Below are 113552 nucleotides of genomic sequence, written 5' to 3' on the forward strand. Positions count from 1 at the left end.
AAGGGGGTAAGGCTGGGTCATTTGAAATCGCTGACCAGGTGAAGTGGTTGCCGGAGCTGGCACCACAAATGGCCAACATAGCCCAGGGTAAAGCGGCGGTGGCCGAGATGGTCGCTGCCTTGCAGGTAGCCAAAATGGGTGCCGGTAGCACCGATAAAGCGGCGAACAATTTCAATAACTTTCTGGAAAAACTGTACGCCCCTGAAACTAAAAAACGTTTTGGTGATGTCGGTATCGATATTGAAAAATCACTCATGCAGCAAAAAGCGCACGGGATTTCGCCGATTGAAGGGATGATGAATACCCTGCAAACCTATCTGGCGCAAAAGAGTCCCGAGGCGCTGGCGCAATTTAAATCAGCGATGGCGCTGCAGGACGATACCGCCCGCGATAAAGCGTTACTGGCCCTGCAGCAGAACTTTGGCTTAGGTGAACTGTTTGCCGATATGCAGGTGATGGCCTTTGTGCGTCCGATGCTGGCCAATATGGACAAGTACCGGCAAATCCGCGCCCAGGCCCTGGCGGCCGCGGACAAGGATGTATTAGGCAGTGACTATAAAAAACGGCTTGAATCCCCCATTGAACAGATGAAAAAGTTAGGCATTGCCAGTCAGGATTTGTCGCTGAGTCTCGGTGATGCACTAAAACCAGCGGTAGAGAATTTAGCCGCCACGGTACTCCCTTATGTGAACGCCGCCAATGCCTGGGTCAAAACCCACCCCCAGCTGGTCAGTGGTATGGCTAAAACGGTGGGCGCGCTCCTGTTGTTTAAGGGGGGATTGTTGGCCACAAGGTTGGCGTTCAATCTGCTGGGTTCGCCGATACGCCTGCTGTGGGGCGGGTTTACCCGGCTGCGTACCGGTTGGTTATTACTCAGCACCGCCTTTGGCATGGGTGGGCGCTTAAGCCGCTTCGCGGGCAGTGCGGGACGATTAGGTAAGGTGTTGGCCGGCGGACTGGTGACGGGCCTGCGCCTCGCCGGACACGCACTGCTGTGGCTGGGGCGGGCACTGATGTTTACCCCTATCGGCCTGACTATCACCGCGATTGCCGCCGGCGCTTACCTGATTGTCCGCTACTGGACGCCGATAAGCGCTTTCTTTCAGGCCCGTTGGGCCGAGGTGAAACAGGCGTTTTCCGGCGGTATTGCGGGCGTTGGGGCACTTATCCTTAACTGGTCGCCAGTGGGTCTGTTCTATAAAGCCTTTGCCGGGGTGATGAGCTATTTCCATGTTGAACTGCCCGCCCATTTTACCGATGCGGGTCGCCAGCTGATTGAGGGTCTGGTCAACGGGATCAAGAGTCGTTTAACCGCCGCCAAAGAGACGATTGTCCATTTTGGTGACAGTGTGTCGGGCTGGTTTAAGGAAACGCTGGGGATCCACAGCCCTTCTCGTGTTTTCGCCGGATTGGGGGACAATATTGTGCAGGGGGCGGTGCTGGGCATTACCCGCACCACGCCCGCGTTAGAACGCGCCGTCGGCGGCCTGATGCCGCTGATGCAACCGCCGTCCCCGCGTGTGCCCCACTGGCCTGATACCCCGATCTCCCCTGCCGGTCAGGGGAAGGCTTTTTCAGGCATGCAGATCACCTTTGCGCCGCAGATTGTGATGAACGGTCAGTCGCAGACGACCCCGGCGGCGTTGCGTGATGCATTGGCTATCAGTGTGCGTGAGCTGGAAAAACGCCTGGCGCAGCTGATGCACCAACAACAACGGCGGGCCTTTCACTGATGCTGGCGATACTCGGTGAGATTGAAGTGCAGTTACAGACCGGCTTTACCGCGCTGGAAGCCATCCTTGGCGGTGAGTTTGCCGAGCAGGCGCGCATTGGCCGTAAACCGGGTCTGCAGTGGGTCGGCGACAAGTGCGATGAATACAGTTTAAGCGTGCGGTTTCATCAGCAGTACTGTCAACCGACCGCGCAATGGCAACGGCTACAGGCCGCCTGTCGTGCCCACCAGGCACTGGCGTTTGTGCTCGGCAATGGCGAGTACCTGGGGCATTTTGTGATCACCACGCTTACCGGTCGTACGGTGTTGGCGCATGCCGACGGTATCGCCCAATGCCTGGAGGTCGATATCAGTCTGCGTGAATTTACCGGCGATCTGCGCCAACCACTTAAGCCGCCGGCGATGGCCACGACACTGAACAGAAAAGCCGCCGGGCTAACCCGGGCAATAGCCACCGGTACACCGCTATCGCGGGCGGTGGGTCTGGCCCGTCAGGCGCAGTCGGCACTGGCCACGGCCTCACAGGCGATCCGGGTGGTGCGCCAGATGAAAACGGATCCGGTCGCGGCGTTAACGCGCCTCCCTGGGGTCATTACTAGCTTAGGTGAGGTGGCCACCCCGTTGATACAGGCGCAGCCGTTGTTGGCCGGCCTGGAAGCCCATTTTCCTGCGGCCAGTCAGCTGACCCGAGCGGCGGGCAAGGTGGCGACCACGGCCAGCCAGGCGAAAAACACGCTCAGTGCTCTGACCCCCGGTACCGGCCAGGCACTGCCCGGTGCACTGGATACGGTGGCCGGTCAGGTGGGCGGTGCCCTCAGTACCTGGAACGACGTCACCCCGCTGCTGAGCCGTCTGACGAGCCATCTGGTGACGCGCCGCTAAAGGAGAACAGGACGATGTTTGCAAGCCAACAGGAAGAAGAACATAAGCCAGGTGTCTGGCAGCATATTACCCGTGAGGGCGAGCGCTGGGATACGCTGGCCGCCTACTATTACGGTGACGCATTGGGCTATGTGCGGATCATTGCCGCCAATCCTGATATCCCCATTACACCGGTGTTGCCTGCCGGCATCACCCTGGCTATCCCGTTGATTAACGCACAGGACAGCGTTGAGGAGACACCGCCATGGTTGCGTTAATGACACAACGACAGCAGGCGGTACCGGCCCCGACCTGGACCCTGCATTATGGCCAAAAGGACATCACGCACGATATCACCCCGGACGTGCTCGGGATCCGCTTTACCGATCAGCTCAGTGGCCAGTCTGATGAGCTGACGGTCGAACTGGAAGACAGCGCCGGGCGCTGGCGTGGGGCCTGGTATCCGGGTAAAGGCGACACGCTCTCATTGGCGCTCGGCAGGGTCGGCGCGCCATTACGTCCCTGTGGCACCTTTTCGATTGATGAAATAGAGCTTAGTGGCCCGCCGGATACGGTGTCGCTGCGTGGGTTATCCGCTTCGGTGACCACCGCGCTGCGAACCCGGAGCTACCGGGCGTTTGAGCAGACCAGCCTGGCGGCCATCGCCCGGCGGATTGCCCAAAAACACCACCTGACACTGGAAGGGCTGATTGCGCCGCTGCCCCTTGACAGGGTCACGCAGCAACATGAAACCGACCTGGCTTTTTTGCGCCGGCTGGCGGAGGAGTACGGCTATATCGTTAAAGTCACGCCGAGCAGGCTGATTTTTTCTGAGCGCATCAGATTGCGAGAAGCCTCGCCAGTTAACGTCATTACCCCGCAAGCCGTCAGTCATTACAGCCTGCGCGATACGCTTAACCGTATCTACCAGCAGGGCAAGGTGAAATACCAGGACAGCCAGCGCAAACAACTGGTCACGGTCGGTATCAAGGCCGATGGCACGATAGGCGACGTGGCGCGAGAAACGGCGCCTCAAAAACAGGGACGTTCAACCAGCGCCGATACCTTAAGACTGCACAGCCGGGCACGGAGCCGGGAAGAAGCGACTGCCAAGGTGTGTGCGGGGCTGAACCGGCATAATGAATATCAACGGGTGGCGACGGTAGCGCTGGCGGGCAATACGGCGTATCAAGCCGGGTTAACCGTGCGCCTGGCCGATTTTGGTCGCCTGTCCGGGGTGTGGCTTATCACCGAAGTCCGCCATGCCCTGTCGCGCCAAAGCGGGTACACCTGTGAACTCACCTTGGGCCAGGGGCCGATGGCGCGCATGAACAGGAAAACGATTCGCGCGGATCAGTCGGCGACCCCACCGGTGATGGGGGTGAAAGCCGATGGCAGCGTGGGGCCGCTGAGTGAAAAAGAGATGACAATCGGAGAAAAGCCACCATGAAAGCACTGCAATTGATGTTCGGTACCATCAGCCAGATTGATGAGCAAAACGTCCGGGTACGGGTACGGCTGCCGACCTGTGATAACCTGCGCACCGCCTGGTTGCCGGTATTGCAACGCAACACCCAGGATAACAAGGATTACGGGCTACCGGATTTAGGTGAACAGGTGAGTCTGCTGCTGGATGCTGACGGTGATGACGGCGTGGTGTTAGGGGCGGTGTATTCCGAGGTAGACCCCCCCACGGTGGCAAACCGCGATAAACGTCGGGTGGATTTTGCCGACGGGACTTTTGTCGAGTATGACCGCAAAAACCACGCGATGGCTATCGGGGGCGAGATACAGGCCCTGACGCTGACCACCCAGACCACGGTGCTGATTCAAACGCAAAATGCGACGGTGAAGGCAAGTAAAACCCTGTTTTTGGATGCACCCGATACGGTCGCGACGGGCAACCTGACGGTGCAAAAGCAACTGACGTACCAGGGCGGCATGAGCGGTTCGGGCGGCAGTGGCGCGACAGCCATCATTGACGGCACGCTCCAGGCCAGCGGCGATATCCAGGCAGGTCGGGTGTCGCTGCAAGAGCATCAACATAGCAACGGGCATGACGGTAAACCCACCGGCAAGCCGTTATAAGTGAGGGAGGAACGCGTTTGATGAACACAATGACCGTCCTCAGCGCCGCAGACTGGCAACCCGCGCTGCATGCATCGGGTGAGCGGGTCAGTGGCGTCGAAGATATTCAGCAGTGCCTGCGACTGATTTTAGGCACCCCAAAAGGCAGCGACCCGCATCGACCGGATTTTGGCAGTGACCTGCATCGCTATCTGGATATGCCGGTTGAGCGGGCCTTGCCGCATGTGGTACGGGAAACGGTGGAGGCCATCAGGCGCTGGGAGCCCCGATGCGAATTACATCAGGTGCGGCTTAATGCGCAGGGTGAGCGGGTGAATCTCCTGCTGCGCTGGCGACTGCCGGGCAGTCAGGTCAACGCACAAACGGAGGTGGCATGGCGTTAACCCTCGAGAAGCCGGTTTTTATTGCAGCGGATGCGCAGACCATTACCCGCGAGATGATCACGGACTATGAAGCGGCCAGCGGCAAGACCCTGTGGCCGGCGCAGGCTGAGCGGCTATTGATTGACCTGTTCGCCTACCGGGAAACCCTGGTGCGCAGTGCCATTCAATCCGCCGCCGAACAAAACCTGGTGGCCTTTGCCCGTGCGCCAATGCTGGATTATCTGGCCGAGCTGGTCGGCGTTTACCGTCTACCGGCTCAACGGGCACGCACCACGGTGGAATTTTCACTGGCGGCCCCGCCCTCGGTGACGATACCGATACCAGCCGGCACACGGCTCAGCGCCACGGACAGCCTGCTATTTACCACCGACAGCGAAGTCAGGCTGACGCCGACGGCATCCACGGTGACGGTGAGTGCGACCTGCAGCGAGGCGGGAACAAAGGGTAACGGTTGGCAACCGGCGCAAATCAGCACCCTGATGGAGGCCATCGATGACGGGGATATTCAGGTCACCAATACCACGCCAAGCGAAGGCGGCTCAGACGCGGAGGATGATGAGCATCTACGCAACCGTATCCGTCTGGCTCCGGCGTCCTTCAGTACCGCCGGTTCCCGTGAAGCGTACCGTTTTCATGCCATGAGTGCCCATCCGGGGATTTGTGATGTGGCGGTGACCCGCCCGAAACCCGGCACGGTCAATCTATATCCGCTGCTGACCAGCGGGCTGCCGGACAAGACGGTGCTCAGCCTGGTGACGGCCCTGTGCTCGGAAGAGCGGGTGCGCCCGCTGAATGATACAGTGCAGGTGCTGACCCCTGAAAAGGTTGACTATACGATTAGTGCGCAACTGACCTGTTATGCCAGCCAGCCGGGCGAGCCGGTACTGAAACAGGCGCGGCAGGCCGCTGAGCAGTATGCGGCAAGCCAGGCTAAACAGCTGGGTCGGGATATTGTGCCCAGCCAGATTATCGCGGCACTCTCGGTCCCCGGCGTTTACCGGGTGCAGCTCACGAGTTTCACTACCCTTGAGCCGACGGTACTGGCCGCGCAGCAATGGGCGCATTGTAGCGACATTCAGTTGACCCTGGGCACGGAGAGCGGCGATGACCGATAACAGCCTGTTACCGCCGCTGCTGGCGGCAGAGAGCCATTTTCAGGCGCTGGCGGCACAGGCCGCGCGGTTGCAGCAGATTGACCTGACGCCGCTGCTGGTTTATCTGCTGGATATGACCGAGGCGTCGGCCTTGCCCTGGCTGGCAGAGCAGCTGGCGTTAACCGGGGTCAATGGCTGGTCTCTGGCAGAATCGGATGATGCGCGCCGGGCGATGCTGAAATCGGCCATCACGCTGCATCGCTATAAGGGCACCCCCTGGTCGATTCGTGCCATGATACGGGCGCTGGGATTTGGGGAGGTGACGATAACCGAAGGGGGAGCAGCCCTTAAACCTGAACAGGCCACCGCGTATCCCGATGGCGAGACTCACTGGGCACTGTACCGGGTCATTCTTAACCAGCTGATCACCAATGACCAGGCAGCAAAATTGCGCGAGACGCTGGCGGCCTTTGCGCCGGCGCGGAGCGAACTGGTGGCGCTGGATTATACGGCAGTGCCGCTGCGCTATAACGCTCAGACGACCTACCATGGGCGCTATAATCATGGCAGCAGTTAAAAGTATGCAAAAACAGTTAATCCATACACGAAAAAAGACTACACTGTGACCAACAATCCACCCATGATGGAATAAGCACGATGGAGAAAAAAGACATGAGCTATTTAAAAGAACAGGCCGAATGGGCGGACGGTATCTACCAGATAGAGACCTCCGACCCGGTATTGGGTGGGCCAGACGGTATTACCAACCGGCCCGCGCGTGAACTGGCGAATCGCACCGCCTGGTTAAAGCAGCAATTAAAAGCGGCGGAAGCGGCGTTAAGGGCGCATACACGCTCCCGAAACCACCCGGATGCGAGCGTAAGTGAAAAAGGTTTTGTCAAGCTCAGCAATGCCAATCAGAGCAGCAGTGAAACGGAAGCCGCAACCCCCAAAGCGGTAAAAATTGTCAATGACAGGCTGAATGCGGTGGTCGACCATGCGCCTTCCGATTTAGATACGTTGAACAAGCTGGCCCAGGCCATCAGTAATAACCCGAAATTTGCCGAAAGCGTGACCCAACTTCTGAGCCAAAAGTTGGCAAAAAATGAGAATGGGGCCGACATCCCAGACAAGAATCTTTTTCTAGAAAACCTTGGTTTATTGGAAACGGTAGATTGTGCAAAAAATGCGCTGGACAAACGTACTGGCGGCACCGTCAATGGCGACATTATTTCACAGGGTGGTAAAATCGGACTGAAGGGCGATAACCGCAAGCATTTTATTCTCGCGAATGCTGATGGCAAAGTGCGCGCCTATATCTGGAAAGATAAGGGCGGTGATGGAATACACATCAATAACGGCATTGACGGTGGTGGTGAGTACGTTTTCCATAAAGATGGCGGTTTTCGTGCCCCTTCTTCCGTGTATGCAGGAGCGGCAAGAATGGCCGCTGACGGCAATGTTGTCGGCAGCAAATGGGGAAATCAGTGGCTGGATGTTTACCTGAAAAATACCTTCCAGCCCAAAGGGGCCTACGGTCAACCGAATACCGTGAAGCTAGAGGTCAATGGATGGTGGAAATGCGGGGACACAGGATTGATTCTTCAGTGGGGGATATACGGAAAAGGCCAGGTTGGAACCTATGATTTCCCGTTGCCAATAAGGTTTCCCAAAGCGGGACTGTTCTGTATCGGCTACGCCGGCGCTGCGATACCCTATGATGAAGATCGCGCGTCCAATTCAGCCCATCTGGTCGATAACGCGACCATCAGGGTGACAGTGGATGGCGGTCCAGAAACTGTGGTTCTGGCGATTGGTTTTTGAGAGAGGATAAAATGTATTACTACAGCGCGAAGGAAAACACATTCTGCCCGGCGGAATTGAAACAGTCGTATATTGACGCAGGAAGTTTCCCGGAGGATGCGATTGAAGTGAGTGATGATGTCTGGCTGGAATTTGCGGGCAACCCGCCGCCGGACAGCAAGGAGCGCGCCGTGGGCGAAGCGGGTCTGCCTGTGTGGGTAGATATTCCTCCGTCCACACCTCAACAGCGCATGGATGAGGCGGAGAGGAAAAAAGCCACGTTGATGCAAAAAGCCTCCGCCGCTATTGCTCCACTACAGGATGCATTAGATCTCGATATGGCAACGGAGGCAGAAAGGGCGCAGCTTGTCGCGTGGAAAACCTACCGGGTGCTACTTAACCGGGTGGATATAAGCAAAGCGCCGGATATTGCGTGGCCGGAAGCACCAAAAAAGTAGTGTGATAATCTGGAGTTAGTAACAAACCAGCTCCCATGTTCTCGGCGCTTTAATCCCTGTTCTGGTGTAATCTGCACTGATAATTAACGATTTTCCGACTATTTCGACATAAGTGCCTAAATTGCCCTCGTGAGCAATACCTTTGTATTTTACCGTCGCGTTTGCCGAGAAGATGGCATGAGGGACGGGACAAGGTAAAGATACCGTATAAATCTGTCCAGCATTGAGGGGTGGTGTAACGCCCCATTGCCTGATAAAGCCGGTATCACCACATTTCCACCATCCGTTAGTAGCAAGGTGAGCGGTATTTTTTGCTCCTCGATTGTTAATCTGCATATTAAGCCAGCTGCTTAACGCCCCGCCCCAAATAGGGCCAGTTACATCACCGTTTTCATGATAAGTGGCCGTTCTGCCGCCCCATGAAATGGTTAAATTTTGCCCTAATGTGACACCTCCGTTGACAGTTCCGCCAGTACGTTTGTCCAGCGCATTTTTTGCACAATCTACCGTTTCCAATAAACCAAGGTTTTTCAGAAAAAGATTCTTGTCTGGGATGTCAGCGCCATTTTCATTTTTTGCCAGTTTTTGACTCAACAGTTGCATGACGTTTTCAGCAAATTTGGGGTTATTGCTGATGGCCTTCGCCAGCTTATTCAGCGTATCTAAATCGGACGGCGCTTTATCAACAACCGCATTCACCCGGTCATTGACCGCCTTGGGTGTCGCGGCGGTAGTGTCGTCCGCGCTGCGAGGGGAACTGTTTAACTGCACAATCCCTTTGCGGTGCACCGTGGCTTCCTGAATACCGTCCTGGGTCGCCAGTTTGCCGAGGCCCAGATGCGTGCGCGCCTTTTCCTGCGCCGTCTTACCCGCTGCCGCAATCTCCGCCAATGCCTGGGTTTTCAGCAGCGCTTCCTGACCGATAATCGCCCGGATAGCCAGCGTCAGCTGGTTTAGCTTGCCCTTATCCGGGCGGATGCCCGCGGCGTCCAGCAAGGCCAGTTGTTCAGCTTGCTGGATATTGAACCAGTCTTCCCCCGGCCAGCTGATGCCCTTGTGGCCGTCGCCCTCGGTAAACCATAACGGCGTGGTGCTCTGGGTTTCTTTCAGCGGCGGCATGGTGGCAATGCCGCTGTTGTTATCTAAAAAATACATTAGCCTTTCTCCTTTTTGTCAGCATACACATAGCGAAAGTCCTGATGCGCCGGCTTATAGCGGTTTAACAGGCATTCGAGTATCCCGGCGTAATAAATACGCAGCGGCGTGGTGATCGGGTCAAGCACATGCATCGGGCGATAGTCCACGTGGGTCTCAATCGTCACCATCGTGACCCACTGATTATCCGGCAAGGTGCTCATGTTCACCGTAAAGCCATAAGACCGCGCCAGGTCTAAAACTACCGGTTGAGGCTCGGTTTCATCCGCAGTTTGTTGGCCGCATAGCGCTGGCGCTCATCGATACCGGCATCGTCGCCGATATCACAGTCCGGTAGCCCTAAAAAACGCTCCCAGTCAGCCAGCAACAGTGTGGCGGTCAGCGGAAAACGCTCGGCCAACAATTGCTCGGCGCGTTCGGTGACGCGCGCTGTGCTGCGGGCCAGGCCATTAGGCAGCAGTGCCCGTTGGTGTGCCTTTAAAGCCATGTCATCTCCCCCATCACCAATAGCTCAGTTTTGCCGCTACTGACCGGCGTCAGCGGGCTTTTCAGGGCGTAATCCTCCAGCCCGCTTATCCCGGACAACACACGCCAGAATGCCGAAGGCAACAGGGTTTCGCCTGGTTTGGCCGCGGTGTAAAACAGTTGCCTGAGCACCTCGCGGATACGGGCCTGGTTATCCGGGGTATTGGGGGCGATACGCAGCGTGATATCGACCTTTTTTGCCCCCTGGCGCAAACACCGTCACCGTCGGCCCCTCCGGTTGGCCGACCCACTCGCCGGTGGCCGGGTCCCGGTGGCGCGCGAGATAGTCGGTCACCCGCGCAATATCGGTCGGGCCGGGGAAGATATCCGGGTGATGGTCCATCACGAAGGTCACGCCCACCGTGCCCGCCCCGTTCCAGGTGGGCAGACACCAGCTACGCGTGACGCCCGGCACCTCGCGCGCCCAGCGTTCGTAATCCCAGCGCGTGCCGCCGCCCGGCGGAAACTGCACCCGATACAGCAGGCGCGACAACAATTCTTCCACGCGCTCGCGGTCAGCGCCGCCCCGAATACCCGGTGCTTCGGTTAGCGCCTGCTGGGCCACCCCGGCAACCGAGGTGACAAAACCGAGAGCCTGTCCCGCACCGCAGTCACCCGCCAGCCCCGGCTGGTCGGCCTCAACGTTGACCGTTACGCTGCCGGCCTTGCCCTCGGCGGCGTCTGTCAGGCGGTAAAGCGCGCCGTCGGCCCGTTGCAAACGTGTGCCGACCGGCACACTGGCGGCATCATACAGCGACAGCCTGACCGGGCCGCTGGCCCGTGCGGCCTGTTTGCGCACCACGCCCCAGAACGCACAGTGTTTGAGCAGTTCGCTTTCGTCGGCGTCGCTCGGAATGATTTGCCGGGCTATCCAGCCCAGGTGCTCATGCTCCAGCGCCGACAGCCCGGCCTGCGCCATCGCCATGGCACCCAGCAGACTGTCCTCGGCCGGTAGCGCGCCCGGCAGGCGTTGCGCCACATCCTGCTGCTTCTGGCTGATAAGCTCGCCGAGCGTGGGCATCTGATACGGCATTTACATCCCCTCCAAACGGGCTTTAAAGGTAAACGGGCGCGCACTGCCGTCCTTGAGCGTCAGGCGCACGGTCAGTCGCAGCCAGCCCGGCAGCGGCGCACTCGCCTGGCAATGCAACTGGCTTATCATCCCGGCGTCCAGCAGGCCACGCAGCGCCTCATGGGCGTAGGCTTCCGCCCGCGCCAATACCGCAGGCAGCGCCTTTTCCCGTGACAGCAGCCACAGCCGCGAGCCAACCGGGCGGTCGCGGTAACTGTCCGCCCACCATCCGCGCCGGTCATGGCCGCCATCCGGCAAACAGTCGGAGACCTCGGCACGCCGGTCGGTAAACAGGCACAGCAGCACCGTGGTCGTCAGGCTGTCGTCGGCGAGTAAATCCGCGCCCTCTTGTACCAGCATCCCCTCGCCATTCATCCAGCGTAGCGCCGCGTCGCTCATTGCGGCCCCCCGGTCAGACTGCCCCGGCCATTTTCCTGATGGCGGTGAGCACTCTGTTTGACACCGCCGATAACGGCTTCCGGTGCGGTTAAGGTGCCTTTAGATTCAGCACTGCCCTCAATCGTGATGTTCTGTTTCACGCTCACGCTCTTTGCTATTTCCACATCACCGGTAAAGCGCGCTGTCGGAGTGTTAAACACCGCCTCCTGCTCGGCGACCACTTCCAGTGTTTTACAGGTGATGATGCAGCGCCCGTCCCGGGTCAGACGCAGACGATGCCCCTCATAGTGATACAGGCCGCTATCCCCGGCGGGCAGTCCGGTGGGTCGATAACGGCGGTCTTCTACCACTAGCACGGTCGCCTGGTCACGACTGCCGCCCAGGCAGGCAAACACCACCTCAGCCCCCGGCAACGGCACGCTGATATGCCCGTATTGCTGCGGGCGCTCGACCTCATCGAAGGTTTCGCCGTCCAGCGCCGTCAACTGGACGTTTTGCGCTTTCAGGCTGTCATTGACCCCGGTCAGAACGCCACGCCCAAACAACAGCCGGATCCCACGTATCACCGGGGCAAGCAGCCGTTGCAGTGCGATATTACTCATCGAGTTTATTCCCCTTGTTAAGCCAGGCCCGCACCAGACCGTCGACGCCGCCGTCAGTACCGCCCGCCTGACGCTCGGCCTCCGCCGGCACAATAAACGCCTCGCGCGGGGCCAGTGTTACGTTGTGCGTTCCCCCTGGTCCGCATCGAGATCAAACTGCACCTGGCTAATCAACAGGTCACGGCTGACCATCGACAGACGCGGCGCAATGACGCGGGTCAGCTGGTTGGTCTGCCTCAGTTCACCGCTTTCGCGCCGCCAGCCCTTGACCACGGTGGTAAAGCGTTCTGACTGGGCCAATGCCCGTCGACTTTCCCGCAGGGCGCGCGCCCGTGCGGTGGCGGGGGTCAGTGTGCTGTCAGCCAGAATCACTTTGGGGCGGTAACGACCCATCGCGGGGTCGTCGCTTTCTCCCTTGGGGGCAGCGCGTTGGTGTTGGCGTCGCCGGCGTGCCCACCGCCGCCGCCGTGGCCTTTAACCCGATACTGACTGTGGCGGTCGCGCCAGTCCTCGGTGTACTCGGAGGACAACAGATTTTCACCCAGACGCAGGGTGTCAGTGGCGGTGTTCGCCGCCTGGGTAAACACCAGATCGCCATCGGCATCACTGGTCACCAAAACCCCCCGATAACGCGCCGCCCGGCTCAGCACATCCGCTACGCTTTCAGACGGTTCAAGGGTAAAGGAGGTAAAGGGTTTGGCGGCCTCGGGGTCAGACACCGCCCAGCGCACCGTAATGCCAAAAGGGCTGCACAGGTCTTGCGCAATCTGTTGCAGGGTGCGCTGACGCCATTGCCCGCCCGGATAGACCGCCGAACAGTCCACCAGATCGCCGGTTTTATCCCGGCCCTTTATCGTCACCTGTGCCGCGTCGGCCGCCATCTTGTGCGATACGCTGTCCAGGTAGCCGGTGATGACCGGTTGCCCGTCAAGGGTCAGCACCAGCGTTCCGCCGGCGCGCAGGCTGTCGGGCAACGCCTGGCCGGGCATCATGATCCCGAGGGTAAAATCCCCGGCCAGACGCGACAGCCCGCGGGTAATACTGACCGAAAGCCAGTGGGTGAAAATCCGGTTGCCGATGCGCAACGCCACCTCAGCCACCGAGCACCTCCACGCGCTCGCCCCCCGGCACAAACAGCGGATGACGCAGCCGGTTGCGACGAATAAAGCGCGCCGTGTCACGCGCATCGCCGGTGATGCGGTACAGGGTCACCAGCGCCGGCTCGGTGATTGTCACTGCGGCCTGGATCAGGCCGGGTAACGCCACGCCGCGATGGGATAAATCCGCCACAAAGGCGCGGCTTAACGCCCGCACCTGCAAGGCCAGGCTCTGATAGCCCAGCGCCGAGCTGGTCAGGGCACACGCATCCAGTCGGCGCGCGACCTGCTGGCTGACGCGCACCACATCCGGCGTACTTTCCAGCCAGACGCTGGCGCTGTCACTGAGTGGGCGCGGGGCGGGCGAGACCGTGTGTGACAACACCTGCGCCGGTGCGTTTGGGCCGACCGCCGCCAGACTGGCGGTAAGCAGGGACGACAACATCTGTACCTGCACCACCGCCAGGCGCAGCGTATTGTGCAGCAGTTGCACCGTGGCGCGGGTGGCCGGTTGCAGCCCCTGCCTATCGCGCAGGCGATCCTGACGGACCAAAGCGCTGTCCAGCCGGTCGGCCAGCTGGACTATCTGGTGCTGGAGAGCGCCGGGCTGCGGGGAGACCGGCGCGCGTGCCCGGTTTTTTATCTGCTCAGGTTGGGGGTAAGCCGGCAGGCGCTGTATGCCCTGAAAAATGCCCTTGAAGGCCAGCGCCAGGCGGTCGGGGGTGCTGATAAGCCCCTGGATATTGCCGCGCAGGGCGGTGAACGAGGCACTAAAGCTCTGCATATCGGCCAGCAGCCCCAGACCCGTGAGGGCGCTTTCCAGCGTGTTGGCCTGCTCGCTAACGGTATCCATCAACGCCTGCGCGTCATGCAGCGAGGCCTGCCAGCCATCAGCCAGCGTTGAAAAGAGTGCGGCCAGTGTGCTGTCGCCCTGGCGATTGACCACCCCGGCGGTATCTTGCGCCACCGCAGGGGCGGTCTCATCGGCCACCGGCACCACCGTGACGGTAAACTCCACCAGACGCTGGTTATCGACGCTGTAGCGACTTTCAAAATGTTCAACCAGCACCGACAGCGTACCCCAGTCAGGGTGCAACAGCTCGCCCGGTCCCGGCGCATTCAGCGCCTGCGTCAGCCGTACCCGCTGCGCCTGCACATCATCGCCGGTCAGTGACAGGGTGAAGGTGTGCTCAGGCAGTTTTTTTCCTAAATCGTCTGCCCCGCCGTGTTCGCGCAGCGGGTAATCACGCCGCACCACCCGGCGACCGCCGCGACTGCGCTGCTCTTTGTAAACCCAGAAAGGCACGCCGCGAAAGCGGCCCTGACCGGTACTTTTCATCTGCGCACCTCAATAAATACGGTAGTTGTCGCCGTTATACACATCGAGCTGTAAGCCAAAGGCGTTGCTGTCGGTGACGGCGCTGTTTTGCAGCACCAGGCCCGGGGCCAGGGCGATACGCATGTCGGCCTGGGCTTTCACTGCCGGCGGCATCGCCTGTTGCTCGTCCTGCTTGTCCCACCGGGCGTAGATATCGCCCAGCCAGCCGCCGAGTTTTTCGCCGAGTACGCTACCCAGCATCGAGCCGGCCACTGCCCCAATCGGGCCGACGAGTCCGCCCGCCGTCGCCCCGGTTGCCGACCCCAGTGCGCCGCCTTTATCTTCGGCTGTCGCGTCTTTATCGAGCAGCGTAGGGGCAACCGACAAAGCCGTGAGTAACGGGCCGCCGAGCCGACTGCCAAACCGCAGGGCACCGCGACCGAGTGCGCCGGCCTTATTGCTCAGCCAGCCGGTCGCGCCCGACAGTGTCTGCATTGCGCCGCCGAACAGGCCGCTGGCCCGTTCGCCCACCTGACTCAACCAGCCGCCGGCGCGGCGGCCAATGGAGGCCATAAACCGGCCTGCACGAGCCACACCCGGCACGCTGCCAAGCAGGGTGCCTGCACGATTGACCAGGCCGCCAAAGAAGCCTGAGACGGCGGAGGCCGCCCGCCCCAGGCGGGAGCGCGGCACCGGGGCCGCTGGCCGGCCAGGACGCACGCGGGTGCCTTTACGGCGGGTGCGTCCATTGCCATCGACATAGGTCTCACTGCCACCCCCGACGCCGCCCGCCGGCCAGTTGGTGACAAACACGCTCACCGGCGCGCCCAGTCCGCCGCCCATCGCAAACGGTGCCGGGCCAGGCAAACCCGCCGGGGCATTTTTGCCGCGCCCACGCCACCACCGATAAGCCCGCCACGGGTAACGCACCGGCGCACTGGCCAGCCCCCAGGCGGGACGGGCTATCGCCATCCCGACACGCGCCAGTTTCGAGGCGACGTAAATCGCCAGCATGGCTTTGGCGGTGTTAGCGGCATATTTGCCGATAGTGTCGAGGGTGTCGCCGTAACCGGCCTGGCGTAGCGCCATCAATTCAGCATTGACCCGGCTCAGGCCATTTTTAAACAGCGTGACGCCCCGTCGGGCACTGTCGAATACCCCGTTAAAACGGCTGGCCAGCCGGTTGGCCCATTGGTCCTGCAAACCGCTTTCCTGCGCCTCGCCGGCAACATCCAGAAAGTCTTTTAACTCGGTTTTAAGCCGTTTAAACGGCCCTTGATTCATTACCTTGACGGCGAACTGCTGCCAGACATCACCCAGCTGGGAAGTGAGTCCCGTCCACGAGTTCATCGCGTCTTTCTGCGCCCCTTTGGCCTCTGCCCGCATCGCCTGAAACAGCAAGCGAATAGACTCAGGCCCCAGCAAGCCTTTTTCCCCGCGAGCCTGCATTTCAGGACGTGTTTTTCCCAGCGCCCGGCCAAGGATGCTGTAAACATCAACGCCATAGCCGGTTAACAGGTTCGCGTCCTGCGCCTGAATGCTTTTGCGGGAAAACATCTGCTTAAGCTGAAGGGAGGCACCTTGCGCTTCCGGCAGCGTCCAGCCGTGCCGCGCGCCCTGGTCTTCCAGCATGGCGACAAAAAGCCTCGCCTGCTCTCGGTTCATGCCAAATTCACGGCTGGTCGTGTACTCCTGAATGACGCCCTGCAAGCCCCAGGTGGTGTCTTTGGCGTTTTTCGTCGCCCACTGAATATCGTCGTCGGTCTGTCCCTTGTTCTTGTTATTCTGCGCGTTCAGGCGAATGGTGTAGTTTTCCATTGCCGCCGCCGGGTCGATAAAGGCTTTTTTCAGGCCAACCAGTGCCGCGCCCCCGGCCAGCAGCCCGTAAAGGCGTGCTACGCCGCCTTGGCGCGCGTCTCCAGATGGTCAAAACCGGATGACACCGACGCCAGCCCCAGGCGCAGACCGCTAAAGGTGCGCTGTCCCTGGTGGCCCAGCCGGTCAAGCTGACTTCCCAGGCTATTCGCCCGAAGACCGAGACCGTGCAGGGAGGCGCCGCCCTGCCGCCCCATGCCGACCAGACTTTGACCGAACAGCCGCGCCTGCCGGGGCAGGTTGCCCAGCAGGTCAACAATCACTGACGCTTTTATCTGCTTTCCGGCCATCGTTTACTCACGCTGTAATAAGTGGGTGGCTTGCTGGCAGTGCCGGTAAAGCCGGATTAACGGCAGGGAAAGCGCCCAGTCCATACCCGACTTGGTGGATGTGGCGAGCATCAGCGCCGCTTCCTCAATTTTTTCCCGACACTGCATCCAGTCGCCCCGCATCAGCCGCCAGCTGGCCGGCCAGCGCGCTGCCGCCCAGACGCTGGGCGATGATAAGGCGTTCAATATCGCGCGCCGACAGGCTTTTCAGTTGCAGCAGCGACAACGGGCCGTTGAGGTTGCCCAGCCGGGCAACCTGGCGGCGCAGCAGTTCAAATTCGACCATCGCCGGCGAACGCACTAACTCTGAGCCGTTAGCCGTCTGCACCACCCGCTCGGCGGCCAATTCGGCATCAATAATGTCCTTGCCGGTTAATGGCCGCAGGGTGACGTCCGTATGGCGCTGTTCATCATCACCGCTGCCGGTAACCAGACCGTCAACCAGGGTCAGTTGCCCGCGCGCCAGTTCGTCGGCGACACTGGCGATATTCGGCGACACCCCGTCAACCTCGTGGGCCGCCGCCAGGGTTTCCATGCTGTGGGTCATGCTTGCTCCTTACGCCACGCGCTGGCTGCGAATGGCGGTAAATTTGGCGGAGATTTCGCCCGCGTCCGTCAGGGATTCTTCCCCGTTGCTCCAGGCGTTGGTCATCATGTGCGTTTCGCCGGAATCGGCGGCAAACTCCAGCGTGACATCGTGCCAGCCGTTGATGACGTCCACACTCAGATCACCCCGCGCCCTGAATTTGCATTCCAGCGTGGCGGCACGGGGCGTCGACTTATAGCCATAAACCCGTGCGCCGGTCACTTCCTCGCGTTTTTCCCCGGACGGGGTAAAGGTGGCCCCCGTCAGGGTCGGGTATTCCTGCCCGTTAACCCGGACAATGGCCTTGCCCTGGTATTGGTATTTGCCAAATGCCATCGTACCCCCTTACAAAATGAACTGAATTTGTTCCGCGAAAATGCGAAATTGATTAACAATATCCGGCGTGCACTGCACGTCTACCCGGTTACGGTCATTGTTGTTGCGCTCGACAATCAGGCTGTCGCGGAAGCGCTCGAAGTTCTCAATCAGCCCCGCCTCCAGCCACTCTATCGCCAGCGCCAGTAACTGGGTGCGGATAATGGCCGGCGTCACCATCGCCTGCCCCGGTGCCACCGGCGTACCGTCATCGGCCAGCTTATGGCGCGGAAAGCGCTGGGTGATGCGTACCCGGGTGGAATAGCGCAGATAAGACAGCGTCGCCACGGTATTCACATCGAGGTAAGACGGATCGGGATCGCCATAGGCGTTGGTACGATAGGTGGTTATCTGCCGCTCAATCTGCACCCCATCGTCGGCCCCCACGGTCACGGTAGCGATGCCGTCATACAGCAGCTGGTTACGCTCATTGGGGCGCAGCCGGTCAGACAATGCCGGCGCCAGCCGTCGCGGCAGGCGCAGGCTTTGCAGCGGGCGCGCCGGATCAAGACTTAAATGTTTTGCGCCAATGGCACACAGGGTGGCCGCCCACAGATAGGCCGGCTCGGGGGCGCGCTGAATGCCGCTACAGGTCAGCAGAAAATCATTGCGCGTCTTACCGAACTGGGTGATTTCCCCCAGACTGCCGGTATGGGCCGCCCAGGCGATGCCGTCAGACATTTTGGTCGGTCCCCAGCGATCGCGCAGCGCTTCACTCAATAATTTCAGATTGGCCGCATCGAGCCAGGGCATGACAATATGGTGATACTGGGTATCCCCCAGCGCGGCAATACTGTTGGCCAAATCAGGGTTCGTCGCCCGTGCAGCGGGCGCGGCAAGTGTCACTGCCAGCCCGGGCGGCGTTATCTCGCCATCGTAATAATTCAGGCGGATATCCTGCGCCGAATAGTCGGAAATAAACCGTGCCGTCAGGGTCACCACCGTTTGATCGGCAGTGACATTTTCACCCCCCGGCGCGGCAGACACAGCGGTCACCGGCAGCGACGGCAGGGCATTAATCGCCAGGGCCAGCGCATCGCCGACCGCCTTACCCTGCTGGCCTTTCTCCACCGTCACGCGCACCCGCACGCCCCCGAGATAGACATTCAGTACCCCGGCCTGTTGTGCTGTGCCCGATAAGGTCAGGCTGCCGGCATCGGCCTTGCCCGCCCCGTTACCCTGCGCCATCACGGTTAACACCGCATCCGGGTTATCGGTTAAAAATTCCCTCACCATCGCCGCCAGCATCGATCCCTGGCCCCAGAGTGTCGCGGCATGATCGGCGCGGGTGATGCGGACCGGCGTGTCTACTGCGCCGCTGCCGTCGACCTTGCCGTCCTTGATGGCGGCCTGACCCAACATCAGCACCTGGGTCAGCGTGGTCGGGTTACCGGTGACGGCCTGCGAATTATCAATCTCAATATGCGTCAGCGGTAGGCGAACCCCGGCGCTGATTTCATTAAAGCTTATGGTCATGAAGGCGACTCCTGTTTACTCAAGGCGGCAGGGGCTGACTTTTGCCGGGTGGCCGCCGGTTTGGATGGGGGCGGGATTTCCAGCACATCCTTGAAACGCAGCCGGCGTAGCCAGAAAGCATTGCGCGGCACGCAGGCCCCCGTATCCGGTAACATCCGCAGGGAATTCGGTTCACGCACCGTACGCTCCGGGGCCGGCACCACAAAAATCATCGGTAAGTCATGCGGGTTAGGGAAGCGCATCAAAGCGTTATCGGTGTCATTCATCGTCAGTGTGTCCCCTGCGCAGGGTAATATGGGCGGCGAACGGCAGACTGTCGTCCGCCTGGGTAAAGGTCTGATAATGGCGCAGGTACGCATCCACGCCATCGTCCTGCATCAACGCTGGCACCGGCTCCTCACAGGTAAAGTAGATGCCATACAGCACCACGCCGCAATTCCCCTGTTCCTCCGTGTACAGGTTGCGCCCCTCTTCAAAGCGCATCGGCCCAGCGTTTGCGGGACAAAAACCCGATAAGCCCGCTATCAGGCGCGCCACTATCTGGTAGAGGCCGGGGCGGTCTCCCTCGGCACCGTTGATAACCTCGGCCACCACGTAAAAAACAAAGCGACTGTCAATCACCCCTTTCACTTGACCCGCCTGCGCTCCCAGCCACACCAGATATACCGAGGGCGGTGTAAGTAGCACATCACGCAGCCCCGCCTCGCTCCAGTCGCCGGGATGGGTGGTGATCTCGCGCAACGTCTTGCCAAACACATCATGTAGCCGCGCCAGCAAGGCGTTTTCGGTGGAGACAATCATCAGATAAACCCTTTCTGCTGGCGCCCGAGTACCGACGCGTCGGCCTGCATCTGCGGCAAATCGGCACTGTCGGGGGCCTGGTTATCGCTATCCACCCCGAGCGGCAGCTCGCCGTTTTTCACCGCCTCCAGCCAGCGCAGCGCATCCTGGTAACGCTGGCGGGTTTGCTCAGTGGCCCGCTCGTCATTCAGGTAGTAAAACGCCATCGTACAGGCATGCTGTTTCAGCACCGACGGCACCACCGAGAGCGGCAGGGCGTAACGGGCCGCGATAAAGCTGTCCATCAGGGCGCTGGCATCGCTGAGCGCCTGGTCCACTTTCTGCCGGGCTGCCGCCTCATCGCCGCGCCCGTCGACCAGTTTTTCTATCAACGGGGCGCTATAGCGGGCGCGTAAATCCTGCTCACTGGCATACATCCACTGACTCTCCGTTAATGACCGTTAAAACCCGGTTTAAAGGGCGTTTAGAGCGCATCTGCCACCAACAGTGTCAGCTTGCCTTTCATTTCGTTAGAGACCGTGGTGCTGCCCTCGGCCAGTAATTCCCGCTCCAGTAACTGGGTGGCGGTTTTTTCCAGCTCCACCGGCACCACCAGATGGGTCGGGCGAATACCCAGCTTGCGACCGCCATCGGCACTAAAGCCGCGCATGGCGCTCCAGCCTTTCCAGAGGTTATCCAGCGTCAGTGACGCCTGCATGCGGTAAGCCATCTGCCAGAAGCCGTAGCCCACATTGCGCCGGGCGGAGGCACCAAAGACAAATTCGTTATCGGTAAACGCGCGCCCCTCATCGACCTTGGTCAGGGCGAGTAACTCCGGCGGGCGGCGGTTCTGGAAAATCAGCGGTTTAAGCGCCCGTGAGCAGTCCAGCAGATACCATACCGCCCCCTCGTAGTCTTTTTCTGTTGCCCCGGTGCCGGTTTTTTCAATCAACTGGTTGGCGACCTTTTTGGCGGTGCCGGTGCCGTCGACCTTGGGATAGACCGGATGCTCGCTATCAAAAAAAGGTTTACCGTCGTAGCAGTCGGTTTTATTGCCGTCGCGCAAGGCGGTAAACACCAGTTCGTCCGGTTGTGCGGCGGCAGCGCGCCCCATTTCCTGAAACAGCGGGGTATACACGCCCAGATTGTCATCCTCGAAATCATCGCGGGTAATGGCCACCGTACCTTCATAGGTCTTGTTGTTGATGGTGTAACCATAGACTTTCATCTGCTGGATACTGCGTGCACCGACCCACTCACGGAACGCGGGAAACTGCCCCAGCCAGCCGTAGGTATTGGATTTTGACGTCGAGGGCACGCTGGTCGCCACCTGCTGATAGTGAGACGGGGCCATCGCCAGCCCGTTCTGAAACTCTTTGCGAAAGCCGGTCATCAGGGCAGTGATTTGCGACGGGGTAATGGGGGTTGGCATTATAGTGCGTCCTCGGTCTTGATTTTCTGGAACGCCGCCGGGGTCATCCCCAGCACGCGCGCGGCCTGTAACTCTTCCGCCGACAGGGCGACGGTGGCGGTTTTTTCACGGTGTTGGGGCGGCAGCATCAGGGTTTCGGTCTGCACCCGGGTCAGGGCGGCTATCGGCTGGCGCGTCGCCAGTTGCGCCGACAACGCCGCCACGCCAATCTGGTCGCCGAGTGTTTCCAGGTAGGCGCGCTCGGATTTCAATATCCGCCCGTCCTGCTCGGCCTGGTCCAGCGTCTGCGCCAGGGTGGTTTTTCCCAGGTCGGCGGACAGTGACACCACCTGCTCACGCACCGCGTTATAGGTCTCGACCGGGACATAGCGGCGTAAATCCACGGCCACCGTCGGTGCCTGGGTTTTCAGGGCGTTCAGGTCAGCGGACAGGGCCGCCATAGTGGTTTCCAGCGCGGCGGCCTTGTCCGCCTGGCTTTTTAGCGTGGTCACGGCAGACAGGGCGGTGGTGGCGATCTCATCGGTCAGCTCGCCGCCCTCCGGCACTGTCAGGCCCAGCGCGGCCAGCAGCGCGTTTAACGATGGATTCATTGCAGGCTCCTTAGGGGAGGAAGGGGAAACAGTTAACGCCTGGTACAGGTACTCGGCACTCAGGGCGGCCACCGGGCGCATGCCCGTCAGACCCGGATCGCCGGTAATGGCTAACATTCTTAGCTCCAGGGGTTCGCCGCTGCGCGCGTCATAGCCCATCACCGGCGAAAAATAGGGAAATTCATTGTTTTTCAGGTGCTCAAGCGCCGGCGGGTTCCAGTCCGGCTTGACCCAGACCCCGGTGTTGTCGTCCCAGCGAAAACGCGCCGGGGTCGCCGGAACAAAGCCGGCCGCCGGGGCCGCTTCCGGTTTAAACAGCGTCTGGTGGTTATAATCGATTTTGACAGGCTGATTGAGGGCTACCACCCGCGCCACCATGCGGTTAAACGCGGCCTCGTTAATCAGCCAGCCCTCGGCGGGCGTCTCGGGGCGACCGTCACGCGCCCGGACATGGCCGGCGGGCATCACCTGACACCAGCCGTCATGATCAAAGGGCGAGAGCGTCGCGGCGTTAAGCACCGCATAGGCTATCTTGGGAACAGGGGGTTTTGTCGTCATGCCGGCAGTGTGGCAGCCTGAGCGCGGACGGTGGGATTACGCTAAATTAACCTGAGTTCGGGATAAGAAATAAAGAGAAAGTCTTGATATTCAAATAGTTGAATGAGCCTGTTTTGTTAAAATACTCTAACAGTCTGGTTAAAGAGTAGAGCATTGTTAAACAATTATGGAAAATCTTACTGAACTTTATTGCCTGATGGATGATTTTTGCAAAGACTTCGAGCCAAAAATGCATGAATATTTGCTGACTAACGGTACTAAGCGTCGTAGACGGTCTACTCAGCTTTCGTTGGCGGAAATGATGACACTGGTTGTGTTGTTTCATCAACTCCGATTCAGGCAATTCAAGGTATTTTATCTCTATTATGTCCGCTTATATCTCCGGAAGGAATTTCCTAACTTGCCATCCTATTCACGCTGTGTAGAGTTACTTCCGCGTAGTGCCTTAGCGTTAACGGCACTGTTTGAGTCAATTAAGGGAAAATGCACGGGGCTATCGGTTGCCGATTCTACTCCGATAGCGGTGTGTGATAACTTACGGATCCGCAGACATAAAGTCTTCAATGGGATAGCTGAACGGGGAAAAAATTCAACAGGTTGGTTCTTTGGTTTCAAGCTTCATGTAATTATCAATCATTTGGGGGAAATACTCAGTTTTCGACTCACACCAGGAAACACCGATGATCGGAAACCATTGCCTGAGCTGACAAAGGATCTTTCTGGTTGTTTGTACGCAGATAAAGGGTATTTATCGGCTTCACTGAAACAGCAACTCAAAACGATGGGAATTAGCCTTATAACGAATATCAAGAAGAAAATGAAGCCTATTAAACAGACTTGTTTCGACAAAGCCATCTTGCGTCATCGTTCTGTCATTGAAACGGTATTTGATGAGTTAAAAAATCTTTGTCAAATAGAGCATACGCGACATCGCTCTCCGGCTAACTTTGTAGTGAATTTATTAGGCGGACTGGTTGCATATTGTTTAATGCCATCTAAACCAAAGATACCTGTTGCAGGTACGTATCTTCAAGTATAATTGATAATGCTTATCCCGAACTCAGGTTAAATATTGTTAAGGAAACGGATTTCACAGCGCCTGACCGTGCGCTCGGTTTGCGGCATAAACAGGTCACGCAGTTCAAACTGTGTTAGCCATTCCAGCTCGGTGGCTTCGTTTTCCAGCTTCCAGCGGCGAAACTCGGCCGGACTGTAATGCTGGCCATCGGGGCGTTTGGGGAGTTCACTGTGCGGACGGGCGTTGTACCACTCGACCCCGGCCTTGATTTCATCAATCAGCCTCTCCCAGGAGGGGAGCTTGCGTAGCGTGCTCTGCTGGGCGACGGTCAGTGCATGGCCCTTTGCCTGGGCATTTAAGGCGGATTTAAGCGCCTTGCCAGTCTTGCGCACCGTTTCCCGGTCAGCGCCGGTACCGTAATAAGTGGCAAAGCGGCGGCCAATGTACATGGGCAAGGTACGGTTAAGGCGTTCAATAATGCCTCGCCCCTGGGGATTGCCGGCGATACCGGTCGGGTGGTCAATCTCGAGCCGCCGCAGAATACCGGTCACGTCTGCATCCAGGGTGAGATTGGTTTCCCCACTGCGGTTATCTGAGTAGTAGAGAAACGGCTTGCCGTGAGTGGCAATGCCATAACGCAGGGCATCGGTGACGGCAATCACGTTTTCAGAGAGCGACAGGCTCCAGCCGGTGATATAGCGGCAGCTGCCATCGAGAATAAAGGTCACTTCCGGCGAAAAGGGTTGACCGTGGTCGGGATGGGCGACTTTCATCTTCATGCCGTGACCGTCGTCAATCCAGACGTAGTTCACCGGTAAACTGGTCCAGTCGCGGCGAACAAACCCTTCCAGCTGGCGATATTCGCTGCCGGTTTTGCGCCCGCGCTGTTTGACGATTTCGGGGAGTTTCTCCATCGCGTACAGCACCGCATCGTAGGAAGGCTGCGCGGCTAACATCAGCGGCTCATCGGCATAGCGCTGTTGCCATTCGGCGCAAAAATCCGCATACGCCTCTTTCATGCTGCACCCGTTCGGCTTGCGATAGTGCGCCAGATAGTCATGTAGCCAGGCTATTTGCTCCGGCTTAACGACTTCACGCTTACCCGGTGCCAGCACTATCAGATGTTCGGCGGGGGTAGTGGCCTTTCGGTAGTCGGCCAACCAGCGCTTGAGGGTGATTTCACTGAGTTGACGGTTTTGGCCTTTCTTGGCATTGGCCACCTGTGCCGCTTGCGCGATGCTCTCGGGCAACTGACCGGTTTTCGCCTGCTGGACAATAAAGCGGATGGCCTGCGCACAGCTATAACGGGGCTGTTGGCCTATGGTGAGGATATGCTGCACCAATAACATGCGTGCATCCGCGATCTGGCGCTGTTTATCCGTCAGGTCGGCTAACCTGTCCCCAATCAATGCCGGGCAACGGCGGTAAACGTCCAGCTTGCCCGATTTTTCGAGGTTAGCGTTGGCCTTTGATACGATGGGGTGCTTGACGACATCATCCCCCGGTACAGCGATCATTAGCTGTTTTAGATGATGTTCACGTAACAAATTTTGAATATTTTTAGGTAAACTATCAAAACTGTATTCTAACCCTCCACCTTGCCCTTCTCTTTTGCGCGATTTCCAACCATTTTTTTTGCTCTTTCGTTTATGTTTCTTGATGTTGCCGGTAAACCAGGGAGTTTCATCCGAGCAAGATCCGAGGCACTATAGTGCATTTTTAACTCAAACACGCTATCCTCCGATTGATAGTATTTGTTCATGAACAAAAATGTCTTAATATCGGCTTGGCCATATTTCATAAGGGGCAACACCTATCGCTTCTGCTATAAGTCGTTGACCTTTAGGCCAACGACGATCTAATGCATTGGTAAGAGATGTGGGCGACTTGTAGCCGTGATGTTTGGATAGTCTCCTGATGGACCATCCTTTTTTATGCAGAGCAGCCACTATATCTTCTCGCTCCCAGTCAGACGGTTTTGTGCATAAACAATTATTTTTTTTGCGCATATTTTTTGCTCATAAGCTTATGACATGAACAAACTATAAGCTCATTAAAGTTAAATATCAACTCGGATGAGATAAAAAATAACATCATCTGAGATAATCTCTAGATTGCGAGGTGTTTTTATGGGTAAAATAGTTAAAAAACAATCTGTTAATAAGAACTCGGATGATGTGAATTTGGAGGGGAATGAGCATTCATCTTCTGTTAGTGAACTTGGATGCGGTAATTTTCAATCTCGAATGATGAGTTTACTTAGCGGGTTTAAGAGTGTTAGCGCATTCGCTCAAGCTGTTGGCATCTCTACGTCAGGCATGAATAGGTTGCTTTCGGGAGGGACGCCAACACTACCAGTGCTTCTTAACATAGCAAAATCGATGGATGTTTCGGTCGAGTGGCTTGCCACTGGCAAGCAAATAGCTCCTATGGCTCATGTCGATAACGATAAAAAAACATGCTCTACAGAACTAGCTGATAAATGGTTAGATGTATTAGAAGGGCTAAGTAAAGATGAACAAGAGCACGTTTTACAATCTCTTAGGCGTGAAGGAACAAAAATTCTTCTTAAGATACCAGAACCAGGGACTGTCACATTGCTTGATTTGTCAGGAAAAAGGAGAGAAATAGCTTTACTTCTTGCCGCTATGGATGATAAGCAGGTCAGAGAGATTTTGGAAAAAATTTATTCTAATACAGGGAAGCAAGAAATAGATTGGTTAACCAACAAAGCCAGTGCATGAGGCGCTGGCTTCATTAAAATGTGCCTACAAGGTATTAAAGTCTCAGTTATAGAGACACTTAAAGCAATTTTTAATAGGTATCAAAAATTTTACCTGTAGACCTATTTTTGTTCTTTTTTTGTTCATTGGTATCAAATACATAAATCAGCTCTAAGCCTAAGAAATCCCACGAATTCCCGCCAGATCCCGCCAATTCCCGTAAGTATCAAATAAATCACTTCTCTATACACATTAGGAAAGCTGCTAACTAACGGTGCGCTGCCAAAATTGATGTTAGGCGCGCTGATGGTTGAGCAATCATTGGTTACGATCAGTGACACCACCGGCGAAAGGGTGGTACTGCCAACTTGTGGATTTAAACAGATCGAACCAATGCCGAGTAGCCCACAAATATTCCAGTTAATGGTTAGATTTAACGTTACGTTATAGGTTCCGGCTGATAAATTTTGTCCAGTGACGGTTTTAAAATAGATTGGAATAGTAAATACGTTGCCGCCTAATAAGTTAAGCAATTCGGTTGATGAGTAATTGATAGTACTACCAATCGGCGTCGTGGTGGCGCAGTTGGAAGCTTTACACATACACGAGTTTCGCAATCTCCAAAAAAGAAGTATAAATTTAAAAACAAGAAAAAATCAGGGTGTTCATATTTTGTCGGGTTATCCATGTATTAAAGATATCTATAAAACATTCTTACAAGTAAGCAGTTTAAGATACTCTGGTTTAGCGTTATCAGAAGTAAGCCCATCGCCTTTATCTCATGACACTGTTAGCCGATGGCTAAAAAGTAGATGTTTTAGACCTAAAGACCTAAAGACCTAAAGACCTAAAGACCTAAAGACCTAAAGACCTATGGCGATTAGTTGAACCTTCTATAGACAAAAAAAGCCCTTGCGTACTAATTGCCGATGATACATTGATTGCCAAAACACGTAGTAAAAAAATAGTGATGGTCCATTATCAATATTCAGGTAATGAACATGAGGTTATTGCTGGCATAGGTTTAGTTAATTTGCTTTGGCATGATCTGACGAAGGTTGAATCAATTCCTATCAATTATCTTATTTATGATAAAGATTCTGATGGAAAAACAAAAAACACGCACTTTTCCGAAATGCTCACTCTTGCTAAAAAAAGAGGGATCATGCCAGAAGCCGTAGTGATGGATGCTTGGTATTCTAGCCTGGATAACCTGAAATCAATTCGCTCTCATGGTTGGATCTAGGTAACCACGCTGAGGAAAAATAGGATTGTTAACCATAACAAACAACTGAACAAGTTAGACATCTCAGAAGAAGGAACGTCAATACACTTGCGAGGATATGGTTGGGTAACCGTTTTCAAATTTACAGCCAAAAACGGCCGTATTGATTACATAGTAACAAACAAAGAGAATCCCACCCGTCAATACCTCAAATCTATCATGGATGCCCGTTGGTCTGTTGAAGTTTATCATCGAGAAGTTAAACAAAACTGTGGTATTGAACGCTGTCAGGCTCGCACGAGCCGAGCGCAAAGAAATCATATTTTTCTCGCTATTTCTGCGTGGTTTGAACAACATAAACGTCGTATATCTGAAAAAATAACCCTTTATCAACAAAATTGGGACGTAATCAAAAGTGCTATTACTGAGCAAATCCCTGTTTTATTAGCGTACCCAAATTAGTTTTGTGCGAAACTCGTGACATATTAATGTGTTCAAGATCGGTATTGGCGGTGTTTTGCATTGCCGCTTGCGTCCCGCTTGAGCTTGATGCGCTATTGAGTTTGGCTGAAATCGTATCAGTGGTTAATAATGAAGCTAGTACTGCTCCACAGGTGACGACTAGGTTAGCCGAGGTTGATTGGACAGTGCTATTGATGACAAAAGAGCTTTGTGTGCCAAATGAAGCATTCTGCATGGTTGCGGTACAAGCAGCCCAAACAGGACTGTTAATCAGGCCAGTCAATAACAACGTAATGGCAGAAAATAGACGTTTATTCATGGTAACTCCTGGGGTTGCCATCTAAAGCGCAGGTAAGCGGGCCGTAGGTTTTTAGTTGTTGGCTAGTGTTTGCCGGCAGTTGTAAACTAAGCTGGCAGTGTTTACCTTCCGGCGTGCGGACAGTTAGCAAATTGTTTGGCTCCAATTCTTCCAAGTAAACCAATCCCTCCCAACCAACATAAGTGTCTGGTTTGCCCGCCCGAGAAACCACGCTGGCTAATGGTAGTGCTTTGCCCCGTTGATCGGTCAGGATGACACTAGCAGCATGGCGTACTTTGATGGGGAAATGGAGCAGATAGCCCCTGCCGCGTTTGACAGAAATACGTTGTTTGGTGGTATCTGCATAGATATCGGGTGGTAAATTTAGGGTATTGATACGATAACTGGCTGGGTAGTAGGCTGGTACACTAGGGATCAACAAATAACCAGATTTGCCGGTGTTACCATAGGGTTGATGTTCATAATCAACGGTAATATTCGGGTATCCATCGGTACTCACTAATACAAAACCATCGTTGATTTTATTAGCCGCTTGAATGGTACCGTCCATGATAACCAGTGAGCCGGAAACATTCCCCCACTGGGTATAGTTGCCAGACGAACCATAAATTCCGCCCTGTATTTGGACATGGGCATTGCGCCAGCCTAGTGAGGCTTGTTGATAATCATCTTGCGAGTCTTGATGCGCGTAGGCCATGTTCCAGCTGAATCCGCCGTCGCTTGGCATGGCATGGCTATAAGTGACGCGCTGAGTATTTTGACCGGCAGTATTGCGTTGCGCATCTATCGTCATCGAATCCAAGAAGTTAAATGGAATTTGTAGCACTAAGGCGAATGACCAGTTATTTTGTGAATAATCGCGGCTAGCAGAAGCATAAAAACTGCTATTGCCCCATAAACCCTTACTCCATGATAAGTTGAGCAAGCGATTTTTATCGCCGTTGAAGCTATAAATGTCCAGGTAAGCCAAACCAATACTGCCAAATTCATTTAATGATAATGAGGCAGAATATTGCGAACTCCGTCGACTTAAACTGTAGATAGGTTGGGTATCGTTAGGATTGTTGGGTTGATCATATAGTGCCAAATTACCAAACTTGCTGTTGCGGATTGTCACCGATCATGCAAAACTGATCCACTTGGTATTATTCGCACATTTTTGTACGGATAATTTATGTTAACCAAGGAGATATTTGTGGATATTCATGTTCGCTTTGCACAAGGACAAAGCCTTCGAAAAATTGCCCGTGAATTGGGCATATCGCGTAACACCGTAAAACATCATTTACAACAACAGACAATGCCAACTTATGCTAAAAGAAGTCAACAACCGACTAAATTAGCACCCTTTAAACCTTATTTGCTTCATCGAATTGAACTGGCTAAACCTGATTGGATCCCTGCAACAGTCTTATTTGATGAAGTAGTTGAAAGCGGCTATCAAGGCGGTATTGCTCAATTACGCCGATTTGTTTGTCAATTTAAACCAAGCATTGTTCCCGAAGCTGTCGTCCGTTTTGAAACACAGCCAGGTCAACAAATGCAAATCGACTTCACCAGCATCCGGCGAGGTAAAAAATCACTAAAAGCGTTTGGTGCAACGCTAGGCTATTCGCGTGCGAGTTATGTAAAGTTCTTTGATAATGAACGAGCAGAATCCTGGCAACAAGGTTTACGAGAAGCTTTCGACTATTTTGGTGGTGTACCACAGGAAATATTGTGTGATAACGCAAAATCCCTCATCATCGAACGGGATGCTTATGCAGAAGGTGAACATAAATTACATGTCGAAATCCTTCAAATGTCGAAAGATTACGGGTTTAAATTGTGTGCTTGCAAGCCCTACAGGGCAAAAACTAAAGGGAAAGTAGAGCGCTTTAACCACTATTTAAAAAACAGCTTTATCGTACCATTAAATACCGACCTTCGTGCTCATAATCTTGAACTGGATATTGAGATAGCTAATGCAAGAGTGGGGCCCTGGTTACAACGCGTTGCCCATCAGCGGATTCATGGAACAACGTTAGAGAAGCCAGCAGATAGACTAGCTAAGGAAGTTAAGTATCTTCTACCCTTACCAGCAAGGGTTTGCCAATCTATCCCGCAGACTGATACGCTTAATATCCGTATCGTACCGCCCCTTGAATCTGTCAGTTTGCAACACTCAATCAGCGTATACGAAGCATTGCTGGGAGGTGAACATGTTATTGCATGAACAAATTGAACACCTGTGTGAGTCATTGAAATTAAATTCTATTCCGACTCATTGGTGATCACTTGCCGAATAATGCATTGCCCAAGACAAAAGCTACGGAGAGTTTTTACTGTCCCTATTAAAATGTGAGCAACAACAACGAGATGAACGAACCCGTAATCTTTTGAGTCGGATGGCAGGATTCCCAGCACATAAAGAACTTAATACGTTCGATTTTAAGTTTGCAACGGGGATCCCCAAACAACACATACAGGAATTAAGCGCATTAACGTTTATTGAACGTAATGAAAATGTCGTGTTGCTTGGCCCAAGCGGTGTAGGCAAAACGCATTTAGCTATTGGGTTAGGATTAAAAGCAGTACAGGCCAAGAAGAAAACCCGCTTTACCACGGCAGCTGAACTGATGTTGCAACTCTCAACTGCCAAACGACAAAATAAGCTCAAACAATATCTATCACGTTCGGTGATGGCCCCGAAATTGTTGATTATCGATGAGATTGGATACCTGCCGTTTGGGCGAGAAGAAGCAAACCTGTTTTTCAATGTGATTGTCAAGCGTTATGAGCATGGCAGTGTCATATTGACGAGTAACTTATCATTTGGGCAATGGCCAAATGCTTTTGCTGATGACGCAACATTAACTGCCGCTATGCTTGATCGTTTACTTCATCATTCGCATGTACTGCAATTAAGCGGTGAAAGCTATCGATTGAAAGATAAGCGGCGCTCAGGAGCAATGACTGAGTAAAAGTGGATCAATTTTGATTGATCGGATTTAGCTAAAAAGTGGATCAGTTTTCGGTGATCGTTGACAACGGATGGTATGTTGGGTAGCCAAAGTAAAACGAGAGTGAGTATATTGGTAACCCCAATTAAACTGATTGCCGTGATTGCCTCGCATTTGACTGAGCGTATAAGCACCATTAAGCACACCAAAATTACCCAGTTTAATTAAGGAGCCAAAGCCACCTAGCGCCAATGAGGATGCTGCCTCCGCATGGGACTCTAATGTCAGCCAATCAGTAGCACCATAGTGGTAAGAACCACTGGCGGCTACCGGCCCGTAGGAAAAATTTTTGATGCCATAATCACGACGTAGTGCCCCGGCTGAAAATGCACCATCAGAAAGACCCGGTTTCAGCAAGGTACTGGCAACATAAAACGGTAAGGTGGTGGAAACCTGTCGGCCAAGGGCATCAGTGGTGACCAATACCGCTTCACCAGAGCCATTAATATAGGGGATATCGGTGATAGTAAAAGGGCCAGGTTGTAGCTGGCTATTACTGGATCGATAACCATTGATAAATAGGTCAACTGCGGTAGGGACGGCAGTTTTACCAGCAAAGGTCGGTAATGGGTAGGTAATAATATCGGGTCGGATAGAGAAGTCACGGGACAGTGACAGCCCACCCATTCTGACACTACTATTCCACACGAGTTTCGCACAAAACTAATTTGGGTACGCTAATAAAACACGGATTTGCTCAGTAATAGCACTTTTGATTACGTCCCAATTTTGTTGATAAAGGGTTATTTTTTCAGATATACGACGTTTATGTTGTTCAAACCACGCAGAAATAGCGAGAAAAATATGATTTCTTTGCGCTCGGCTCGTGCGAGCCTGACAGCGTTCAATACCACAGTTTTGTTTAACTTCTCGATGATAAACTTCAACAGACCAACGGGCATCCATGATAGATTGGACGTATTGACGGGTGGGATTCTCTTTGTTTGTTACTATGTAATCAATACGGCCGTTTTTGGCTGTAAATTTGAAAACGGTTACCCAACCATATCCTCGCAAGTGTATTGACGTTCCTTCTTCTGAGATGTCTAACTTGTTCAGTTGTTTGTTATGGTTAACAATCCTATTTTTCCTCAGCGTGGTTACCCAGATCCAACCATGAGAGCGAATTGATTTCAGGTTATCCAGGCTAGAATACCAAGCATCCATCACTACGGCTTCTGGCATGATCCCTCTTTTTTTAGCAAGAGTGAGCATTTCGGAAAAGTGCGTGTTTTTTGTTTTTCCATCAGAATCTTTATCATAAATAACCTGAGTTCGGGATAAGCATTATCAATTATACTTGAAGATACGTACCTGCAACAGGTATCTTTGGTTTAGATGGCATTAAACAATATGCAACCAGTCCGCCTAATAAATTCACTACAAAGTTAGCCGGAGAGCGATGTCGCGTATGCTCTATTTGACAAAGATTTTTTAACTCATCAAATACCGTTTCAATGACAGAACGATGACGCAAGATGGCTTTGTCGAAACAAGTCTGTTTAATAGGCTTCATTTTCTTCTTGATATTCGTTATAAGGCTAATTCCCATCGTTTTGAGTTGCTGTTTCAGTGAAGCCGATAAATACCCTTTATCTGCGTACAAACAACCAGAAAGATCCTTTGTCAGCTCAGGCAATGGTTTCCGATCATCGGTGTTTCCTGGTGTGAGTCGAAAACTGAGTATTTCCCCCAAATGATTGATAATTACATGAAGCTTGAAACCAAAGAACCAACCTGTTGAATTTTTTCCCCGTTCAGCTATCCCATTGAAGACTTTATGTCTGCGGATCCGTAAGTTATCACACACCGCTATCGGAGTAGAATCGGCAACCGATAGCCCCGTGCATTTTCCCTTAATTGACTCAAACAGTGCCGTTAACGCTAAGGCACTACGCGGAAGTAACTCTACACAGCGTGAATAGGATGGCAAGTTAGGAAATTCCTTCCGGAGATATAAGCGGACATAATAGAGATAAAATACCTTGAATTGCCTGAATCGGAGTTGATGAAACAACACAACCAGTGTCATCATTTCCGCCAACGAAAGCTGAGTAGACCGTCTACGACGCTTAGTACCGTTAGTCAGCAAATATTCATGCATTTTTGGCTCGAAGTCTTTGCAAAAATCATCCATCAGGCAATAAAGTTCAGTAAGATTTTCCATAATTGTTTAACAATGCTCTACTCTTTAACCAGACTGTTAGAGTATTTTAACAAAACAGGCTCATTCAACTATTTGAATATCAAGACTTTCTCTTTATTTCTTATCCCGAACTCAGGTTAAATAAGATAATTGATAGGAATTGATTCAACCTTCGTCAGATCATGCCAAAGCAAATTAACTAAACCTATGCCAGCAATAACCTCATGTTCATTACCTGAATATTGATAATGGACCATCACTATTTTTTTACTACGTGTTTTGGCAATCAATGTATCATCGGCAATTAGTACGCAAGGGCTTTTTTTGTCTATAGAAGGTTCAACTAATCGCCATAGGTCTTTAGGTCTAAAACATCTACTTTTTAGCCATCGGCTAACAGTGTTATGAGATAAAGGCGATGGGCTTACTTCTGATAACGCTAAACCAGAGTATCTTAAACTGCTTACTTGTAAGAATGTTTTATAGATATCTTTAATACATGGATAACCCGACAAAATATGAACACCCTGATTTTTTCTTGTTTTTAAATTTATACTTCTTTTTTGGAGATTGCGAAACTCGTGTTCCAGCTTAATGCGTTGCTAATCAAGTCGCCGACCGTCCAGCTTATAGCATGGTTTTCGTTTTCATTGGTGTAAGTGGTGTCATAACGAGTAAATCCCTGATTATCGTTATGCTGATCACTACCACCAATTTGCTGTTTAAATACCCCGGTGCTGGATAGGCTGCCAGCCATACTAAACAAGCGTAGTTCATTCCAGACAGAAATTTGTGAATGATTATGCTGAGTCCGGTTGGCGTAGATATCATAATTAAATAGCGCTCCCTGGCTACTAAGTCCCTGATAGCGGTGAGGGTTATTGCCAATCGTTAGGTTTTGCTGTGGCAACCAGCTGTCGGGAACTTGTAATAGTAGCCGTTGTTGGCTGCTGTCATAGCTGACTTGCACATCGGGCATGGTACTGACGTCAATTTGCGGTTGCGTTAGTTTCGCTACGGGCAAACCGGCTTTTTGTAAATCAGTGGCAGATAACCAGAAATGCAAAAAATGCCAATAAAATTATTGATTTTTTTAGCGAATTAATTTTTTTGACGCAACAGATTATTTTTATCAGGTAAACTTAAGTTATTATTTCACTCTGCTAATAAATAGTTATTAATTAATATAATATGCATTTTTTCTTAAATTAAGATTGGTGAAAATAAGCCGTATTTTGTTTCTAATTAATTGAAGCAAAAGTTATTTTTAAATACTTATCTGTCATGTTGAATTAGTCAGTAGGTTGTAAATAGCTTATTTTATGCGGTTAACCAGAGAGATTTTATATTTTTGAACAGAGAATTAAATTAATAGGGGTAGTTGCAGAAGTGATAGTAAATTAAATTTATATTTTAATTTTGTTTTTTTATTTTCATAAGTCGTAAAATTTTATCTTATCGCAATTTAATCAGTAATAATAATTCTTATCCCCAGCTATTTTGATAGGCTGGGGCGGAAGTCATAATTAATAACTGTCAGAATGGGTTTGAATTGATATGTTATTTAACATCATCAATCTCGTTAATAAATGTTAATTCATAGAGATTTTTGTCAGTTGAATAATCTTTAACTGACAAATATTCTTCAGATTCATAGCCAGATTCATCACTTGAATCTGGCAGGACAACAGTACTTTGGTCGATGGTGGATTCTTCAAACAACGGTTTATCAGACATTATTTCATCAAAATCTGATTCTAAACCATCAGATTGTAACCTTATATCAGCAAACTCTACTTCTGGTTTATCAAACTCAAATTCTGATCCTAAATTATAAAACTTTTCCCGCAAGGCTTTGTCATTTAAAAGAGAGCTAATTGGATTAGAAGTTAAACTATCATCAAAATATTCACCCGGTTGGTTTAGTGATAAGCCCCATAATCTATCAAGTGTTTTATCACCAATTTTAATTGCGCTAAGTTTTGTATTAACAATAGCGTGCTCTCGTTCGCTTAGGTAAGAAGCATCCTGGGTTATCGGATCATAAAAATCCATTTTCGCTTGTTGCAATATATTTATAAAGAAAGGCTCATTTTTGATTGTATATTGGCTGAAAAACAGCTCGCGCAAATTATTATAATTTTGGCCAGCGAAGGTATTTCTCCACGAGTTTCGCACCAATAAATAAACGCTCTATCTTTAAGTTTAATCTAGCATAATATATAAATAGACAGAATCTTATAAATCAAAAGCAACTTATTGTAATTTAATAAAATTTATGTGTTTTAGTAACTTGAAGATTAATCATCGATTTTAAGCCATTTCTAGTATTTTATACGCCTGTGCGAAACTCGTGTTCTCAAGAAATTGTTGCCTAATTCACCCGTTTTGCTAGAAAATATCAGTTGTTTATCATTTTTAAATAATGCAATAAATTCATTAGGTTTGTTACTATCTTTAACGCCAAGAAAATTATCTTTACTATAGCCACTGTCGTCTAATTTTTTTAGCAAACTATGTTGATTTTTTTCACTACCGCCTGAATATCTTCTAATAGAGAAATCTAATAGTTGCTTGGTATCGGGATTTTCGACAGAAAGTGCTTCCTCTAATTTCATACAGATATTTTTTACATGAAAATCAGCTAATTGTTCTCTCTCATTAATATTTTTTGTTTTTTCATAAATTTTATCACATTGATATAAGGTAAAGTTGCCTACTTTTAATTTATATCCCCAGTCGTCATTGGCATCTTTTGGGGTAATTTCTAGTTTAAATTGATTGTAATGTTTGGGAAGTGCCAGTTTTCTAAGTTGGATAAATTTTTCCAACCGAGCTGATTCGGGGTTGGAAACATCAGTATTTTTTACATCTTGAAGGGTTTCAAAAAGTTGTTCTATTTTTTGGCGTCTGACGCCACCTTTAAACCAATCCATTATGAAATCAATAAAATCGGATACGTTTTTTATTTTGGTTGCTTCATTTAAGCTATTAGCCCCCAAAATCTGATTAAACTTGCTATCACTAATTGTTAATGATGTTGTTTTTGGTAGAGAAAAGCTTATATCCATAATATCCTCAAAAAATCAGTTAAACCTTAGTGTTGGTTTTGATTATTTAATATAATCAGCAAAAACTTAGAATAAAATTATTAACATCTTCTAAATTATATGAATTGTAAAATTGTTATGTATTATAAAAATGATTTAATTTTTTTATATTCGATTATTTGGTTAAGCTATAACTATTGGTGATTATGCTTGTTGTTTTATTAAATTAAATTTATATGTTTAATATAATTTTATTTTTAATTAAAAATATTTTTTATATCTATTTTCGTAAATACAATCAAAAATATATTTATTAGTAAAATAAAAACCATTTAATAAAAGATAAGTTTTTAATTATTTTTTATTCAGTTAGATTTTTGTCTTTGATACAGAATATTATCTACTATTATTAAACTGTTATTTAAATTATTCACTAAATGGATTTAATGCCTCATTATAAATTTGTTTTTTTGTGACTAAAGACGTTAATGTATTTGTTATGCTGGAGACTTCTGGGTGACTTTTTTTAGTTGCAATTAATTTTTGCGGTAATTGTTTGCTATCATCAATAACATCAGTTTGCTCTAAAACGCCATGATTGATATTTTCTAAAAATGCCGCCTTTTCTTTTTTATTAAGGTTTTGCGTGATAGTACTAATTTTACATGTTGGGCAAAGGGATTTTATTATATTTTCAATACATACACTATTAGCTGGTACATTTTCTAATTTAGTTATTAGGCTTTCATAAAATTCTTTTATTAATTCATTTCTTTTTTCACGGCTATCAAGTTTAGTTTTAGAAGTTAAATTTAATTTAACATATCTTATATTGGTATCGTAATAAATATTTTTATCATCGCCGCTGGCTGGGCTTAATAAAAAAACTTGCTTAGAAGGGGAAACAATACCTAATATTAAATGTTTTTTATTAGTAAAATTATTTTTTTTCTCAATAAAAGATAAACTAGTATAGCCCTCTTGATAGGTTTCTCTCAGTTTAGCACCAATACTTTTTTGGTTATATATTATTGGTTCATTAGGATTATTTATTTTTAACACAACGCCATTATGTTCTTTATTATTTATATTATCATCTAATTTTTGCTTTATATTTTTGGCTATAGTCAAAAGAGATTCATCTTTATAAGTATAATCATATTCATGTGCCAAAATATCACTCACTAAAAGTTTTTTTATTTCCTCAAAAGTTTTATTAACATAAGATTTACTTTCATTATATTGACCCAAGTGAAAAGCACGAACTTTTTTATATTCGATAATAGTTTCGTATCTGTTTTCGTTATTAGAAAATCTTTGTGTTAATTTTAGTCTTTCACCTTTAGGTAAAGATATGAATATTACTTTTTCTTCAGATTGCTGATTTTCAATACTGTTGAGGGAAGATAATAAATTTTTAGTTATTGCAATACATTCAGCTCTTGATTTTTCTTTTCTATGATCTTCAATTAAATGTATTACAACATGGCTTATCCTTAATGTTATTATTGATAATAATAATTCACTTTTGTCACTAAAACTAACATAATTTTCAGGGTCATTAATGATATTATTTATAATACTTGAATTGTTATTATTAATAAGTTTTAGTTCGGTAGATAAAGCGCGATCTATAATCATAATTTTTCCCTAAATTTATATGACTATAGGATATTATCAATATTTATTATCAGAGATCAATTAAATATATATAATGATTATATATATAGACAAATTAACTATATTTTTGGAATATTCAGAGATATGTTTGAATAAACATATGATCGTCAAAATATATCTTTAAATATTCTCTGTCTTTATAGTATTTTATTTTTCATATTTTAGCTGATAAAAACATTTCGATATCAGTGAAAATTTCATCCCACTCTTGCTGATCAATATTCATGAATCCGAAAGCACGTAAAATAAATGCCCCCTCTGTAGCAAAAAAGACAAGCCGAGCACGTCTCCCCACTTCGGTTGAAGTATCTAACTTAGCGATACGTTCACGATACCACTCACGAGTACTACACGAGTTTCGCACAGGCCTATAAAATTCTAGAAATGGCTTGAAAGTAATGATTAATCTGCAAGTTACTGAAATGCATAAATTCACTTAATTTACAATAAGTTATATTTAATTTATAAGGTTTTATCTATTTACATATTATGCTGAATTAAACTTAAAAATAGAGCGTTTTTTTATTGGTGCGAAACTCGTGTACTATTAAGATATTCTGGTGTTTGCAGTAATGTAGCCATTAAACCTGCACCTTTAGTGTTAGATGCTTGCTCAAAATGGTAGGTTGCTTTCATGTGCGCTATTACCCGATTTTCGGCTGAACTATCCTGCGTAAATTGTTGAAAAAAGATTTCATTGTAGGCTTTTTCCCAGCGATCAAACATTGCATCAATCAGCGCTTCTTTATTACCGAAACAATACTGAACCCCTCCTTTGGAAATTCCCATTGCTTTTGCCACTGCATCGATAGTTAGTGCGCTGACACCCTGTTGGTGCACAATATTTTCGGCTACATCTAAATACCTTATCTCTATCTATACTTCTTTTACGCCCCATTAAATAAAACCTCTTTTAAAATACATACGTATGGATTAATATCGTAAGCTTAACGTTAACATTATGGCAGATAAACATACTACATATTTTTTTCTAAATAGAGATATTTTATGGTTAATACTCATGATAATCGCAGATGGATTGCGCTCCTTTTAATTTCTAGTGCTCTTTTCTTAATTGTCATTGATATGACAGTGCTTTATACAGCATTGCCGACTTTAACCCATGAACTCCATGCCAACGCATCTGAGAAATTGTGGATTATCAATGCTTATCCATTGGTGGTTGCTGGATTATTGCCAGCCGCGGGTATGCTTAGTGATCGCATTGGTCATAAAAAAATGCTGATCAGCGGTTTACCACTTTTTGCATTAGCTTCAGTTTGTGCTGCATTCTCGCCTAATGCAGAAAGTTTGATTGCTGCTAGAGTCTTTTTGGCGCTAGGTGCCGCGATGATGATGCCAGCAACTTTATCAATTGTTCGTCATATTTTTACTGACACGGGTTTCGCACAGGCGTATAAAATACTAGAAATGGCTTAAAATCGATGATTAATCTTCAAGTTACTAAAACACATAAATTTTATTAAATTACAATAAGTTGCTTTTGATTTATAAGATTCTGTCTATTTATATATTATGCTGGATTAAACTTAAAGATAGAGCGTTTATTTATTGGTGCGAAACTCGTGACTGAGCCTCAAGAACGATCACTGGCGATTGGTATCTGGTCAGCGGTTGCTGCTGGTGGCGCTGCGGTTGGACCTTTAGTAGGTGGTTTATTACTGGAATATTTTTGGTGGGGATCGGTATTTTTAATTAATGTGCCTGTTGTTATGTTGGTGCTACCTTTTTCAGTGAGTTTGATCCCAAGCTGTGGTGGAACAAACAAACGTGCTATTGATTTTTTAGGCTCATTATTAATTTTAGTCGGTTTAGTTGGGCTGATTTATGCATTAAAAGAGTTAAGCAACCCCAATTTTTCTTTACTTGAATTTTGTGTTGCTGCCTTGATTGGCCTTATCTTTATGCTGTTTTTGGTATTACGCCAGCGCAAACAATCGCAACCGATAATTGATTTTTCTTTATTCAGTAATCGACTGTTTTCAGCGGGAGTAATTATCGCCGTTATTACTATGAGTGTAATTGTTGGCATTGAATTAGTTTTAAGTCAACGCTTACAGTTAGTACTTGGTTTCACACCATTACAAGCTGCGCTTTGTATCCTTCCAATACCAATTGGTTCCGTGCTTGCATCACCATTGACCGGTTTACTGTTACCTCGTTTTGGCGAGAGATTAACGACCGTGGTAGGTTTTATATTAACGCTGGTTGGGGTAATAGGGATGATCCTGTTCTATCAGAGCGCTATTACTTTGTTGTTGATTAATTTATTTATGATTGGTATCAGTGTGGGAATGGCATTTACCGCTGCATCTACCACGATTATGCTCAATGCGCCTGATGAAAAGTCCGGTATGGCAGCTTCTATTGAAGACGTTGCTTATGAGCTGGGTAGTGTATTAGGCGTTACCATATTGGGCGGCATGATGACGGCAATTTATAGTTATACTCTTTTTGTTCCCGAACAGCTAACAATTGATGCACGAGTTTATGACAGTATAGATGAAGCATTAAGCACGGCATCAACGATGGATAAAGATCAGGTTCAGATATTGATAATGGAAGCGAGTAAAGCCTTTGATACTTCTTTTGTTGTTGTTTTTATTACCATTGTTTGCATATTGTTAGTTAGCACTGTGATTTTACAACGTATGTTGCGCCCTTTAATCAAAAAATCATGATGATATGAATTTTTGGGCTGTTTTAGATCTTACAAGAAGTTTTAGTGATTGTTTTTTGTAAAGCTAGTTGTTGGCGTTGTTCTATCTCAGGGATAGTGAGCTGATCCTAACATTCTATTACTGAAAATATAACCTGTTAGAGGTAAATTAGAGATGGAGTTACAGTCATTGCAGTTTTTTAAAAATTTGTCTGATGAAACAAGATTTAGGATCGTAGTTCTTTTGCGAGAAATGGGGGAGCTTTGTGTTTATCATCTTTGTATTGCACTTGAGCAACCCCAAACTAAAATATCTCGTCATTTAGCCATGTTAAAAAAGAGTGGGTTGCTACAAAATCGTAAGGAAGGGAAATGGGTTTTTTATCGACTTTCTTCTCAGATTTCTCCATGGGTTATGCAAATTATTGAGTCTGTATGGTCAAATCAACACCAACTGATCGACTTAATGGCTAAAAAATTGATACCAGAAAATTTGCCTGCACGGAGTGTTAATTTCTCACTTTAGCACGAGTTTCGCACAAAACTAATTTGGGTACGCTAATAAAACACGGATTTGCTCAGTAATAGCACTTTTGATTACGTCCCAATTTTGTTGATAAAGGGTTATTTTTTCAGATATAAGACGTTTATGTTGTTCAAACCACGCAGAAATAGCGAGAAAAATATGATTTCTTTGCGCTCGGCTCGTGCGAGCCTGACAGCGTTCAATACCACAGTTTTGTTTAACTTCTCGATGATAAACTTCAACAGACCAACGGGCATCCATGATAGATTTGAGGTATTGACGGGTGGGATTCTCTTTGTTTGTTACTATGTACACGAGTTTCGCACCAATAAATAAACGCTCTATCTTTAAGTTTAATCCAGCATAATATATAAATAGACAGAATCTTATAAATCAAAAGCAACTTATTGTAATTTAATAAAATTTATGTGTTTTAGTAACTTGAAGATTAATCATCGATTTTAAGCCATTTCTAGTATTTTATACGCCTGTGCGAAACTCGTGTATGTAATCAATACGGCCGTTTTTGGCTGTAAATTTGAAAACGGTGACCCAACCATATCCTCGCAAGTGTATTGACGTTCCTTCTTCTGAGATGTCTAACTTGTTCAGTTGTTTGTTATGGTTAACAATCCTATTTTTCCTCAGCGTGTTTACCCAGATCCAACCATGAGAGCGAATTGATTTCAGGTTATCCAGGCTAGAATACCAAGCATCCATCACTACGGCTTCTGGCATGATCCCTCTTTTTTTAGCAAGAGTGAGCATTTCGGAAAAGTGCGTGTTTTTTGTTTTTCCATCAGAATCTTTATCATAAATACGATAATTGATAGGAATTGATTCAACCTTCGTCAGATCATGCCAAAGCAAATTAACTAAACCTATGCCAGCAATAACATCATGTTCATTACCTGAATATTGATAATGGACCATCTCTATTTTTTTACTACGTGTTTTGGCAATCAATGTATCATCGGCAATTAGTACGCAAGGGCTTTTTTTGTCTATAGAAGGTTCAACTAATCGCCATAGGTCTTTAGGTCTAAAACATCTACTTTTTAGCCATCGGCTAACAGTGTCATGAGATAAAGGCGATGGGCTTACTTCTGATAACGCTAAACCAGAGTATCTTAAACTGCTTACTTGTAAGAATGTTTTATAGATATCTTTAATACATGGATAACCCGACAAAATATGAACACCCTGATTTTTTCTTGTTTTTAAATTTATACTTCTTTTTTGGAGATTGCGAAACTCGTGTCTAGAATAAAACGCAATAGCGTGCAATGTGAGCAACCTTTTATTTATCTATTTGTTACTAATCAGAATAATTTAGTATTCCGATTAGTAATTTTTTAAATAATTTTTAATTTTGCTAAACACTGTAAAGTCAATGATTCGCGTTTTGACACTGCTTTATCATCTGAGATCGCGACATTAAGGGCAAAAGTTTTTATTTTACCGTCAGCGTTTTCCACCCATCCGACATACCAGCCGGTACGCTCACCATTAATATTGGCTAAGCCACTTTTAGCATAAATTTTAATATTGGCAGTCTGTTTGATAAGTAGCATATTAGCTACTTCACTTTGAATGGTTTTATCAATAGGTAATTGTTTAGTGGCTAACTTATAGATAAATTGGGCTTGTTCTTGCGGGCTAATTTTTAATGGGCCGTCTAACCAAAATTTGGTAACATCATTGCCTATTTTTCTATTACCGTAGTGCAAACGATAAAGTTCTTTTTTCATTATTGCCAGACCCGTACGTTTTGCAATCTCTTGATGTATAAGAAATTAATACCAGAAAAGGTTACTAATTAACCTATGCCCTGATGAACCCATTTTTATTTTTTCTAAGTTTTGCCAGAATTATTTTTGAAGGTTGAGATAAAAAACAGAATAAAGGGTTAAGGAACGATTAATTATTAATCAGTTTTGAACAAAAGATAGATCTACCCTATAGTGAGTTTTTATTGCCACCGCAAACGTGCCAATTCATCGTGACGAGCCATAAGCTCTTTAAGCTTCAATCCAAAATTCATTCCTGCGAAGAGTAATTCTTTCCCGCATAAGAGACAAGCCAGTGGATCGACTTTAAAGACATGTCGATACATGTTTCGAAAGGTGATTTTTTTAGCGGATTTTTTATCCTACTGGATTAACGGATAAACAACCTCTGTTAACATTTTTCGCATTGGGGCTGATGGACTTAAAAAACCGTAATAGCGGATCATGTGAAACCATTTTTGAGGTACATGAGACTCAAACCGGGTAATCAATTCGTCGGATGTTATGACCTCTTCTTCCTGTTTTTTGTGCGGTGACTCTTATAGCGTAACGTGATGTTATCTTCACCGGCATAATGTTTTAAACGACTAAGCGGGACAGGGGCTTTCTTTAGATAAAATCCGAGATAAAGGGTGACATGGGTGATATTGTGTCACCGATCATGCAAAACTGATCCACTAACGATCATCTAAAACTGATCCACTTGGTATTATTCGCACATTTTTGTACGGATAATTTATGTTAACCAAGGAGATATTTGTGGATATTCATGTTCGCTTTGCACAAGGACAAAGCCTTCGAAAAATTGCCCGTGAATTGGGCATATCCCGTAACACCGTAAAACATCATTTACAACAACAGACAATGCCAACTTATGCTAAAAGAAGTCAACAACCGACTAAATTAGCACCCTTTAAACCTTATTTGCTTCATCGAATTGAACTGGCTAAACCTGATTGGATCCCTGCAACAGTCTTATTTGATGAAGTAGTTGAAAGCGGCTATCAAGGCGGTATTGCTCAATTACGCCGATTTGTTTGTCAATTTAAACCAAGCATTGTTCCCGAAGCTGTCGTCCGTTTTGAAACACAGCCAGGTCAACAAATGCAAATCGACTTCACCAGCATCCGGCGAGGTAAAAAATCACTAAAAGCGTTTGGTGCAACGCTAGGCTATTCGCGTGCCAGTTATGTAAAGTTCTTTGATAATGAACGAGCAGAATCCTGGCAACAAGGTTTACGAGAAGCTTTCGACTATTTTGGTGGTGTACCACAGGAAATATTGTGTGATAACGCAAAATCCCTCATCATCGAACGGGATGCTTATGCAGAAGGTGAACATAAATTACATGTCGAAATGCTTCAAATGTCGAAAGATTACGGGTTTAAATTGTGTGCTTGCAAGCCCTACAGGGCAAAAACTAAAGGGAAAGTAGAGCGCTTTAACCACTATTTAAAAAACAGCTTTATCGTACCATTAAATACCGACCTTCGTGCTCATAATCTTGAACTGGATATTGAGATAGCTAATGCAAGAGTGGGGCCCTGGTTACAACGCGTTGCCCATCAGCGGATTCATGGAACAACGTTAGAGAAGCCAGCAGATAGACTAGCTAAGGAAGTTAAGTATCTTCTACCCTTACCAGCAAGGGTTTGCCAATCTATCCCGCAGACTGATACGCTTAATATCCGTATCGTACCGCCCCTTGAATCTGTCAGTTTGCAACACTCAATCAGCGTATACGAAGCATTGCTGGGAGGTGAACATGTTATTGCATGAACAAATTGAACACCTGTGTGAGTCATTGAAATTAAATTCTATTCCGACTCATTGGTCATCACTTGCCGAACAATGCATTGCCCAAGACAAAAGCTACGGAGAGTTTTTACTGTCCCTATTAAAATGTGAGCAACAACAACGAGATGAACGAACCCGTAATCTTTTGAGTCGGATGGCAGGATTCCCAGCACATAAAGAACTTAATACGTTCGATTTTAAGTTTGCAACGGGGATCCCCAAACAACACATACAGGAATTAAGCGCATTAACGTTTATTGAACGTAATGAAAATGTCGTGTTGCTTGGCCCAAGCGGTGTAGGCAAAACGCATTTAGCTATTGGGTTAGGATTAAAAGCAGTACAGGCCAAGAAGAAAACCCGCTTTACCACGGCAGCTGAACTGATGTTGCAACTCTCAACTGCCAAACGACAAAATAAGCTCAAACAATATCTATCACGTTCGGTGATGGCCCCGAAATTGTTGATTATCGATGAGATTGGATACCTGCCGTTTGGGCGAGAAGAAGCAAACCTGTTTTTCAATGTGATTGCCAAGCGTTATGAGCATGGCAGTGTCATATTGACGAGTAACTTATCATTTGGGCAATGGCCAAATGCTTTTGCTGATGACGCAACATTAACTGCCGCTATGCTTGATCGTTTACTTCATCATTCGCATGTACTGCAATTAAGCGGTGAAAGCTATCGATTGAAAGATAAGCGGCGCTCAGGAGCAATGACTGAGTAAAAGTGGATCAATTTTGATTGATCGGATTTAGCTAAAAAGTGGATCAGTTTTCGGTGATCGTTGACAATATTGGAAAGGATATCACGAGTTTCGCACCAATAAAAAAACGCTCTATTTTTAAGTTTAATTCAGCATAATATGTAAATAGATAAAACCTTATAAATTAAATATAACTTATTGTAAATTAAGTGAATTTATGCATTTCAGTAACTTGCAGATTAATCATTACTTTTAAGCCATTTCTAGAATTTTATAGGCCTGTGCGAAACTCGTGGATATTAGAGAGATTGATATTCCAGCCACGTTTGTAGTGAGTGTTAAGTAGGCGATTCCAAGAAAATTTGCTTCGTCCTTCACATTTAAGCTCATCAGGAATCGTCAGGGTGTAATAATGTTTTCTCAACGATTCGGTTATCCGATGTCGCCACATAGTCATGACGTTTTCGCGATAAAAGCTCATATCTCGCCAGGTGTTATTTTTAGTGACCCCGCCGGCTGTGGTTGAAAGATGAATATGTGTATGCCATTTTTGGTCACGTCCCCAAGTGTGGATGGCAGTGAAAATGCCGGGGGTGATATTGAGATCACGGCAGATAGTTAATACCACATCAGCGGCTAATCGATTCATTTCACCGAGCAGCCACCGATTGACGCGAATAATAGGCCAATATTCACCAGGCATGGTAAAAGTAATGTGTTGCCAAGGGACTTTAGGTAACCAGGCCAGCGTATTGTTAATCCATTGTAGGCAAGCTTTTACGCCGCAATGAGGGCAGCTTCGGCTTTTGCAGGTAAATTTAACCCGCTTCTCATGATTACATTCAGGGTCAGGGCATCGCCAAATTGACCATCCCATAAGCGAAGTGCCGCAAGCCATAATCTTTACCATGGTTTGCATCACAACTGGGCGAACGGTATTAGGCGGTTGACGGTTAAGCCAATTGAGCCAGCGTTGACCAAATTGAAAAACATGACTAAAACGCGGTGACATAAAAGCAACTGTCTTGAACAGTATATTTATGGAGCAACGTTATGATACGACTCATCCCATTCTTGGTTCTTTCTGAGAATCGCATTCAGGATAGTCAGCAGTTTGCGCATACAGGCAACCAGCGCCACTTTTTTGGCTTTTCCTGCTGCAACCAGCCGTGTGTAAAATGCTTTTATCACCGGATTGAAACGAGTTGCAACCAGTGCAGCCATGTACAAAGAGGTTCGAACTCCGGCCCGACCGCCAAAAATGGTTCGTCGGCCACGCATGGTTCCCGAGTCTCTATTAACAGGAGCTACCCCAACCAGTGCACTGATCTCCCTGCGCGAGAGTTTCCCTAACTCAGGGACTTCTGCCAGCAATGTAGCAGCAGTCATCATACCAATGCCTTTGATAGTACTTAGCCGCTCTGCAAGCTCGTTGAAATGATCCGTAATATGCTTATGCATATCCTCGTCAATCCGTTTAAGTTCATTTTCTAGTGCATTGATGATGTTACTGATGCTTTTTCTGTTTTGCGGGTGAGATGGATGCATCCGGTTTCTTTCAGCTACAAGCATTGCAATCAGCTGGCGTCTGCGCACCACCATAGCAGCAAGAATCTGACGCTCTGCATCGGGAATAGCCTGGATAAAACGTGACCGCTCAGGATGGCGGTTAATGACATCAGCCATCTGAGCTAAAACTCTGGCATCTATTCTATCAGTCTTTGCCAGATAGCCCATGGATCGAGCAAAGTCTCTGGCTTGCCTGGGATTGATAACGGAAACATCAAAACCTTCAGCCTGAAGAGCGCATACAATCGCTGCCTCGAGACCACCTGTAGCTTCCATCAGAATCAAGGCTATGTTGTTCTTTTTCAGTTGATAAATGATGGTATCGAACCCGTCAGGGTTATTGCTGACTCTGAACTGCTCAATGTTATTGGTGCCTGCAATATCCAATGAAGCTTTAGAAACATCAATTCCTACACAAATTGGATTTAGCTGACTCATATTACCCATCCTTGCAAATACGTTATGAATTACGGACAACTGTTCGGGTTTCAGATGAGTGGCTAAGTGTATGCATCATTCGCTTTGCTACGGGCTATAAACCCCAGGGACAATCGGATTACATACACCTTGCCAAATCTAATCGCTATTATTATAACCAAATTTCAAGATACAAGGGACTAAAAGGTTGAGAAAATAGAGTTGAGGTTATATCAGTACTAACGAGCAATGACAAGTCGTCGTCGGAGGCACCATCTTGGCTGATCTCTTTTGCTAGAGGTTGTATATTTTCAGGCAAATCACCTGCTCCATGGGTAGAGCATACAATTAACCAAATACCTTTTGTTGGTAGCTCTTTTAACGATGGGCCGTATGTGACTTCAGTGTCAAAGCCATATTTCTCCAATATTTCAGCGATATGCTCAGCAACATATTCAGCGCTGCCCATAGTGCTACCTGTAATCAATGTTACTTTTGTCCACGAGTTTCGCAATCTCCAAAAAAGAAGTATAAACACGAGTTTCGCACGGGCATATAAAATTCTAGAAATGGCTTCAGAACAATAATTAATCTGTAACTTGCTAAGACGTATAAATTTACTTAAATTACAATAAGTTATTTTTAATTTATGAGATTTTTTCTATTTATATATTATGCTGAATTAAACTTAAAAATAGAGCGTTTTTTTATTGGTGCGAAACTCGTGATAAATTTAAAAACAAGAAAAAATCAGGGTGTTCATATTTTGTCGGGTTATCCATGTATTAAAGATATCTATAAAACATTCTTACAAGTAAGCAGTTTAAGATACTCTGGTTTAGCGTTATCAGAAGTAAGCCCATCGCCTTTATCTCATGACACTGTTAGCCGATGGCTAAAAAGTAGATGTTTTAGACCTAAAGACCTATGGCGATTAGTTGAACCTTCTATAGACAAAAAAAGCCCTTGCGTACTAATTGCCGATGATACATTGATTGCCAAAACACGTAGTAAAAAAATAGTGATGGTCCATTATCAATATTCAGGTAATGAACATGATCACGAGTTTCGCACGGGCATATAAAATTCTAGAAATGGCTTCAGAACAATAATTAATCTGTAACTTGCTAAGACGTATAAATTTACTTAAATTACAATAAGTTATTTTTAATTTATGAGATTTTTTCTATTTATATATTATGCTGAATTAAACTTAAAAATAGAGCGTTTTTTTATTGGTGCGAAACTCGTGATGATGTTATTGCTGGCATAGGTTTAGTTAACACGAGTTTCGCACAGGCCTATAAAATTCTAGAAATGGCTTAAAAGTAATGATTAATCTGCAAGTTACTGAAATGCATAAATTTACTTAATTTACAATAAGTTATATTTAATTTATAAGGTTTTATCTATTTATATATTATGCTGAATTAAACTTAAAAATAGAGCGTTTTTTTATTGGTGCGAAACTCGTGGTTAATTTGCTTTGGCATGATCTCACGAAGGTTGAATCAATTCCTATCAATTATCGGATTTATGATAAAGATTCTGATGGAAAAACAAAAAACACGCACTTTTCCGAAATGCTCACTCTTGCTAAAAAAAGAGGGATCATGCCAGAAGCCGTAGTGATGGATGCTTGGTATTCTAGCCTGGATAACCTGAAATCAATTCGCTCTCATGGTTGGATCTGGGTAACCACGCTGAGGAAAAATAGGATTGTTAACCATAACAAACAACTGAACAAGTTAGACATCTCAGAAGAAGGAACGTCAATACACTTGCGAGGATATGGTTGGGTAACCGTTTTCAAATTTACAGCCAAAAACGGCCGTATTGATTACATAGTAACAAACAAAGAGAATCCCACCCGTCAATACCTCAAATCTATCATGGATGCCCGTTGGTCTGTTGAAGTTTATCATCGAGAAGTTAAACAAAACTGTGGTATTGAACGCTGTCAGGCTCGCACGAGCCGAGCGCAAAGAAATCATATTTTTCTCGCTATTTCTGCGTGGTTTGAACAACATAAACGTCGTATATCTGAAAAAATAACCCTTTATCAACAAAATTGGGACGTAATCAAAAGTGCTATTACTGAGCAAATCCCTGTTTTATTAGCGTACCCAAATTAGTTTTGTGCGAAACTCGTGTTGTCATGATGAACCCCATTATTTAAAACAATGCCTATTGTATGCTGTGAATGAGTTGGGATCTACCTGTGGATAATATGGTTATTCCATTTTTATGGATTGATAGTACGCATTATTGGATTTTGTAAAGAGATCAAGGTTTCAGTAGATTGGATCTCATCAATTGTCTGTATCTTATTAATAAGTACGTCTTGTAATGTATCAATGGATCGACACATTACCTTGATAAATATACTATATTGTCCAGTTGTATAGTAAACTTCGACCACCTCGTCTAATTCATCAAGTTTTTTCAGCGCAGTATGGTAGTCTTTCGCGCTTTTTAAAATAATGCCAATAAAGCAACAGACATCAAAACCTAGTTGCTTCACATTAATATCTACACGTGTTCCTACAATAATCCCAGCTTGTTTCATTTTTTCGACTCGGACATGTATTGTACCAGGACTTACGGCAAATTTTTTAGCTATTTCAGCGTAGGGGATCCGTGCATTTCTCAGTAACTCATTAAGTATGTCACGATCCAGATTATCGATTTGATAATTTTCAACCATTTTAAAACACCATTTTTAACGATTATTTATTTTAAAGGCTTTATTTTGAATATTATAAATCATAATGACTTTTTATTATTAAGTATATTGAATTTATGACCAGTTTTATTGCTTAATCTATATAACAAAGCAAATAATGCTACAGATTATGGGGTAAAAAAAATGGAAAAGTCATTCATCGAAAAACAACAACAAATTAGTTTTGTTAAATCTTATTTTTCGCGTTTATTAGAAAAAGAATTAGCTTTAATTGAAGTTCAAGCACCTATTTTAAGTAGTCTCGGTGATGGGATTCAAGATAACCTGTCAGGCCATGAAAAAGCAGTACAAGTCAAAGTAAAATCGATGCCAGATTCTGTTTTTGAAGTTGTACATTCATTGGCTAAATGGAAACGTAAAACGTTAGGTCGTTTTGATTTTAAACCCGGACAAGGGCTTTATACCCATATGAAAGCATTGCGTCCTGATGAAGATCGTCTGACACCTATTCATTCTGTATTTGTAGATCAGTGGGATTGGGAAAAAGTAATGCTTAAGGATGAGCGCTCTCTTGATTATTTAAAACAGACGGTCATTAAAATTTATCAAGCAATAAAAGAAACAGAAAAAGCGGTTAGTACAGAATGTGGTTTAGCACCATTTTTACCTGAGCAAATTCATTTTGTTCATAGTGAAGAATTATTACAACGCTACCCTGATCTTGATGCTAAAGGAAGAGAACGTGAAATAGCTAAAGAATTAGGTGCAGTTTTTCTTATTGGTATTGGCGGAAAACTATCGCATGGCCTTGCTCACGATGTACGTGCTCCTGATTATGATGATTGGACAACACCTAACAGTGAGGGTTATGCCGGTTTAAACGGTGATATTATTGTTTGGAACCCTATATTGCAGGATGCATTTGAAATTTCTTCTATGGGCATCCGTGTTGATACAGAAGCGCTTACAAACCAATTAGCAATTACCGGTGATGAAGATAGAATGTCTTTTGAATGGCATCAAGCATTGGTAAAAGATCAAATGCCACAAACAATAGGTGGTGGGATTGGACAATCTCGTTTAGTGATGTTATTACTTCAGAAAAAGCATATTGGCCAAGTTCAATGTAGTGTATGGTCGCCGGAAAGCCATGCAGTTATTGCGGATATGTTGTAATTAGTTCCAATAGCGTAATAATCGACTTTTTAGCCCGGTATCAAAGTGCCAGATATAATCGAAAATATTTAGGATACCGGGTTTTCCATATTTAGATAATGTAACAGCGTGAAAACGATGCTGTTGCGTTTGATGAACTTTTATTCTTTTTACTAAATTATCAGGTAACCGTTGAGCAATAAAATCTGAAATCACAACCACATCTGAATCTTTCCATTGCTGTTGTTGCATTTTTTCTAAACATTTATTTAAACAGGCAGCCAAATCGGTTCCCCCACTAAATGTTTGATTAAGAAATTGCATTAATTGCTCTAATCCATCATTGCTTAATAAATCATAATCAATAACTTCCATTGAAAATAAAATAATGTGACACTGACGGTTGTCACTCATGGCTATTTTCATTAAAGCGAGGCAGAAAGCTTTAGCACAATTTTCATTAAATTTTCCCATTGAACCTGAAGTGTCTATACATACAATAAATGGCCCTTTTGGTTGTTGTTCATCGTGATGTTTGACCGTTGGACGTAATATTTTTCGTTGCTGCCAATTATCGCCTTGTAACCGGTAGGTAAATAACTGTTTTTCCACTAATTTACGATAAAATTCAAATTCGAGTTCTTCTAATCCCAGCAATGCTAATTCACTAGGTAGAAGACGTAAAATATCATTACCGTGGTTTATCCCTCTAATTTGCTCGGGTAATTGGTCAGGGATTTTTTCCAATGAGATTATTGATTCTAATATTTGCTGCTGTTTTTGTTGAGATTTCAACGAATTGCTTCTGCCTAAAAGTTCTGCTAATTTTTCTAATTCAGGTTGTTGTTGTAAAAAATGGCTATACTGAATTAATAATTGAATATTATTGCAGGATTGGGTTAAAGCGCCTTTACTCATATCCCATAATTTACCAGCAGACTGATTATTTTGATTAAACATTTCTGTTAAATTTCCAGTTAATTTCAATTGTTGCTCTAATTCAGCCAATAACTGTTCTTTTTCTTGCTCTAATAATAATTTATTAAACGTTGTTACTTCAAAAATAAGATTAAGGCGCCAGCGTTGAATAAATAGAGATTGTCCAGCGGAATCATGAGATATTTTTCCCAGTAAATAATGCGCTTCTTGCTCAAAAGAAGAATCTATTTCTGTTAATTTATTAATAGTTATCGGAAGATTGCTAAAAAATTTTGTAGTAACAAGGGCCAAATTTTGCTGATAAAGTGCAAATTCTTCGGTTAATTTTATGGGCACCAAGGTCTCTTGCAATTTGTGATATAAATTTTTTTCCATGCTAAAAGATCTCTTAATAATATATTTTTAAGATTAGGGTACTTCTCAAAAAAAATGACTAACACGAGTTTCGCACGGGCATATAAAATTCTAGAAATGGCTTCAGAACAATAATTAATCTGTAACTTGCTAAGACGTATAAATTTACTTAAATTACAATAAGTTATTTTTAATTTATGAGATTTTTTCTATTTATATATTATGCTGAATTAAACTTAAAAATAGAGCGTTTTTTTATTGGTGCGAAACTCGTGACTAATTGAGGTGTGGCCAGTAATGTTAATACAATCTCTTCTATTATCTCCATTTCATTAATGGAGAGTAACATATCAATCGTTGTGAGATTCAACATAGATTATTAGCTCATCATCTGCGTTCTTAATTGAGATAATTTATTTGTTAGAGTTAAAAAACTTTGTTCAATAGTTGCTAGACAATGATTTTCAATAAAAAAACAAGGTTGGTGGTGACTAAATAAAGATTTTTGCTGTTGAATTAAATGATTAAGTTGTTCGAGCTTTTCCAGCCATTTATTATCTAATTTATTTTCATCTATTTTTTCGTATAAATAAAGTGTTGATGGCTTTCTACTTGCATCCAGCACTTGCAATTGATTTTTGCTATTAACTTGTGCTGAAATTAATTGAGCATAACCAATATGAGCCTGTACATAAATTTGTGTAATTGCCTGATTTTGATATGTTCAATCCAGCATCAAATGAAGGTTAATTTATGGACGAAAAACAATTGCAGGCTCTGGCTAATAAATTGGCCAAAAATCTCAAAACCCCTGACGATCTCAGCCAGTTCGATCGTCTGCTGAAGAAAATCAGCGTTGAGGCGACTCTCAACGCCGAAATGTCCCATCATCTGGGCTACGATAAAAATCAGCCCAAACCGGGTGCCAACTCCCGCAACGGCTATTTATAGCGCGGCAAATCATTTGATACCGAAAGGCAAAATATTTGATACGCTCAAAAAACACACAAAGGAAAGTTATTTGATACTAACTGCGGTATCGAGGTAAATATTTTAACCTGAGTTCGGGATAAGAAATAAAGAGAAAGTCTTGATATTCAAATAGTTGAATGAGCCTGTTTTGTTAAAATACTCTAACAGTCTGGTTAAAGAGTAGAGCATTGTTAAACAATTATGGAAAATCTTACTGAACTTTATTGCCTGATGGATGATTTTTGCAAAGACTTCGAGCCAAAAATGCATGAATATTTGCTGACTAACGGTACTAAGCGTCGTAGACGGTCTACTCAGCTTTCGTTGGCGGAAATGATGACACTGGTTGTGTTGTTTCATCAACTCCGATTCAGGCAATTCAAGGTATTTTATCTCTATTATGTCCGCTTATATCTCCGGAAGGAATTTCCTAACTTGCCATCCTATTCACGCTGTGTAGAGTTACTTCCGCGTAGTGCCTTAGCGTTAACGGCACTGTTTGAGTCAATTAAGGGAAAATGCACGGGGCTATCGGTTGCCGATTCTACTCCGATAGCAGTGTGTGATAACTTACGGATCCGCAGGCATAAAGTCTTCAATGGGATAGCTGAACGGGGAAAAAATTCAACAGGTTGGTTCTTTGGTTTCAAGCTTCATATAATTATCAATCATTTGGGGGAAATACTCAGTTTTCGACTCACACCAGGAAACACCGATGATCGGAAACCATTGCCTGAGCTGACAAAGGATCTTTCTGGTTGTTTGTACGCAGATAAAGGGTATTTATCGGCTTCACTGAAACAGCAACTCAAAACGATGGGAATTAACCTTATAACGAATATCAAGAAGAAAATGAAGCCTATTAAACAGACTTGTTTCGACAAAGCCATCTTGCGTCATCGTTCTGTCATTGAAACGGTATTTGATGAGTTAAAAAATCTTTGTCAAATAGAGCATACGCGACATCGCTCTCCGGCTAATTTTGTAGTGAATTTATTAGGCGGACTGGTTGCATATTGTTTAATGCCATCTAAACCAAAGATACCTGTTGCAGGTACGTATCTTCAAGCATAATTGATTATGCTTATCCCGAACTCAGGTTAAGTATTGTGAATGTAGTTAAGCCACTGTAATTGATCTGTTTTGACGATCGATAACACTTTATTGATCGTCTATATCGCTGATGTTTTATGTTATCCGACAAGAGTTCAGTAGTGAGATTTTGCTGTACATAAAACACCCCAAAATGGATTAAAATTTAATCAAAACCTCGATTTTAGCCCTAAATCGGCATTTTGGCTAAAATTTGAACGGTAAATACAGTGTTTTTTGCCGTGCATTTTCCTCATCAAGCCATCATTTAGGCTTATTTTGTCAGGAAACAGGCGAAATCCTTTTTTACAAAAAACCTTGGTTTGTTAGAACCTCGCTTTTCTACCTTTTTTAACGGTGGTGTGTTTGCCGTTCCAGAAAGCATTACGACCGTTTATGTTTCAGGCTGTGGAGCAGGGGGCGGTGGTGGCGGTGGACTTGGCTATCTGAATGGTTATACCTCTGGCGGAGGTGGCGGTGGTGCGGGAAAAACGGTTATACGTGAAGCTGTGAAAGTAACACCAGGTGAACAGATAACCATTACGATAGGTCGTGGTGGCAAAGGCGGTGCAGGAGGAGCGTCGAATAATTCAGGAATAAAAGGCGGAAACGGTGGCCTGACGGCGCTAGGCGATTTACTCACGTTACCCGGAGGTGATGGTGGGCCACCTGGTATAGGAGGAACAAATGGCTACGGTGGTGCCGGTTATCCCTATGGCGAGACGGCTGTTGGCGGCAACTTGAATGCCATGAGCACTTTTTATATGGTAGCGGCTAGCGGCGCATCCTGCGCTTTTGGTGGAGGTGGCCCAGGTGGCCATGTCGGGTCACAAGGAGCGCACCATGCCCGACCTGCTTACGGCTATGGTGCTGGAGGGGGTGGTGGCGGTGGAACACGCATCTCTGGGACGGCTGGCGGTAACGGTAGCGATGGTGCCAATGGTTGGTTAACGATTGAGTGGTAATGAAAAATACCGCGTGCTGCTAAACCGTGTCGATATCAGCAAAACGCTGGATATTGCGTGACCGGAAGCTCCGAAAAGATAAAAACTTTATGCTGCCCTGACAATGTAGTTAAACGCGACATTTCGCGGCCTTGTTTCTGACGCGGTTCTCAAACCAGATTGAAAACTGGCTGAGCAATCAACAGCGAATACGCCGCTGGTTCCAGAACCAATACTGCTGCCGCCTGTTCGACTACCCATTTTGAAAATCCCACTGGTTGGTGATTGACCGACAAACTGAATGCCGGTTATGTTTCCAGTGAAATTTTGAAGGGAATCACCTTGTACGCTTAATATTTTGCGTCCGTTATCCACTTTTCGTCCTGCATCCCAGCCCCGAATAAATTCGCCGCGTAAATCAGGGAGCTTTCCCGACGGGTAAGCCAGCGCTAAAAGTGGATATTGTTTTTTATCAAAGCTCTCACCATTGCATATACGCCAATCTGTCGGAGGCGTTTCAGTAGGCCAAAGAAGAGGAACGCCGACAGGGATTTCTACACGTAATATTTCTGGAGTAACAGCATGAACATCGGTTGCGGTTAGATGCACATCCTGAGTCAGAGTTTTGCCGTTAATTTTACGCTGATTGGGTGTGGCATTTTTAGCCAGATTTATGGTTTTCAACAAACCAACAATTGCTGGAAAACCAATATCAAGTTTTACAATTAGAGTTGGCCAGTATTAAAGAAAAAATAACCGGATTGAACGCTACTTTATATGCCCAACAACAAAAAGCAAAGAGCCAAAAAACGCAACTTACTATGTTATTGCAACAATTAGAAGGATTAAGGGAATTAGAAAAAAACGGCTATATTGCTCGCAATACATTATTAGAAACTGAAAATAAATATACTGAAGTCGATGGTAATTTAGCGCAAACACTTGGTGATATTAGTCGCATCCAACATCAAATATTAGAACAAAAACTGCTTAGCGAAAAACTCCAACAAGAATATCAAAAAGATGTTCATGCCCAACTAGCAGACACACAAACAAAGATTAATCATACCAACAGTCAGCTCGTTAAAGCAAAGTTCATGCTGAATAATTCTCAAATACGTGCCCCAGTTGCTGGCACCATAATTGGTATGTCAATTTTTACTGAAGGCGGCGTAATCGCTGCCGGACAAAAAATGATGGAGATTGTTCCCGATGATCAACCACTATTGGTTGATGCACGGGTTCCGGTACATTTGATTGATCAAGTGAAATTAGGTTTACCGGTAGAGTTACAATTTACTGCATTTAATCAAAGTACGACTCCTAAAGTGGGAGGCAACGTGACGATGATTTCTGCTGATAGGCTACTTAATGAACAGACTGGCGAGCCCTATTATTTATTACAGGTCCAAGTAAATGATGAAAATCGTCAACGCCTAAATCAGTTAACCATCAAACCAGGAATGCCAGTAGAAGTTTTTATTCGTACTGGCGAACGGGCGCTACTAAATTACTTGTTTAAACCTTTAATTGATCGCCTGCATATGAGTCTAAATGAAGATTAATATAACTATAGGTCAGCTGATAGGATAAATAATAATCGACAAATTTTTGCTAACAACATCGCCTGAAAAGGATAGTTGCAGGCGATGTTCAATAAGCAAAATAATATTCAGAATTTTACTAGCATTAAGCGTAATTAGAGCCTGTACATAAATTTGTGTAATTGCCTGATTTTGATATGTTCAATCCAGCATCAAATGAAGGTTAATTTATGGACGAAAAACAATTGCAGGCTCTGGCTAATGAATTGGCCAAAAATCTCAAAACCCCTGACGATCTCAGCCAGTTCGATCGTCTGCTGAAGAAAATCAGCATTGAGGCGACTCTCAACGCCGAAATGTCCCACCATCTGGGCTACGACACGAGTTTCGCACAGGCCTATAAAATTCTAGAAATGGCTTAAAAGTAATGATTAATCTGCAAGTTACTGAAATGCATAAATTCACTTAATTTACAATAAGTTATATTTAATTTATAAGGTTTTATCTATTTACATATTATGCTGAATTAAACTTAAAAATAGAGCGTTTTTTTATTGGTGCGAAACTCGTGTACGATAAAAATCAGCCCAAACCGGGTGCCAACTCCCGCAACGGCTATTCCACAAAGACCGTTACCACCGGCGATGGTCCTCTGGAACTACGCACTCCGCGCGATCGTGACGGTTCTTTCGAACCGCAACTGGTGAAGAAAAACCAGACCCGGATCACCGGGATGGATAACCAGATTTTATCGTTGTACGCCAAAGGGATGACCACCCGCGAGATAGCGGCTGCGTTCAAAGAACTGTATGACGCGGATGTCTCACCGGCGCTGGTCTCGAAGGTCACCGATTCCGTGATGGAGCAGGTTACCGAATGGCAAAATCGCCCACTGGATGCAGTCTATCCTGTTGTTTATCTTGACTGTATCGTCCTGAAGGTCCGGCAGGACAGTCGCGTCATCAATAAATCCGTGTTTCTGGCCCTGGGTATCAACATCGAAGGTCAGAAAGAACTGTTGGGTATGTGGCTGGCCGAAAACGAGGGCGCGAAGTTCTGGCTCAGTGTGCTGACAGAACTAAAAAACCGTGGTCTGAACGATATCCTCATCGCCTGTGTCGACGGTCTGAAAGGCTTTCCGGACGCCATCAACACCGTGTATCCGGAAGCCCGCATTCAGCTGTGCATCGTGCATATGGTGCGTAACAGCCTGCGGTTCGTCTCCTGGAAGGACTACAAAGCCGTCACTCGCGACCTGAAAGCCATCTATCAGGCTTCCACGGAAGAAGCAGGCCAGCAGGCGCTGGAAGCGTTCGCCAGCGCATGGGACAGCCGCTACCCGCAGATAAGCCGGAGCTGGCAGACAAACTGGGCCAACCTGGCGACGTTCTTCGCTTACCCGGCAGACATCCGCAAGGTGATCTACACAACGAAAGCCATAGAGTCGCTGAACAGCGTGATCCGGCATGCCATCAAAAAGCGTAAGGTGTTCCCGACGGATGACGCAGTGAAAAAGGTGGTGTGGCTGGCAATCCAGGCGGCGTCACAGAAATGGACAATGCCGCTGAGGGACTGGCGTATGGCGATGGGCCGCTTTATTATCGAGTTCGGTGACCGCCTGGACGGTCACTACTGAGAAAAGGCATTTACACAGAATCGTGTACAGGGTCTATAATTTGCCCTATCGCTATTGATTTATTACAAGATACCTTGTGCTAACATCGCATCGGCGACTTTAACAAAACCGGCAATATTAGCCACGAGTTTCGCAATCTCCAAAAAAGAAGTATAAATTTAAAAACAAGAAAAAATCAGGGTGTTCATATTTTGTCGGGTTATCCATTTATTAAAGATATCTATAAAACATTCTTACAAGTAAGCAGTTTAAGATACTCTGGTTTAGCGTTATCAGAAGTAAGCCCATCGCCTTTATCTCATGACACTGTTAGCCGATGGCTAAAAAGTAGATGTTTTAGACCTAAAGACCTATGGCGATTAGTTGAACCTTCTATAGACAAAAAAAGCCCTTGCGTACTAATTGCCGATGATACATTGATTGCCAAAACACGTAGTAAAAAAATAGAGATGGTCCATTATCAATATTCAGGTAATGAACATGATGTTATTGCTGGCATAGGTTTAGTTAATTTGCTTTGGCATGATCTGACGAAGGTTGAATCAATTCCTATCGATTATCGTATTTATGATAAAGATTCTGATGGAAAAACAAAAAACACGCACTTTTCCGAAATGCTCACTCTTGCTAAAAAAAGAGGGATCATGCCAGAAGCGGTAGTGATGGATGCTTGGTATTCTAGCCTGGATAACCTGAAATCAATTCGCTCTCATGGTTGGACCTGGGTAACCACGCTGAGGAAAAATAGGATTGTTAACCATAACAAACAACTGAACAAGTTAGACATCTCAGAAGAAGGAACGTCAATACACTTGCGAGGATATGGTTGGGTAACCGTTTTCAAATTTACAGCCAAAAACGGCCGTATTGATTACATAGTAACAAACAAAGAGAATCCCACCCGTCAATACGTCAAATCTATCATGGATGCCCGTTGGTCTGTTGAAGTTTATCATCGAGAAGTTAAACAAAACTGTGGTATTGAACGCTGTCAGGCTCGCACGAGCCGAGCGCAAAGAAATCATATTTTTCTCGCTATTTCTGCGTGGTTTGAACAACATAAACGTCGTATATCTGAAAAAATAACCCTTTATCAACAAAATTGGGACGTAATCAAAAGTGCTATTACTGAGCAAATCCGTGTTTTATTAGCGTACCCAAATTAGTTTTGTGCGAAACTCGTGTTAGCGCCTTTAACATAATTAGTCTGCTTATCTTCTCCACCATATTTCACACAATTCTGGTGAATATCTAACATAATATGTTTCAAGCGGCTATTCACTTTTTCTGCTGTCCAACTCAAATGCGCCGCATTTTGTGCCATTTCCAAACCTGATGTTGCAACTCCTCCGGCATTGGCCGCTTTTCCCGGTCCAAACAGAACACCAGCCTCAATAAACGCTTCAGTAGCTTCAATTGCGGCATATTTGCACCTTCAGCAACCGCTTGAACGCCATTTTTAATTAAAATTTTCGCATCTTCTATATCAAGTTCATTTTGAGTGGCGCAAGGTAAGTCAATATCTACTGGCACCGACCAGGGGTTTTTTCCTTTAAGATAAGTCAAACCAAACTCTTCTGCATATGACTCAACACGACCATATTGATTTTTAATTGCTTCCAATCGTTTAAGTTTTTCGGCTGTAAAGCCTGCTTCATCAACAACGGTTCCATTTGAATCGGAAGCGGTAACAACCTTAGCGCCTAAAGACATACATTTCTCAATAGCATACTGAGCAACATTTCCTGAGCCAGAAACGGATACGCGTTTTCCTTCAAACGCTAAACCATGATGTTTTAACATCGCATCAGTAAAATAGACCAAACCATAACCGGTCGCTTCAGGTCGAATTAAGCTACCACCAAAAGACAAGCCTTTACCGGTAAAAACACAAGAAGTGTTGTTAGACAGCTTCTTCATCATACCTGCCATAAAACCGACTTCACGCCCACCCACGCCAATATCTCCAGCAGGAACATCGGTATAAGGACCTAAATGTCGGAAAAGCTCTGTTATCAATGCCTGACAAAAACGCATAACTTCTACCTGGCTTTTTCCTTTAGGATCAAAATCTGAGCCCCCCTTACCGCCACCCATAGGTAAAGTGGTTAACGCATTTTTAAAAGTTTGTTCAAAGCCGAGAAATTTTAAAATTGATAAATTAACTGAAGGATGAAAACGCATTCCACCTTTAAAAGGGCCAATTGCCGAATTAAATTGTACCCGCCAGGCTCGATTAACTTGAACATTTCCCTTATCATCTACCCAACAAACACAAAACTGAATCACCCTTTCAGGCTCTACTATTCTTTGCAGTAATGCCTGTTCACAATATTGAGGATTATCGCGTAAAAACGGCGCCAGGGAAGTAAAAACTTCACGCACAGCTTGTAAGAATTCAGGTTGATGAGCATAACGTGATGGGATTGGTGTTAGGAATGTCTCTAAAGATAAACCATCTTTCATACAAAATTCCTTAGATTAAAAGATAAATTAAGATATTTTCATACTTATTAACATTTATTTTTGCAGAATGACCTGCTAGGTGTGAATTTACTTATTGAATATATCATTGATTTATCTCTATTTTTAATGAGATTTTTTGTGTCTTAATCACATTTTCTGGCAAAATATAAGTCGATTTAATTTATCGAAAATTAATAAAAAAACACTTGAATAATCAAGTGTTTTTATTGAAAAATTTTATTTACCAATAAATATTATCAATCACTATCTTTTAATGGCACAATTAACATATCAACATGAACAGTATTAATCAGCTGGCGAGCCGAGGACATTAACTTACTCCAGAAATCTTGATGATGACCACAAACAACTAAATCTACCTTGTATTCCTTGATTGCATCAACCAAAACCTGCCCAAGATCACCTCGGCCACTCAATTCTTTTTCAATCTTATAATCAGCTTCTTTGGCTAATTTAGTCAAAGCATGGTGAGTTTCCTTAGTGATACGCTGCTCCATATCACCAAGATTTACATCAATCAAGCAGGTATAAAGATCAGAATAATTTACATCAACATGAATTAAAGAAACTTTTGCATTATAAGGTTTTGCCATGGAGACAGCTTTATCGACTAAAACTTTACTTTCTGGGGATAAATCAACTGTAACAAGAATATGTTTGTAAGCCATATCTAGCTCCTTTCAAACGTAGCTCTTAAAAAAGAACACCTGTTTTTGTGATAAATACTTAGCGGTCAACCCTGATAGTTTAATATCATCTTGAACATAGTTTAATAAAAATTTTACCCATAAATTATGAAAAATAGATACCTTCAGAATAATTAGCATAGACCAAATTAGTTAAATTTTCCATAATTTAGCATAAAAATCATAGTGTTGAAGATATCAATTATTTGTTAAAAAATATACATCATAAAAATTAAACTGATAAAAATAATCCCAATGGGTCATTTTGTGAAGTTGTTAGATTATTCTACAATTAAAATAAACCGGCAACTGATAAGCAAATATCTTCTTTTTCACTTGCTAAAAACAATATCAGTGGCTAAATCTGTATTTTTTGAGGTCATTATCTTAATATGCATGTATGGTTTTGGGCATTATGTATACTTTGCATCATAAATATGATGCGATATTTTTCTTCAATCCGAGTATTACTTTTTATTTTGCGGGAATCTGATCCCTTGCTCTATCAATCTGTTGATGGCAACGGATTCTTTACCGCCCATGGCCAATGGACTAAGCATATAAAACTAATCCGTTATATTAATACTCAACAATACACTAATCATCACGATCCTGAAGTTATTTTACGTTGTGAACGTATTCGCAAACAATTCATGTTAATTAGTGGATTAAGTATTATTGTTTTTATAAGTTTAATATGGAACATTTGGTGATATTAATGGACTCAAGTAATATTTAAATGATATAGATAATATATTATTCAATGAAAAAAAATAGCGATGTCCAAATTAAGCATCACTATTTTTTGTTATATATAGTTTATCTGATATGTCTATATAAATTTTAATGATATCCAATAAAACAAACCAGAAAGTATAATAGAAATAGGTAATGTAAATAACCAAGCCAGTAATATATTTTTAATTGTTTTAGCTTGTACACCACCATCAACAACCATTGTACCGGCTACCGCAGAAGATAAAACTTGTGTTGTTGATACAGGCATACCAGTATAACTTGCAACACCAATGGAAACTGCCGCAGTAACTTGAGCAGAAACACCTTGCGCATAAGTCATACCTTTTTTACCAATTTTTTCACCAATCGTTATAGCAACACGCTGCCAACCAATCATAGTACCGACAGAAAGCGCCAAAGCAACGGCAATAATAATCCAGAGTGGCGCATACTCCACTGTATTAAGCAAATCGTTACTCAAGTTACGCAGAAAACGAGCATCCGAAGAGGACGTCTCTGGTAGTTTAGCTACATCTAATGCTGTATCAGATAAACACATTAATAATCGGCGCATTTGATTACGTTGTTCAGGTTTTAGTGCTGAATAACTTTGAATATCCGTCAACATCAGTGATGTCTGTTTTAGCACAGTAATAGGACGTGAATTATCACAATGGAATTTCTCATCTAAAATTTCCAATTCCGCCTCATGTTGTGACTTATTAACAATATGTTTTACCGCTGACTGATGCTCTTCATAATAATGTTGTAGATGCACTATCGCGTCATGGGTACGAGTTATATCATAACCACTGGCATTCATATTAAGCACAAACCCGGCAGGCGCCACGCCAATTAACACTAGCATAATAAGACCAATACCCTTCTGACCATCATTAGCACCATGAGAAAAACTGACGCCAACGGCAGATAAAATCAATGCAGTACGTGTCCAAAAAGGGGGTTTTCTTTTACCATCTTTCTTCTCTCGCTCAGCTGGTGTTAAATGAATACGACGACGTTTTTTCGTACTACTCCAATAACGGCGTAAAAAGAAAATTAGCAATCCAGCTATAACAAAACCAATAGCAGGAGAAAGGATGAGGGAAAGAAAGATTTCAATAACTTTTGGGATGTTCAATGCATCCACTATAGAGGAGTCTGTCACTAATGCATTGGTTAAACCAACACCAATAATGGCACCTATTAATGTATGTGAACTAGAAGCCGGTAACCCCAAATACCAGGTACCCAAATTCCAAATAATGGCCGCCAATAGCATGGAAAAAACCATTGCCAGGCCATGAGCAGAACTTACATTCAAGAGAAGATCTGTTGGCAACAAATGCACAATAGCATAAGCAACACTCAAGCCACCTAAAATAACGCCAAAAAAGTTAAAAACACCAGCCATAACAACCGCAAATTGAGCTCGCATTGCTCGAGTATAGATAACCGTTGCTACTGCATTTGCGGTATCATGGAAACCATTAATTGCTTCGTAAAATAGCACAAATAATAGCGCTAGTATTAATAACAGACCGGTGTAAAAATCCAAACCAGTAAATAAATGTAGCATAAACCTTAAGCCAATTTGTTGAATATGAACTCAATGCATTATCAGTGACAAACGTTAGCGGTGGAAGCAAAATCTACATCTTTTTTGACTTTAATTGACAAAAAAACAAATAAAACAAAAATATTCTTTACTTTCATTAAGTTAATAAAATAAAGAATATGTAGATTTATAGTGCTTAATAACATTTGTCCACACAAATTTAAATCGTAATAAATATTTTACGCTATTTAATAAAAAACGCGCTATTTGTATTATTCACGAGTTTCGCACAGGCCTATAAAATTCTAGAAATGGCTTAAAAGTAATGATTAATCTGCAAGTTACTAAAATGCATAAATTTACTTAATTTACAATAAGTTATATTTAATTTATAAGGTTTTATCTATTTACATATTATGCTGAATTAAACTTAAAAATAGAGCGTTTTTTTATTGGTGCGAAACTCGTGTTATTAATAAATATCTTTTCAGATAAAAGAGAAATTTTGTGGAAAAATTTGACGTAATCATTATAGGTGCAGGAGCGGCCGGTCTATTTTGTGCAGCCAATGCAGGCCAAAAAGGGTTAAAAGTACTGATATTGGATAGTGGCAAAAAAGCGGGTAGAAAAATTTTAATGTCTGGTGGCGGACGATGCAACTTCACCAATCTTTATATTGATCCTAATGCTTATATATCTACTAATCCCCATTTTTGTAAGTCAGCACTGGCTCGTTTTACCCAATGGGATTTTATTGAGTTAGTACAAAAACATCATATTCCTTATCATGAAAAAACATTAGGTCAACTTTTTTGTGACAATAGCGCACAAGATATTGTCGATTTACTATTAACTGAATGTAAAGTAGCTGGCGTTAGTTTACGCTTGCAAAGCGAAATCGCTCAGATAAAAAAAATAGATAATAAATTTTTAGTGTATGTTAATGAAAAAATTATTAGTTCAAACGCACTAATTGTTGCTAGCGGTGGCCTTTCAATACCTAAATTGGGGGCAACTCCTTTTGGTTATCGTATAGCTGAGCAATTTGGCCATACCATCCAACCGACGCGAGCAGCTTTAGTGCCTTTCACATTACATAAGGAGCTGCTTGACGTTTTACACACACTTTCTGGCATTGCTATTCCAGTAAAAATCAGTTCACAAAATGCCATGACATTCCAAGAAAATCTTCTGTTTACACATAGAGGATTATCAGGCCCAGCTATTTTGCAAATCTCAAGTTACTGGCAACCTGGGGAGCATATAAGTATTAATTTATTTCCCAATATTAATCTTATCGATTGTTTAATCCATGAACAAACCATTCATCCTAATCTGTCGTTAAAAAACTTATTAACAAAATATCTACCTAAACGACTTATCGAGACATTACAAGTATTAAAAAAAATCCCAGATAACTCGTTAAAACAGCTTAATATGAAACAGATAAATACGATTGCGGAAATGCTACACAACTGGCAGATACAACCAAATAGCACAGAAGGTTATCGTACCGCAGAAGTCACTCTTGGAGGCGTTGATACAAATAGTATTTCCTCAAAAACGATGGAATCAGAAAAAGTAGCCGGACTCTACTTTATTGGTGAAGTGGTTGATGTTACTGGTTGGTTAGGCGGATATAACTTTCAATGGGCATGGAGTTCAGCTTGGACGTGTGCTCAACACCTGACAAAATCATAACTATCTCGTTATAGTTAAATTTTTAATATTGTCAGCTAAAGTGATCTAGCCATTTGCTATCAACGATAAAACCAATTGTTTTTAAATTGTGAATTAAATATCATATAAATATATTATAATTATCAATATATTATCACAATGAATGATTTTTTTACATTTATATTAAAAAAATCACTTTACAAATGATAGTGATAACCATTATCATTAAAACACTTTCAGATGAACCTTTCTGGGATCATATGAAAGGACGACATTGCTCACATTGCTTCCAGTGTTTACTTATGCCAGCCTAGCGCTGGCACTTTTTTAACTTTTATCAATTTTTAACAAAATGTTTTAATAGACCTCACTCCTGACTTATATCCTATCCGCTCTAACAGAACCGCAAAACGATAGAGAAAATTTAAGCAAAATTTTGCCATTCCTTTTCAGTTCATGAATATTCACAACTAAATAAAAAGTGCATAGCTTTTATTATATTCTATGCACTTTTTATTTTACTATTGACAACTCTTATTGAAAATTACAGCTCAGGGCCAGCTTTCACAAGTGCTGCCCCAACTGGGGTATCAGTATATTTTTCAAAGTTATTAATAAATCGCTTAGCCAAATCTTTAGCTTTAACTTCCCATTGGCTGTTATCTGTATAAGTATGACGAGGATCCAGAATATTGTTATCAACTCCTGGCAAATTGGTAGGTACAGCTAAATTAAAAATGGGTAAATTTATGGTTTCTGCTTTATCTATATCCCCATTTAAGATCGCATCGATAATTGCACGAGTATCTTTGATCGAAATACGTTTAGCCGTTCCATTCCAACCGGTATTAACCAGATATGCTTTTGCACCAGCCGCTTCCATTCGCTTACCTAATACTTCAGCATATTGAGTAGGATGTAATGTCAGAAAAGCCGCGCCAAAACAGGCTGAAAAAGTTGGCGTTGGTTCAGTTATACCGCGCTCAGTGCCCGCTAATTTAGCGGTAAAACCCGACAAAAAGTGGTACTCAGTTTGTTCAGGCGTCAAACAAGATACCGGCGGCAAAACACCAAATGCATCAGCTGTCAAAAAAATAACTTTTGTCGCATGGCCTGCTTTTGAAATCGGTTTAACAATATTATTAATATGATAAATAGGATAAGAAACGCGGGTATTCTCTGTTTTGGTTCCATCATTAAAATCAACAGAGCCATCAGTCAAAACAGTGACATTTTCTAATAATGCATCGCGTTTGATCGCATGATAAATATCAGGCTCTGCCGCTTCAGACAAATGTATGGTCTTAGCATAACAACCACCTTCAAAATTAAACACACCATCATCATCCCATCCGTTTTCATCATCACCTATTAATTTACGTTTAGGATCGGTCGAAAGAGTTGTTTTTCCGGTGCCAGACAAACCAAAGAAGATAGCCACATCATCTTTTTCACCAACATTAGCGGAGCAATGCATTGACGCAATTCCTTTTAATGGCAGCAAATAATTCATGATCGAAAACAATCCTTTCTTCATTTCACCGCCATACCAAGTACCGCCAATCAGTTGCATACGCTCAGTCAAATTAAACGCCACAAAATTTTCTGAGTTTAAGCCTTGAGCCTGCCAGTTGAGATTAGTACATTTTGCTCCATTCATTACAACAAAATCTGGTTGAAAATCAATCAATTCTTGTTCAGTAGGTCGAATAAACATATTTTTGACAAAATGTGCCTGCCAGGCAACTTCGGTAATAAAACGCACTTTCAAACGGGTATCTGAATTTGCACCGCAAAAAGCGTCAATGATAAATAAACGCTTACCTGAGAATTGGTTAGTCACCAAATCTTTTAATGATTGCCAAACCGCTTCGGTCATCGGTTTGTTATCATTTTTTCCTTTACCTTGATCCGCCCACCAAACAGTATCCTTAGAAACGTTATCACGAACGATATACTTATCCTTTGGTGATCTACCAGTAAAAATACCGGTATCAACCGCTACTGCGCCTAAGTTGGTTTCAATCCCACGTTCATAGCCTTTTAAAGAAGGTTTTGTTTCTTCTGCAAATAGTTGTTCATATCCTGGGTTATAAACGATTTCAGTTACTTGATGAATACCATATCTAGCCATCTCTTCTGGAGTAATCTTTTTTTTTGCACTCATTAATTTATGCTCCTAAATGAATATTAACCTTAATTAGGACATATCATAAATTTTTACTGGAAATTAACAGCGATAAAAATCAATAAATTTCATCTAAACTATTTTCTGAACTAAAAATGCGATCTAGAGCACAATCAACGCTACAGTAAAAAATGTATTTATATCCTTTATTACGGTATAAAATAAGCAATACTGACTCAATGAATTTGCTGTTTTTTAATTCGCTTCAATTCCTCTATATCTTGTTTATTAAACAGATAGACAGCCCGACAAAATTCACATTCAATATCAATTTCACCACGTTCATGCAATATATGCTCAATATCTTCATCAGAAAGAGATAGCAAAATGTTTTCACAACGCTTTTTTGAACAACTGCAATGAAAGGCGACTAGCTGTGGATCATATAATGTCACATCTTCTTCATGATAAAGACGATGAAGAATTTCCTTTGGCTCTAAAGTAAATAGTTCCTCGCCCTTAATCGTAGCGGTTAATTGCACCAGATGATCAAATTGATGCTGACTTTCAATACCAGCAGAGGGCAATACCTGCAATAATATTCCACCAGCAGCAGGCTCACCATTTATTTCACCTGAATGAATGAATAAACGTGTCTGCAACTGTTCTGATTGTTTAAAATAATCATCCAAACATTCCGCTATTGTATTACCTTCCAATGCAACAACACCTTGATAACGCTCACCATTTGTTGGTGTAATTGTGATCACCATATAACCTTGGCCAACCATCTGTTTTAATGATGATTGAGCAGTAACTGAACCTTCAATACGAGCAACACCTCTCATTTGTTGGTGATTATTTCCGTTTATTACCAACATTTTTACCGGGCCATCTCCCTGAATTTGTATGGTAATATCATCTTCAAATTTTAAAGTTGCTGTTAATAAACTAGTGGCAACTAACAATTCACCCAATAATAGATTAACTGCTGACGGATAATCGTGTTGATCGAGTATCTTTTTATAAGTTTCATTGACTGAAACTAGCTCACCACGAACAGCATCATCTTGAAACAAAAAACGGTGTAACTGGTCATGTTTAGAGATATTTTCTCTCATTGCTAAAGTTGTCATCAAAATGACTCATTTAAATTTGTATGCTTAAATTTAATCAGGTTACGTCGTTCTTTCTTATCAGGACGACGTTCTGGGTTTGGCATGGTTAATGAATTAGTTTTACGAGCTAAAGCCAATCTTTCTCTATTAACAATACTGTATTGTGTTTCATGATATAACGCTCTTGCTTCTGATGCGCCCCGTCGCTGATCGCTAATGGCCAATATTTCTATAGTTCACGAGTTTCGCACCAATAAAAAAACGCTCTATTTTTAAGTTTAATTCAGCATAATATATAAATAGAAAAAATCTCATAAATTAAAAATAACTTATTGTAATTTAAGTAAATTTATACGTCTTAGCAAGTTACAGATTAATTATTGTTCTGAAGCGATTTCTAGAATTTTATATGCCGGTGCGAAACTCGTGTAGTTAACTCATCATTTCCTTGTCTTAATTTTATAATGGCATGCTTTTCAACGACTTTACTTGGTTTACTTCGCTGCCCATTATAGTGAACTTTGCCACCCTCAATCATTTTACGAGCAATTGCTCGCGTTTTATAAAAACGTGCAGCCCATAACCATTTATCTAAACGAATAATCAAATCCATATCTGACTGTGTTTTCATACTCTTTTCATTAGGTTAAATATTTTTTTGCTGGTCAGTGGAAGAGACAATATTGAAACAATGCTCATAATATTGCCGAATACTTTTTAATCGCCACTTATTTATACGCTTACGTGTAATAACCAGAATAAGATTTAGTATAAAAGTTGCCATTAAAACCAAGTTTAATAGAAAAGCACTAATATAGCGTAAAAGTAACATAGAACTAGGTTTACTATGTAAAATAATATGACGCGTACCTTTTGCATCGACAAATAATTTAGTAATAATACCTTCTGCTTCAAAAGGAGTATGCATTAAAATATCTGACAATTTTTGCAGCTCTTGCCATTTTTGTAATGGAGAATAAGAATCAACAACAGGAGAGTGGAATGAAACTAAATCTACAAACGGTTTTCCTTCATCACTGATAAGTAATACACCTCTGGTCGGTGGTGTATTCAATAACGCCGCTGCTTTTTCTATTTCTCTATTAATATAAAAAGATGTCGTTTCATTAACCAGTTTTTCCAAAGTTTCTGCCCCACATGGCCGCAATATCACATTGGTACCCGCTAATTTTCCATTTTTAGCTCTGGTAACAAGTACCGACCATTCATAGGTATCACTTAAATTAACTAACGCGCTCTTTAAACGAAAACACTCATTATTAAGTGGGCATAATGAATTTGTTTTTAAGATGATATCAGCGAAATTATCAAGTAAATTCATACCAGATTTCATAATCTCTCGTCGAAGCTGCTGATTAACTTTACGATCCAAATTATTAAAATAAAGCTGCTGTTTAACTGTTGTTGAAAGAGAAAAGACTTTTTCAACTATATCAGATTCAGGTATAGGAGATGGGTTTATATTATTCCAGTAAATACCGGAACAATCAAAAGGAAGAAAATCAAACCTATTTCCTTTTTCTATAAAATCAATAGGTACATAGCACATACCCACACCTTTAACTGCAATATAGTCACCAATCTGTAACGGCATCACTTCCAATTCGGCATAATTTGTTGTCTGTAGATAATTTTCTCCATTAAGCCAATGAAAAATTAATCTCGCGGGTAAATGAACTGGTTCATAGAAATGAAGTAATAACATAAGAAAAAAACTGGTTATCACCAACATTAAATTTTTGCCATATCTTTTATATGGATAACGACGAGCCTCTTCATGTAAAGATAAATAACGTCCTTGACGAACAACGTAACCATTTGCATATATATCAATATTAATAGCCTGATCAATCTCATATTCCAGAAATGGCTCCCAATGAGATGGATAAATAAGATCAATTCCAGCCAATGAAATATTATGTTTTTTACCTTTATCAAACTCGCCAAATAAACCCCATCGTTTAGGCTTACCTACCACACAACGAATATCCTGTTGATATCTCTTACGAAAAATATATGGCCGATAAAGAAGATAAACTCCAATAATAAAAGTTAGCCCGCCAAACAACATTAACCAAGGAAAAAAAATAGTAATAGCGAATAACGAAAGTGCACAAACAATTAGCCCAACACAAATAACACCACCGCCCCACAAACTAAATGATCGATTAAGTTTATACTCTTCCAATGTCTCTTTTCTGACTTTAATAAACTTTACTAACTGCTGACCACTCTCTTGAATAATGGCATTAACTGGTGGAAATGTTATTTCTTTAGTTAAATGAAACTCTTTAAAATTTTGCTTAAAATCACCCAAAAAATGATTATTTACTGAGATAACAAGCGGTAAGGTATCCGTATCAACAACATCCATAACATTTTGAGTTGTTAAGTAAGGTTCTAATTGTCGGGGTAAATGAACTTCTTTAGAATCAATAAAATAGCGCCATAAATTATCTTGATCGTTGATTAAAGAGAAGCGTGTTATTGCATTACCGCCAGTAGAAACCCAGGCATTTCTTTTAGGAAAATCAAATAATTTTCTTATTGTAGCCTCTTTTGTCTTTATTAAGATTTGTTCAGAATTGGTATATTTAAGATAGTCACAAATTATCTGATATTCATCAGACGTAATTTTACGATAATTAGCTTGTATTAAGAAAGGTAATCTATTTATACCATTACCTTTTTTTCCTTTCATAAACAAAAAGAAAATTAATATAAACAAGCAAATAATTAAAATAACCAATATAACAAAAGGTAAGCTCATTTCTTCCCCGATGTAACGAATAATGCCTGTGCAGAATAACAACCCTTTCAATAGCTCTAAATAAGGTAATTCCTATTCTAGTTTTATGTTTTTAATATTAATAACAATGAGTTACGATTTGTCATTATTTATTTTAACAACATAGTCGTTCAATTAATAAGTAATATAATAAAAATATTACTAAAACTCTCTTATTATAATAATCACCTCTGGCTAAATTTATTGATATATTATCACTAAAAAGATAGATTGAATGACAATTGATTTCAGCAAAAAATCAAAAGATTATCTTCGCTCTTAATATAAAAAGTTATAATCTATTCAACAAATTTTGTCCGGGACACAGTATATGAAACAAATCAAAAAACCCAAAATTTTGAATATAAAAAATATTGCTGAATCTAGACTTTTTCGTATCCAATCTGTTGATCTTGAATTTAGTAATGGTGTTAAGCGTCTTTATGAACGAATGCAGCCAACAATAAATGAAGCCGTACTGATCGTTCCTATTATTAATGACGAATTAATTTTAATTCGTGAATATGCTGTTGGTATTGAAGAGTATGAACTAGGTTTTCCTAAAGGAGCTATTGATAAAGGAGAAACTGCCATACAAGCTGCTATAAGAGAATTAAAAGAGGAAATTGGTTATGGCGCAAAGCATGTTGAATTATTAGCAAAACTAACAATATCACCCGCCTATTTTTCCAACAAAATGAATATATTCATTGCACAAAATCTCTATGAAGAAAAACTGGAAGGCGATGAACCAGAGCCATTAGAACAAATTCGTTGGCCAATCGAAAACATGATGCAACTTCTTGATGTTAAAGACTTTAACGAAACAAGAAATATTAGCGCCCTATTTTATGCTCAACGTTATCTCAAAAACATTTGCTAATTTTAATTAAGTCCTAATATTGTTAAATGAAATAGGGTCTATCTAATAACCCTAATTTCAATGACAAAAATTAAAGAATATTTTACTGTTCAAAAGAGTTCTTGGCTATTTCCATCTTCAGAAATAACAATTGTACCTACCTCTCGAATAGCCGCTGTTTCAGGTTCAGTTCCTTCAATAAAATATTCCAAATTTTTACTTACTGAATTATTCGTTGCTAATTTACCTGTTTTGCTATCAATAGTAACACGAGTTTCGCACCAATAAAAAAACGCTCTATTTTTAAGTTTAATTCAGCATAATATGTAAATAGATAAAACCTTATAAATTAAATATAACTTATTGTAAATTAAGTTAATTTATGCATTTCAGTAGCTTGCAGATTAATCATTACTTTTAAGCCATTTCTAGAATTTTATAGGCCTGTGCGAAACTCGTGAGTAATAGAAATAATTCCATCAGGAGGTTCTATGTCATTCTCACGAACTCCATCGAGAACAACTTTCATAAAATCATTCCAGATAGGTTGGGCACTTTTTGCTCCCGCTTCACCACCTGTAATAGTACGCCCTAAACTACGTTTATTATCATCAAAACCTATCCAAGCTGTAGCAACAATATCGGGGCCATAACCAGAAAACCAAGCATCTTTAGAGCTATTAGTCGTTCCTGTCTTTCCGCCAATATCTTTACACTTAAAATCTCTCGCACGCCAGCCTGTCCCCATCCAACCTGGCTCTCCATAAATATTGGTCATCATTGCATTACTAATCAAAAAAGCTAGGGGTGTACTAATAACATGAGGAGCATATTTTTTTGTTCAACCGTTATTGGAATTTCATTATTAATATTACACTAACCTGAGTTCGGGATAAGGAATATAAATTTTTTCATTATATATTCAATTACTTAAATTAAAATTATTACATAAAACAGTGCTAAATTTTGGCTTTTTTCATGATTTTAGCAGAGAAAATAGCTTATTTTTTAACCTACAACCAACTAAAAATATTCCTTTTTTTATCATTTTATTGATTTTAAAAGGTTTTTATTGATAAATGAGCTATTTTTATTTTCTCATAACTAACGCTTATCCCGAACTCAGGTTACACTAGGTTTAAGATTCGTCATTGGCGTTGTAGATTTAACTATATCCTCAATAGATTCTGCATTTATTTCTTTAATTTTTGGCACATCATCATAAATAACAGGTATATCGTTACATTTTGGACAAGCGATTTTAGCTTTAGCTTCAAACACAACTTCACCTTGTAGCCCTTCAACGCGACTAATGAAATAAGGATCGATAAGGTAACCACCATTAGACATAACGGCATAACCTCGAACTATTTGCAGCGGCGTAAATGACGGAGCACCTAATGCCAATGACTCGGTTCGATTAATATTTTCTTCAGGAAAACCAAAACGTTTTAGATAATCCGCCGCATAATCAACACCCGTCGCGCGCATTGCGCGTACCATCACAACATTTTTAAACTGGCCTAATCCCTGACGCAAACTGATTGGACCAGCATATTTGGCGGGAGAATTTTTAGGTCGCCAATCTGAATCCGCTCCAGCATCCCAACGAGTAATCGGCATATCATTTAATAATGAAGCTAACGTTAATCCTTTATCTAATGCGGCGGTATAAAGAAAAGGTCACGAGTTTCGCACAGGCATATAAAGTTCTAGAAATGGCTTAAAAACAATGGTTAATCTGCAAGTTACTAAAACACATAAATTTTATTAAATTACAATAATTTGTATTTAATTTATAAGGTTTTGTCTATTTATATATCATGCTGAATTAAACTTAAAAATAGCGCGTTTTTTTATTGGTGCGAAACTCGTGAAGGTTTAATATTGGGGCCAACTTGACGTAACGATTGGGTTACTCGATTAAATTTACTTAATTCAAAATCAAACCCGCCAACCAATGAGACAATAGCGCCATCTAATGGATTAAGAGCAATAAAAGCTGAATTTGCTTCTGGTATTTGAGCTAACCACCAGCTATCTTCAACCTGTCGTATACGAATTAATTCTCCCACTTTAACAACTTCGTTAACCGTTTTAGGTACTATGCCTTGACGCTCATCAGAAATATACTTACGTGCCCAAGAAACACCATTCATTGCCAACTCAACAGAAGCACCATTCGGCATTATCACTTCAGCTTTATTTTTATTTGTCGCAATAACCACTGCGGGAATTAATGGCCTATAAGTAGATATTTTTTTCAGCTGTTCAATAATTTGTTCATGAGCCCAAGGTGTTTGTAGCTGAGTCCAAAGAATTTTTTCTGCTCCTCGATAACCATGACGAATATCATAATTAATTAGGTTATTACGCAAAGCATTAACTGCTGCTATCTGATCTTTACCGATGATTGTGGTATAAACTTTATAACCATTTGTATAAGCATCCTCACCATAACGGTTATAGAGCTCTTGCCTAACCATTTCTGCCAGATAGGGCGCTGAAAACGAAATTTTTGGCGCGTGATAACTAGCAATAATGTTTTCACGCTTTGCTTCATTAAATTGCTGTTGAGTAATATAGCCCTCTTCTAACATACGCAATAGTACGGTATTTCGACGATTTATCGCTCGTTCATGGGAGTAAAGGGGGTTAAAAGTAGAAGGTGCTTTTGGTAAACCTGCAATCATAGCAATTTCACTTAAACTTAATTCATTTACAGACTTACCAAAATAGACATAAGCCGCTGCGCCTACACCGTAAGCGCGATTTCCTAAATAAATTTTATTTAAATAAAGTTCCAGAATTTCATCTTTTGACAACAATTGCCCAATCCGGATAGCTAAAAATACCTCTTTAACTTTACGCATCAATGTTTTTTCTCGACTTAAGAAAAAATTTCTTGCTAACTGCTGCGTTATTGTACTTGCCCCTTGCGAAGCATGACGGGAAGCAGCCATCACCGATACAGCTCGAAAAATTCCTATAGGATCAACACCATGATGTTCATAATATCGACTATCTTCCGTCGCAACAAAAGCTTTTATCATTAGCGGTGGAACTTGTTTTAATGGCAATGGAAGACGCCGTTTCTCTCCAAATTGTGCGATCAACTCACCTTCTGCACTTAACACCTGCATAGGTACTTGCAATTGAACATCTTTTAATGTTGCTACATCAGGTAATTCTGATTCGACATATTTGTACAAACCAAAAATAGATCCTGCCCCGAAAAATAGACAGCAAACTATAAAAAAAGAAAAAACTTTACGATCTTCACCTGAAATTCCCATTTACAATTTATTGGGTAGTTTATAAACATCGAATATTTAGTATAAATGTTTGAAATTACCTTGAATATGGAATTTTATACATTAACAATAGGGAAATCGTCTATGTTTTTACAAAAATGGCAGATTGGCCTTGATATACATCATAATAAAATTCAACTTGTGGCTGCTACTCGACACAGACATGGCTGGCAACTTCGCGAATGTTGGCAACATTCTTTACCAATTACTAAAACCCAAGATACTGAAACCCAAAATATTCGTATAACCACGCTAAAAAATATCCTGCAACAATGGTACAAAAAACTACCTAACAATTGTGATACAAGATTCTCTTTATCATCATTACAAATCCTAAAATCTCACTTCCTTTTACCTGAAAAAATCACACTAACAGAACCAGAACTTGGTTGGGTCGTCCACAGCAAAGCTGAAACGCTATTTCCTATCGACATTCGTGAGCTTGTTTTGGATTATCGTATTTATCAAAAGCAAATTTACCTTTGTGCTACCAGACGTAGTGATATTGCTTTTTGGTCTGAATTATTACATGAGGTAGGTTTTTCACTTTCGGTTATCGATATATCTCCTAATGCTCTTCGTTACTTAGCACATAAAGCTGCTATTCCTGATAACACCTGGCTTATTTATCGGCGACAACAAGAGTGGATATGTGCAGACCCTTTATATCAATCAATACACTACCAACCTGTTGAGATAACTGAAGTAGACTCTATAGAAAAATTGATACTATTACTACCTAAAGAAACTCAACAACAACCTAATACTATTTTTTACCTCGGTAACGATATAAAGCATCATCATTTCTCCGCATGGTCTCTGTTAGATTCTTTTCGATATTACCCTATCAAGTTACCAAAAGATTTTCATAATTTTGCGATCGCCGCAGGTTTAGCACTTCGTGAGGGAGAAAGATGATGTATCAAGTTAATTTTTTGCCATGGCAGAAAAAACGCCTTAAACAACGTTATTATGGTTGGTTATCTCTCTTTTTTATCCAAATTTCAAGTTTGATATTAATTCTTTTTTTATATTTGATAGACATAAACAGCAATACCTTCATCAACAATATTTACTTGATAATGAAAAAATAGAAATTGCAGCTATTGAACAACAGCTTGCTAACATTGAACAACAGCGACAACAACTTAAACAATTAACGCAACAACTTAATACGTTAATTCAAACCGCTAACCACAACAAACGCCAACTTTATTTACTACAACAAATTCCGCATATTTTGCCAACAGGCAGTTGGTTAGAGGCACTTTCAAGCCAAATAGATAATTTGGTAATTAAAGCAAATAGCCATGATTATCATGAAATTTTACAGTTCATGCTCCAATTAACCGAGCAAAAGATAGTAACTCAAATTCAATTACAAACAATACAACACGAGTTTCGCACCAATAAAAAAACGCTCTATTTTTAAGTTTAATTCAGCATAATATGTAAATAGATAAAACCTTATAAATTAAATATAACTTATTGTAAATTAAGTAAATTTTTGCATTTCAGTAACTTGCAGATTAATCATTACTTTTAAGCCATTTCTAGAATTTTATAGGCCTGTGCGAAACTCGTGTACAACTGACCTCTCAGAATATTCAAAAAACCACATTAAATGCAAAGTGGCTATTTTCGGAGGAACAAAATGATAAAAAATAAAATATATGAATGGTTTTATAGACCATTATGGAAACAGCTTATCCCACAATGGTTAACACTTTTTTTGATTTTTCTCTTTTTCTTTATTTTTTATTGGTCAAAAAATTCTTTAATCATTAATGAATTGTGATGCGGCGTGCGATATTTGAAGCCAAAACGTGCGATAAATGGAAGGCTACTGTTGTTTCCATCAGTGCAACGAAATTACACTGTCATTTTTCATCGGAGGCACTTTGGTCTGTTTGAGTGGTACGATCAACGGGACAATATTTGTAGATGCTGGTCAATGAAATCCCATACAGTAATGCAAGCTGTTTTCTGCTATGACCATTCGCCAATAATTTTTGAGCTTCCTGTTGCTGTGCAAAAGATAGCGACTGAGGTCTGCCGCCAATACGCCCCGACTTCTTGCTGCTGCTAAACCTGCCTTAGTACGTTCAACAATCAGTTCTCGCTCCATCTGTGCCAAAGCACTCATCACATGAAAGAAAAAACGGCCAGCGGACGCAGAGGTATCAATGGCATCCGTCAAACTATGAAAATGAATACCTTCATCTTCCAGTTTGGATATTAAAGTAATCAAATGTTTAATGCTGCGACCCAGTCTATCCAGCTTCCAGACGACTAAGGTGTCACCCGATTTCAGTGCATTTAGCCCGAGTTTTAATCCGGGTCTCTGATCTGTTTTTCCGCTGATTTTATCCTCAAAAATCTGCTCGCAATTTGTACAAACGAGTGATTTTCGCTGTAAATCGGTGTTTTGGTCATTTTTTGACACCCTCATATAGCCTATTTTTGCCATTTTAGCCTCTAATCCTCCTCCTGAAAGCCTTGTCATCGCTGGTTTTGGGCAAAATATTAGCTAAATTCTCTATTTAATAAAACCTTGGTTTAACGGAAACGATAGATTGTGCAAAAAACGCACTGGATAAACGTACCGGCGGAACGGTCAACGGCGACATTATTTCACAGGGTTCACAAATCTCACTGAAGGGGAATGGTCGCCAGCACTTTATGTTTCAGGATAAGGATGGCTCCCGGCGTATGTGGTTATACAAGGACCAGGGCGGGGATGGTGTTCGGCTGAACAACGGTGAAGAAAAGGGGGTGGGTGATTATATTTTTCATAAAGATGGCGGTTTTCGTGCCCCTTCTTCCGTGTATGCCGGAGCCGCAAGGATGGCCGCTGACGGAAATATCCACGGCAGTCAATGGGGTGTGGCTGGACGTTTACCTGAGAAAGACCTTCCAGCCCAAAGGGGCCTACGGTCAACCGAATACCGTGAAGCTCGAGGTCAATGGATGGTGGAAATGCGGGGACACAGGATTGATTATCCAGTGGGGGAGATACGGAAAAGATAAAGGGAGTTGGACATATGATTTCCCGCTGCCAATAAGGTTTCCCAACGCGGGGTTTTTCTGTATCGGTTATGTCGGTACAGCGGTATCCTTTGACACAGATCGCCTGTCTCACTCAGCCCATCTGGTCGATAATGCGACAGTGAGGGTGACAACCGATTACGGTCTTGAAACCGCAGTGCTGGCGATTGGTTTTTGAGAGAGGATAAAATGTATTACTACAGCGCGAAGGAAAACACATTCTGCCCGGCGGAATTGAAACAGTCGTATATTGACGCAGGAAGTTTCCCGGAGGATGCGATTGAAGTGAGTGATGATGTCTGGCTGGAATTTGCGGGCAAGGCGCGCGCCGTGGGCGAAGCGGGTTTGCCTGTGTGGGTAGATATTCCTCCGTCCACACCTCAACAGCGCATGGATGAGGCGGAGAGGAAAAAAGCCACGTTGATGCAAAAAGCCTCCGCCGCTATTGCTCCACTACAGGATGCAGTAGATCTCGATATGGCAACGGAGGCAGAAAGGGCGCAACTTGTCGCGTGGAAAACCTACCGGGTGCTACTTAACCGGGTGGATATAAGCAAAGCGCCGGATATTGCGTGGCCGGAAGCACCAAAAAAGTAGTGTGATAATCTGGAGTTAGTAACAAACCAGCTCCCATGTTCTCGGCGCTTTAATCCCTGTTCTGGTGTAATCTGCACTGATAATTAACGATTTTCCGACTATTTCGACATAAGTGCCTAAATTTCCCTCGGGAGCAATACCTTTGTATTTTACCGTCGCGTTTGCCGAGAAGATGGCATGAGGGACGGGACAAGGTAAAGATACCGTATAAATCTGTCCAGCATTGAGGGGTGGTGTAACGCCCCATTGCCTGATAAAGCCGGTATCACCACATTTCCACCATCCGTTAGTAGCAAGGTGAGCGGTATTTTTTGCTCCTCGATTGTTAATCTGCATATTAAGCCAGCTGCTTAACGCCCCGCCCCAAATAGGGCCAGTTACATCACCGTTTTCATGATAAGTGGCCGTTCTGCCGCCCCATGAAATGGTTAAATTTTGCCCTAATGTGACACCTCCGTTGACAGTTCCGCCGGTTCGTTTATCCAGTGCGTTTTTTGCACAATCTATCGTTTCCGTTAAACCAAGGTTTTTTGTAAAAAAGGATTTCGCCTGTTTCCTGACAAAATAAGCCTAAATGATGGCTTGATGAGGAAAATGCACGGCAAAAAACACTGTATTTACCGTTCAAATTTTAGCCAAAATGCCGATTTAGGGCTAAAATCGAGGTTTTGATTAAATTTTAATCCATTTTGGGGTGTTTTATGTACAGCAAAATCTCACTACTGAACTCTTGTCGGATAACATAAAACATCAGCGATATAGACGATCAATAAAGTGTTATCGATCGTCAAAACAGATCAATTACAGTGGCTTAACTACATTCACAATACTTAACCTGAGTTCGGGATAAGCATAATCAATTATGCTTGAAGATACGTACCTGCAACAGGTATCTTTGGTTTAGATGGCATTAAACAATATGCAACCAGTCCGCCTAATAAATTCACTACAAAATTAGCCGGAGAGCGATGTCGCGTATGCTCTATTTGACAAAGATTTTTTAACTCATCAAATACCGTTTCAATGACAGAACGATGACGCAAGATGGCTTTGTCGAAACAAGTCTGTTTAATAGGCTTCATTTTCTTCTTGATATTCGTTATAAGGTTAATTCCCATCGTTTTGAGTTGCTGTTTCAGTGAAGCCGATAAATACCCTTTATCTGCGTACAAACAACCAGAAAGATCCTTTGTCAGCTCAGAGCAATGGTTTCCGATCATCGGTGTTTCCTGGTGTGAGTCGAAAACTGAGTATTTCCCCCAAATGATTGATAATTATATGAAGCTTGAAACCAAAGAACCAACCTGTTGAATTTTTTCCCCGTTCAGCTATCCCATTGAAGACTTTATGCCTGCGGATCCGTAAGTTATCACACACCTGCTATCGGAGTAGAATCGGCAACCGATAGCCCCGTGCATTTTCCCTTAATTGACTCAAACAGTGCCGTTAACGCTAAGGCACTACGCGGAAGTAACTCTACACAGCGTGAATAGGATGGCAAGTTAGGAAATTCTTCCGGAGATATAAGCGGACATAATAGAGATAAAATACCTTGAATTGCCTGAATCGGAGTTGGATGAAACAACACAACCAGTGTCATCATTTCCGCCAACGAAAGCTGAGTAGACCGTCTACGACGCTTAGTACCGTTAGTCAGCAAATATTCATGCATTTTTGGCTCGAAGTCTTTGCAAAAATCATCCATCAGGCAATAAAGTTCAGTAAGATTTTCCATAATTGTTTAACAATGCTCTACTCTTTAACCAGACTGTTAGAGTATTTTAACAAAACAGGCTCATTCAACTATTTGAATATCAAGACTTTCTCTTTATTTCTTATCCCGAACTCAGGTTAAAATATTTACCTCGATACCGCAGTTAGTATCAAATAACTTTCCTTTGTGTGTTTTTTGAGCGTATCAAATATTTTGCCTTTCGGTATCAAATGATTTGCCGCGCTATATACCCACACCGCCAAACGAATCTTTTATCTGTCCACCTTGCTGAACGAATACCATCCAGGCGGGCATACCAGAAGCCAATGAAGTCACCACATCGGTCATTTGCATCGGTAACATACGCATTGCATGACGATATTGCCCCATCGTTACCGCGCCATTCATAAACGCTTTTTCTTGTGCTTTTAATTTGGCAATCATCGGCGCTGCTTGTTGCGAAATGCCCATCTGCGCCGCTTTCAGTTCAAGAATTTCAGTTCGCGTCTTGCCTATCGTGTCTGATTGCTGTTTTAATGTGTTTAGAAAATTATCCGCGGCTAACTTCGCTCGCTTTGAAGTTTCTTCCTGTGCAAGTAGCGCTCTCCCTTCTGCGGTCAGTGCCAAATTCATCCGACTTAGTTTATCTCTCGATTCCTCCAGTATCGTGTTGTAATCAACAAACTGGTCAAGGGGGAGTAAACCTTTTTGATGTGAAGCGGCGAGCTTTCGGCTAATTTTATCCAGTTCATCAAACGCTTTATTGGTGGGATTAATGCGATTTAACAGGTCATTGAGTTCACTTTTTTGCGTCTTAAGGGTTTCGGCATGTCTTAATGAGGCCAAGCTGACTTTTTTTAATCCGCCCTCCAGATTTGATGAAGCCTTTTCAACCTTTTCCGCTGTTCCCTGAAAGGATTTTAACTTCTGTTAACCTCTTTCCAAATCCGCCGTGTTGACTTTTAATGAAATCGGGGCGATATCAGTCATTATATTTTCCTTCAAACAACAAAAAATTTAAAGCCTGTGATAAAAATATCCGCCTTATTGGTGCATTATCGCTAAGGCTTTCGCTTCCATCACCCGTATATCATTAAACAAAGTCGTCTTATCACTGTTCAGGTTTAATAAATCAATAACCTGTGGCAGTACACTATAATCCAGCCCTGTTGGCCCATTCACCCCCATTCGCCACTGAGTACGCAGCGCATTAAAGGTAAGATAAGCCGCCCAGACATCTGGCCAGACTTCAACCTCGCTGTCTTCCGGCCTAAAACCAAAGGCGGCTTCAAAGTTGCGGATATCGGTCTCGGTCATGCCGCCATACATGGCCTCAACGACCGCTAGGAGTTTTTTTCGCGTTGGCCTAATAGTTCGCTATAATACGTTGTACTAATGGCGCTGGCAGCTGAGGGATAGTTGTCAAATAGCAACTTTAAGTTATCAGCGTGATAAGGCGCTTCAATTGCCCAGTCAGCAATAATCTGCCGATAAAATTCATCAATCGGCATCTCTCGCATGGTTTCCAGTTCACTCATGGCTTTATGATTAAAGGTGAAAGTGACCACCTCTGGCTCTTTTTTGCCTGCCACCGGAATGAGGACATTGGCTTTAAACGTTGGCTTGGGTATCAGGGTAAATTTTGCCATGCTGCATCCTTAAACTATACCGTATAGATTTGCATATCAGATTTAAGTGAGAAACGGGCTACCACGTTTTCAACTTCATTGATGGCGGTATTGGGCACGCGCTGGAAAGAGACCGAAGCGGTAAAATAACGATCCTCGCTGGCACGTTTATTGAAAAAACGCATCGTGGTTATTTGCTTGTTGTCATCGAGTTTCATCAATAACTTACGGATGGGTGATTTCGCATCATGTGCAAAGGTATAAACCTGCGTGATGCCATTTTTAAAGGTATCAACCGTTTCTGCCTGCTCATCTTCCAAAAATTGAATTTCCTGCGTTTGTTGCTCACCCCCTTCCGTTGATAAAGTCATGACTTGCGGCATTGCTTCCCATGCTTCCACTTTCTTTAAACTCCCTTTAGCCCCACCATCAGGAAAAACGGTTTTATCGGTGGTATCGATTGATGCCAGTGTAATACGGGTATCAGCTGCTTCTTTCACTTTAAAAGCGCCTGACATTTTCTTCCAGCCACAATCAATTTGGACGATATCGCACGCTTTAATACTGCCAATCGCGTTGACAGTTAATACCGCCTCTACCGCATTGGTAGCCGCCGTCATTGTTATCTCATCCGCATATTTATTGGCAACATAAACACGCGAACCATTAGGAATATTGTATGCCATGATAAAACCTCGTTATTGGCTTAATAAAAAACCGCCATATGGCGGCAATGTTATATTGTAGAGTGACAACGATAAGGAATGCTGACGGGGAGGATATAATTAACCTGATCACTGATGGCAGGAAATAAACTTGGCTCACCGTTTAGAAAAAGGCTATCGGTCATCGAAAAACCATTTGTTAGAAAGTTTGTTAAACGGTTAGCAATATTCATGACAGCCGTATCGCCCGTTCCTGCTTTACCCACCACATTTATTTGAATGACACCGCTGAATACCGGCATATCGAGCGATAAACTTAAATTTTTCGTTGGCGCTGGCATGATGTGCAATTGTAGATAGGGTTTATTGATATCATCGAATTCACAATTTGGCCAGACAACGTTGATATTCTCAGACTCAGCAAATTGAGCAATATGCGCACGTATGGCGGCATTAATGGTTAATGGCTTCATCCTTTACGCTCAGCGATGGCCTGATGAAAAAACGGCTGAAATTCCTGTGCCGTAATCCGTATCATACCCTTCGGTGCTTGTTTTGAATGCCCCATCTCAAGCCGATAGGCATAAGGCACCACATTGGAAAAATAGACTGACTTCATGCCCACTTTAAACTGACCGATAACAAGATTGCCCTCCGCTTGTGTTACTTCGCCACTTTTATCTATTCGTCCCGTTTCTTTCATTGGTACTTCATCAAACGTCACTTGCCAGTTGCCACGAAATCTCCCCCCGTATACCCTGCTGGCTTCCTTTCTTTTTCTTTCCCTTTTTCGGCTATTTTAGCATTCACTTGCCAGATAGAGGGATTACCGACAGGCGACATCATGACCAACCTTGCGAGTATCTTTATGAATGTCACCTTGGTAACCGCTTCCATTTTCTCTTCTGATTTGCTGATAAACGCATTAATAGCGGCTGTAAAATTGTTTGCCATATCAAGCTCTCAATTGTGCAATGAAACAAATCGTTTGCCGTTGGGGTTTTATCTCTTTTACAGCAATCACTCGATGATTTCTGTTATCGATGATAAGGATATCCCCCTGTTGAATATGACTCTTTGCCGGCGCAATAAATTTAATATCACTGGTTAAAATGAGGGAATTGTCCACTTCATTAATAGCAAACTGTGTCTTTACCCCGACCACCGTTAATACCACATCGGGTTCGATAATCTCCTGACCCTTTTTATTAACATAAAATTTGCCTTTTCTTTTTAAGACATAGTCCATGCCGTACTGCTTTATCAATCGCTCACTAGTTTTACCCATCCGGGTATAAAGATGCATTATCACCTCACCGAAAAGGTATTGATGGCAAATCCAGAGCGGGTATCTAACAAGCCATTGAGTAAACCATTTAACCAGGGAAACTTGGGTAAACCCGAATTTGTCCCCGAGGTATATTGTACCGTGATAGCCCCCTCAATACGTTCTGTGGTCACTTCGCCCCCTAACGTTGGCTGTAAATCCTCGTTCTCTGACTCAATCGCCAGCCGACACTGCGCCATAATGAGTTGCTTAGGGATGACATCATTAGTAACAGGCACGCCGTCATAAAATAACCCTGTGCGGGGGAAGGATAGCGGTTGTGTTAAAGACGTTCGTTTTCCTAACCATGGCTGTGTCGCTAGATAGTCCATCGCAGTCACCAGCATCGACTCAATGTGTAGGTCATCAGTCGGTATATCAATCCCTCTTTCACGGGCATAGCGCTTTAAATCCTCAACGCTGGCATAACTGTTAAATGTTGGCGAATTTTTATCCGAATCAATCATATTCACCTCGTAAGAAAGCAACTGTCTTGAACAGTATATTTATGGAGCAACGTTATGATACGACTCATCCCATTCTTGGTTCTTTCTGAGAATCGCATTCAGGATAGTCAGCAGTTTGCGCATACAGGCAACCAGCGCCACTTTTTTGGCTTTTCCTGCTGCAACCAGCCGTGTGTAAAATGCTTTTATCACCGGATTGAAACGAGTTGCAACCAGTGCAGCCATGTACAAAGAGGTTCGAACTCCGGCCCGACCGCCAAAAATGGTTCGTCGGCCACGCATGGTTCCCGAGTCTCTATTAACAGGAGCTACCCCAACCAGTGCACTGATCTCCCTGCGCGAGAGTTTCCCTAACTCAGGGACTTCTGCCAGCAATGTAGCAGCAGTCATCATACCAATGCCTTTGATAGTACTTAGCCGCTCTGCAAGCTCGTTGAAATGATCCGTAATATGCTTATGCATATCCTCGTCAATCCGTTTAAGTTCATTTTCTAGTGCATTGATGATGTTACTGATGCTTTTTCTGTTTTGCGGGTGAGATGGATGCATCCGGTTTCTTTCAGCTACAAGCATTGCAATCAGCTGCCGTCTGCGCACCACCATAGCAGCAAGAATCTGACGCTCTGCATCAGGAATAGCCTGGATAAAACGTGACCGCTCAGGATGGCGGTTAATGACATCAGCCATCTGAGCTAAAACTCTGGCATCTATTCTATCAGTCTTTGCCAGATAGCCCATGGATCGAGCAAAGTCTCTGGCTTGCCTGGGATTGATAACGGCAACATCAAAACCTTCAGCCTGAAGAGCGCATGCAATCGCTGCCTCGAGACCACCTGTAGCTTCCATCAGAATCAAGGCTATGTTGTTCTTTTTCAGTTGATAAATGATGGTATCGAACCCGTCAGGGTTATTGCTGACTCTGAACTGCTCAATGTTATTGGTGCCTGCAATATCCAATGAAGCTTTAGAAACATCAATTCCTACACAAATTGGATTTAGCTGACTCATATTACCCATCCTTGCAAATACGTTATGAATTACGGACAACTGTTCGGGTTTCAGATGAGTGGCTAAGTGTATGCATCATTCGCTTTGCTACGGGCTATAAACCCCAGGGACAATCGGATTACATACACCTTGCCAAATCTAATCGCTATTATTATAACCAAATTTCAAGATACAAGGGACAATCGGATTACATACACCTTGCCAAATCTAATCGCTATTATTATAACCAAATTTCAAGATACAAGGGACAAAAGTCCCCTTAACTTCATTTCTCTTTAGGAAAAAGTGAGACTTTCTGTGGTTTGCGTCTTACCATCCACTTTCGCGGTAACGGTAAACTGTCCCGCTGTACTGGCGGTTAATTTAACGCTGGACTTACCTTTTGCATCAGTTTTAGTCGCCGCTTTACTCAGTTTTCCACCGGTGCTTGACCACTCAACATTGCTACCCCAAACAGGTTGATTATCTTTTGTGTAATCAAGTGAAATGGTCACCGCATCGCTGTTATTGGCTGTCGCGGTGGTTTTATCCACTGATAACCCCAAACTCGCTTCATGCTGCAATTTTATCATTACGCCTGCCGTTAATTTGTTACTGGTGAAATGTTTCTTCCAGTTGCCAGCTGTGCCCAATTTTGTCAGATCAGGATTCGTCCCTTTTGATTCATCCCAGCTATAACCGAGCACGCCCACATTCACCACGCCTTCACCCCGATAGCCAACGCCTAAATTTTCCTGATCGTTGATTTCATAAGAGCGAAAATGGGGTTCCTGTGATTCCGTGATAGTGATAGCGCCTGGGACTAAACCAAATATGGCATCAACAGGCGCCGTATCGGTGACTAATACGGGTTTACCTAATGTTCCCGGCTGGCCGCCGTAGATCACCACACCTGCTTCTTCGTAAACCTTGTTATCAATCGCCTGGTCAACAATGTCAAAATAGGTTGTTGAGTGCATGACAAACAGATTGACACGGTTAAATTTATCCCCGTATTTGCGCAACCCCTTCGTGAGGGTCTTCTTGCCATCGGTAGCAATGTTCGCCGTCACCACCATATCCGTGTTCGCCCCAATCGCTGCCCCCAATGCTGCCAGGGAATACTTGATATAGCCTTCAAGCGAAGCATCCGCAGCATCCGTGCCCACAAGCTCAGAAAACTCCGATACATCCCGACCACGTCGTTTAAAAGACTCTTCGGTGATTTCATAGGGCCCATATTTCCAAGGGGCTTTAACATCAACGGATTCGCCCGCGCCAATTTTCTTACCGCTGACTTTATCCATAGAATTCACGTCACGATGTTCAATCGAGCCGCTTATTTGATAAAATGCCCATTTACGCAAATCGCCTTCAATAAAAACATTATCGAGTACAATTGCGCCATTAGATGCCTGATTAAACACCTCAAGATTATCTTGTCTGCGCTCTAAAAATGCAGTTTGAGCCAAATCGTTATAAATAATTAAATCACTATTCACCGTGGTTGCCATTATCTCAATTCCTTACTTAGGTAATCCCAGATAAGCTTCACGACCGAAACGCCGGATATAGGCGGCCTTATCCGCTGAAGAGATCTGAGAACGTTTAAAATGTGCGACCCCTGACTTACTATTCCCCGCACCGGTACCGGATGCAGAAGGAAATAAATGCGGGGCACTTTCTTTTAGCGAATCAATCCACTCAACGGGGGTTAAAGGTGTACGACCATCTTTACCCATGATCGGATTGCTTTCTTCATCAACCGCGACGGCCTGACCTTCATCATTGATGTTAAATAGGCCCTTGGCACGTAATATTAAATCTTCCTGAGCACTGGCTAACGCGCCGGATTGACTTGCAGCGGCACGAATTTCATCGCCTAAAACCCGATTACGGAATTTATTGGCAAATTCTTCTGCCTTTTCCGCCCGTCGCTTTTCAGATTGAAGCTTTTTTTCTACATCATGGCGCAATCGTTCCGTGCGCTTATTGATTACCTCGTCGATCTTGCCTTCGGCAATGAGTTTCGCTTCCTCATCATTTTCAAAACGTTGCAAAATGCCTTTCACCTGCTCAGGATCAATGCCTTCAAAACGCTTTAAATTATCAGTTTGCTCTTTGAGCTTACCGAGTAATTCACTATTCTTTGCCTTTAGACCGGTAACCTGCTCATTAATCTGCTTATCAATTATGGCTTGAACTTCGGGTGTTATCGCTGTACCACTCGCTCCGCCGCCGCCATTTGGGTCTTCTGCTGATGAATGATAGTTGCTACCGATGTTTAAAATGCTCATTATGTCCCCTTGGGATGTTGTCTATGCGCCTTGCGCGTTAAATTAACTCAGCCATAAGCCGAATTTGGCGAACAAAAAAGGCCACCGAAGTGACCCTGATTGCCATGCATACTGGTTAAATTCCCATCCCAGCTTCTTTAAATGCCTGTTCATCTATCTTTCGTAATTGTGCCAAAGAAATAAACTCACCTTTGTCGGTATAAAATTCTGATGGATGCATACCCCCTTCTTTCATTAGGCGATAGCGTACTTCACCGAATACCTGCTTTTGACGCCACACAGGTTGTCGTTGTATCCATTCAAGAAAGCTTGTGCCGACAGGTATCTGTCCATCCATCGAGGCCCGTGTGCCTTCGTCAATTTCATCAACATCCATTCCCAATTGTCGCCACGACTTGGTTATCCATGTTTCAGTTGAACGACAATTCCAATGAATTTTTCCTGGGCCTTGCAAATAGGGCACTCTATGGCCTATTGGCTTGCCTTCGAGGGTATATTTCAGTCGATCCCGAATAATACAAGCGGGCGATGTTTTATTATCCAGGGTAGATAACCACTGTTTACCCGCCATAATATCGCTATTCGCTTCGGCAAAATGATTTCTGGCGGTGGCTTGTAGGTGATTAATTGCCGTTTTGGCAATGGTTGTGGCATTAGCCCGACTAATTTGTAGTGCACCGTCTTTATAACCTTGTTTGGCGTCACCACGGATGTTACGCCCAATTTGCACAGCACTATCCCCATTTAAATAGCCATTGCGAACCGTATTATTAATGCGCGTCATGCGGTCTTTTTCCAGACCCTCAGCCCACTCAGATAACCGTTTTCCCTGAAATGGACGCGCTATCACCGCTGAATAGAGCATATCTGCCGTGAAACTCATCAGTGGATAGCGGCGAAGAACACCCTCTGGCATTAGAAAATCAATTAAAGCCGGATAATACTTTACCTCATACGCTGCATGCGCTTTCATTTCATCGCTTAACAGTGAAAACGCGCTGGCTACCGCACTCTTATTAATAGCCTTAACACTGGCTAGCAAAGATTCTAATCGCCTAACCGTAAAACTCTCCGCATCGATATTAGCGTCATCCAGCGCCACAATTAAGGATGCACTGAGCTGGGCATCAAATGCATTCAGGGTGTTAACCATCTTTTTAGCAACCCCACTACCGTAACGGCTGGTAAACAGCGAATGCGCAAGTAACTCATCCATCAGTCGCTCATTCACCGTTCTCATTGCTCACCTATCATAGTGGGTTGCTGATTGTTAAGTTCGTCAATGACATCATCAACCTCATCAGCCGGATTGATAATGTCAAATTTTTGTAAACTGCGAACCAAATCCGACTGACGGATGGCATTGGATTGCCAAGCGGTAACGATTTCTCGTATCATGGTACTATCAGCAATGTGATTGACCAAGTCTCGGTTAATTTCAAATGAACATTTATCCGGTTCAGCATTAGCATATTCAGCGCACCATTTTAATCCCTTGGTCAATGCTTCTGACACATTTGAGCAACAGAGACTTAAAACAGACGTTTGGGCGCTTAATTCACCCACCGACTGGATAACCGTTTTGACTTTACTGTCCGCAGAGACTAACTGCGCCCCTAACGCCACCATATAATCACGCTTGCTGTCCATCGCTTCTTTCGCCAGCATGTTAGGCTGTGCTTGAATGTAGCCACAGGCACCTTGTTCAGGTAACAAAATGGGTGAACGGGAGCCGACTAATATGCCCTTTTTCTCTAACCAGTCACGCCATTCATCTTTCAAGCCGCTGATATAGGGTTGCACTTGGCCACAGAAAAAAACCGAATCTTCATAATCGGCGGAATTTCGATAATGACCCAAATTGATTTTGGCGAGTCCTAGTAACGGCGCTTCATCAATCGTGTGATCATTATTTTGAGTACCGATAAAGGTAAACGGAATTTCATCCCACGCACCGCCAATTTTACGCTTTGGAATATATTCAACATCTATTTGGTAAACACTGCTGCCTGCGGGTTTACGATACACTCGACAGATAAATTTCCCATCTTCAATAGCCAGAACCCGGTATTGAAAGACATCCTTAAACCCAAAACCCACTTTTTCTTCTACTGTTTCACGTAATACCACCAACGTTAAGCGATTACGACCATTAATGCGTTGGGTTTGCCAGTTAATAATGTCTTCAGCTTTGTATTGAAAAAAATAAACTTGGTTTGCCTCATCATTATAATCGACATACAAGCCATGCCGCCCCACTTCCAATATCGATTCCAATGATGATTGCGCTAATTGATAAAGACTGGAGCCCGCTCCATCTGCATCTTCTTTAAGATAAGCCAGCCTTTCATTAATCTCCACGAGCGGATCTTTTTTAAAAGCCATTCCTATCATCCCATTACGGGTATTACCCGTTATGGGATAAAACACCGCGCGATCTTGATAATCGCTATTACGCTTCCTTTTCCGTTCTTTATCCGACTCTTCTAATATCGGGAGATAGTTTTTTACTGAATCATCCCCTTTACAGACTGTCCTAACCAATGACCATTGCAGAGCAAACAATTTATATTCAGGACGGATAAAATCAACATTAGTCGTACTCATTAGAATGTGGTTCCTAAATTAATCTCAAAGGCGGGCCGCTGTTTATTTTTTCGGCTAACCGCAAAATACCTGAAGGCATCGGGATCATGAGAAGTGAAATCATGCAGTGGCTTGTCTTTCCAGCAGCCGAGCCTGTCATTCCATTCTTTGCGATAAGCTTCTAGATTTGCGATACCCTCAGCACATTGATATTCATCAAAAACACAATTGGGTAATATTTCACGTACCGCCTCAATCCCTTCATCGATCGATAATCTTGGCACGACATCAAATCGTATGGTGTATTTCTGTCCACCAATATCATAGCCTTCTCTGGCAATTTCACGCCGTGATTTCGCATCCCAGCCAAATTCACGATTATCGATATCATGGGGGGCATGATGACTGGCGTAACGGTAACCTTTATTTTTTAGCACTTCCATATAGTGCCGTAAGCCCTCACCACTATTTGCGTAGTGATCGATAACATGAAATTCCTTACCCACCTCACGCACAAACCAGATTGAGGTTGAATCTCCCACCCCAATATCCCAGAAAGTGTGAACGGGCAAATGGCGGTTATCAGGCAGTTGTCCAATACACTTGTTTTGATAGAGATAGCGAAATTGTTTAGCATAATAAGCGCCCTCGACTGATTGTTGGAAGGCTTCAGATGGCAGTGAGGGATATTCCCGTTTGATATCATCGCCAAGCGTTTTTTCTTTGGCGTAATACCACGCTTTCTGTCTGTCGGTTAACTCAATACCGTGCTTTCCTGCCAATTCATCGAAATAATCGATTAACCGTTGAGGTAATAACGAAACAGGCGTCATTGAGTATTCAGAATTTTTCCACCAGGGGAAAAAAAAGAACTTCCAGTCTAATGGCGAAAGCAGTTTTGCCTGAATTTGCGCTTTCTCAGCCGATTGACAGTAATTATAGATATAGAAATACCCTGCTCGTCCCTCCGCTGTGCTTTCTATTGTCGTAAAACACTCACTGGCGACAGCCTCAAACGCACCGGTAACAATTTCTCGTGCCTTATCAGGATATTTTGCACAGATTTTGCCAAATTCAGAGATATGTAAATAACGCAATGTGCCACCACGAAAGGACGTACTAATGTAAAGTGAACCACCCTTTTTAAAAACCAACTCTCCCGCAGAATCATTACTGGCAGGATTGGCTGCCTTGATTTCGGCTGGCAGTTTGTCGTAAGCGTATTTGACTTTTTCCCTGAAAAGGCGCCTCGCATCAATTAACGTATGCGCAATCAACGCACATTTAGCCGATTCAAATAACGCCGCATCGAGTTGAATGATACACACTTCCGTAGTGAAACCCAGTTGACGCGCTTTAAGGATGATGTTTCGGGTATGCATGCCTTCAAAATAGGTTAACTGCTCAGGGGTCATGTTAAACCGAATGGCTTTACCTGTTTTGTCTGTTATCCAGTAGAGATGATTCAGTCGCCAAAACTTATTGCGTAATAATGCTAAATGTGCTGGTTCCATAACTATCCTTTAGACAAATCATCCATGAGGTCAGATAGCGTACCAACTACATCATGCTCATTTTTTATTTGATCTCGGAAAGCCTGAACAGAAACATGCTTACCTAAAAGCTCAAGGTTTTTGATTTTGTCAGGCCACTTTATTTTTTTGAGCAATGCTTCTGCGCCCTCAACTCGTATGGCTGCAATGTCAAAACCGCTTAATGTTGTTCGCCACACTTTAGGCCAGTCTTTAATCGGTCTTAAATCACCTGATTCGGTAATAATATCCAACACATCCATCTGGTCGATATCAACCAGTCGCTTAAGCACGTAGTCAGCATTAACCTCAATGCGATTCTTGCGTTCTTCCATGAGGGTTTGGATGCGTTTTTGAATGTTGAGTTTTGCTAAGTTTTGACATGCGATATCTTTTGCAGTTTTTTCACTATACCCCGCTCTTATTGCCGCCTGTGTCGCATTTAAATCAATCAGGTTCTCTCGACAAAAGGCTTCCTGCTTGTCTGTGAGAGTCATAATAGCTACCTAATTAATGTTTATCACGAGTTTCGCACCAATAAATAAACGCTCTATCTTTAAGTTTAATCCAGCATAATATATAAATAGACAGAATCTTATAAATCAAAAGCAACTTATTGTAATTTAATAAAATTTATGTATTTTAGTAACTTGAAGATTAATCATCGATTTTAAGCCATTTCTAGTATTTTATACGCCTGTGCGAAACTCGTGTTTATGTTTAGTTGCACTCTTCGCTCACCGTTTAGCCTGATTGAGACAATCTTCTATCATCTTGCCTCGTCTGCTTGCGGGTTGTTTGCGGTAATACCGGATCGCTTCACTTGTGGCTAAGCTGGCGACAGATAGAGAAAAGCCGAGCTTCATTAACTCGGCCTTGATATTCGTCTCAATGAATTGTTCAGGGGTCATGCTTGACTTTCTCCATTTGGTGTATCATCAAATCCGGGTAGTCTCAATTGAGAAAGTGCCAAAATGGTTTTTTCGGCCTTACGTATCTTATTCAGATGACGTTTTCGTAAATTCATTAAATCACTTCCTTTTCTACCAAAATTGTCAAATGACCATTTATCCGCCGCAACCAATCTATTTTGCATTTCGCCAATCGTTAATGATTTCAATCCTTCCATATCTAACAGAGCAAGATTGGCGGGTTGGCTTTCTTTTTCCGCTAAATCCAGTAACCACTTACGGAGTGATTTAGCGACTTTGGTTTTAGATAACATTCCAATCAGATGAGCACCGCGAACAGAATAAATTCTAATCTTTTTATAGCGTAACTCTTTGTTTTCATTACTCTCGGTCAAATTGACCGTCCCTGACATCTCATTAGTAAACTCATCTTTATTCCTGTTAAAAATGCGAGTAATAGAAGATTCGTCCTTGTATTCCAGTAAGATAGATAGCTGTTTATTAGTGAACCAGATTTTCCCGTCACCGTTATTAAAGGGAACAATATTGTGGGTTTTAAATGTTAATACATGATTCATGATGTCTTCCTTACTTAGGTAATGAACCTTTGCCACATAGGAAATCAGCCCATCGAAGTGACATCAGCAAAACTGATTACCTCAAAGGCTCATTCCTAAATAACGGGTTCGATGTTTGGATTAGTTGCGCATGTGGGACGCAATGATTATTAAGATTTGAACGTGCCAATTAACGATTCATTGATACTGTGTTTTGATGTACTGCTGTAAATACTCCGTCTGCTTTTCGTTCTCAACTATCATCTCTCTGAGACGGAAATAATCTTCTCGAGCTGATGCGCTAAGTTGTGGGCTGGTTTCATCATGTCGGCTCTTGGGGGTAGTGGTCTTGGGTATTGAACACACGGTGTTGACGCGCAACCGCTTAGTGCCAGCACGCACAGCATCATTGAGCTTATCCAATTCAGCTTTGGCATTGTTCAGTTCCTCGGTGTGTTGAATATCGAGCTGGTGCAAAGCATCGATCTTCTGCTGCTGTAATTTCACCGCTTCAATTTGCGCTTGATATTGCTGTTTTAACGTTTGGTAGTTTTGCTTGACGGTTTGATATCGGGAGTTGATAAAAACGAGTGATAAAACCAATGCGACAATAATCACTACGATAAATGTGACAGGTCGCCATAACATATCACGCTCTCTATTTCCCTGCGAGTCATTAACCCTTTCTGTTTTATACCCTCATCGTATACCCAGCGTTTCATCTCATCACACGCCCCTTGTCTGTCGCCTGCGTTGAGTTTTTTGAGCAACGTTGACCGCCTGAAATTACCAATGCCAACGTTATAGACAAACGAGTAAAGGGCGGCCTGTGTGAGCGTATTGATATTAACCTTAATCAGTGGGTCAACATAGCGCTTAAGATTGCTGAGCGCTTCATCAAGCCATTGTTCACATTCTGTTTTGGTATAAATTTTATCGCGGTCGATAGCTTTCCCCGTTTGACCATAACAAACTGTCAGCACTCGTCCTCCATCGAAATAGGGCTTAAGTCTCAACCCTTCGAAATGGGTTATCATACTTGAGGCTAAAAACACAGCACTAACGCCCGTTGCCATCAATATTTTTTTCGGTATCTTCATAGTGACGCTCTTTTAACTTGAGTTCCTTCCATTTGTAGTACCAGTTGACTAAGCAGGTCGCAACCGTACAGATTATCCCTATCAGCGCGACCCATTGGTCAATACTAAAACCCATCAAAGTCGTTAGAATACCGGACAAATAAGCATTGAGGGTTGAGTGTTTTTCAAACATACGCATATACCCTCCCGTTGAGGGTACCATTGCTTTAAATTAAAAAGGGAGACAGCCGCTTTACTTGTTTATGTTGCTGGCTTTGTCAGTATTGCAGGGGTACAAATGAAAAACCCCGCAAAAGCGAGGCCTTATTAATTTTTTATTTATTGTGGCATTAAAAGTAAAATTAACTAAAAAAAGCAATTAAGTAATAGAGCATTTAAACCATATTTCTCAAACCAACCTCATGGTTATAAGGGTAGGTATCTTTAGCTGGGTCATCATGTCCAAAAGCAGCCCTTAGCCCATATAATTTTGCTTGCTTATCTACAGCGCATCTATATTCTCTTTCATAGAGAGATAATTCAATTCCGCCATTATTCTCCTTTTTTGCATTAAAAAGATAAGTAACCGGAATACTATCAAATCTCACATGCTTATTATTAACCTTATAAATATTCTTTGCTAAAGATGCTTTATCTTTCTCATTTTTTGACAATGATTCGACTGATGATATGGATTTAAATGAACTGGTGCAAATTGGGCTTATATTCATAATTAAAATTCCTCATGAAAATTACTACTGAAAGCATTAGTGTAACGATATGATTAAAAAAACATATGAAAGATATTTTCAAGGATTTTAACAATTCAATAACAAAAGGCCCCGCAAAAAACGACGCTCTAATATAGATTTAAGCGCTAACTCAATAGCTACGCGCTACTATAGCATATAATACTGTACGGATGTACGGACAGTCAAGCATTTTACTGAGGATTTGATCAGTATTTAACGTCGCTGTAAAAATTGCTGTATCTCTGCTTGTTGCCAGCGTGCTAATGTATCGGTCAAAACAAAGGTATGCTCCTGATTACTCTCTTCAAGTAATTACTTCATCTCAGCTAACACCTTGTCTGCATCTTCACGTTTGCGCAGCACTCGCCTTACGGCTTGTTTCTCTGCCTCATAAATACACGAGTTTCGCACAGGCCTATAAAATTCTAGAAATGGCTTAAAAGTAATGATTAATCTGCAAGTTACTGAAATGCATAAATTTACTTAATTTACAATAAGTTATATTTAATTTATAAGGTTTTATCTATTTACATATTATGCTGAATTAAACTTAAAAATAGAGCGTTTTTTTATTGGTGCGAAACTCGTGAAATAGCTTCTTTAACGCCATTTGTGAAATTGTAAATCTTTTCGCATTCTTTTGCGATTATCGGTATCTGGTTAACTTCAAAATTTTGGGGTGACTCTACCCCTGTTGCATGACGGAGCGCATACCAGATACCTTGCGTCCACGAACGCTCAAATCGGAAGCCGTTAGCCATTGTCCAGATTAAACGAGAAAGATGTGAAGTATCATCAGCGGTTAGTAATTCTCTTGCTTCTGGTTTATGATTAGGGTGTTCATATTTACCCGTTTTACGGATAGATGGAAGAACTTCATTTGTTACCCATTTACGAAATCGCCAAGGTAAAGTCCCCTGCTTAACAGCATCACGACACCGTAAGATTAGAGTGTAAAGACCAGACTCGTTGATGATATTAGCATCGCCCTGACGCCCTAAGTTAAACTTAGACCGTTCATCTTCATCTAATGATTTCAATGACATAGAGGGATTACTTAATTGAAGAACATTGCAAATATCTTCTGCGACAAACCACGGTTCACCATTGCTGATGATGGTACGAATGCCATGATCTTCAAATTTAAATTCAACAGATTGAATAGCTATAGTAGCCATGATTAAACTCCTTGCGAATTTTAGTTACGGCCGCCAGTCAGTAGCTGGTAGCCGGGCGTCAACTAGAGCTTCACAAGACGCTCCGGGCATATTCCCCTTTCGGGTGTTTTATTACGCCTCTCCACCCGGCCTTCGGATGTGATTACACCGTTTTATGGGCATAAAAAAGCCGCATGGCTATCGGGTGCGGATGACCGCTTGTGAATTCTAGTACGGTCAGCATACGATAGTCTATACGGTGTTGTCAATTTGTTGCTTTAAGGAGTGTGTGAACGGTACCCGCTATATAGGATTCAGCCCTACCCATGTAAGCGGTGATATAATCCGGTCTTTTCTTCCAGTTTTTAGCTATCATTCGGCATGAAATATGGTGCTGATAATGTAAGCAAATAATGTTATATCCATCGATGTCATATTTCTTTAATCCTGCTACCGCTTTATCAACAATTTCGCCTTCCTCATCGCTTAGTCAAGGTCTGTCATCGTCGAATTTAATAGGAGTAATGGTAGACATACCTTTGTACTCAGTTCCAATGCGGGTCATACTCCAGTTCCCCCACGCTTCCAGTAAATCTTTTACGTGCCTACTCATCTCTCCTCCGGCAAAAACACGAGTTTCGCAATCTCCAAAAAAGAAGTATAAATTTAAAAACAAGAAAAAATCAGGGTGTTCATATTTTGTCGGGTTATCCATGTATTAAAGATATCTATAAAACATTCTTACAAGTAAGCAGTTTAAGATACTCTGGTTTAGCGTTATCAGAAGTAAGCCCATCGCCTTTATCTCATGACACTGTTAGCCGATGGCTAAAAAGTAGATGTTTTAGACCTAAAGACCTATGGCGATTAGTTGAACCTTCTATAGACAAAAAAAACCCTTGCGTACTAATTGCCGATGATACATTGATTGCCAAAACACGTAGTAAAAAAATAGAGATGGTCCATTATCAATATTCAGGTAATGAACATGAGGTTATTGCTGGCATAGGTTTAGTTAATTTGCTTTGGCATGATCTGACGAAGGTTGAATCAATTCCTATCAATTATCTTATTTATGATAAAGATTCTGATGGAAAAACAAAAAACACGCACTTTTCCGAAATGCTCACTCTTACTAAAAAAAGAGGGATCATGCCAGAAGCCGTAGTGATGGATGCTTGGTATTCTAGCCTGGATAACCTGAAATCAATTCGCTCTCATGGTTGGATCTGGGTAACCACGCTGAGGAAAAATAGGATTGTTAACCATAACAAACAACTGAACAAGTTAGACATCTCAGAAGAAGGAACGTCAATACACTTGCGAGGATATGGTTGGGTAACCGTTTTCAAATTTACAGCCAAAAACGGCCGTATTGATTACATAGTAACAAACAAAGAGAATCCCACCCGTCAATACCTCAAATCTATCATGGATGCCTGTTGGTCTGTTGAAGTTTATCATCGAGAAGTTAAACAAAACTGTGGTATTGAACGCTGTCAGGCTCGCACGAGCCGAGCGCAAAGAAATCATATTTTTCTCGCTATTTCTGCGTGGTTTGAACAACATAAACGTCGTATATCTGAAAAAATAACCCTTTATCAACAAAATTGGAACGTAATCAAAAGTGCTATTACTGAGCAAATCCGTGTTTTATTAGCGTACCCAAATTAGTTTTGTGCGAAACTCGTGTACATAACTCACAATTATGTGGCCCATCTCCGTATCTTGAATAAGCCACTTCTCTGTGTTGGTATATATACCCCCTTTTCTCTGAGAGGATATGATCTGGATTTAAATGTAAAATATAACCCTCACTATGAACAATAAACTCTTTCTTTTTACGCGCAATGAGATCATAACGACCATTCCTTCTGAACCGATAATAATGCATCTCGCAAACGCCAATACTATTGCTTCTTGCTTTCTTGGAGCATCCACTAATCGTGCAATATTTAATTTTATTCCTTTTTAGTGCCATTTAAATTATTTCTCCCAATAAAAAACCTCTCATTTGAGAGGTTATAAGTAATCATTAAATTTAGTGTGATTAATTATTATTTCTGTTTCTCAATAAAATTCTCTCCGTTTGACAGATTTTTTTATATAATCTAACAACTCTTAACTTATATAATAAATTTTATGCCAATTACTATTCATCCCAAGGCAGGGCAATTACTACTTTGTGATTTTTCTAAAGGATTTAGAGAACCTGAAATGGTAAAGGCCTCCCGTCCTGTCATAATACTGTCAGGTTTTATTCCTGGACGAAAAAACTTAGCAACTATCGTATCCACGAGTTTCGCACCAATAAAAAAACGCTCTATTTTTAAGTTTAATTCAGCATAATATATAAATAGATAAAGCCTTATAAATCAAATGCAACTTATTATAATTTAAGAAAATTCATGTGTTTTAGTAACTTGCAGGTTGATCATTGCTTTTAAGCCATTTCTAGAATTTTATATGCCTGTGCGAAACTCGTGGTATCGTGTAGTACAGTTAAACCCGATATTGTCAGGAATTATCATTACAAACTCCCTGATCAATCAACCCCTAAAAATAAACATTTTATGGGTAGAGACACATGGGTAAAAGGTGACATGGTTTATACTGTGGCTTATCACCGCTTGGATCTAATCTATTTGAGTAAAAACCGCGAAGGTAAAAGAGATTATTTCACCCAGCGACTTGGAAAAGAACAAATGAATGAAATATATCGTTGTGTTCTTCATGGAATGGGTATGAGTTTTATGTGTCAACACTTGTAATGGAATAATTTGTTATCTTAATTCTGTGTTGCATAAAAATTTTTTCCTGCTAACATTGCTAATGTCTCCTGCGTTAATCACATTCACGATTAGCTGACAGGCTTTAAGACTACTCTAAGGTGCGTCCATCGTAGCCAGCGTGACAGAAAGCGATTGCAAGCTAAGTCAACGCTGAGAATAACCCCCGTTTTATGGGGGCTCTGCTTTTGATTGCTCACTGTTCTTGTTCCTGTTTTAATTTCATATACTCCGAGCTTTCCGGTATTGTCACGAAACAACGTATGCCAATCGCCCAGCATTCCACTTTTTGCATGAAGACATGCATTTCCCCCGTATCAAGCTTTGATGTCCTCCTGAGCGTTCTGACGCGCTCTGGCTCCTGTGTGGTTACATCGATACGTTCAACCACCTCATAGCCGAGAAATGTATGTTTCAACATTTCCTTCACTTGCTCAGCGGTAACGTTAGCGTTGTTAGCACACAGATATTTGCTTATCTCCCCTGTCCACAGGTGGAAAAGGGAATTTTGAGAAAGTGAACGGGTTTTACGGTAAGGTTTGATAATGAGTTGATGCGGTTGTTTTGTTGCAAGGACAGCTTTTAAGGTTTGCCAGACGGATTGTTTCGTTGATTCGTGGAAGAGTAGCTTGTCTTCCAAATGCGCCTCCTGTTATTTTTCATTTCAAGAATGCATGGTTAAACAAGACAAAAAATACATATACCATTGAGATAGCTAAAGATGTGACAGCCACCACTGCTAAAGACTTTAAAGAAATAATAAACCACGTACTGTTGTCGATTGTGATAGTTAACATTATCACCGACATCATAACACCTAAAAAGCAAAAGAGATTCATGCTGATTCTGTAAATAAAGTTAATTATTTCATGCATCACTATTCTTCCTCCTCCTCGTCAATAATGAGTTCATCAATATGGAATGAACTAAATCCATTTTTCTTAACATAATCATAAGCTTTTTTATATGTGCTAAACGCTGCAACCGCTTCCATTTCATTTTCAAACCCTATTGTGCTAACTATATGAACTATTGTTGATTTCATTCTTCCTCCTCTGGCGGTGCTGGCAATGGCATCCAATATTTTATGATCCCATCATTTTCAATATAAATATTGCCAAAATACCAGCCGTCATATTCTTGTTGATAATATCCAACTAAAACATTACCTCTTTCAGTGCAGACAAGAACATCTTCTGTGTTTAAAGGCAACTCATCCACGAGTTTCGCACCAATAAAAAAACGCTCTATTTTTAAGTTTAATTCAGCATAATATGTAAATAGATAAAACCTTATAAATTAAATATAACTTATTGTAAATTAAGTAAATTTATGCATTTCAGTAACTTGCAGATTAATCATTACTTTTAAGCCATTTCTAGAATTTTATAGGCCTGTGCGAAACTCGTGTCATCTTCACATTTAATCCAGTTCATCACCTAATCTCTCTCATCTCCACGCCTTTAGCGGTATAACCGGTTACCTGTTTCCCCGCTATCCGTTGACGCTTTTTCGTCAAAAAATGGATATGGTCTTCGTAAACATAACAGTATTCACCATCGACAAGGATGTGTTTAAAAGCTTTCATTGGTTGTTTTGTATACTGCACAAACGGATAATTATCTCTATATATCAAAGCATTAAGTGGGCATAACGATTGCCTAGCTATAACAATTTGTTTTTTGTACTGCACAAATGGAGTTAACTTATTGTTTTTAATGCTTTCTTTTGTGCGCAACTCTTTAAGTGCTTTTGGGTTTATTAATTGCATTTGTCGCCCCTAATCTGTTGAGATGGAGTCATTAAGGTTGCAAACATATCGATGCGCTTACTGACTTCTCGCACTGCTTGAGTAGGTGACATGCCTGATTCAATGGCTGACTGAAACGTTGCTTGCTCTATCTTCTGCATACAAAGAAGAATACCAAGCTTTTGGTCATTGGCTTTACTTCGCTCACCTGAACATAAACCCGCTAAACGGTTCTCAATGTTTGCCAGATTGATGTAGTGATGTTTCTCCGCACCTAAATCACGTAAAGCATCACGGGACTCATGGTAATGAGGTAAATACTCCCTTCTAATAGGTTCAGCGGCTCGTTTTTTAGCAAATGCGTGACATCCAGCTTAAATTGCGTCATTTTCTCGTAATCACGTCCACAGACAATGCGACACATAAAATCAAACTGGTTTTCATTGAGTAGAACATACTTATGTTCACGCGCACCCAGTTGAATAGTATTTAATCGCTCCGTTTGAAACGAAAGGATGCCAAACTCACGTAAGTTTTTTGAGTTCTTTCTAATTAATTCATAAAGATGTTTATGTTTAATACTTAGCCTTTTGGCAAACAGACAACTATCTATTCTGGGCTCCGTTCTATGTTGAATTAAAATACCGGAGTCCTCACTTTGGGCACAAAGAAGCCCTTCACGGTTATTCACCGTGTTTTGAATGTTCATATTTTTGCCTATTTGATTCTTATTGGGGTAGGTTTAGCGGAGTACAGGTGAAATTTTCTATTGACACTTTTGGCAATTTGCCACGCTTTCCAGCCTTGTCACTGACAATAGTCCAGTAGTAACCTATCTAGCTAACCTGAGTTCGGGATAAGAAATAAAGAGAAAGTCTTGATATTCAAATAGTTGAATGAGCCTGTTTTGTTAAAATACTCTAACAGTCTGGTTAAAGAGTAGAGCATTGTTAAACAATTATGGAAAATCTTACTGAACTTTATTGCCTGATGGATGATTTTTGCAAAGACTTCGAGCCAAAAATGCATGAATATTTGCTGACTAACGGTACTAAGCGTCGTAGACGGTCTACTCAGCTTTCGTTGGCGGAAATGATGACACTGGTTGTGTTGTTTCATCAACTCCGATTCAGGCAATTCAAGGTATTTTATCTCTATTATGTCCGCTTATATCTCCGGAAGGAATTTCCTAACTTGCCATCCTATTCACGCTGTGTAGAGTTACTTCCGCGTAGTGCCTTAGCGTTAACGGCACTGTTTGAGTCAATTAAGGGAAAATGCACGGGGCTATCGGTTGCCGATTCTACTCCGATAGCGGTGTGTGATAACTTACGGATCCGCAGACATAAAGTCTTCAATGGGATAGCTGAACGGGGAAAAAATTCAACAGGTTGGTTCTTTGGTTTCAAGCTTCATGTAATTATCAATCATTTGGGGGAAATACTCAGTTTTCGACTCACACCAGGAAACACCGATGATCGGAAACCATTGCCTGAGCTGACAAAGGATCTTTCTGGTTGTTTGTACGCAGATAAAGGGTATTTATCGGCTTCACTGAAACAGCAACTCAAAACGATGGGAATTAGCCTTATAACGAATATCAAGAAGAAAATGAAGCCTATTAAACAGACTTGTTTCGACAAAGCCATCTTGCGTCATCGTTCTGTCATTGAAACGGTATTTGATGAGTTAAAAAATCTTTGTCAAATAGAGCATACGCGACATCGCTCTCCGGCTAACTTTGTAGTGAATTTATTAGGCGGACTAGTTGCATATTGTTTAATGCCATCTAAACCAAAGATACCTGTTGCAGGTACGTATCTTCAAGTATAATTGATAATGCTTATCCCGAACTCAGGTTAGCTAAATTGCATTTTGAACATGGATGGCACCGATAACATTTTCAGGCAATCCTGTTCTGATAGTGCTTTGTCGCTAAAGCGATACCAATGCACAGGCTCGCCACCATCCTTAACAATGGTTGCTTCGATTTGGTATTTCATTGGAGCCCTTCGAATTAAGGTGTGTTAATTGATATGATGACGATATAATCGTTCCTGAAACACCTTCAAACCGTCCAGTATCAGGTCGTTGAAATCGCCTTTTTCAGGCCAGCGAATACTAACCGTCTCAACATCATTGTTGCTTAAAATATTTTTGTTGCCACAATCAAATGCTGACGCAAGTCCTGTACCATTCTTGTCTCTATCAGCAAAGATAATCAGATGCTTTACGCCTTTAGGTGCTCGAAATTTACGCATAAATCCGGCATTAAGTGTTGACCAGGTGTTACAACCATAGACCTGTTTGCACGACAGCGCCGTTTCTATTCCTTCAGCTATTCCCAGTGTAGAAGACACGGGAAACATTCTGATAGCGATCGAATGAGCAAAACCAAGATAACTTTCCGCCTGAAGTTTTAACATTCGTTTGTTACCTTCAACATTCGCTTTTTTGTCACCTTCCAAAAGGGTGCGATGTAAATAACAGCTATTACCATTATTATCCGTTGCGATTGACCAGATAGCCTGCTTGTCACCAAGCGGTGTTTTTTCACAAGGGTTAAACCGGATGTTAGCGGTCGGCAACACATGAATACCACGATGACTCAGATACTGACTGGCTATTGTATCCTTAAGGGAGAGGAGTGTAGCAAATTTACTGATAACTTTAGAACGGATGATGTTGATATCTGATGGAATTTCTTGCTTTGGTTTATTTGAATACTGATTTCCAATTAGCTGATCTATTTCTCGGGCTAAGACTTTAAACACTTTTCGCTGCGTAAGCTCCAGTAATTTCCAACCATCCCCTGCACCACATGAACAAATCCATGACCCATTGCCATTTTTATTATCTATCCTAAATTTTCCTTTCCTGCCACATATTGGACATTCTCCTTGATAATGCTTCTTTCCCGTTATCGCGGGTAGTTTGTAATAGTGAAAGATTTCTGGCCAGCGCCCCCTGATTGCTTCTACCGTTCGCATTGATGTTATCCCTTAAAATATTTATCACATTGTTTGACATAACCAAAACGTCCTCTTCCTGTCGATTTTTGGTATTGTGTTTTTGCGATTTAGCAAAAGCGATCTGACATGAACGGATGTAATTGTTTACTTGGGGTGTTATTTCTTCCGGCGTATCGTGCAAGCCCCGTGGCCACACCCCAAATTTTTTCTTATAGGTATGAGCACACCAACCATCACTAAGCGGTTTTCCCAGTATTTCTCGCTGACGCTGGTAATATTTAATCTGTGACCACCAACTTTGCTTTTCTGCCTCAGTAAACACGTGTTTGCCCTGACTGATTTTTGTTAAATGCCGAGTTTCATCAACAGAAACATCTTCACCCATAAGGGGTTTAAATCCACATTTCGGACAAACATAAATCCCTGCGGGTTTCATGTAGTGACATGAGGGACATTCTTTCGGTTTTTTTTCGCTATTTTTTTCCCTGTTTTCATTCCGCTGAGTTTTCATACCGTCATTTTCATCGGGCAATACCTCATACTCAATGTCATCAGGAAAACCTAAATGATGAACGGTTCCGGAGTGATCAAATATCAAACATTTGTCTTTGCCTGATGCCGTGCGTAGCCCTCGCCCAAGACACTGAACCCATCTGATCTCTGACTTAGTGGGTCTCGCGTAAATAATGCAGCGAACATCACTATCAAACCCTGCAACCAGCACACCCACATTAACAATTATTTTCGTCGTACCCGTTTCAAAGCGATTGATGATGATATGTCTTTCATCATGAGGCGTTTTCGCTGTCATCACCTCAGCGTTTATCCCCGCTTTGCTGAATTCCATCGTAAGGTGATTAGCGTGACTAACATTGACACAAAAGCAAACCGTAGGCCTGTCTTCACCGTTTTCAAGCCAGAATTTAACCACATTGCCAACCAGAACCGTATCACCCATAATTTTTGCCAGTTGCTCTTCGTTGTAGTCATTACCAAACGCCGATAATTTTGATGTTTTCACCCCACTCACATCTGGATTATCGGGCGCATAAAAATCATAGGGACTCAGATCTTCGAGGTTGATAAGCTCTCTCATTGTGGTGGGTTTTATGAGTTTTTCATAATATTTTCCCATCCAGTTTGCAAAAGGTGTCCCTGAAAGCCGAACTACTTTGATGCCAGTATCCCTGATAATCTCCAGGATTTTTTTGCGTTTCATGTGCGCTTCATCGATGATTAACAAATCGATGTTGTCGGGAAAGTTTCGGCGTATCAGTGTATCTGCTGAGGCAATCTGGATTAATCGCGTTGGGTCATAGTCAGGATGATCTCGCCATACATAACTGATTTCGTTCGATGACAAACCATACTCAACAAATCTTGATGCAGTCTGGTTTAACAACACCGTATAGGGGACAACAAACATCACTCTCATTCCCCGTGCAACAAATCCATCGGTGATGAAGGCAGCAATTGCCGTCTTACCAAATCCAACCGGCGCATACAGCAAAAATGTTCTGGCTTGTTTCCAGTTGTTTCTTAGCATATTTAGTGCTACCACTTGCTTACTTTTTGGTGTTATGCTTAACATGTTTTACTCCGTTTCAGTTTGCGGCCGTAGACCTCCCTTAAGGTTTTACGGCCAATCTCCTCAAGTTTTTCATCATCAATCGCGGCAATATCAGCCAACGAAGTCACGTTCCCTGATGTTATTTGCGCCACCCGATAATATTCCGCTTTCGAAATATTCCAGCTCCTTCCTGACCATGCAAACTCGGGGTTCATTGCGTAAACGCCTCGCTTAACCATGATTAATCCTATCGACTCAAGCTCTTTGTTCGCCCGCTGAATACTTCTTGGTGTAACGCCTAAATCGCGCGCTATCTCTGCGGAACTGGCAACACATAACCCGTATTTCCAGTCGCAACTCTCAATCAAATGCCCATACAACTCTATTGCCACCGGTGACAATCCCGATATTCGTTTAAATAATTCTTTGGGTACAAAAATACGTGACCACCTGTAAATTTTCATATGTTAGCCTATTGACTTAACGTTAATTTTATGAATGCAAACTGATTAAAAATCAAACAATGCGACGAAGTCTGTCGTTTAAACGACGAACCCTGTCGCTTTTACGTTTTTTACTTATTGATTTTAAAAGTTTTTTTCAAATTCCCTCCTTTATCCTTATACGCGATCCTTATATATACTTCTCGATCTGGGAGAGAAGATATCTTTTGACTTTAATTTTACAAGTGATTAACAATCGTGCTTTCTGTGAGATTTTTACACTAGCCAGAGAAAGAACTAGCCATTGTTTAGGTTCAACTCCGTGATTCCGGCAACACCTTGACAGGGGATGGTTCCTTCTGGCCTGTGGGGGTTTTGGCTGGGTACTGACAGAGAGTTGCCTAGGTTAGGTATGTAACGGGGGTTCTCATGTAACAGGTAAAGTATTTTGTAAAATTGGCAATTGCCTTTTGTTTAAGCCCGTTTTAATTGCTGAGGTTCAGATACATACCCATCCAAGTATGAAGCATGATTTTTAACAAAAATTCTCAGCCGTGTATTTGCCGCTTTTCTTGCCGAATTTTCTTTCCGGTAAGTAACGGTTTCTTGCTCAAAATATTGCTGACACGAGTTTCGCACCAATAAAAAAGCGCTCTATTTTTAAGTTTAATTCAGCATAATATATAAATAGAAAAAATCTCATAAATTAAAAATAACTTATTGTAATTTAAGTAAATTTATACGTCTTAGCAAGTTACAGATTAATTATTGTTCTGAAGCCATTTCTAGAATTTTATATGCCCGTGCGAAACTCGTGGCTGATAGACTGCTGAATATCTTATTGCTACTCTGACTCTAACTGAGGGCTTAAGTCTTAGCAACATGTCCCTAATCCATTGTCCATCTTGCTCAAAATAACTATCAGGCATAAAAATATTAACATGATATTCATAATTATTCATATAATGACTTAACCTATTGAATAATAAATTACTTTATTCAAATAAATTTATTTTTGTTTACCCATATATCATGGCGGTTTTTATTGATAAATCGACGTTTTTTTGGCATAATGACCTCGCTGAAATTGAAAGAAAAAAGGGAAAATTGGCGTTTCCCTTCTCGTTAAACTTCCTGAAATATTTGATTAAATACAACACTCGATCTGACATTCTGACGCTTCATTGTTTTTTAACTCTGGAGCTTCTTTTTTTGGCAATCTCAAATGCTCTAGCATGTCAATCAGCTTGCGTATGTCTTCACCTGAGATATTCGTAATAACAACCACGAGTTTCGCACCAATAAAAAAACGCTCTATTTTTAAGTTTAATTCAGCATAATATATAAATAGATAAAACCTTATAAATCAAATACAACTTATTGTAATTTAAGAAAATTCATGTGTTTTAGTAACTTGCAGATTGATCATTGCTTTTAAGCCATTTCTAGAATTTTATATGCCTGAGCGAAACTCGTGATAACAACTCCCTGTGCCGATGAATCAGGCACACTCAGCACATGCCTTGGCAAGCCGTATACTGAGACGACCTGACAGGCTAGTTTAAATATTCTGGTTTTATCCCGACTCGCTGTTGAGGGGTGGATCCCTAGTGATTTAGCAAACCCGTTATTACCCCCTTCTGATGCCATCTTCTGGTAGAAGTAAGATTCTAAATGCTCTGGTTTGCAGGTGATTTTGATAGTATTTGAATATTCCATGGTTATAATCCTTAAGTAATAAAATTCCCTACCTCGATATTCCTATGAGGTTGTGGTGGCTCTAACGCTTATTCAGAGCGAGTCAAAATGTTAAAGAACGGTGTTATTCAGAGAGTATTTTGCTTATCAGCAGGGATACCATCTGTTGGGTTTGGGTAAATATCAGGGCGTAGCTTATGGGGAGTGATCTGCCACTCTAAAACTTTAGCCATTGAAAAAACGCATTCAGCAGGAACACGATTTCTAAACCAAACACTAATTGTCTGAGGACGTTTACCCAATTTACGACCTAACTCAGACTGAGTCGTGATAGCAAATATTTTATTTTGTAGATCTATATCCATACGAACTTCTCCAACTAGGTTTAATGATATTACAGATTTAATTTTAAACTTCAAATTATATTTGCAATGTTAATAACAAAAAAATTTTGTATGCTTTAATAGTGATAATTATTCAATGGGTAAAAGTATGAGTTTTCCTAAAAGGCTTCAGCAGGTGTTAGATGAGCTAGGCTGGAATCAATCAGAACTGGCTCGCAGAATGGGAGTTAAACCTCAGTCTGTTCAAGGCTGGTTGAAAAATGTAATACCTAGAATGGATAAGCTTAAGAAATTATCTGAAGTAACAGGAAAACCTGTATATTGGTTCTTTTCCGATAAGTTAACAAATCAAGAAAATAAAAGTCATGAAATTTTTTCTATGAAAAAAAACACGCTTACGGAAAAACAAAAGTTGATATTACAATTATTTGAATCCCTTCCTGAAAGTGATGTTGATTTGATTCTAAAAGAACTAGAAATCAAAAAAAATTTTTATGAGAAGAAAATAGCAGAACTTTTAAAACAAAAAAAAATATAGTCTAAACTCTTTTAAACCCTCTTTTTTAAATTTTATTTTATAAACAATTCAAATTTACACGCCTATAATTACAAATTAAATTATAAATCATGTTGACAGTTTAAATTTTAATTTGTAGATTATATTCCATCAACTCACTGCAACAGGCAAACGCCAGACAATACCACGAGTTATCTGAAACGTTGCCAAGTAGCCAGCCTGAGGCGTACGAACATGAAGGCAAGTGTAGTCATCAGTAACTAAGTCATTTCGCTCTTTAACATATTGGAATCACGGCTCTGAATAAGCGTTAGAGCAACACCACAAAGTGAGTTTTGGGGTGTGTGAATATAACAGAACACTCAAATCTCGTTTCTACACCAGGGAATAAACAGACTGTGAACATTAACCGTAAGTATTCGGCACACACCACTAAAACTTATTTAGGAGGAACAAAATGGCAACCATTATCTTTAAATCTAAAAAAGACAATGCTAAATCTCGTCGCCTAGCAAAACAAATGGCATTCTGGGATAGAAAACGCGCTGAATACGAAGCGAAACCTAAGCCACGTTCTACAGAGCAAATCCTTGATTCCATATTCAACAAGCAAGATGATACCGTTAATACTATTGCATCACTCACTCTCAATCTAAAAGACAAAAAGCCTCAGCCATCGTTTGATAACTGTTGCTTACCGAATACTTATCTCTATTCTGCAAGAAAATACTCAAAAACCCGCAAATCAAATAGCATACAGACAAAATGATTTGATAGTCTTTGCAGCAATCTTATCCTACACTTAATTCCATAAGTTTCAGATAATAGTTATCCCTCCCGATGGGCTGGGAATTTGAAATCTCCCAATTTCAGGGAGGCCAGGTTGTTAAAGAGCGATAATTTTATTTTTTTCTATAAAACTCAGTTCTGTATTTTAATTTTCCTTTAGTGATGCGCTCCAATTTTAGAGCGGATCTCTCAGGAATAATTGTTCTCCATTGAGAAACGGCTGAATCAGAAATCATTAATTTCAATGCGATTTCTCGATGAGAATCAAAAAACTCACGACCTCATCTTTTAGCATTAATACCTCCGTTAAAGAATACTTTAATTATTAATTTAAAGGAAACTTAAGTCAAGAGGAATTAAGATAATTTAATTATGGAAATAAAATCGATCGGGCAACGCATTAGATTGCGAAGAAAAGAGCTACAGCTAACACAAAAACAGCTTGGAAAAAGAGTTGGGGTCTCTCATGTTGCAATTTCACAGTGGGAAAAAGAAGAAACTGAACCTAACGGGGACAACTTGTTGTCTTTAGCTGACGCTCTAATGTGCACTCCTGAATATATCATAAGAGGCAAAGGTACAACTAAATTTAACCAAGAACAAAATGATAATTACAGATATAGTAGATTGACAAAAACAGAAGAAAAGCTTTTAGATATGTTCAATGCTCTTACACAAGAAGAACAAAGAAATTATCTGAAAGAAATTACTGAGACTCGGGCTAATCTCGAACGAATTTATAAAGAAATGAAAGAAAAAGAGAAGAAATCCAAAAGAGCATCGTGAGGCGGGTGATAATCAGTAGCCTGACGACATATTTTAGGGTGTGGATATTAATAAAAAATTAACGGATGACTAATAGTGGCAAAGTGTACTGATTATCAACCTAGCCAAGTAGAAGTTGACAATGTTCTATACTGTGAAAAGTACGTTGATTTCTCTGGTATTAGTTGGAAGGAAAAACCGCCCCCAAACAGGCCATTTTTATGGCTTCAAATGAATGTTTTGCCATTAGACAGCGATGGAATACCAGTGCAAGGATTAACTATTTTGATCCAATGGAAGCCTGATCATGAATCTAAGCAAGATGGCGATGAAGTATTCCCAAAGATAAATATTGTAGCACTTTATAACAAAAAAAGAATATTTGCAGTTGATGGCTATCCATTTGATGGACATACAAATAGATATAAAGTAGATCACCCTGACTTTGTAAATTATATTTTAGGTGCCCACTACCATGTTTACTATGAAGAGGCTGGGCGCTATAGTGAAGTAGGATTCCCAATTAAAAAGGCTATAAAATCAGATGACATTAGAGGGTTTTGGCAGTTTTTTTGTGAGCATTTAAATATAAAATGCACAGGTGAACTCCCTATACCTTTAGAAGATATATCTGGACAAATAGGATTACCATTATGATGTGCTCAACAGTCATATCTAATCTTGGTTTTGAATACCACCCGATAGGAGCTGAATTACTAAGAATTATTAGCCCGTTCACTTTCTGTGATGATGGGGAGCATGTTGGTGCTTTCGTAAAAGAAGTTAATGGTAAATACCTTGTAAGTGACCGCTGCGATGCGCTAATGAATATGGAAGCTAGGGGAATTTCGCTTACAAAGAAAAGGATTGATGAAATACGTAGCTTTATAAGTCATCAAGGAGCAGAGCTTAACGATAGAGGTGAAATCGTTAGTTGGGCAACAGAAGATACAGTTGGATCAGCCACCTCTAATGTAATTAGAGCTGGTATATTAGCTTCCACTTTATCTATTAGCTGGCACCAATCGGGCAGAGTTGAAAAATTTGAAAGTGAAGTTATAGATTATTTATATCACTCCAACTTAAAAGATAGGATATCATTGAGATCTAATGTGTTAGGAATGAGTGGTCACAACATCGTCATTCCAGTAACAGTTAATACAGAAGTTCCAAAATATCTTTTTACATCTAGTGTAAAGCAAGGTGGAAGTTGGAATAGTGCATACTCTCTGCTTGGGAAATTAATAGACCTAAAAAATGCAAATACTGCGTTAAATAATCGATATGTTGTTGTTGATAGCGAATCAATCGGCGCTCAAATGCAGCAATTATCTCTTTTGTTTAATGAAATAAGTCATGTCTTACCTTTTACAAAAAGAGATAAATGGATATCTAAACTAGCCGCATAGCTTCCCATCCCAGCCCTCCCCGAGGGTTTTTTATTGCCCTCTCATTACACTACCCTAATAAACACCCCCATCTCAACATATCCAACCCATATCATAATAATCTCCGCAAATTTATCGTTCCTCTTTTTTTAACAATCCAATTTTTAATCGCTGACAAAAGTAATTCATTAAAAATCATTATATTATAAATTCACATTAAAATTTTTCACTTCAATATTTAAGTTATCTTTATTTTATTCTTGGCTTTATTATTAAGATAACTTAAATTTAAGTTTATCAACTCACTGCAACAGGCAAAAGCCAGACAAGACTCCGAGTTATTTGAAACCTTGCCAGACGTTGCCAAGTAGCCAGCCTGAGGCATATGAACATGAAGGCAAGTGACGACAGTTAAGTACTACCGCTCTTTAACACCCTTTCGCTGAAAAAGCGTAACCATAAAACACCCAAACAGTTGGTTTTGGGGTGAGTGAAATAACCAAAATACCGTCATTAAGTCACGAGTTTCGCACAAAACTAATTTGGGTACGCTAATAAAACACGGATTTGCTCAGTAATAGCACTTTTGATTACGTCCCAATTTTGTTGATAAAGGGTTATTTTTTCAGATATACGACGTTTATGTTGTTCAAACCACGCAGAAATAGCGAGAAAAATATGATTTCTTTGCGCTCGGCTCGTGCGAGCCTGACAGCGTTCAATACCACAGTTTTGTTTAACTTCTCGATGATAAACTTCAACAGACCAACGGGCATCCATGATAGATTGGACGTATTGACGGGTGGGATTCTCTTTGTTT

General features: G+C 42.9%; 120 protein-coding genes and 28 pseudogenes (1 of these 148 running past the window's edge). 47 read left to right on the forward strand and 101 right to left on the reverse strand.

Going from position 1 to position 113552, the window contains the following annotated elements; genetic code table 11:
• The 10 genes from V3224_RS12710 to V3224_RS12755 all read left to right on the forward strand — a co-directional run.
• Positions 1-1733, forward strand: a 1733-nt coding sequence (locus tag V3224_RS12710; protein WP_334470920.1) for a phage tail tape measure protein, incomplete at its 5' end; no start/stop codon positions are given.
• Positions 1733-2614, forward strand: coding sequence for a phage tail protein (locus V3224_RS12715; protein WP_334469182.1), 882 nt, complete (start codon positions 1733-1735; stop codon positions 2612-2614). The genes V3224_RS12710 and V3224_RS12715, both read left to right, overlap by 1 nt.
• 14 nt (positions 2615-2628) lie before the next feature.
• A complete protein-coding gene (locus tag V3224_RS12720) occupies positions 2629-2871 on the forward strand; it encodes a tail protein X (RefSeq protein WP_334469180.1) in 243 nt (80 codons plus the stop codon).
• On the forward strand, positions 2859-4043 hold the full coding sequence (locus V3224_RS12725) for a phage late control D family protein (protein WP_334469178.1): 1185 nt from the start codon (positions 2859-2861) through the stop codon (positions 4041-4043). The genes V3224_RS12720 and V3224_RS12725 overlap by 13 nt, the downstream gene beginning before the upstream one ends.
• Positions 4040-4681, forward strand: a complete 642-nt coding sequence (locus tag V3224_RS12730) for a phage baseplate assembly protein V (protein WP_334469539.1) — start codon at positions 4040-4042, stop codon at positions 4679-4681. The genes V3224_RS12725 and V3224_RS12730 overlap by 4 nt, the downstream gene beginning before the upstream one ends.
• 20 nt (positions 4682-4701) lie before the next feature.
• Positions 4702-5064 (forward strand): GPW/gp25 family protein, encoded by a 363-nt coding sequence (locus V3224_RS12735; protein WP_334469176.1) that lies wholly within the window; start codon positions 4702-4704, stop codon positions 5062-5064.
• On the forward strand, positions 5055-6179 hold the full coding sequence (locus V3224_RS12740; RefSeq protein ID WP_334469174.1) for a baseplate assembly protein: 1125 nt from the start codon (positions 5055-5057) through the stop codon (positions 6177-6179). The genes V3224_RS12735 and V3224_RS12740 overlap by 10 nt, the downstream gene beginning before the upstream one ends.
• Positions 6169-6735 carry a phage tail protein I gene (locus V3224_RS12745; protein WP_334469172.1) on the forward strand — a complete coding sequence of 189 codons (567 nt, stop codon included), beginning with the start codon at positions 6169-6171 and terminating at the stop codon, positions 6733-6735. The genes V3224_RS12740 and V3224_RS12745 overlap by 11 nt, the downstream gene beginning before the upstream one ends.
• 80 nt (positions 6736-6815) lie before the next feature.
• Positions 6816-7982: a tail fiber protein gene (locus V3224_RS12750; RefSeq protein ID WP_334470921.1), complete on the forward strand. Its 1167-nt coding sequence runs from the start codon at positions 6816-6818 to the stop codon at positions 7980-7982.
• Positions 7983-7993: 11 nt separating this feature from the next.
• Entirely contained in the window at positions 7994-8419 is a 426-nt protein-coding gene (locus V3224_RS12755) for a tail fiber assembly protein (protein WP_334470923.1), read from the forward strand.
• A 15-nt stretch (positions 8420-8434) separates the two neighbouring features.
• Here the strand turns inward: V3224_RS12755 and V3224_RS12760 are convergent, their stop codons facing one another.
• The 7 genes from V3224_RS12760 to V3224_RS12785 form a co-directional block, all read right to left on the reverse strand.
• A complete protein-coding gene (locus V3224_RS12760; protein WP_334470925.1) occupies positions 8435-9574 on the reverse strand; it encodes a phage tail protein in 1140 nt (379 codons plus the stop codon).
• On the reverse strand, positions 9574-9783 hold the full coding sequence (locus V3224_RS29955; RefSeq protein WP_442890332.1) for a hypothetical protein: 210 nt from the start codon (positions 9781-9783) through the stop codon (positions 9574-9576). The genes V3224_RS12760 and V3224_RS29955 overlap by 1 nt, the downstream gene beginning before the upstream one ends.
• Positions 9784-9815: 32 nt before the next feature.
• The gene (locus tag V3224_RS29960) at positions 9816-10061 is read right to left on the reverse strand and encodes a putative phage tail protein (RefSeq protein ID WP_442890334.1); all 246 of its coding nucleotides are present in this window, start codon (positions 10059-10061) and stop codon (positions 9816-9818) included.
• Complete coding sequence (locus V3224_RS12770; RefSeq protein ID WP_334470927.1) at positions 10052-10183, reverse strand: hypothetical protein; 132 nt, start codon at positions 10181-10183, stop codon at positions 10052-10054. The genes V3224_RS29960 and V3224_RS12770 overlap by 10 nt, the downstream gene beginning before the upstream one ends.
• Before the next feature lie 67 nt (positions 10184-10250).
• A complete protein-coding gene (locus V3224_RS12775; protein WP_334470928.1) occupies positions 10251-11132 on the reverse strand; it encodes a baseplate J/gp47 family protein in 882 nt (293 codons plus the stop codon).
• Complete coding sequence (locus tag V3224_RS12780) at positions 11133-11570, reverse strand: phage GP46 family protein (RefSeq protein WP_334470930.1); 438 nt, start codon at positions 11568-11570, stop codon at positions 11133-11135.
• Positions 11567-12076, reverse strand: a complete 510-nt coding sequence (locus tag V3224_RS12785) for a phage baseplate assembly protein V (RefSeq protein ID WP_334470336.1) — start codon at positions 12074-12076, stop codon at positions 11567-11569. The genes V3224_RS12780 and V3224_RS12785 overlap by 4 nt, the downstream gene beginning before the upstream one ends.
• Between V3224_RS12785 and V3224_RS12790 the strand changes: the two genes are divergently transcribed.
• Complete coding sequence (locus V3224_RS12790) at positions 11996-12193, forward strand: hypothetical protein (protein ID WP_334472070.1); 198 nt, start codon at positions 11996-11998, stop codon at positions 12191-12193. The genes V3224_RS12785 and V3224_RS12790 overlap by 81 nt on opposite strands.
• Positions 12194-12289: 96 nt before the next feature.
• On the opposite strand, the gene V3224_RS12795 is transcribed toward V3224_RS12790, so the two are convergent.
• The 14 genes from V3224_RS12795 to V3224_RS12860 are packed head-to-tail and all read right to left on the reverse strand — an operon-like array spanning position 12290 to position 22588.
• Entirely contained in the window at positions 12290-12565 is a 276-nt protein-coding gene (locus V3224_RS12795; RefSeq protein WP_334470932.1) for a phage baseplate assembly protein, read from the reverse strand.
• Positions 12541-13272, reverse strand: coding sequence for a phage baseplate assembly protein (locus tag V3224_RS12800; RefSeq protein ID WP_334470934.1), 732 nt, complete (start codon positions 13270-13272; stop codon positions 12541-12543). Before V3224_RS12800 ends, V3224_RS12795 begins: the two co-directional genes overlap by 25 nt.
• Complete coding sequence (locus V3224_RS12805; protein ID WP_334470936.1) at positions 13265-14608, reverse strand: DNA circularization protein; 1344 nt, start codon at positions 14606-14608, stop codon at positions 13265-13267. Before V3224_RS12805 ends, V3224_RS12800 begins: the two co-directional genes overlap by 8 nt.
• A 9-nt stretch (positions 14609-14617) precedes the next feature.
• A complete protein-coding gene (locus V3224_RS12810; protein ID WP_334472026.1) occupies positions 14618-16468 on the reverse strand; it encodes a tape measure protein in 1851 nt (616 codons plus the stop codon).
• Between the two features lie 14 nt (positions 16469-16482).
• Positions 16483-16752 (reverse strand): hypothetical protein, encoded by a 270-nt coding sequence (locus V3224_RS12815; RefSeq protein WP_334470938.1) that lies wholly within the window; start codon positions 16750-16752, stop codon positions 16483-16485.
• Positions 16753-16755: 3 nt separating this feature from the next.
• The gene (locus V3224_RS12820) at positions 16756-16899 is read right to left on the reverse strand and encodes a hypothetical protein (protein ID WP_334470940.1); all 144 of its coding nucleotides are present in this window, start codon (positions 16897-16899) and stop codon (positions 16756-16758) included.
• Positions 16877-17338, reverse strand: a complete 462-nt coding sequence (locus V3224_RS12825) for a hypothetical protein (RefSeq protein ID WP_334470942.1) — start codon at positions 17336-17338, stop codon at positions 16877-16879. The genes V3224_RS12820 and V3224_RS12825 overlap by 23 nt, the downstream gene beginning before the upstream one ends.
• A 9-nt stretch (positions 17339-17347) precedes the next feature.
• Positions 17348-17713 carry a phage tail tube protein gene (locus tag V3224_RS12830; RefSeq protein ID WP_334470944.1) on the reverse strand — a complete coding sequence of 122 codons (366 nt, stop codon included), beginning with the start codon at positions 17711-17713 and terminating at the stop codon, positions 17348-17350.
• Positions 17714-17722: 9 nt separating this feature from the next.
• On the reverse strand, positions 17723-19228 hold the full coding sequence (locus V3224_RS12835) for a phage tail sheath subtilisin-like domain-containing protein (RefSeq protein ID WP_334470946.1): 1506 nt from the start codon (positions 19226-19228) through the stop codon (positions 17723-17725).
• On the reverse strand, positions 19225-19494 hold the full coding sequence (locus V3224_RS12840; RefSeq protein WP_334470948.1) for a DUF2635 domain-containing protein: 270 nt from the start codon (positions 19492-19494) through the stop codon (positions 19225-19227). Before V3224_RS12840 ends, V3224_RS12835 begins: the two co-directional genes overlap by 4 nt.
• Entirely contained in the window at positions 19487-20029 is a 543-nt protein-coding gene (locus V3224_RS12845; protein ID WP_334470950.1) for a phage protein Gp37, read from the reverse strand. Before V3224_RS12845 ends, V3224_RS12840 begins: the two co-directional genes overlap by 8 nt.
• Complete coding sequence (locus V3224_RS12850) at positions 20029-20445, reverse strand: gp436 family protein (protein ID WP_334470951.1); 417 nt, start codon at positions 20443-20445, stop codon at positions 20029-20031. Before V3224_RS12850 ends, V3224_RS12845 begins: the two co-directional genes overlap by 1 nt.
• A gap of 47 nt (positions 20446-20492) precedes the next feature.
• Complete coding sequence (locus V3224_RS12855; RefSeq protein ID WP_334467912.1) at positions 20493-21440, reverse strand: Mu-like prophage major head subunit gpT family protein; 948 nt, start codon at positions 21438-21440, stop codon at positions 20493-20495.
• Positions 21440-22588: a phage protease gene (locus tag V3224_RS12860; RefSeq protein WP_334470952.1), complete on the reverse strand. Its 1149-nt coding sequence runs from the start codon at positions 22586-22588 to the stop codon at positions 21440-21442. The genes V3224_RS12855 and V3224_RS12860 overlap by 1 nt, the downstream gene beginning before the upstream one ends.
• A 166-nt stretch (positions 22589-22754) precedes the next feature.
• Between V3224_RS12860 and V3224_RS12865 the strand changes: the two genes are divergently transcribed.
• A complete protein-coding gene (locus V3224_RS12865; RefSeq protein WP_334467716.1) occupies positions 22755-23627 on the forward strand; it encodes an IS982 family transposase in 873 nt (290 codons plus the stop codon).
• 26 nt (positions 23628-23653) lie between these two features.
• Here the strand turns inward: V3224_RS12865 and V3224_RS12870 are convergent, their stop codons facing one another.
• The 3 genes from V3224_RS12870 to V3224_RS12880 are packed head-to-tail and all read right to left on the reverse strand — an operon-like array spanning position 23654 to position 25615.
• On the reverse strand, positions 23654-25267 hold the full coding sequence (locus V3224_RS12870; protein ID WP_334472027.1) for a DNA-binding protein: 1614 nt from the start codon (positions 25265-25267) through the stop codon (positions 23654-23656).
• A complete protein-coding gene (locus V3224_RS12875) occupies positions 25192-25407 on the reverse strand; it encodes a hypothetical protein (protein WP_334472071.1) in 216 nt (71 codons plus the stop codon). Before V3224_RS12875 ends, V3224_RS12870 begins: the two co-directional genes overlap by 76 nt.
• The gene (locus V3224_RS12880; RefSeq protein WP_334470953.1) at positions 25382-25615 is read right to left on the reverse strand and encodes a helix-turn-helix domain-containing protein; all 234 of its coding nucleotides are present in this window, start codon (positions 25613-25615) and stop codon (positions 25382-25384) included. Before V3224_RS12880 ends, V3224_RS12875 begins: the two co-directional genes overlap by 26 nt.
• Positions 25616-25735: 120 nt before the next feature.
• Between V3224_RS12880 and V3224_RS12885 the strand changes: the two genes are divergently transcribed.
• Positions 25736-26350, forward strand: coding sequence for a helix-turn-helix transcriptional regulator (locus tag V3224_RS12885; RefSeq protein WP_334470954.1), 615 nt, complete (start codon positions 25736-25738; stop codon positions 26348-26350).
• 131 nt (positions 26351-26481) lie between these two features.
• Here V3224_RS12885 and V3224_RS12890 read toward each other — a convergent pair whose 3' ends face one another.
• Positions 26482-26946 carry a Csu type fimbrial protein gene (locus V3224_RS12890; protein ID WP_334470955.1) on the reverse strand — a complete coding sequence of 155 codons (465 nt, stop codon included), beginning with the start codon at positions 26944-26946 and terminating at the stop codon, positions 26482-26484.
• A 55-nt stretch (positions 26947-27001) separates the two neighbouring features.
• On the opposite strand from V3224_RS12890, the pseudogene V3224_RS29965 reads away from it, so the two are divergent.
• A pseudogene (locus V3224_RS29965) lies at positions 27002-28016 on the forward strand (IS701 family transposase).
• Here the strand turns inward: V3224_RS29965 and V3224_RS12910 are convergent.
• Together V3224_RS12910 and V3224_RS12915 are read right to left on the reverse strand one after the other, a co-directional pair.
• A complete protein-coding gene (locus V3224_RS12910) occupies positions 27976-28335 on the reverse strand; it encodes a spore coat protein U domain-containing protein (RefSeq protein ID WP_334470960.1) in 360 nt (119 codons plus the stop codon). The pseudogene V3224_RS29965 and the gene V3224_RS12910 overlap by 41 nt on opposite strands.
• Positions 28328-29452: a fimbria/pilus outer membrane usher protein gene (locus tag V3224_RS12915; protein ID WP_334470962.1), complete on the reverse strand. Its 1125-nt coding sequence runs from the start codon at positions 29450-29452 to the stop codon at positions 28328-28330. The genes V3224_RS12910 and V3224_RS12915 overlap by 8 nt, the downstream gene beginning before the upstream one ends.
• Positions 29453-29509: 57 nt before the next feature.
• Between V3224_RS12915 and istA (V3224_RS12920) the strand changes: the two genes are divergently transcribed.
• Together istA (V3224_RS12920) and istB (V3224_RS12925) are read left to right on the forward strand one after the other, a co-directional pair.
• On the forward strand, positions 29510-30550 hold the full coding sequence (gene istA / locus V3224_RS12920) for an IS21 family transposase (protein ID WP_334470963.1): 1041 nt from the start codon (positions 29510-29512) through the stop codon (positions 30548-30550).
• Positions 30537-31298, forward strand: a pseudogene (gene istB / locus V3224_RS12925) (IS21-like element helper ATPase IstB). Before istA (V3224_RS12920) ends, istB (V3224_RS12925) begins: the two are co-directional and overlap by 14 nt.
• A gap of 66 nt (positions 31299-31364) precedes the next feature.
• Here the strand turns inward: istB (V3224_RS12925) and V3224_RS12930 are convergent.
• From V3224_RS12930 to V3224_RS12975, 10 genes and pseudogenes are all read right to left on the reverse strand, one after another.
• A pseudogene (locus V3224_RS12930) lies at positions 31365-31988 on the reverse strand (fimbria/pilus outer membrane usher protein); the annotation flags it as partial.
• A gap of 12 nt (positions 31989-32000) precedes the next feature.
• Positions 32001-32603: pseudogene (locus tag V3224_RS12935) on the reverse strand (transposase); the annotation flags it as partial.
• A gap of 28 nt (positions 32604-32631) precedes the next feature.
• Positions 32632-33504 carry an IS982 family transposase gene (locus tag V3224_RS12940; protein ID WP_334467716.1) on the reverse strand — a complete coding sequence of 291 codons (873 nt, stop codon included), beginning with the start codon at positions 33502-33504 and terminating at the stop codon, positions 32632-32634.
• 119 nt (positions 33505-33623) lie between these two features.
• A pseudogene (locus tag V3224_RS12945) lies at positions 33624-33998 on the reverse strand (IS701 family transposase); the annotation flags it as partial.
• A gap of 35 nt (positions 33999-34033) precedes the next feature.
• Positions 34034-34507, reverse strand: coding sequence for a hypothetical protein (locus V3224_RS12950; RefSeq protein WP_334470965.1), 474 nt, complete (start codon positions 34505-34507; stop codon positions 34034-34036).
• A 536-nt stretch (positions 34508-35043) separates the two neighbouring features.
• On the reverse strand, positions 35044-35661 hold the full coding sequence (locus V3224_RS12955; RefSeq protein WP_334470966.1) for a hypothetical protein: 618 nt from the start codon (positions 35659-35661) through the stop codon (positions 35044-35046).
• 146 nt (positions 35662-35807) lie between these two features.
• Positions 35808-36554: a hypothetical protein gene (locus V3224_RS12960; RefSeq protein ID WP_334470967.1), complete on the reverse strand. Its 747-nt coding sequence runs from the start codon at positions 36552-36554 to the stop codon at positions 35808-35810.
• Between the two features lie 405 nt (positions 36555-36959).
• Complete coding sequence (locus tag V3224_RS12965; RefSeq protein ID WP_334470968.1) at positions 36960-38174, reverse strand: hypothetical protein; 1215 nt, start codon at positions 38172-38174, stop codon at positions 36960-36962.
• Between the two features lie 193 nt (positions 38175-38367).
• Positions 38368-38577 (reverse strand): hypothetical protein, encoded by a 210-nt coding sequence (locus V3224_RS12970; RefSeq protein WP_442890343.1) that lies wholly within the window; start codon positions 38575-38577, stop codon positions 38368-38370.
• A gap of 173 nt (positions 38578-38750) precedes the next feature.
• Positions 38751-39111: pseudogene (locus V3224_RS12975) on the reverse strand (TetR/AcrR family transcriptional regulator); the annotation flags it as partial.
• A gap of 110 nt (positions 39112-39221) precedes the next feature.
• On the opposite strand from V3224_RS12975, the pseudogene V3224_RS12980 reads away from it, so the two are divergent.
• The 3 genes and pseudogenes from V3224_RS12980 to V3224_RS12990 form a co-directional block, all read left to right on the forward strand.
• Positions 39222-39644: pseudogene (locus tag V3224_RS12980) on the forward strand (MFS transporter); the annotation flags it as partial.
• A 155-nt stretch (positions 39645-39799) separates the two neighbouring features.
• On the forward strand, positions 39800-40915 hold the full coding sequence (locus V3224_RS12985; protein WP_334470969.1) for an MFS transporter: 1116 nt from the start codon (positions 39800-39802) through the stop codon (positions 40913-40915).
• A 153-nt stretch (positions 40916-41068) separates the two neighbouring features.
• Positions 41069-41419 carry a metalloregulator ArsR/SmtB family transcription factor gene (locus V3224_RS12990; RefSeq protein WP_052044924.1) on the forward strand — a complete coding sequence of 117 codons (351 nt, stop codon included), beginning with the start codon at positions 41069-41071 and terminating at the stop codon, positions 41417-41419.
• A gap of 18 nt (positions 41420-41437) precedes the next feature.
• Here V3224_RS12990 and V3224_RS12995 read toward each other — a convergent pair.
• The 4 genes and pseudogenes from V3224_RS12995 to V3224_RS29970 all read right to left on the reverse strand — a co-directional run.
• Positions 41438-41731 (reverse strand): annotated as a pseudogene (locus V3224_RS12995) (transposase); the annotation flags it as partial.
• A 198-nt stretch (positions 41732-41929) separates the two neighbouring features.
• Positions 41930-42610 (reverse strand): annotated as a pseudogene (locus V3224_RS13000) (IS701 family transposase); the annotation flags it as partial.
• A gap of 164 nt (positions 42611-42774) precedes the next feature.
• Complete coding sequence (locus V3224_RS13005) at positions 42775-43209, reverse strand: penicillin-binding transpeptidase domain-containing protein (protein ID WP_334472028.1); 435 nt, start codon at positions 43207-43209, stop codon at positions 42775-42777.
• A 362-nt stretch (positions 43210-43571) separates the two neighbouring features.
• Positions 43572-43855 (reverse strand): annotated as a pseudogene (locus V3224_RS29970) (transposase).
• 92 nt (positions 43856-43947) lie between these two features.
• Here V3224_RS29970 and istA (V3224_RS13010) point away from each other — a divergent pair.
• Together istA (V3224_RS13010) and istB (V3224_RS13015) are read left to right on the forward strand one after the other, a co-directional pair.
• The gene (gene istA / locus V3224_RS13010) at positions 43948-44988 is read left to right on the forward strand and encodes an IS21 family transposase (RefSeq protein WP_334469113.1); all 1041 of its coding nucleotides are present in this window, start codon (positions 43948-43950) and stop codon (positions 44986-44988) included.
• The gene (istB, locus tag V3224_RS13015) at positions 44975-45736 is read left to right on the forward strand and encodes an IS21-like element helper ATPase IstB (RefSeq protein ID WP_334467780.1); all 762 of its coding nucleotides are present in this window, start codon (positions 44975-44977) and stop codon (positions 45734-45736) included. The genes istA (V3224_RS13010) and istB (V3224_RS13015) overlap by 14 nt, the downstream gene beginning before the upstream one ends.
• Before the next feature lie 250 nt (positions 45737-45986).
• On the opposite strand, the gene V3224_RS13020 is transcribed toward istB (V3224_RS13015), so the two are convergent.
• From V3224_RS13020 to V3224_RS13030, 3 genes and pseudogenes are all read right to left on the reverse strand, one after another.
• Positions 45987-46727: an IS91 family transposase gene (locus V3224_RS13020; RefSeq protein ID WP_442890346.1), complete on the reverse strand. Its 741-nt coding sequence runs from the start codon at positions 46725-46727 to the stop codon at positions 45987-45989.
• Positions 46728-46753: 26 nt separating this feature from the next.
• Positions 46754-47722 (reverse strand): IS110 family transposase, encoded by a 969-nt coding sequence (locus V3224_RS13025; RefSeq protein WP_334470973.1) that lies wholly within the window; start codon positions 47720-47722, stop codon positions 46754-46756.
• Positions 47723-47951: 229 nt separating this feature from the next.
• Positions 47952-48215, reverse strand: a pseudogene (locus tag V3224_RS13030) (flavodoxin domain-containing protein); the annotation flags it as partial.
• A gap of 252 nt (positions 48216-48467) precedes the next feature.
• Between V3224_RS13030 and V3224_RS13035 the strand changes: the two are divergent.
• A pseudogene (locus V3224_RS13035) lies at positions 48468-48761 on the forward strand (IS701 family transposase); the annotation flags it as partial.
• Between the two features lie 412 nt (positions 48762-49173).
• Positions 49174-49836 (forward strand): annotated as a pseudogene (locus V3224_RS13040) (IS701 family transposase); the annotation flags it as partial.
• 110 nt (positions 49837-49946) lie between these two features.
• Here the strand turns inward: V3224_RS13040 and asnC are convergent.
• The gene (gene asnC / locus V3224_RS13045; protein ID WP_334470977.1) at positions 49947-50408 is read right to left on the reverse strand and encodes a transcriptional regulator AsnC; all 462 of its coding nucleotides are present in this window, start codon (positions 50406-50408) and stop codon (positions 49947-49949) included.
• 162 nt (positions 50409-50570) lie between these two features.
• On the opposite strand from asnC, the gene asnA reads away from it, so the two are divergent.
• Positions 50571-51563: an aspartate--ammonia ligase gene (gene asnA / locus V3224_RS13050; RefSeq protein ID WP_334470978.1), complete on the forward strand. Its 993-nt coding sequence runs from the start codon at positions 50571-50573 to the stop codon at positions 51561-51563.
• On the opposite strand, the pseudogene viaA reads toward asnA, so the two are convergent.
• From viaA to V3224_RS13065, 3 genes and pseudogenes are all read right to left on the reverse strand, one after another.
• Positions 51564-52975: pseudogene (viaA, locus tag V3224_RS13055) on the reverse strand (ATPase RavA stimulator ViaA).
• Positions 52976-53055: 80 nt separating this feature from the next.
• Complete coding sequence (locus tag V3224_RS13060; protein ID WP_334470980.1) at positions 53056-53208, reverse strand: hypothetical protein; 153 nt, start codon at positions 53206-53208, stop codon at positions 53056-53058.
• A gap of 6 nt (positions 53209-53214) precedes the next feature.
• Positions 53215-53460: an ATPase RavA domain-containing protein gene (locus V3224_RS13065; protein ID WP_334472029.1), complete on the reverse strand. Its 246-nt coding sequence runs from the start codon at positions 53458-53460 to the stop codon at positions 53215-53217.
• 128 nt (positions 53461-53588) lie between these two features.
• Between V3224_RS13065 and V3224_RS13070 the strand changes: the two are divergent.
• The 3 genes and pseudogenes from V3224_RS13070 to V3224_RS13080 all read left to right on the forward strand — a co-directional run.
• Positions 53589-53780, forward strand: a pseudogene (locus V3224_RS13070) (IS256 family transposase); the annotation flags it as partial.
• Between the two features lie 228 nt (positions 53781-54008).
• Complete coding sequence (locus tag V3224_RS13075) at positions 54009-54881, forward strand: IS982 family transposase (RefSeq protein WP_334470981.1); 873 nt, start codon at positions 54009-54011, stop codon at positions 54879-54881.
• 380 nt (positions 54882-55261) lie between these two features.
• The gene (locus V3224_RS13080; protein WP_334470982.1) at positions 55262-55864 is read left to right on the forward strand and encodes a glycine-rich domain-containing protein; all 603 of its coding nucleotides are present in this window, start codon (positions 55262-55264) and stop codon (positions 55862-55864) included.
• A 308-nt stretch (positions 55865-56172) separates the two neighbouring features.
• Here the strand turns inward: V3224_RS13080 and V3224_RS29975 are convergent.
• A pseudogene (locus V3224_RS29975) lies at positions 56173-56395 on the reverse strand (phage tail protein); the annotation flags it as partial.
• 143 nt (positions 56396-56538) lie between these two features.
• On the opposite strand from V3224_RS29975, the gene V3224_RS13090 reads away from it, so the two are divergent.
• The 4 genes and pseudogenes from V3224_RS13090 (at position 56539) to V3224_RS13105 (ending at position 60189) form a co-directional block, all read left to right on the forward strand.
• Positions 56539-57408 carry an HlyD family type I secretion periplasmic adaptor subunit gene (locus V3224_RS13090; protein WP_334470983.1) on the forward strand — a complete coding sequence of 290 codons (870 nt, stop codon included), beginning with the start codon at positions 56539-56541 and terminating at the stop codon, positions 57406-57408.
• Positions 57409-57617: 209 nt separating this feature from the next.
• Positions 57618-57809 (forward strand): hypothetical protein, encoded by a 192-nt coding sequence (locus V3224_RS13095; protein ID WP_442890350.1) that lies wholly within the window; start codon positions 57618-57620, stop codon positions 57807-57809.
• Between the two features lie 143 nt (positions 57810-57952).
• Positions 57953-59023, forward strand: a pseudogene (locus V3224_RS13100) (IS256 family transposase); the annotation flags it as partial.
• 191 nt (positions 59024-59214) lie between these two features.
• Positions 59215-60189 carry an IS701 family transposase gene (locus V3224_RS13105; protein ID WP_334470984.1) on the forward strand — a complete coding sequence of 325 codons (975 nt, stop codon included), beginning with the start codon at positions 59215-59217 and terminating at the stop codon, positions 60187-60189.
• Here V3224_RS13105 and gdhA read toward each other — a convergent pair.
• A pseudogene (gene gdhA / locus V3224_RS13110) lies at positions 60186-61489 on the reverse strand (NADP-specific glutamate dehydrogenase). The gene V3224_RS13105 and the pseudogene gdhA sit on opposite strands and share 4 nt — an antisense overlap.
• 257 nt (positions 61490-61746) lie before the next feature.
• Positions 61747-62178: a universal stress protein UspA gene (uspA, locus tag V3224_RS13115; RefSeq protein ID WP_334470985.1), complete on the reverse strand. Its 432-nt coding sequence runs from the start codon at positions 62176-62178 to the stop codon at positions 61747-61749.
• A gap of 410 nt (positions 62179-62588) precedes the next feature.
• Here uspA and uspB point away from each other — a divergent pair, with 410 nt between their 5' ends.
• A complete protein-coding gene (gene uspB, locus V3224_RS13120) occupies positions 62589-62909 on the forward strand; it encodes a universal stress protein UspB (protein WP_032115766.1) in 321 nt (106 codons plus the stop codon).
• 119 nt (positions 62910-63028) lie between these two features.
• On the opposite strand, the gene pitA is transcribed toward uspB, so the two are convergent.
• Entirely contained in the window at positions 63029-64513 is a 1485-nt protein-coding gene (gene pitA / locus V3224_RS13125; RefSeq protein WP_334470986.1) for an inorganic phosphate transporter PitA, read from the reverse strand.
• A gap of 486 nt (positions 64514-64999) precedes the next feature.
• Here pitA and V3224_RS13130 point away from each other — a divergent pair, with 486 nt between their 5' ends.
• A complete protein-coding gene (locus V3224_RS13130; protein ID WP_334470987.1) occupies positions 65000-66193 on the forward strand; it encodes an NAD(P)/FAD-dependent oxidoreductase in 1194 nt (397 codons plus the stop codon).
• 523 nt (positions 66194-66716) lie between these two features.
• On the opposite strand, the gene pckA is transcribed toward V3224_RS13130, so the two are convergent.
• From pckA to V3224_RS13155, 4 genes and pseudogenes are all read right to left on the reverse strand, one after another.
• A complete protein-coding gene (gene pckA, locus V3224_RS13135; protein ID WP_334470989.1) occupies positions 66717-68339 on the reverse strand; it encodes a phosphoenolpyruvate carboxykinase (ATP) in 1623 nt (540 codons plus the stop codon).
• A 197-nt stretch (positions 68340-68536) separates the two neighbouring features.
• Positions 68537-69409 (reverse strand): Hsp33 family molecular chaperone HslO, encoded by an 873-nt coding sequence (gene hslO, locus V3224_RS13140; RefSeq protein WP_334472030.1) that lies wholly within the window; start codon positions 69407-69409, stop codon positions 68537-68539.
• Between the two features lie 418 nt (positions 69410-69827).
• Positions 69828-70049 (reverse strand): annotated as a pseudogene (locus tag V3224_RS13150) (S4 domain-containing protein); the annotation flags it as partial.
• A 15-nt stretch (positions 70050-70064) separates the two neighbouring features.
• The gene (locus V3224_RS13155; protein ID WP_334470991.1) at positions 70065-72209 is read right to left on the reverse strand and encodes an IgaA/UmoB family intracellular growth attenuator; all 2145 of its coding nucleotides are present in this window, start codon (positions 72207-72209) and stop codon (positions 70065-70067) included.
• Positions 72210-72558: 349 nt separating this feature from the next.
• Between V3224_RS13155 and nudE the strand changes: the two genes are divergently transcribed.
• Complete coding sequence (gene nudE, locus V3224_RS13160; RefSeq protein ID WP_334470993.1) at positions 72559-73110, forward strand: ADP compounds hydrolase NudE; 552 nt, start codon at positions 72559-72561, stop codon at positions 73108-73110.
• Between the two features lie 421 nt (positions 73111-73531).
• On the opposite strand, the pseudogene mrcA reads toward nudE, so the two are convergent.
• The 3 pseudogenes from mrcA to V3224_RS13175 all read right to left on the reverse strand — a co-directional run.
• Positions 73532-73930: pseudogene (gene mrcA, locus V3224_RS13165) on the reverse strand (peptidoglycan glycosyltransferase/peptidoglycan DD-transpeptidase MrcA); the annotation flags it as partial.
• Between the two features lie 320 nt (positions 73931-74250).
• Positions 74251-74772: pseudogene (locus tag V3224_RS13170) on the reverse strand (penicillin-binding transpeptidase domain-containing protein); the annotation flags it as partial.
• Between the two features lie 194 nt (positions 74773-74966).
• Positions 74967-76372 (reverse strand): annotated as a pseudogene (locus V3224_RS13175) (transglycosylase domain-containing protein); the annotation flags it as partial.
• A 58-nt stretch (positions 76373-76430) separates the two neighbouring features.
• Here V3224_RS13175 and pilM point away from each other — a divergent pair.
• Positions 76431-77321, forward strand: coding sequence for a pilus assembly protein PilM (gene pilM / locus V3224_RS13180; protein ID WP_334470995.1), 891 nt, complete (start codon positions 76431-76433; stop codon positions 77319-77321).
• A 58-nt stretch (positions 77322-77379) separates the two neighbouring features.
• Positions 77380-77835: a PilN domain-containing protein gene (locus V3224_RS13185; protein WP_334470997.1), complete on the forward strand. Its 456-nt coding sequence runs from the start codon at positions 77380-77382 to the stop codon at positions 77833-77835.
• A gap of 448 nt (positions 77836-78283) precedes the next feature.
• On the opposite strand, the pseudogene V3224_RS13190 reads toward V3224_RS13185, so the two are convergent.
• Positions 78284-78873, reverse strand: a pseudogene (locus tag V3224_RS13190) (recombinase family protein).
• 242 nt (positions 78874-79115) lie between these two features.
• On the opposite strand from V3224_RS13190, the gene V3224_RS29980 reads away from it, so the two are divergent.
• Genes V3224_RS29980 through V3224_RS13200 form a run of 3 tightly spaced genes read left to right on the forward strand, consistent with a single transcriptional unit; the run spans position 79116 to position 80048 of the window.
• Positions 79116-79433 (forward strand): hypothetical protein, encoded by a 318-nt coding sequence (locus V3224_RS29980; protein WP_442890356.1) that lies wholly within the window; start codon positions 79116-79118, stop codon positions 79431-79433.
• On the forward strand, positions 79354-79629 hold the full coding sequence (locus V3224_RS13195; RefSeq protein ID WP_442890358.1) for a gp53-like domain-containing protein: 276 nt from the start codon (positions 79354-79356) through the stop codon (positions 79627-79629). The genes V3224_RS29980 and V3224_RS13195 overlap by 80 nt, the downstream gene beginning before the upstream one ends.
• An 11-nt stretch (positions 79630-79640) precedes the next feature.
• Entirely contained in the window at positions 79641-80048 is a 408-nt protein-coding gene (locus tag V3224_RS13200; protein WP_334471001.1) for a tail fiber assembly protein, read from the forward strand.
• 15 nt (positions 80049-80063) lie between these two features.
• Here the strand turns inward: V3224_RS13200 and V3224_RS13205 are convergent, their stop codons facing one another.
• From V3224_RS13205 to V3224_RS13325, 26 genes and pseudogenes are all read right to left on the reverse strand, one after another.
• Positions 80064-80384 carry a gp53-like domain-containing protein gene (locus V3224_RS13205; RefSeq protein ID WP_334471003.1) on the reverse strand — a complete coding sequence of 107 codons (321 nt, stop codon included), beginning with the start codon at positions 80382-80384 and terminating at the stop codon, positions 80064-80066.
• Positions 80385-80908: 524 nt separating this feature from the next.
• Positions 80909-81783: pseudogene (locus V3224_RS13210) on the reverse strand (IS982 family transposase).
• A 222-nt stretch (positions 81784-82005) separates the two neighbouring features.
• The gene (locus tag V3224_RS13215; RefSeq protein WP_334471005.1) at positions 82006-82608 is read right to left on the reverse strand and encodes a phage tail length tape measure family protein; all 603 of its coding nucleotides are present in this window, start codon (positions 82606-82608) and stop codon (positions 82006-82008) included.
• 198 nt (positions 82609-82806) lie between these two features.
• Entirely contained in the window at positions 82807-83079 is a 273-nt protein-coding gene (locus V3224_RS13220) for a DUF1799 domain-containing protein (protein ID WP_334471007.1), read from the reverse strand.
• Positions 83080-83105: 26 nt separating this feature from the next.
• Positions 83106-83411, reverse strand: coding sequence for a phage tail assembly chaperone (locus V3224_RS13225; RefSeq protein ID WP_334469810.1), 306 nt, complete (start codon positions 83409-83411; stop codon positions 83106-83108).
• 14 nt (positions 83412-83425) lie between these two features.
• Complete coding sequence (locus V3224_RS13230; protein WP_334471009.1) at positions 83426-84076, reverse strand: phage tail tube protein; 651 nt, start codon at positions 84074-84076, stop codon at positions 83426-83428.
• Positions 84077-84126: 50 nt separating this feature from the next.
• Positions 84127-84528, reverse strand: coding sequence for a phage tail terminator-like protein (locus tag V3224_RS13235; RefSeq protein WP_334471011.1), 402 nt, complete (start codon positions 84526-84528; stop codon positions 84127-84129).
• Positions 84525-85009: pseudogene (locus tag V3224_RS13240) on the reverse strand (hypothetical protein). Before V3224_RS13240 ends, V3224_RS13235 begins: the two are co-directional and overlap by 4 nt.
• Position 85010: 1 nt before the next feature.
• The gene (locus tag V3224_RS13245; protein WP_334471013.1) at positions 85011-85361 is read right to left on the reverse strand and encodes a hypothetical protein; all 351 of its coding nucleotides are present in this window, start codon (positions 85359-85361) and stop codon (positions 85011-85013) included.
• A gap of 2 nt (positions 85362-85363) precedes the next feature.
• Positions 85364-85849, reverse strand: a complete 486-nt coding sequence (locus V3224_RS13250; RefSeq protein WP_334471015.1) for a DnaT-like ssDNA-binding protein — start codon at positions 85847-85849, stop codon at positions 85364-85366.
• A gap of 39 nt (positions 85850-85888) precedes the next feature.
• Positions 85889-86857: an IS110 family transposase gene (locus V3224_RS13255; RefSeq protein WP_032115191.1), complete on the reverse strand. Its 969-nt coding sequence runs from the start codon at positions 86855-86857 to the stop codon at positions 85889-85891.
• A 275-nt stretch (positions 86858-87132) separates the two neighbouring features.
• Complete coding sequence (locus V3224_RS13260; RefSeq protein ID WP_334471017.1) at positions 87133-88350, reverse strand: major capsid protein; 1218 nt, start codon at positions 88348-88350, stop codon at positions 87133-87135.
• A 12-nt stretch (positions 88351-88362) separates the two neighbouring features.
• Positions 88363-89133, reverse strand: coding sequence for a hypothetical protein (locus tag V3224_RS13265; RefSeq protein ID WP_334471018.1), 771 nt, complete (start codon positions 89131-89133; stop codon positions 88363-88365).
• A gap of 115 nt (positions 89134-89248) precedes the next feature.
• Positions 89249-90373 carry a phage minor head protein gene (locus tag V3224_RS13270; protein ID WP_334471020.1) on the reverse strand — a complete coding sequence of 375 codons (1125 nt, stop codon included), beginning with the start codon at positions 90371-90373 and terminating at the stop codon, positions 89249-89251.
• Positions 90370-91740 (reverse strand): DUF4055 domain-containing protein, encoded by a 1371-nt coding sequence (locus V3224_RS13275; protein WP_334471022.1) that lies wholly within the window; start codon positions 91738-91740, stop codon positions 90370-90372. Before V3224_RS13275 ends, V3224_RS13270 begins: the two co-directional genes overlap by 4 nt.
• Positions 91740-93233 carry a terminase gene (locus tag V3224_RS13280; protein ID WP_334471025.1) on the reverse strand — a complete coding sequence of 498 codons (1494 nt, stop codon included), beginning with the start codon at positions 93231-93233 and terminating at the stop codon, positions 91740-91742. The genes V3224_RS13275 and V3224_RS13280 overlap by 1 nt, the downstream gene beginning before the upstream one ends.
• Before the next feature lie 2 nt (positions 93234-93235).
• A complete protein-coding gene (locus V3224_RS13285) occupies positions 93236-93748 on the reverse strand; it encodes a terminase small subunit (protein WP_334471028.1) in 513 nt (170 codons plus the stop codon).
• Positions 93749-93988: 240 nt separating this feature from the next.
• Positions 93989-94162, reverse strand: coding sequence for a hypothetical protein (locus V3224_RS13290; protein ID WP_334471030.1), 174 nt, complete (start codon positions 94160-94162; stop codon positions 93989-93991).
• Positions 94159-94776 carry a hypothetical protein gene (locus tag V3224_RS13295; protein ID WP_334471032.1) on the reverse strand — a complete coding sequence of 206 codons (618 nt, stop codon included), beginning with the start codon at positions 94774-94776 and terminating at the stop codon, positions 94159-94161. Before V3224_RS13295 ends, V3224_RS13290 begins: the two co-directional genes overlap by 4 nt.
• A gap of 141 nt (positions 94777-94917) precedes the next feature.
• Entirely contained in the window at positions 94918-95367 is a 450-nt protein-coding gene (locus V3224_RS13300) for a lysis protein (protein WP_334471033.1), read from the reverse strand.
• Entirely contained in the window at positions 95337-95819 is a 483-nt protein-coding gene (locus tag V3224_RS13305; protein WP_334471035.1) for a lysozyme, read from the reverse strand. The genes V3224_RS13300 and V3224_RS13305 overlap by 31 nt, the downstream gene beginning before the upstream one ends.
• Positions 95779-95997, reverse strand: coding sequence for a phage holin family protein (locus V3224_RS13310; RefSeq protein WP_334471037.1), 219 nt, complete (start codon positions 95995-95997; stop codon positions 95779-95781). Before V3224_RS13310 ends, V3224_RS13305 begins: the two co-directional genes overlap by 41 nt.
• Before the next feature lie 196 nt (positions 95998-96193).
• Positions 96194-96529 carry a hypothetical protein gene (locus V3224_RS13315; RefSeq protein WP_334471039.1) on the reverse strand — a complete coding sequence of 112 codons (336 nt, stop codon included), beginning with the start codon at positions 96527-96529 and terminating at the stop codon, positions 96194-96196.
• A 590-nt stretch (positions 96530-97119) separates the two neighbouring features.
• On the reverse strand, positions 97120-97728 hold the full coding sequence (locus V3224_RS13320; protein ID WP_334471040.1) for a BRO-N domain-containing protein: 609 nt from the start codon (positions 97726-97728) through the stop codon (positions 97120-97122).
• 244 nt (positions 97729-97972) lie between these two features.
• Positions 97973-98182: pseudogene (locus V3224_RS29985) on the reverse strand (antiterminator Q family protein); the annotation flags it as partial.
• A gap of 15 nt (positions 98183-98197) precedes the next feature.
• Positions 98198-98320, reverse strand: a complete 123-nt coding sequence (locus V3224_RS13325) for a hypothetical protein (RefSeq protein WP_334471042.1) — start codon at positions 98318-98320, stop codon at positions 98198-98200.
• A gap of 86 nt (positions 98321-98406) precedes the next feature.
• Here V3224_RS13325 and V3224_RS13330 point away from each other — a divergent pair, with 86 nt between their 5' ends.
• Positions 98407-99381, forward strand: coding sequence for an IS701 family transposase (locus V3224_RS13330; protein ID WP_334471044.1), 975 nt, complete (start codon positions 98407-98409; stop codon positions 99379-99381).
• 1311 nt (positions 99382-100692) lie between these two features.
• Here V3224_RS13330 and V3224_RS13335 read toward each other — a convergent pair.
• Positions 100693-101136, reverse strand: coding sequence for a recombination protein NinB (locus V3224_RS13335; RefSeq protein WP_334471045.1), 444 nt, complete (start codon positions 101134-101136; stop codon positions 100693-100695).
• Between V3224_RS13335 and V3224_RS13340 the strand changes: the two genes are divergently transcribed.
• Positions 101061-101348 carry a hypothetical protein gene (locus V3224_RS13340; RefSeq protein ID WP_334472072.1) on the forward strand — a complete coding sequence of 96 codons (288 nt, stop codon included), beginning with the start codon at positions 101061-101063 and terminating at the stop codon, positions 101346-101348. The genes V3224_RS13335 and V3224_RS13340 overlap by 76 nt on opposite strands.
• 25 nt (positions 101349-101373) lie before the next feature.
• Here V3224_RS13340 and V3224_RS13345 read toward each other — a convergent pair whose 3' ends face one another.
• The 5 genes from V3224_RS13345 to V3224_RS13365 all read right to left on the reverse strand — a co-directional run bounded on the left by V3224_RS13345 (position 101374) and on the right by V3224_RS13365 (position 102955).
• Positions 101374-101577 carry a hypothetical protein gene (locus V3224_RS13345; RefSeq protein WP_334471046.1) on the reverse strand — a complete coding sequence of 68 codons (204 nt, stop codon included), beginning with the start codon at positions 101575-101577 and terminating at the stop codon, positions 101374-101376.
• Positions 101538-101717, reverse strand: coding sequence for a DUF551 domain-containing protein (locus V3224_RS13350; protein WP_334471048.1), 180 nt, complete (start codon positions 101715-101717; stop codon positions 101538-101540). The genes V3224_RS13345 and V3224_RS13350 overlap by 40 nt, the downstream gene beginning before the upstream one ends.
• A gap of 214 nt (positions 101718-101931) precedes the next feature.
• The gene (locus V3224_RS13355) at positions 101932-102267 is read right to left on the reverse strand and encodes a hypothetical protein (RefSeq protein WP_334471049.1); all 336 of its coding nucleotides are present in this window, start codon (positions 102265-102267) and stop codon (positions 101932-101934) included.
• On the reverse strand, positions 102258-102407 hold the full coding sequence (locus tag V3224_RS13360; protein ID WP_334471051.1) for a hypothetical protein: 150 nt from the start codon (positions 102405-102407) through the stop codon (positions 102258-102260). The genes V3224_RS13355 and V3224_RS13360 overlap by 10 nt, the downstream gene beginning before the upstream one ends.
• 113 nt (positions 102408-102520) lie before the next feature.
• Complete coding sequence (locus V3224_RS13365) at positions 102521-102955, reverse strand: hypothetical protein (RefSeq protein ID WP_334471053.1); 435 nt, start codon at positions 102953-102955, stop codon at positions 102521-102523.
• 251 nt (positions 102956-103206) lie between these two features.
• Between V3224_RS13365 and V3224_RS13370 the strand changes: the two genes are divergently transcribed.
• On the forward strand, positions 103207-104079 hold the full coding sequence (locus V3224_RS13370; protein WP_334467716.1) for an IS982 family transposase: 873 nt from the start codon (positions 103207-103209) through the stop codon (positions 104077-104079).
• Between the two features lie 26 nt (positions 104080-104105).
• Here the strand turns inward: V3224_RS13370 and V3224_RS13375 are convergent, their stop codons facing one another.
• The 7 genes from V3224_RS13375 to V3224_RS13405 all read right to left on the reverse strand — a co-directional run bounded on the left by V3224_RS13375 (position 104106) and on the right by V3224_RS13405 (position 109294).
• Positions 104106-104249 carry a DUF1187 family protein gene (locus tag V3224_RS13375; RefSeq protein ID WP_334471055.1) on the reverse strand — a complete coding sequence of 48 codons (144 nt, stop codon included), beginning with the start codon at positions 104247-104249 and terminating at the stop codon, positions 104106-104108.
• A 24-nt stretch (positions 104250-104273) separates the two neighbouring features.
• Positions 104274-105218, reverse strand: a complete 945-nt coding sequence (locus V3224_RS13380; RefSeq protein WP_334472031.1) for a DUF7146 domain-containing protein — start codon at positions 105216-105218, stop codon at positions 104274-104276.
• Positions 105109-106809, reverse strand: a complete 1701-nt coding sequence (locus V3224_RS13385; RefSeq protein ID WP_334471057.1) for a DEAD/DEAH box helicase — start codon at positions 106807-106809, stop codon at positions 105109-105111. Before V3224_RS13385 ends, V3224_RS13380 begins: the two co-directional genes overlap by 110 nt.
• Positions 106803-107252 carry a helix-turn-helix domain-containing protein gene (locus V3224_RS13390; protein ID WP_334471059.1) on the reverse strand — a complete coding sequence of 150 codons (450 nt, stop codon included), beginning with the start codon at positions 107250-107252 and terminating at the stop codon, positions 106803-106805. Before V3224_RS13390 ends, V3224_RS13385 begins: the two co-directional genes overlap by 7 nt.
• A gap of 453 nt (positions 107253-107705) precedes the next feature.
• Complete coding sequence (locus tag V3224_RS13395) at positions 107706-107870, reverse strand: hypothetical protein (RefSeq protein ID WP_334471061.1); 165 nt, start codon at positions 107868-107870, stop codon at positions 107706-107708.
• A gap of 795 nt (positions 107871-108665) precedes the next feature.
• Positions 108666-108950 carry a hypothetical protein gene (locus tag V3224_RS13400; protein WP_334471063.1) on the reverse strand — a complete coding sequence of 95 codons (285 nt, stop codon included), beginning with the start codon at positions 108948-108950 and terminating at the stop codon, positions 108666-108668.
• Between the two features lie 107 nt (positions 108951-109057).
• A complete protein-coding gene (locus V3224_RS13405; RefSeq protein WP_334471065.1) occupies positions 109058-109294 on the reverse strand; it encodes a transcriptional regulator in 237 nt (78 codons plus the stop codon).
• A gap of 115 nt (positions 109295-109409) precedes the next feature.
• Between V3224_RS13405 and V3224_RS13410 the strand changes: the two genes are divergently transcribed.
• A complete protein-coding gene (locus tag V3224_RS13410; RefSeq protein ID WP_334471067.1) occupies positions 109410-109811 on the forward strand; it encodes a helix-turn-helix domain-containing protein in 402 nt (133 codons plus the stop codon).
• Positions 109812-110247: 436 nt separating this feature from the next.
• A complete protein-coding gene (locus V3224_RS13415) occupies positions 110248-110559 on the forward strand; it encodes a hypothetical protein (protein ID WP_334471069.1) in 312 nt (103 codons plus the stop codon).
• 133 nt (positions 110560-110692) lie between these two features.
• Here V3224_RS13415 and V3224_RS13420 read toward each other — a convergent pair.
• Positions 110693-110839 (reverse strand): annotated as a pseudogene (locus V3224_RS13420) (Cro/CI family transcriptional regulator); the annotation flags it as partial.
• Positions 110840-110951: 112 nt separating this feature from the next.
• Between V3224_RS13420 and V3224_RS13425 the strand changes: the two are divergent.
• The 3 genes from V3224_RS13425 (at position 110952) to V3224_RS13435 (ending at position 112753) form a co-directional block, all read left to right on the forward strand.
• Positions 110952-111365, forward strand: coding sequence for a helix-turn-helix domain-containing protein (locus V3224_RS13425; protein ID WP_334471073.1), 414 nt, complete (start codon positions 110952-110954; stop codon positions 111363-111365).
• 75 nt (positions 111366-111440) lie between these two features.
• Entirely contained in the window at positions 111441-112001 is a 561-nt protein-coding gene (locus tag V3224_RS13430; RefSeq protein WP_334471075.1) for a hypothetical protein, read from the forward strand.
• A complete protein-coding gene (locus V3224_RS13435; RefSeq protein WP_334471077.1) occupies positions 111998-112753 on the forward strand; it encodes a DUF1828 domain-containing protein in 756 nt (251 codons plus the stop codon). Before V3224_RS13430 ends, V3224_RS13435 begins: the two co-directional genes overlap by 4 nt.
• A gap of 516 nt (positions 112754-113269) precedes the next feature.
• Here V3224_RS13435 and V3224_RS13440 read toward each other — a convergent pair.
• Positions 113270-113552: pseudogene (locus V3224_RS13440) on the reverse strand (transposase) (its annotated part continues 260 nt past the right edge of the window); the annotation flags it as partial.

The organism is Arsenophonus sp. PmNCSU2021_1 (assembly GCF_036919435.1).
Taxonomy (GTDB): domain Bacteria; phylum Pseudomonadota; class Gammaproteobacteria; order Enterobacterales; family Enterobacteriaceae; genus Arsenophonus; species Arsenophonus nilaparvatae.

Excerpts from the sequence above, each read along its gene's own strand:
- V3224_RS12960 (WP_334470967.1), bottom strand. The coding sequence starts at position 36,554 with ATGGATATAAGCTTTTCTCTACCAAAAACAACATCATTAACAATTAGT.
- V3224_RS12830 (WP_334470944.1), bottom strand. The coding sequence starts at position 17,713 with ATGGCATTTGGCAAATACCAATACCAGGGCAAGGCCATTGTCCGGGTT.
- V3224_RS13220 (WP_334471007.1), bottom strand. The coding sequence starts at position 83,079 with ATGACCGAGACCGATATCCGCAACTTTGAAGCCGCCTTTGGTTTTAGG.
- V3224_RS13405 (WP_334471065.1), bottom strand. The coding sequence starts at position 109,294 with ATGGATATAGATCTACAAAATAAAATATTTGCTATCACGACTCAGTCT.
- V3224_RS13095 (WP_442890350.1), top strand. The coding sequence starts at position 57,618 with ATGGACGAAAAACAATTGCAGGCTCTGGCTAATGAATTGGCCAAAAAT.
- V3224_RS13265 (WP_334471018.1), bottom strand. The coding sequence starts at position 89,133 with ATGAGCATTTTAAACATCGGTAGCAACTATCATTCATCAGCAGAAGAC.
- uspA (WP_334470985.1), bottom strand. The coding sequence starts at position 62,178 with ATGGCTTACAAACATATTCTTGTTACAGTTGATTTATCCCCAGAAAGT.
- pckA (WP_334470989.1), bottom strand. The coding sequence starts at position 68,339 with ATGAGTGCAAAAAAAAAGATTACTCCAGAAGAGATGGCTAGATATGGT.
- V3224_RS13275 (WP_334471022.1), bottom strand. The coding sequence starts at position 91,740 with ATGAGTACGACTAATGTTGATTTTATCCGTCCTGAATATAAATTGTTT.
- V3224_RS13060 (WP_334470980.1), bottom strand. The coding sequence starts at position 53,208 with ATGTTGAATCTCACAACGATTGATATGTTACTCTCCATTAATGAAATG.
- V3224_RS12725 (WP_334469178.1), top strand. The coding sequence starts at position 2,859 with ATGGTTGCGTTAATGACACAACGACAGCAGGCGGTACCGGCCCCGACC.
- V3224_RS13310 (WP_334471037.1), bottom strand. The coding sequence starts at position 95,997 with ATGCGTATGTTTGAAAAACACTCAACCCTCAATGCTTATTTGTCCGGT.
- V3224_RS12875 (WP_334472071.1), bottom strand. The coding sequence starts at position 25,407 with ATGAAATATGGCCAAGCCGATATTAAGACATTTTTGTTCATGAACAAA.
- V3224_RS12805 (WP_334470936.1), bottom strand. The coding sequence starts at position 14,608 with ATGAAAAGTACCGGTCAGGGCCGCTTTCGCGGCGTGCCTTTCTGGGTT.
- pilM (WP_334470995.1), top strand. The coding sequence starts at position 76,431 with ATGTTTGAAATTACCTTGAATATGGAATTTTATACATTAACAATAGGG.
- V3224_RS13300 (WP_334471033.1), bottom strand. The coding sequence starts at position 95,367 with ATGTTATGGCGACCTGTCACATTTATCGTAGTGATTATTGTCGCATTG.
- V3224_RS12880 (WP_334470953.1), bottom strand. The coding sequence starts at position 25,615 with ATGCGCAAAAAAAATAATTGTTTATGCACAAAACCGTCTGACTGGGAG.
- V3224_RS13355 (WP_334471049.1), bottom strand. The coding sequence starts at position 102,267 with ATGCAATTAATAAACCCAAAAGCACTTAAAGAGTTGCGCACAAAAGAA.
- V3224_RS12780 (WP_334470930.1), bottom strand. The coding sequence starts at position 11,570 with ATGAGCGACGCGGCGCTACGCTGGATGAATGGCGAGGGGATGCTGGTA.
- V3224_RS13020 (WP_442890346.1), bottom strand. The coding sequence starts at position 46,727 with ATGTCACCGCGTTTTAGTCATGTTTTTCAATTTGGTCAACGCTGGCTC.
- V3224_RS12715 (WP_334469182.1), top strand. The coding sequence starts at position 1,733 with ATGCTGGCGATACTCGGTGAGATTGAAGTGCAGTTACAGACCGGCTTT.
- V3224_RS12750 (WP_334470921.1), top strand. The coding sequence starts at position 6,816 with ATGGAGAAAAAAGACATGAGCTATTTAAAAGAACAGGCCGAATGGGCG.
- V3224_RS12845 (WP_334470950.1), bottom strand. The coding sequence starts at position 20,029 with ATGATTGTCTCCACCGAAAACGCCTTGCTGGCGCGGCTACATGATGTG.
- V3224_RS12740 (WP_334469174.1), top strand. The coding sequence starts at position 5,055 with ATGGCGTTAACCCTCGAGAAGCCGGTTTTTATTGCAGCGGATGCGCAG.
- V3224_RS13205 (WP_334471003.1), bottom strand. The coding sequence starts at position 80,384 with ATGCAGATTAACAATCGAGGAGCAAAAAATACCGCTCACCTTGCTACT.
- V3224_RS13200 (WP_334471001.1), top strand. The coding sequence starts at position 79,641 with ATGTATTACTACAGCGCGAAGGAAAACACATTCTGCCCGGCGGAATTG.
- istA (WP_334470963.1), top strand. The coding sequence starts at position 29,510 with ATGTTAACCAAGGAGATATTTGTGGATATTCATGTTCGCTTTGCACAA.
- V3224_RS12855 (WP_334467912.1), bottom strand. The coding sequence starts at position 21,440 with ATGCCAACCCCCATTACCCCGTCGCAAATCACTGCCCTGATGACCGGC.
- V3224_RS13025 (WP_334470973.1), bottom strand. The coding sequence starts at position 47,722 with ATGAGTCAGCTAAATCCAATTTGTGTAGGAATTGATGTTTCTAAAGCT.
- istB (WP_334467780.1), top strand. The coding sequence starts at position 44,975 with ATGTTATTGCATGAACAAATTGAACACCTGTGTGAGTCATTGAAATTA.
- V3224_RS12835 (WP_334470946.1), bottom strand. The coding sequence starts at position 19,228 with ATGACCATAAGCTTTAATGAAATCAGCGCCGGGGTTCGCCTACCGCTG.
- V3224_RS13285 (WP_334471028.1), bottom strand. The coding sequence starts at position 93,748 with ATGACTCTCACAGACAAGCAGGAAGCCTTTTGTCGAGAGAACCTGATT.
- V3224_RS13410 (WP_334471067.1), top strand. The coding sequence starts at position 109,410 with ATGGGTAAAAGTATGAGTTTTCCTAAAAGGCTTCAGCAGGTGTTAGAT.
- V3224_RS13270 (WP_334471020.1), bottom strand. The coding sequence starts at position 90,373 with ATGAGAACGGTGAATGAGCGACTGATGGATGAGTTACTTGCGCATTCG.
- V3224_RS13325 (WP_334471042.1), bottom strand. The coding sequence starts at position 98,320 with ATGAGTAGGCACGTAAAAGATTTACTGGAAGCGTGGGGGAACTGGAGT.
- V3224_RS12760 (WP_334470925.1), bottom strand. The coding sequence starts at position 9,574 with ATGTATTTTTTAGATAACAACAGCGGCATTGCCACCATGCCGCCGCTG.
- V3224_RS13290 (WP_334471030.1), bottom strand. The coding sequence starts at position 94,162 with ATGACCCCTGAACAATTCATTGAGACGAATATCAAGGCCGAGTTAATG.
- V3224_RS13360 (WP_334471051.1), bottom strand. The coding sequence starts at position 102,407 with ATGCAGAAGATAGAGCAAGCAACGTTTCAGTCAGCCATTGAATCAGGC.
- V3224_RS12735 (WP_334469176.1), top strand. The coding sequence starts at position 4,702 with ATGAACACAATGACCGTCCTCAGCGCCGCAGACTGGCAACCCGCGCTG.
- V3224_RS13390 (WP_334471059.1), bottom strand. The coding sequence starts at position 107,252 with ATGAAAATTTACAGGTGGTCACGTATTTTTGTACCCAAAGAATTATTT.
- V3224_RS13225 (WP_334469810.1), bottom strand. The coding sequence starts at position 83,411 with ATGGCAAAATTTACCCTGATACCCAAGCCAACGTTTAAAGCCAATGTC.
- V3224_RS12775 (WP_334470928.1), bottom strand. The coding sequence starts at position 11,132 with ATGCCGTATCAGATGCCCACGCTCGGCGAGCTTATCAGCCAGAAGCAG.
- V3224_RS12840 (WP_334470948.1), bottom strand. The coding sequence starts at position 19,494 with ATGAATGACACCGATAACGCTTTGATGCGCTTCCCTAACCCGCATGAC.
- V3224_RS13245 (WP_334471013.1), bottom strand. The coding sequence starts at position 85,361 with ATGCATCTTTATACCCGGATGGGTAAAACTAGTGAGCGATTGATAAAG.
- V3224_RS13435 (WP_334471077.1), top strand. The coding sequence starts at position 111,998 with ATGATGTGCTCAACAGTCATATCTAATCTTGGTTTTGAATACCACCCG.
- asnC (WP_334470977.1), bottom strand. The coding sequence starts at position 50,408 with ATGGTTGAAAATTATCAAATCGATAATCTGGATCGTGACATACTTAAT.
- V3224_RS12820 (WP_334470940.1), bottom strand. The coding sequence starts at position 16,899 with ATGCAGTGTCGGGAAAAAATTGAGGAAGCGGCGCTGATGCTCGCCACA.
- V3224_RS13235 (WP_334471011.1), bottom strand. The coding sequence starts at position 84,528 with ATGAAGCCATTAACCATTAATGCCGCCATACGTGCGCATATTGCTCAA.
- V3224_RS29960 (WP_442890334.1), bottom strand. The coding sequence starts at position 10,061 with ATGGCTTTAAAGGCACACCAACGGGCACTGCTGCCTAATGGCCTGGCC.
- istA (WP_334469113.1), top strand. The coding sequence starts at position 43,948 with ATGTTAACCAAGGAGATATTTGTGGATATTCATGTTCGCTTTGCACAA.
- V3224_RS12745 (WP_334469172.1), top strand. The coding sequence starts at position 6,169 with ATGACCGATAACAGCCTGTTACCGCCGCTGCTGGCGGCAGAGAGCCAT.
- V3224_RS12910 (WP_334470960.1), bottom strand. The coding sequence starts at position 28,335 with ATGAATAAACGTCTATTTTCTGCCATTACGTTGTTATTGACTGGCCTG.
- V3224_RS13280 (WP_334471025.1), bottom strand. The coding sequence starts at position 93,233 with ATGGAACCAGCACATTTAGCATTATTACGCAATAAGTTTTGGCGACTG.
- V3224_RS12755 (WP_334470923.1), top strand. The coding sequence starts at position 7,994 with ATGTATTACTACAGCGCGAAGGAAAACACATTCTGCCCGGCGGAATTG.
- V3224_RS12990 (WP_052044924.1), top strand. The coding sequence starts at position 41,069 with ATGGAGTTACAGTCATTGCAGTTTTTTAAAAATTTGTCTGATGAAACA.
- V3224_RS13400 (WP_334471063.1), bottom strand. The coding sequence starts at position 108,950 with ATGGAATATTCAAATACTATCAAAATCACCTGCAAACCAGAGCATTTA.
- V3224_RS12795 (WP_334470932.1), bottom strand. The coding sequence starts at position 12,565 with ATGGGTCGTTACCGCCCCAAAGTGATTCTGGCTGACAGCACACTGACC.
- V3224_RS13365 (WP_334471053.1), bottom strand. The coding sequence starts at position 102,955 with ATGAACATTCAAAACACGGTGAATAACCGTGAAGGGCTTCTTTGTGCC.
- V3224_RS29980 (WP_442890356.1), top strand. The coding sequence starts at position 79,116 with ATGTGGTTATACAAGGACCAGGGCGGGGATGGTGTTCGGCTGAACAAC.
- V3224_RS12940 (WP_334467716.1), bottom strand. The coding sequence starts at position 33,504 with ATGGAAAATCTTACTGAACTTTATTGCCTGATGGATGATTTTTGCAAA.
- V3224_RS13375 (WP_334471055.1), bottom strand. The coding sequence starts at position 104,249 with ATGAAATACCAAATCGAAGCAACCATTGTTAAGGATGGTGGCGAGCCT.
- V3224_RS12825 (WP_334470942.1), bottom strand. The coding sequence starts at position 17,338 with ATGACCCACAGCATGGAAACCCTGGCGGCGGCCCACGAGGTTGACGGG.
- V3224_RS12730 (WP_334469539.1), top strand. The coding sequence starts at position 4,040 with ATGAAAGCACTGCAATTGATGTTCGGTACCATCAGCCAGATTGATGAG.
- V3224_RS12790 (WP_334472070.1), top strand. The coding sequence starts at position 11,996 with ATGCCCGTATTGCTGCGGGCGCTCGACCTCATCGAAGGTTTCGCCGTC.
- V3224_RS13385 (WP_334471057.1), bottom strand. The coding sequence starts at position 106,809 with ATGTTAAGCATAACACCAAAAAGTAAGCAAGTGGTAGCACTAAATATG.
- V3224_RS12850 (WP_334470951.1), bottom strand. The coding sequence starts at position 20,445 with ATGTATGCCAGTGAGCAGGATTTACGCGCCCGCTATAGCGCCCCGTTG.
- V3224_RS12720 (WP_334469180.1), top strand. The coding sequence starts at position 2,629 with ATGTTTGCAAGCCAACAGGAAGAAGAACATAAGCCAGGTGTCTGGCAG.
- V3224_RS13260 (WP_334471017.1), bottom strand. The coding sequence starts at position 88,350 with ATGGCAACCACGGTGAATAGTGATTTAATTATTTATAACGATTTGGCT.
- uspB (WP_032115766.1), top strand. The coding sequence starts at position 62,589 with ATGCATGTATGGTTTTGGGCATTATGTATACTTTGCATCATAAATATG.
- V3224_RS13320 (WP_334471040.1), bottom strand. The coding sequence starts at position 97,728 with ATGGCTACTATAGCTATTCAATCTGTTGAATTTAAATTTGAAGATCAT.
- nudE (WP_334470993.1), top strand. The coding sequence starts at position 72,559 with ATGAAACAAATCAAAAAACCCAAAATTTTGAATATAAAAAATATTGCT.
- V3224_RS12965 (WP_334470968.1), bottom strand. The coding sequence starts at position 38,174 with ATGATTATAGATCGCGCTTTATCTACCGAACTAAAACTTATTAATAAT.
- V3224_RS13075 (WP_334470981.1), top strand. The coding sequence starts at position 54,009 with ATGGAAAATCTTACTGAACTTTATTGCCTGATGGATGATTTTTGCAAA.
- pitA (WP_334470986.1), bottom strand. The coding sequence starts at position 64,513 with ATGCTACATTTATTTACTGGTTTGGATTTTTACACCGGTCTGTTATTA.
- V3224_RS13230 (WP_334471009.1), bottom strand. The coding sequence starts at position 84,076 with ATGGCATACAATATTCCTAATGGTTCGCGTGTTTATGTTGCCAATAAA.
- V3224_RS13255 (WP_032115191.1), bottom strand. The coding sequence starts at position 86,857 with ATGAGTCAGCTAAATCCAATTTGTGTAGGAATTGATGTTTCTAAAGCT.
- V3224_RS13155 (WP_334470991.1), bottom strand. The coding sequence starts at position 72,209 with ATGAGCTTACCTTTTGTTATATTGGTTATTTTAATTATTTGCTTGTTT.
- V3224_RS13250 (WP_334471015.1), bottom strand. The coding sequence starts at position 85,849 with ATGATTGATTCGGATAAAAATTCGCCAACATTTAACAGTTATGCCAGC.
- V3224_RS12885 (WP_334470954.1), top strand. The coding sequence starts at position 25,736 with ATGGGTAAAATAGTTAAAAAACAATCTGTTAATAAGAACTCGGATGAT.
- V3224_RS12865 (WP_334467716.1), top strand. The coding sequence starts at position 22,755 with ATGGAAAATCTTACTGAACTTTATTGCCTGATGGATGATTTTTGCAAA.
- V3224_RS13315 (WP_334471039.1), bottom strand. The coding sequence starts at position 96,529 with ATGAATATAAGCCCAATTTGCACCAGTTCATTTAAATCCATATCATCA.
- V3224_RS12815 (WP_334470938.1), bottom strand. The coding sequence starts at position 16,752 with ATGGCCGGAAAGCAGATAAAAGCGTCAGTGATTGTTGACCTGCTGGGC.
- V3224_RS13305 (WP_334471035.1), bottom strand. The coding sequence starts at position 95,819 with ATGAAGATACCGAAAAAAATATTGATGGCAACGGGCGTTAGTGCTGTG.
- asnA (WP_334470978.1), top strand. The coding sequence starts at position 50,571 with ATGGAAAAGTCATTCATCGAAAAACAACAACAAATTAGTTTTGTTAAA.
- V3224_RS13425 (WP_334471073.1), top strand. The coding sequence starts at position 110,952 with ATGGAAATAAAATCGATCGGGCAACGCATTAGATTGCGAAGAAAAGAG.
- V3224_RS13415 (WP_334471069.1), top strand. The coding sequence starts at position 110,248 with ATGGCAACCATTATCTTTAAATCTAAAAAAGACAATGCTAAATCTCGT.
- V3224_RS12860 (WP_334470952.1), bottom strand. The coding sequence starts at position 22,588 with ATGACGACAAAACCCCCTGTTCCCAAGATAGCCTATGCGGTGCTTAAC.
- V3224_RS13370 (WP_334467716.1), top strand. The coding sequence starts at position 103,207 with ATGGAAAATCTTACTGAACTTTATTGCCTGATGGATGATTTTTGCAAA.